The following is a 115,343-nucleotide window of genomic DNA, read 5'->3' as shown; positions in this document are numbered from 1 at the left end:
AGCTATTTTAAGCTCTTTACCTTCTATTAAAGGTTGTATTTGATCAAGCTCTTCTAATAACTTTTTACGTATTTGAGAATAATGTCTGTCATAGCTTGAATAAATTATTTCTTCTGTTTCATCTAAAACAACTACCTTTAATGTAGTAGAGCCTGCATCTATACCTATTTTATAAGACATGTTAACCTCTCCTAACTTACCGCTATGCTTATCTTTATTTATACTGTACTTATATTTATATATATATCTATATCTTTGTATTTTATTATAATTATATATTTTTTTCTATAATCTACTAAATCTAAAATTTAAATTTCTATAATATATACTCTAATTTTCATATATAAATAAATAGCTGTATAAAAAGAGGAAGAGGCAGTATTTTACCTTACTGCCTCTTCCTCTTTTTATATACGAATTAAAGTATTTGTATCTGCTAAGACTTCATCTAAATTTGCTATTTTAGCAACATCCCAATAAGCATCTCTATGGAAAGTCATATAAAGTGCTTTTAATACGATAAGAATTTTCTTTTCTTTATGAACTTCATAAACTAATTGATTGTCAGCTTTAATTTTAATTAAATTACCCTTTACTTCTTTTGAAAAGGTTTCTCCATTATACTGCACTACCTGTCTACTGTCTGTAAGAAACTTTGCAAAATCGAATCTTGTTTTTATTTGTTGCACTTCATTCATCATCAAATACCTACCTCTATTAATCACTTTTTCTCGTGTATACAATATACAGTATACTGTATTATGATTATTATTATATATTTTTTATCTGTGTTATGCAAGCCTATCTTTTAAAATTTTCACGATTATTTTGACTTCCTAATAGACTAAGATTAATAGAGTCTGCTTGAATGAGTTTTTCTTGTTCATTTTTTTGAGTTTCTGTGGTACTTGGAATAGTACCTTCTAACTGTCCTCTAATACTTTGTGCACGTAATCTACCAAATGCTTTTAAGACTGTTAAAGATGCCTTATACTCATCATAACTATAAAAAGCTGTAGCATCCTCTCTTACATAATCACCAATTAAAGCATCTAACTGATCAATACGTTTTTCATAAAGACCACTTTCAAAATATGAGGCTATTGCACTTTCTAAATCATTATGATAAGCATCCTTATACTCAGATACTTCAAGAAGCTTTCCTATGATAGGACGCTCTTCTAAAGAAACTCCTGAAACAGGTGTATCAATAGGGAAGTTAATTACAGCTGTACTACTTCCACCTTGAAAAGTACCAAAAGATAAGTTATAGTCCCATGGTAACATAGAAAGTTGTCCCTTTTCTTCATAGAGATAGTAATTATGTTGCATATTACTTAAGTAACTATCTAAGTTAACGAGTATTGTATTAGCTGCAAAATATTTAAGCACTTCTGGAACATTTATATAAGTCTCTAGCTCTTCACCTAAACTTAATTTTTTTAGAGCTGTTACAACGCGCCCTTTGTCTTCGTCTGATGTTTTAAACACCGCACTTTCAAATACTGTTTTATAACTTTCTAAATTATCATCTGTATATACTAAGTTACTTCCACCACTATCTCTATCCATAGGCATACCTTGCCCTTTATCTTTAAAGTCTTCATGTGGGAACTCTCTCGATGGCATTTCAGGTGGTTTATTCCCGACCATCTGCCTATCTTCTTCGCTTGGCATAGATATCTGGCTCTTTTCACCTCCTACACCACTTGGCGTAGGCATCTGACTTCCTTCATTACCTGGTGTTGGCATTTGGCTAGCTTCACCACCTTCTCCACCTGGTATTGGCATTTGTCCACTTTCACCTTCTGCTTCACTTGGCATTGGTATTTTTCCGCCCTCACCTTCTGCTCCATTTTGCATTGGTATTTGTCCACCTTTATCTCCTTGTGGCATTTCAGGTCTGTCGCCTTCATTAGGCATCTTTCCTCCACCACCCATATTCATTGTTTCAGGTTTATACAGCTTACCATAGTCTGCTCCATAGTTACGTATAGCAAAAGATTCTTCAAGCGCTTCTAATGCCAAATAAAGACCCCACGGCTCTCCATTAACTGTAATACTGGTAAAAGCATATAAAGGCGTCTTAATACCCATGTAGTCCATTAAATCATAAGATAAATATTCTTTCATATAAGTAGCATCTGCATACATATTGTTCACTACTAGCTTATCAAGACCATAATAAGTCTGTCCTTTTACATAGTGGTCAAATTCAAATTTGAAGCTTACTCTGTCAGTATTAGGGTCATTAGCGACCTGCGTTAGGCTCGTATTCCCTTTAGGCCGTATACCTACATTGTAAATCGTCTCACCATTAATCACTACATCACACTTTACATACTCCTCCTGAAGTGCATTATCTAACATATTCTGCCACTCCTTGGGATCCATTTGTATATCAATAGTACTTACTGTATTTTGATCAAAAAGTTTTTCAGCATACTCAGATACATGGGTCACTGGAACAATCCCTAATACCTCATGCTTAAATAAGAAGATACACATCAAACATGTTACAATCCCAACAGCGATTAAAGTCCACACATGAATATGTTTGCTGGTAATCATCCCATATAGTCTCCGTTATAACTTACAAGTACTGCACTAGTAACACCTTTTAAATCTGAAATTTGATTAACAAACTGTGTAGTTTTATCTTTTAATCGTATTTCAATACTTAGTTCAATATTGCTTGCTGTAATAGTCTTAGATTTAATCATATGTTTTTTTACATTCTTTTCTACTGTACCCATTACTAAATTTTCAGCTTCATCATTGCAACAATTAATCACCAGAATATAAGGATTATCTGAAGTTTTCTTATTGACAAAGATAACCATAATAATACCGATAAACAAAGAACCAAAAAAAGCAAGTGGAATAAGTCCTGCTCCAATGACAATTCCTACAGTAATAGCCCAAAATAAAAAGGCTATATCAAGTGGTTCTTTAATAGCTGTTCTAAATCGTACAATAGATAATGCCCCTACCATACCAAGAGATAACACGACGTTAGATGTTACAGCTAAAATAATCAGTGTAGTAATAAGTGTCATAGCCATTAAGGAAAGACCGAAACTAGCTGAATACATAACACCGTTAAAAGTCTTCTTATACACTAGAAAAATAAATAAGCCTAATACGAAGGCAAGTCCTAATGCAATACACATATCTAAAGGTGAGAAAGCTGTCACCTTTTCAATAAAACTAGATTTGAAAATATCATTAAATGTCATACCTTATCCTCTTTTCTTTTTATCTTGTCTAGCCATACATCCTGCAGACTGCATATTTTGAAAAAGCTGAACCTCTTCTATTTGGTGTCTGCACAAGATCAGCCATAATTGCTGGTAAAAAGGCATCATATTTCACTTCAAGAATCATAGTGCCTGGCTCATTTACCTGAATCATAGGTGCCTCTAAGTCAAATAAGTCTGTTAGATAAAGGCCTGTCCGAATATTTCGATCTATGGTAATGCGTACATTACCTGGTTCATAAACAAAAGGCTCTCTTATGTAATCTACTAAAGTCTTAGGTCTTAGTTGCTCATTATACATTTTTATATACAGTTCCATAAGGAGAGGGTCTTCTTCATACTTCATCCACTCTATATCACCTGCAAGTATAGCCTCACACTGCATCTTTGTAATAGGTGTGGATTTCTTATGACACAGCCCATTTAATTTACTCTTTTTTTCTAGACGTATAAAATCAAAATTATCATTGTAATAACGAATGCGGAATTTTTCTCTATTATTGACACCATCAATTTTCTCTCTTAAAGCTTTGTCATGAAGATTATCAAAATAAAGGCTCCTTATACGATACTGCCCTGATACATCCACATTTTTGTCTGACTTTGCAATAGATTTAAGCCTCATTTTAAGTGCAATGTAATCGCCTATATTAATTGTATGTTTCAGCTCATGTCTAAATTTAAGCTGTTCCTCCTTCATGTTCTCACCACCTTTTTCTTAAGCTAGTACTAGATTACTCTCCTAATGTGATAACTATCTGAACATCTTCTGAAAACTAACTAAAAAAGGAGAGATGTATCATCTCTCCTTACTTCTTCTATTCAATTCAAACCAGAAGTTACTTCCTTTTCCCTTTTCACTTAGTACACCATACAAAGCATGATGCTGCTCTAATATATTTTTTACAATAGAAAGTCCTAAACCTGTACCAATCTGTGCTCTTTTATGAGTTTTATCAATCTTATAGTATCTTTCCCATACATAAGGTAGCTGCTCCTTATCAATCCCTTCTCCCGTATCTATAATTTCGACTTTAACTTGATCTTGGGTGGCAAGCTGTCTTATAGTAACCTTCTTATCTAACCCTGTATAATTAATGGCATTATTTATCAGATTATAGAGCACTTGTGAAATTTTAAGTTCATCTGCCTCAATATAAACGTCCTCTTCATATAAAAAATTTAGTTCATATCCTTGTTGCTCTATAAGCTTTGTATATCTTTCTAAAATCTCTTTAATACTTTGAGTGAGATTAAAACGCTTAAAGCTTAAGACCATTTCTCCATCTTGAAGTTTTGAAAGCTCTAACAAGTCTGTTACAAGCATACTAAGCCTTGAAGCTTCATCAATAATGACTTGTACATTATCAGTTGTATCTTCTCCTGGTAAGTCACGAATCATTTCGCCATAGCCTATAATCATGGTCAAAGGGGTTCTTAAGTCATGAGATACATTAGCAACAAGTTCTCTTCTTAATGTTTCCACCTTGGAAAGCTCCCTTGCTGCATAATTTAAAGTATCATTAAGTTCTCTAATTTCTCTATAACCTGACCCTTCAAATACAATATTATAATTACCTTTACCTAATTCTCCTGCTGTATGGGTTATTTTCATAATAGGTTTTGATATTTTTTTAGAAATAAAGAAAGCAATCAAAATAGCTACCACAAGTAAAATAAGAGTAATATATATAAGTTGTACTCTTAAAGTATCCACAGTGGCCTGAACCGGTGTCAATCTCGTCGTTAGGAAAAGCATAACCTGCACTCCATTATTCACCGTTACCATCTGTGTATAAATAAGACTCTCCATTACCTTTTTCCCGTATGGTGGCATTTTGCCAATGAATGCTCTATCTTCATGCATGAAAGGCCTTATATCCTCCTCCTTAATAAAGGATAAAGCTTCTCCTCCTCCTTCTAATGTCTTATGATAGTAGGCATATAATTCACTTCTAGGAATTATTTGTATACGTTCTCCAGGTGCTCCAGCTGCCTCATAAAGTACCTGCCCTGTGGCATCTACAATTTTAACTTCCATATCATTTTGACTTGCAAGTCTTTCTAGTAGTTGGTCTAATTCTTCATGGTCGATGTTTTTTACAATAGTATAGGCAGCTTTTTTAATACTACTTGTTTTAATTCCTTTATAAAAACTTTCTAAGGATACAACTTGGAAAATCCATAAGATTACAAGCATAATCCCCACAAATCCTATGAGATAGGCATAGAGCTTCCATTTAATACTGAACCTATCAGCTTTCAAACCTATATCCCACCCCTCTTAGTGTAACTATAAATTTGCTATAGTGTCTAAGGCTCCGTCTTAATAGCTTAATATGGGTATCTAGTGTTCTATCATCTCCATAAAAATCATATCCCCATACTTGGTTTAAAAGCTGCTCTCTTCTTAGAGCAACACCTTTATTTTTAGCCATATAAAAGAGTAACTCATATTCTTTAGGTGACATATCTATTTTTTCCTCATCTATATAGACTAGACGACCTGTGAAATCAATTTTAAGTCCTTCACTCTGCATAATATCTTTCTGAGCTATTTCTTGACCTGACTTACTTCTTTTAAGAACAGCTTGTACACGCATCATAAGCTCTTTAGGTGAAAAAGGCTTAACCATATAGTCATCTACACCTATTTCAAAGCCGTGAATTTTATCATACTCCTCACCTCTAGCAGAAAGCATAATAACAGGTACCTCTGAAAACTCCCTAATTTTTTTGCAAGCTGAAAAACCATCTAGTTCCTGCATCATAATATCCATAACAACTAAGTCAAAGTTCTCCCTCTGGCACATTTCTATAGCCTGCATGCCATTTTCAGCTTCCTTTACTTCATAGCCTTCAAAGAGGGCATATTTTTTAATCAGTGCTCTGATTTTCTCTTCATCATCTACAATGCACAGTTTATACATAGTACACTCCTTCATTTTTACTTTCTTTTATTATACAGTATCCAAAATAATTTATGTGATAACTAGGTGAAAATTTAAAAGGGTACTGCATAATATTTTCATTATGCAGTACCCCTTTTTTAAAACAACACTTGTTTTAAGCAATCCCCTTAGTAATTGATTGCTCTGACTTCAAAATAAGCTTGTGGATGTACACAGACTGGACATACTTTTGGTGCTTCTGGTCCTTCATGAATATGTCCGCAATTTCTACAAATCCATTGCACCTTTTCTTCTTTATGAAATACTTGATTGGTATCTAGATTTTGATAAAGTTTTCTATAACGCTCCTCATGCTCTTTTTCAATTTTAGCAATTTCTTCAAATAAAAAGGCAATGTGGTTAAAGCCTTCTTCTCTTGCTTCTTGAGCAAAGTTCTTATACATGTCTGTCCATTCATAATTTTCTCCAGCTGCTGCATCTTGTAAGTTCTCTTTCGTCTCCCCAATACCTTCATGAAGCAGTTTGAACCAGATTTTTGCATGCTGCCTTTCATTGCTCGCTGTTTCTTCGAAAATAGCTGCAATTTGAGTATAACCTTCTTTTTTAGCTTTAGACGCATAATATGTATATTTATTTGTCGCTTGTGATTCTCCTATAAAAGCTGCAAGTAAATTACTTTCTGTTTTCGTTCCTTTTAAATCCATTTTATTTCACTCCTCTACTGTGATTTTACACTCTTTATACTATATGCTTCTGCGTCTTTTGCTCATGTCATAAAAATATAAGAAATGAAAAGCGCAGCCTACGACTATTCAGTCCGCACGCTGCACCTTCCCTAGTTTGTATAAAATTAAATGAAACGAATAAGCCTATGCTGCCTGACCAAGCTCTACTGGCTGTGTTTCGGCTTCTGGTTCTACAACATTAATTCTATTTTGAAGCTCAGTACCTTCTGTTCCCTTTGTTTGCAAATACTCAATAACAATTTCATCAAGAGCAGAGAATTCTCCTAAGCTCTTACATTCTGCAAACATGGTGTAGTTATCACCACCCGCTGCAATAAAGTCATTGGTTGCGAGCTTATAAGTTGCTTTAAGGTCAAGCGGCTTGCCACCTACTAAAACTTCTACCACTCTGCTACCTACTTCCTTTGAAGGATCAAAGGTATATCTCATGCCAGCTACATGGCTAAAGGCGCCGTTTGCTTCTGGGTATTTAGCTACGCCTACTTCAAGGGCATCTTTAATGTCCTGACCTGTTACTTCAATCATAACACCATAGTTACCAAATGGTAAAACAGTAATAACATCTTTCTTTGTAATATCGCCATTTTCTATAGAAGCACGAATCCCTCCGCCATTTGTAAGGGCTACATCTGCTCCTGTAGTTTCAAGAAGTGCATTGGTTATAAGGTTACCTAAATTACTTTCACCTTTACGCACAACTTCTCTTTCACCTACAAGTTTCATATCTGTTTGGCCTACTACTTCTGAAGTAATCACTTCAAAATCTTTCTTAATTTCTTCAATGACTGCTTTTACAGCATCATCTTCACTAAGACTCATTCCCTCTTGTTTTGTAAGAAGCACTGGTACTATATCAAAGGTACCATCTTCTTTGAAATAGAAATTAACCTGGCCAAGTTGCTCTATATACTCTCCAGCTTGAACAATAAGGGTATCCCCTATTTTCTTACCTTCTGGTAAAACAGTGTGACTATGTCCATCTACAATAAGGTCGATTCCCTTTACCTTTTCAGCTACATCAAAACTTGTTTCTACTGCTTCATCTTCATAGGAACCTAAATGTGTAAGGGCAATAATTATATCTGCCTTATCTTCAAGTTCTTTCACCATTTCTCCCGCTACTTCACTAGGTGATTTAAAGGTAAGTCCTGCTACATTTTTAGGATGTGTTTGATACGTTGTGCTTTCTGTAGAAAGTCCAAAAATAGCAACCTTTTTACCTGCTACTTCTTTAATGATATAAGGTGTAAGAAGTGGTGTGCCATCATCTTTCATAACGTTAGCAGATAAAACTTTTCCACCCATAATTTTATCAAGTTCCACAAGGCGTTCATAGCCATAGTTATAATCATGGTTACCTGATGCCATAGCATCATACCCAATAGTGTTTAAAATCTTTGTCATAGCTTCACCTTTTGTTGTGGTTACAATCGGAAGTCCATGAAGTGTATCCCCTGCATCAAGTACAAGTACATGATCTTCGCCATAACTTTCACGCATATTATTCACTTTAGTTGCAACACGTGCAAATCCCATTCCGTCTCCTGCTTCAATACGTGTATGCGTATCATTAGTGTGGATGACTGCCATATAGTCTTTATAAGTTGGATGAAGCCCTGCATGAATCAAATCTGCTTCTGTAATGGCTCTTACATTCTCTGTACGACCATCTGATGATTTTGGAATAGTCAGTACACCATCATTGACAGCTTTTACTGCTATGGTGTGAAGCTCTTCATCCCAATTGGTTCCGATAATCTTCCAGTTGTTGTTTGTAACTGGAGTCATTGTACCTTCTTTTTCAATGTACTCTTTAATATACGTTCTAAGTGCTTTTGGTGCAGATTCCATATAAGGTGTCCCTGATAGAATCTTTTCACCATCTGGGCCAATCCCACTATAACGGTAATCATTAATAGCAAGTTTAAGCACTGTATCGTCTGCAAGAGGCTCGCCTTTATACATAACATTTGTAATACGACTACCTACTGGCTTACTAATATCAATCTCATAGTCTACGCCTTCAAACATATCATAAGCATAGCCACGAATAGTTGGATTAAAGCTAATGGTCAAATCACCTGGTTTATAAGTATTGTAATAAGCAGCTGACCATTCCATATAAGCTTTTAATTCTTTACCTGTTACTTGTACCCCTACTAAAGTATTGGCATATTGATAAATATCAAATACATTAGCAAAGTTTAACTCACCTTTTGGTAAATTAGAAGTAGATCTAAAAAGTGCTGCTGCAGCTACATCCGCACCTGTTGCTTCTAACTGTACTTTATTAATAAGATCAATAAGTGCTGTATCTCTTACTTGTGCTTCTGGAATGCCTTTTACTTCTGGAGCTGGATGGAAATCTTCTGTAGCCTCGCCAATAGAGTCTTTTAAGAATTCCATTGTTTCATTATGATATTTTTCTGTGGCTTTTGTTGTAACTGGGTCTGGTTCATAATCTTTAAGTGGTAAAATAGTAGAAGATGTATGTTTTACTTCCCATTTACCATCTTTATTAATAAGCTGAATATCAAAGCGTACGACTTCTCTATCTTTCATAGGTGCAGCAATAGTTACACCATTAATCTCTTCTTGAACTGTTTCATGGTCATGCCCAATCAGGAATGCATCGATTTCTGGGCATCTTTCAGCTACAAGTTTTGCTGAATCGCTACCATCTGCTTCATGTCTGCTTTCAAGACCAGCATGAGCTGTAGCAACGATGACATCTACTTGTTCTTTTTCTTTAAGAATCTTCACATACTTTTCAGCTTCATCCGCCATATGCTTAAACTCTAAATCTTTTACACCTTCTTTATTTGCATCCCATCTAGGAATAGAAGGCACAGTTAGCCCTAAAATACCTACTTTAACATCCCCTACTTCTTTTACGATATAAGGTGTAACAAAATTTTGCCCTGTCTCTTTTACATAAGTATTGGCACTTAAAATCGGAAAATCGGCTTCTTTTTCAATCTTCTTAATCATTTCTGTTCCAAAATTAAATTCATGGTTGCCAAGGGTCATGCTGTCATAACCAATCACATTCATAATGTCCATAACTGGATTAGGTTTTGTTAAATCTGAATTATATAAGTCATCTGTTAAGATTGTTCCTTGAATGGTGTCTCCATTGTCAATTACGAGTGTATTAGGGTTTTGTGCCTTAGTCTCTTTCACCAATGTAGCGGTTCTAGCAAATCCACTATTAGCATAGTCCTTATTGGCTTCATAAGACCAACTTGTCAAATTTCCATGCATGTCACTTGTGCCAAGTATAGTGAGCGTCATTTCCTTTGCTGCTCTATCTCTTGCCCATGTTGGCATAGCAAAAGACATTATCATGAGTAATGATACAAAAACACTGATAGACTTCCTGGCAATACGGTTCACGTTATCCCCCCTAAATCATTTGGAAAACCTATATTTTATGTATATTATAGGAGTTGTTTAAAAATAACCTGATATAAAAAATAGACTATTGTACTTTTACAATAGTCTATTAGGTCTTTTAACTAATGAAAGAAATCTTTGATTTCTTCTTTTACATCTTCTTTTATTTCATGATAAGCTGTTTGCATATGTTCCATTTTACTTTGGATTTTTTGTTTATTAAATTCTTGCTTAACTTCTTGTTTAATATTTTCAGCAGTAAGTTTTGTAATATCTACTGCATCTTTCATTTCCTTTTGGGCAGTTTCCTTTAGGTTCTTCATAAGTGTCATAGCCATCATCCTTCAAGTAGATTTAAGATGACATTATTATGTACACTCTTTCTACTTTTTATGCACGCTCTTCTAGAAACAGTCGGATATAACCTTCTTCCTTCTGTATATTTAAAATATGCCCCTTTAAATCTATTTCAAAATTAGCAAAGCTTGAATATAGGTCTACATCCCTCATAATATGAATCGTTACATCTTGTCTATAAGGCGATGTACGTACTAAGACTGCTCTTGATTTAGGAAATTGAAGACGTGACATAAGAGGGTGAGTCAATTCTAAATTTACTGGGTAGGATAAGGTCTCAATAAAGTAATCCCTATCCTCTCCTCTTTGAATCGTTCTTGCTTCTAAATTCGTCGTAAATAATGTTGTTTTCATACTGTAAATCCTTCATCCTTTATACATAAACTTTTTAATACCTCTCTATCTTACACCTTTTATAAAACATATTTACATTAATTTAAATTTAAACTAAAATAAACTAAATCTTATTAAAAGAGGCGAATACATATGTCAAAACCTTCTTGGCTTACCATTGAATCTATAATTTATGTGCTGAAATGTTTACTAGGCTTAGTTTTATGCTATTTCTTCTATTGGCTATTTCCAGAATATCGCTTTTATTGGAGTATTGTTTCCGTGCTTCTTGTCATCTCACCGGATGACTTAGATTGTAAGAAACTTCCCATTGACCGTATGAAAGCAAATATTACTGGCTCTCTAGTAGGCCTTCTTCTTTTTATCATTCATCCTCCTAATCTCCTAATGATGAGTATAGGGGTAGTCACTACTATTTTAATCTGCTATAGGATTCAGTTAGGTACTGCAACGCGTTCTGCACTAGCTGCTCTCATTATTGTTCTTGTTCAACAGCTTAATGACCACTCACTCATTAGCGCTTTTGAGCGTATGGTGAGTGTGGTACTTGGGTGCCTTGTTGCACTCTTTATTACTTACTTATTTGAATATACTCATAAATGGCTTACAGGCCGTTAATTACTTAAAGAGGCAATCACTTGTGTTTGTCTCTTTTTTGCAAGTTCATAATTGGTACTTAAAGCATAACGGCTTGGTGACTGTGGTAATCCTGCAAGAAGTGTGGCTTCATTGAAATCTAAATCCCCAGGTGCTTTATTAAAATAGCCTTCACTAGCTTCTTTAATACCATAGTAACCATCTCCAAAGTAAATCATATTAACATATAACTCTAGTATATCCTGTTTTACATAATTTTGTTCTATGTGATACGCCATAAACATCTCTTCTACTTTACGCATTATTTTTTTCTCACCTGAAAAATACATATTTTTAGCCAACTGCTGCGTAATGGTACTTCCCCCTTCTACAATCTGACCAGATTCTAAATTGGTTACAACTGCCCTTACTAGCGAAATAAGGTCTAATGCCCCATGTTCAAAAAATCTTCTATCTTCTACTGCTACAATAGCCTTTAAGAAATCCTCATCAATTTGTTTAAGTGGCACATAGTCTTCATCAGCTTGGAGAGAAGCCACTTTTTCTTCTAAAGGTACTACTTCTAATTTCTCCTTAAAACCTGTATATCCTACAGCCATAATAAGAAAGCAGCATAAAATACCTATAGCTACTACTGCTTGAAGTGTACGTCCTATTATTTTCCTCATTTTATTTCCCCCTCGCTTTTTAATATAGTTCTATTATAACAATTCTTTCTTAAAAGTCTTATGGTTTTATCTAACAATATTCTTACATTCTCGTAAGATGATTTCCTTTTACTCTATGACAAAAATTAATGAATATTTTATACTTTTATATTATAATTCAATTATGTTCTTAAAGGAGGTTGATAAAATATGGATTTTAACAATCCAAATGATAATGTTGTTATAGACGTAAACTTTAAGCAGAAAATGCAAAACTTCAGCAAAAATTTTAAATATGCTACTACAATTGTTGTAGCTATTTTGCTCCTGATTATTTTAGCAGTTGGCTCTATTTACCGCTTAGAAACAGGTACCGTAGGAGTTATTACACGTTTTGGTGCTATCCAAGGTGTTAATGAACAAGCTGGTATCCACTTTAAACTGCCTTTCATTGACCGTGTGCAAAAGGTAGATGTACAGACTATTTATAAAATGGAGTATGGTTTCCGTACTGCAACAGCAGGTAATACACTAACAGATCCTACTTATTCAGATGAAGATGCTGAAGAACAAGTGATTATTGAAGCTAAAAGCAATAATGCTTCTATTATCCTGCTTAACCTTATTGTAAGATACCAAGTAGCAGATCCTATCGATTTACTCTATGAAGTAGATGACGTAGAAGATACCATGCGCCTTGCCCTTGAAGACGTTGTAAGAAATACACTTCCAAGCTTTACTATTGATGAAGCTTTGCAAAATAAAGAACTTATTGATGAGGCTATCTTACCAAAATTTCAAAAGAAACTAGATAAATACAACACAGGTATTAAAATTGTTCAAGTGACCACTCAAAACGTTTCTCTTCTTCCTGCTGTAGAAGAAACAAGACAAAAAGTAGAAGAAGCCAACCAATACAAACAGGGAAAAGAAGAAGAAGCTCAAAAATATGCTAACACAGTTATTCCTAAGGCTGAAGCTGAAGCGACTAAACTTTATGAAGATGCTAAAGGTTATAGTGCTGAAGTCATTGCTGCTGCTAAAGCAGACATTGCAGAATTTGAAGCGCTCTATAGTGAATACCTAAAAAATCCTAATGTAGTTAAAGAAAAATACTATCTTGAAGCTATGCAAGAAGTTTTCAATAACAATGAACTCATTATTGACCAAACCAACAATAGTAATTTCCTGAAGTTTTATAATGTCCCTAATACATCTTCCCAAAAGGCAACTTTAGAAGGAGGAAAAACAGATGAAAATTAAATTTAAAATTACTTGTACCTTTGTAGGCATTGTAGCGCTCTTTTTAGTTGCTAATAGTATTTATATTGTAGAACCTGATGAAGTTGCTACTATTCAGCGCTTTGGTGCTATTAAATCAGCTGTTATTCGTGAAGGTAAATATGATATTGTATCAGAAGGTTTAAAACAATACGAATCTCTTCAAAATGTAAGCCTTGTTAGTGAAAGAGGTCTTCTCTTTAAGGCACCTTTTATAGACCAGGTAGAAAAATATAGTGCAAAATATTTAACTTATACTTCAACACCTGAAACCATCAATACAAGCGACAAGCGAAAATTAGACATCCAAATGTACGCTCAATATCGTATTGAAAACCCTGCTATTTATAAAATGAAAGTTGGGTCTTTATCCAAACTCAATCAGCTTATGGATGATAACGTTTATCCTGTTGTTATCCAATCTGCCAACAAACTTACTTTTGACCAATTCTTTGATGATACCATTATGTCTGATATGATGGAAGAACGCCGTCAGGAACTTAATAAAACTTTAGTTGTTCAATATGGTATTGAAGTAGCTGACATTGGTATCTATCGTAAAAACTTCCCTCAATCCAATATTGCAAGTATTGAGGATAAAATGAGTAAAGAAATTCAAAAAGAAAGCGAACGTCTACGTGCTGAAGGAGATGCTTACTACACTAAATCGACTTCTGAAACTAATAGACGTGAAAAAGAAATTATTGCTAAAGCTACAGAAGAAAGCGCCATTATTCGTGCTGAAGCAGAACGTGAAGCTTTAGAAATTTATCAAAGTTCTCTAACAAAAGATCTTGAATTCTACCGTTTTATCCAACGTATGAATGCTTATAAAGACTTAGAAGGTAAAACAATCTTTATTGATGAGGATAATGCATTTCTTAAATACTTAGATGGGTATCAATAAAACCAAATAAGAAGCGTACTTAAGGATTAACTAAGCAACGCTTCTTATTTTTATCTTTATTTAGTTTTTTCTACTCATTAAGATATTTGGCAAGGAAATTCTTAATGGTTTGGGTATACAGCTCTGGCTCCATCTCTGCGGAAGCAGCATGAGCTGCTCCATGTACCACTAGCTTTTCTTTAGGACAGTTAGCGGCATCATAGACTTCATCCAGCATAAAGAAAGGTACGAAGGTATCTTCTTCTCCATGAATAAATAAAATAGGTGTTTTAGACCTAGCTACCTGCTTAATGGCAGATGCTTCGGATAGAAAATAGCCTGCTCTTGCTTTGGTAACTAAATTAGCTACAGGCATAAGGGGGTAAGTAGGCAGTTCAAAAAGTGTCTCCAAATTATAGGAGAACTCATCCCATGCCGTGGTATAACCACAATCTTCTATAATGGCTTTTACGTTAGAGGGCAAAGGCTCTCCAGCAGTCATCATAACAGTAGCACCGCCCATTGAAACGCCATAGAGTACAATTTGAACTTTTGGGTTCCTTCGGATAAGATAGTCAATCCACCCAAGCATATCGAGTCTGTCATGCCATCCCATACCTACATATTCTCCCTCACTTTTTCCATGCCCACGTAGGTCAGGAATCAGTAAATTGTAACCATCTTCATGGTACACCCTACTACATCTTGCCATATCTTTGCCTTCTCCCATATAGCCATGTACTTCTATAACCCATGTATCTGAAGGCTTTTCATTTTCTATTTCATAAGCATGCAATTTTAGCCCATCATAAGAAGTCATATAGACATCCTCATACCCAGCGTCCTCTTCAAGCCACCGACTTGCTACCTCTTTATCTAAATCTGTATGTTTACCGGACGCACTGCCAAAAATCGCTTCTTTAGAAATAGTAGGATTAAGTGCCAAGTTGTAAAAATAATTAGCACCATAAACTAAGACACCACTACCTGCTATAATACTCATCATTATGATCCATAAAATCCATTTCTTTACAGGGTGCCTACGTGCTTGTGTCATCCTGATGCCCCCTTTGTATACACATAGTTTCTATTATACCTTAGTATACAAAGCTTACTTCCTATTCATACTGGAATAATCTAACAAGGTCTTTTTTCTAAGAATCCTAAAAGCTTTAAAATCTTATGCGCAATATTTCTTTCTTTTCCTCTATAAGGATAACTGTGAATATGGATAGCTGGATTAAAGTTGAGCTCAATTACTGCATAACTGCTCTTACTATCTGCTACATTTTCAATCATCATATCTACGCCACATATTTTAGCACCTACTGCATGACTTGCTTCTACTGCAAGCTGTTTAAAATGGTCACAAATAAAATCTGTATAATCTATACTGTCTCCGCCTGTGCTAATATTAGAGTTTTCTCTTAAATAAATACATATACCTTCTTCAGGTATAGATTCAAAATCAAGTCCTTGTGCCTTTAAAAATAGACGTGCTGTTTCATCTAAATGAATTTTCTCCAGTGGCCTACGGTACCCTTTCCCTCTTAATGGATCTTGGTTCTTAAGACTCACTAATTCTTTAATGGTATGTACCCCATCTCCTACCACATTAGCAGGTACTCTGTGCAGGATGCCTACCACTTCTTCTCCTATGACAAGGAAACGATACTCCTTGCCTTTTATAAACTCTTCTACAAGTATAGTATTATCATGTTTAAAGGCTTCTTTAAAAGCACTCTCTAAATCTTCTTCCTTAGTGCCTTCTGGGAAGATACTTATGCCTTTACCGAAATTAGTAGATTTAGGTTTAATGACAATAGGTTTGTTTTTAAGATCTGAAAGATGGCAAAGGGCATCTTCTAACTGGTACCATTCACCCCCCATTGGTACATTTATCCCCTTATCTTTCAGAATCTTTTTAGTCACTACTTTATTTTCCATAAGCAATACACTTATATAGTTATCTTTTGTTGTTTTAGTTGCTTGTTTTACATACTCTGTTTCACCATATTTTTTAAGTGCTACAAAGTTATCAGCACGATCTAGAAGTTCTATTGTAATCCCTCTTTTAACAGCTTCTTTTAGAAGAATCTGTGTAGAAAGCTCCATATCCTCATAACCTTTAAATACAAAACGTGCCTTATAAGCCTCATCTTTATACTGCTTTGCAAGGTTTAAGCAAGCTGCTACATACCCCTCACGTTTAACAGCTTCTACAAGCTGATAAGCATAGGTAAGCTGATAATCTTTAAGACGTTTTTCCATTATCTCAATGACATCTTGTTTATCTAATCCTAAAGTATCATTAAGCTTTCTCATTTCTTGCAGCATCTCCATACCCCAGTCTTCTTTAAGTACAAGGTTTCCATCTTTTTTAAGCTGAAGTTCCTTTTGACCATGCGTAGCAATGGCTTTTTGATTTTCAAGAGCTTCTTCTTGCCAAAGTGTATAATCACTTTCTTCTTTAAATAATAAGTAAAGATTAAAGAGCTGCATAAAATATAAGTCATTTAAACTAATCCCTGCTCTGTCGAATGGATTAATATCAATACTTCTGTACTCTAGATAACATATACCATCCTTCTGAAGAGATTCTAATAAATTCCCATTATCTTTTGCCTTTAAACGAATTTGACTATAAAGCTCTTTATGGCTTTCAATAGTTCCCTCTTTAATAAAATGCTCTAAGCTCGCAATATGTTCACCTACACTATCATAGTTAGGAAAAATAGCTGTTTTATTCTGATAACCACAGTCTCCATTACGATAAGATAGGGCACCATCACTCGAGAAGCTGTCTGAAGAAATTTTCTTAAGCTGTTTACCACAGGCTTCTACATAGGTTTCATGCATCGTACTTGTACTGCCTAATAAATAAATAATCAGCCATCTATAACGTAAGTAGTTACGTGTTACCTTTAAGTAAAGGCTATTTTTAAAGCTTTTAGTATCTAACTGAGGCGCATAAGCTGTATGAAGCTTTTGAATTAAGCTCTCTTTAAAAGAAAAATTATAATGAATACCTGATACAAGCTGTTTTTTTCCGCCGTATTTAAGCATAAGTTTCTGTCTGTAGCTTTCAGCATCTACACCTGGTGGGCATTTACAAAAACGTGCAATAGGTATTTTTTTATCTTCTGGAATAATACATGGCATAGACTGAGGCCATATGTATTCATCTCCAATTTCCATAACCGCTATATCATACAGTCCACTTAGAAAGTCATAAGTCTCTTCTAACGTATCCATAGCAGGTGTAATCAGTTCTAATTGACTTTCGGAAAAGTCTGTGGTGATATAAGGATTACGTAGTTTTTCTCCAAAAACCTCTGGATGAGGTGTAAGTGCTAGCTTGCCTGAAATTTCACATCTTAACCCTTCTCGTTCTATCCCAAAGTGGCCACCTAATAAATCTTCTCTTGTTAATAAGCTTTTTATTTTTTCTAGCATTTCGTATAAGCTCCTTCTACATCCCTTCATTCTTATAAAGCAAATTAATATTTAAAATCATTTTTCTTAACTACCTTATAAGAATCTTTCTTGTCACTTAACACATAAGCTGTAAGTATCTTTGCACCTAACACTTTTTGCTATAAGACTTCCTAGCATTTAGGATTTGTGCATCACATCCTTTATTCCAGAAAGCTTTGCCATTAAAAGTAGTTAGCTTATCGTTTCCTCCTTATAGCTCGATGTCTAAGACTTTAAGTCCAGTAGCAAAATAAACATCTAAAGGAATTTTAATCACCATATGTCTTACTTCTATGTCTTGTGGTCGCCATCCTTTAAGCATATTAAAAGCATTCATGGTCTTCTCATAAAGTGCTTGTGGGTCCTCTCCCTTATTTTCAGGATTTCTTCCTACATGTAAAATAACTTGTACGCATTTTATAAACTCCATATCCTGCTCATTTAAGTAAGCAATTAAAGCTTCTTTGCTTGCTTTATCTTGCCCCTCTTCTTCCTGTACATAGTTATAAAGTAATGTCTGTAATTTTTTAAATTCATTTGTATAGTGAGTAAACATCGCTGCTCTCCTTTTTATCTTATTTTTCTAGGGTTATTATAACACAAAAAGGTAACCCTTATGAAAGGTTACCTTCTACTTGATATTCATACTGTCTAAAGACTACTTTATAAGCTCATTTTATATTGAAAGCTTCATTAAATCTACTCTTTCATGCAAAAATTTAGTCAAAAATATAATACAAATTACGGTATGGACAATAAGGTTTATCACTTCCAACTTCTATAATTTGCTCATTATAAATTAATGCTTTTTTAGACCAAAAGTCTAAACTACGCATCAGTTCTTCTTTTGAAGCTATATTTAAATCCTGTGGCTCTTTCTCTGACGGGAAGCCAGGATACATCGTAATCAATCTATAAGTATCTTGCTCTTCTTCTACTTTTCTAAATACCATCATCACTTGCTTTACTTCTTTTGGCTTACGGCCCTTAACAAAACGTGTATAAAGTTCTCTTTCTAAGCGTTTAGCATAAACCACTTCATCCTCAGCTGTTGTTTCAACCAAGCTACAGTAGCCTATAGGTTCATCACACACTACTTCTAGTCTTTCTACTGGCTCTTTAAAGTTATTAAATATCCCTTTTGCCTCAATCATTTCAAAGGTTGCTTTCCACCCTTTAAAAAAGTCATCATCATGGCAAAGCATGTGACTTTCTGTTCTCTCATCAATAATAATATTCATACGTTACTCCTTAAGTTGTCTTTAAATTCATGTCTAATATTTTTAGTATGATGTTTTTAATTTAACTTCATACTAATAAAAAAGCAATACTTAAATTTATTAAAAGACCAATTGACAAACATACAATAATTACATATAATATCTTTTGAAATAATAATTATTAGTTAAGATTTCTTTTAAATAAATTTCAAAAATGAGATATAAAAATCCATTACTTAGGAGGATTAAAGAAATGAAAGCAAGAGTAGATAAAGATATTTGTATCGGATGTGGACTTTGTGAAAGTACATGCCCTGAAGTTTTTTCAATAGAAGATGATGGTTTAGCAGCTGCTATTGAAGGTGAGCTTACAGCTGAAGTTTGTGACGATGCAGAAGCTGCTAAAGATGGCTGTCCAGTAAGTGCTATTGAAATTGAAGCTTAAGAAACATCTTACATAAAAAAGATAAACTTAGCATATGTGTTAAGTTTATCTTTTTTTATTTTTATCTACACCCTGATTCCAGAATTTCAAAATTTTTATAGATACAGTTAATTTTTGCCTTTGCTCCATAGGGCAAACAACACTTTGGCTCACAATGTCCAAAGCTTACATTATATAAAAGTGGTAAGTCTTCTCTATTATAGTCTCGAAGTACTTTTAATAAAATTTTTTTATAGTCTTCATAGTAACAGTTGTCATAGGGCTTACCTATTATCATGCCATGAAGAACTTGCAAGATACCCATTTTTCCGTATTTTCTCATATAATGCTCTACCTCACTAGGACTTGGTTTATCTTCCGAAGTCTCTAAAAAGAGGATAGCCCCCTGAAAATCATCAATAGTTGGGAATAACTCCGTCCTACTAATCCAATCCATAACTTCTATACAGCCCCCTATGAGCCTTCCTTCTATACTCCCTTTACCCTGCAAAATTTCATAAGGTGTATTCATTTTAAAACGTCTCATCTTTTGTCTATTGGTATAATCCCAAGGCAAATATTCTGAAGTCCACTCTGTTGCAGGTGCAATAATCCCTAAAGGGGTATTATCAAATAAAGCCTTCTTAATCCATTTTCTTGTATACTCAGGTAACACTACATTTTCTGCAAAATCACTTAAAAGAGCTGGGCCATAAAAACTTGAAAGTCCTGCTTTATAACACATATAATGCGTCACTGTAGAATCAGAATACCCTAGAAAAATTTTAGGATGTCTACGAATCACTTCTAAATCTATATAAGGTAGTAACCTTAGACTATCATCTCCGCCAATACAGCTAAAAATTCCTTTAATCGAATCATCTTCAAAGGCCTGCATCAAATCCCTAGCACGCGCCTGTGGATTTTTTCTTAAGTAATCCACACCCTTTAATGTGCTAGGCATCTCTACTACTCTTAGACCAAAGAGCTCCTCTAACCTTCTCTTGCCCTGTTCATATCGCCAGAACAAGTTAGACTCTCCTGCACCTCCCCAGGACAGACTTACCGTTGCAATTTTATCTCCACTTTTTAATTTTTCTGGCTTAATAAGATTAATCATCTTATCGCTTCCTTTCCTACTCCTTCCCCCAAATACTTCTGTCAAACTCCTACTGTCATCCTCCCTAACTTTTGCAATCCCATACCCTTTCTTCATACTGTAAAAGATACCTCATTAAAGGCTTTATAAGGTAAATCATTATCATAGAAAGAGTTTGTAGCAAGAACCAGCTACGTCTCTTTAAACTGTGTATGCACAAGATTTGTTAAAATACATATACTTCATTCTATTCCCCTTTAATTCTTAGCGCGCCTATAGTTATTCAAATTGTGCCACTATTAAAACTACTTATCTAACAATGCATCTCTTTCTTTTAATTTCCAACGGCTTTATCCGAACTATTTATTTTTAAAATAAAAAAATGTTCGTTTTTTTTGTTGACTCTTTAAAATTCTGCTTATATAATAAGTTCATAACTAGACGGAATTACAATTAGAGGAGATAAAGACATGAATAAATTAATTAAAAAATCTATGACACTTTTTGCAGTAGTATCTATGGGCGCAGTTATGATGGGTGCAGCACCAGCAAGTTCAGTTAATAAAGAAGTGATTCCAGCAGTTCAACTTGTAGAAGCAGTGCAAAGACCACTTCTTATCCAAGGTGCAATGGATGTTGAAACTGAAATCATGATGGCAGCACTTGAAAATACTGAAGATATTACTTTAGGTGTTTGGAAATATACAAAAGGTACATTAAATGGTTACCCAGTAGTCATCTCTAGAACACGTATCGGTATGGTCAATGCAGCAGCTTCTACTACTCTTGCAATTGAACATTTCAATCCAGTAGCCATCATCAACCAAGGTACAGCTGGTGGCCATGACCCAGAGCTTCACAAATATGATATTGTACTTGGTAAAGAAGTTGTAAACATGGGTGCATTTAAAACAGACTTTACAGAAAAAGGCGATGGTATCCACCCAACAACATGGAAACCTATGACACTTGAAATTATAGACAAAGAAACTGGTGAATGGACAGAAGTAGGAAGCTTCCCAGCTGATGAAACACTTCTTGCAGCAGCAAATAGTGTAAAGGATACTTATACAAAAGGTAAAATAGTAGAAGGAACTGTAGGTTCAGCAGACGAATGGAATAAAGAAATCGACCGTATCTTATGGCTTAATGAAACATTAGGAACATCTGCTGAAGAAATGGAAACAGCAGCCGCAGCTCAAATCGCAGCAACTTATAATATTCCATTCTTAAGCATCCGTATCTTATCAAACAATGAGGTACATAAAGAAGTTTATGATCGTACAACAGGTGAAGATTCTCAAGCTTTCACATTAGAAGTTGCCAAAGCTTATATCAATGACTACTTATTAGCAGAAACCAAAGAAGCTCCACTTACAACTGAAGCAACAACTAAAACTAACTAATATATACTCCATAAAATCCAAACTAAAAACACAGGACTATTTCGTCCTGTGTTTTTTACAATTTATCAATTTTTTTACTGTAGCTTCTTTATAAATCTAATCTGTTCCTTCTCTGAATCATATCCTCGTAAGCGGTAAAAAGCATGTGCATCTCTCCTTATCTTCCCAGAGTTAAGTCTCACACCATATGCACCCGTCTCCTTAGCCCACTGCTCTACTTCATTTAATAGCCTTGTTCCTATCCCTTTTCTTTGATAATCTCTTAGTACTGCAAAACCTAGTAAGTTTTTCATAGATGGATAATAAAGTACCTCATAATTCTCCGCATGTATATAGCCCACGACTTTCTCATCACAAAGGGCTACAAATACCTTCTCCCTCTCACTTGAAAGGGCAGCTTGCAATTTTATTTTGAGCAACTCTTCACCACACGTATAACCTAACTCATACTGCGTAATCTGGCCAATTGCATGGTAATCTGAAATAAAACCTTCCCTAATTTGTATATTCATATACGCTCATCCTCCCCTTAATTCTCTATCTTTAATTTATAAAGAACATCGCCCTACTATTTCCAGAATAACTTTTTAAACCTAGTCATCTTTATTATGTTCTTTAGGACAGTTTACAAGGAACTACACACACCATGAAACAGTCTCCTAACAGCAAACGGGTTCCGCCCAGCCTTCGCCTCTATCATACAGGCCGAATTAACCATTGTTCATATAGCGTTTCAAGTTTATTTAGCAAGTTCTCAATCGCCCTTGTATACAGGATAGCGGTATTTATCTTCCTCTGTGATTTTTCTCATCACTCTGCAAGGTACACCTACAGCAACTACATTGCTTGGTATGGATTTTGAAACCACACTTCCTGCTCCAATAACTGAATTGTCTCCAATGGTTACGCCCGCGAGAATAGTTGCCCCTGCCCCAATCCAAACATTATTGCCGATAGTAATCGGCTTTGCAATTTCCATCCCTGCCTTACGTTGTTCTGGGTCGATGGCGTGTTCGGCAGTTGTAAAACAACAGTTCGGAGCAATAAAAACATTGTTTCCGAATGATACTTGTGCTCCGTCTGTAATGATCAGATTATGGTTTGCATAAAAATAATCGCCAACCGAAATGTTATATCCGTAATCACACCAAAACGGTGGGGTAAATATTACGTTTTCTCCCATTCTGCCTAATATTTCAGCAAGCATTTTCTGCTGAGTTTCCCGGTCGTTTGGACTCAGCTGATTATACCTGTAACATTTTTCTTTGCATTTACTGATTTCTGCTTCTAACTCAGGATTATAGCACGCTTGAAATAAACAATTTATAGGGACTTTTGCTTTGGCTTTCATCATCTTCGCTCCTATCTTTAATGTATATGGTTGAAACTTGGCAATAGTAAAAACAGCCGTTATCTTCCAGTCAAACTCTCCATGATCCAACTTGACCCCCGTGAATGTGAAAATAGCAGAATTGAATGGGATCAAGCAGAAGCTTGTGAAGCAGATAGCAGAGTTGACCGCGGAAGCCATCAGACCGTTACCCTATGTAGCTTCTTGTAAACTGTACTTTACTATTGTTTAAATTTATTTATTAGATAATTTTATTATAGCATAAAACAAGGGATAACCCTAAGGCTTATCTCTTGTTTTATCTTATCTATTATGTCCTACTCTTGTGAATCTAGCTCAATGCCATATACTTCTAACTGTGATAAGGCTGGAAATGGTGAAGGGTCATCTGCCTTAATTAAATCACCAAGCTCTAGCCACTCTACACATTTCTTCTTAAATCTTATTTCGTGTGCCTGATCTGTTTTTTCTAATTCCCATACGAGGGTACTACCATCTGAGAATTTAAACGTTACCTGTTTCCACCAAGCGTCATGTGGAAAATCAGCTCTTGTATACATTCTAATGTAGTCTATACATACTTTTCTACCAAAATCTATTTTCATGCAGGCATTAGGATCTCGATTGATTCCCCATGATTCATAAGGCCAATAGCCATGGGAATGATTTTCACAATTGCCGTTAATGGCATTTTTAGCTGCAAATACAGATTCTCCTCTTGTTTCAACATTTGCACTAGCATGTGGGAAGCAGTTCACCTCGCCATGTTGATCATACTTATTCAATGCAAGATTCTTATAGACAGCCTTCTCTTCCTTAGTAGCTTCTCTTATTTTAAGAAGGTGTCTATTACCACTAAAAGCTTTAGGTGAATAGCAAACTTTCTTTTCTCCAAAAGGCACTTCATAGCGTAAGATGCCTCTTTGCAAATAGACAAAGGATTCTCCAATAGCATCATCTAATTGTAAAACACAAAAGAGATCTTCTTTATCACTTTCTACAATAAGTATATCCCCTTCTTGATAAGCATTTGCATAGACAAGGCCCACTTCTTTATTACCTTGATTTTGGGCAAGTATATGTCCCTTTCCATCTTCAATTCGAATTGTAAACATTTTAATCTCCTTTTATTTAGGTTGTTTACCAATGTAAGCTAAAATACCGCCATCTACATAAAGCACATGCCCATTCACAAAATTAGAAGCATCCGATGCAAGGAAGATAGCAGGACCCATTAAGTCTTCTGGTGTCCCCCAGCGTGCTGCTGGTGTCTTTGCAATAATGAATTGGTCAAATGGATGTCTTGTGTTATCAGGTTGTACCTCTCTAAGTGGTGCTGTCTGTGGTGTTGCAATATAGCCAGGTCCAATCCCATTACACTGAATGTTAAACTCACCATATTCAGAAGCTATATTCTTAGTAAGCATCTTAAGTCCACCCTTAGCTGCTGCATAAGCCGATACAGTTTCACGCCCTAGTTCACTCATCATAGAGCAGATATTAATGATTTTCCCACCACCTTTTTGAATCATAGATGGAATAACTGCTTTTGATACAATAAAAGGCGCATTTAAATCTACATCTATTACCTGTCTAAAGTCTTTAGCACTCATCTCATGCATCGGTATTCTTTTAATAATCCCTGCATTATTCACTAAGATGTCGATAACACCTACTTCTCTTTCAATAGCATCTACCATAACTTTTACAGCCTCTTCATCTGTTACATCACATACGTAACCCTGTGCATGAATCCCCTCTGCTGTATAAGCTTCTAATGCCTTATCCACTTTCTCCTGATCTAAGTCATTAAAACAAATAGTTGCTCCCGCCTTAGCATAAGCTTTAGCAATAGCAAAACCAATGCCGTAAGATGCACCTGTTACAAGAGCAATCTTACCTTCTAACGAAAAACTATTCATAATACTCATCTTGCATCCTCCTTACTTTCTACTCTTATATCATTAACGAAGTTCCTTATTCTCTACGGCATCCATATCTGTAAACTCTTGATTTTCTCCTACCATGCCCCAAATGAAAGTATAGGCTCTTGAACCGCTTCCTGCATGAATCGACCAGCTTGGTGAAATAATTGCTTCTTCATTTCTTACGACAAGATGTCTTGTTTCTTGTGGCTCGCCCATATAGTGCATCACAAAAGCATCCTCTGGCATTTCAAAGTAGAGATAAACTTCCATACGTCTATCATGTGTATGGCAAGGCATTGTGTTCCATACACTTCCTGGTTTTAGGGCTGTCATACCCATAACAAGTTGGCAACTTTCAACTTGCCCTGGAAGGATGTATTTATTTATGACGCGATGATTGGATTCTTCTAAGCATCCAAGTTCTACTTTATTTTCATCTTTAATAATCACTGTATCTTCTGAAGCTTCGCCTTCCATTTTAATAGCTACAGTAGGATAGGAAGTATGTGCTGGCGCACTGTTTAAATAAAATTTAGCAGGCTCTGCCCCATCTACACTTGCAAAAATAATATCCTCTGCACCTTTCCCTATGTACATACCATCTTTGTAATCTAATGTATAAACTTTACCATCTACTGTCACTGTTCCCTTGCCACCTACGTTGATAATCCCCATTTCTCTTCTTTCTAAGAAATAGTTAGCACGAAGCTCAGCTCCTGCTGTAAGTGTAAGAGGCTCTACTGGTACAGCTGCTCCTGTAATAATACGATCAATGTGGCTATAAACTAATTTAATTTCCCCTGGTATAAATAAATCTTGAATTAAAAATTCCTCTCTTAAACGGTCTGTTGTATAGTGCTTAACGTCCTTTGGAGATGCTGCTGTTCTAACTTCCATTTTATCGTTTCCTTTCTCATAAAGTTATTGTTCTTTCTTAAGTCTAACATACTATAATCTCAATTTCTTGGTATTTACGATTAGAAATGTGGCAAATTTTGAACTCTTTTACTTGATGTTATATTTTTATTCCTTTATAATAAATTAAACAATTCTACATTTTCAGCAATAAGGAGGATTTCTATGGAAGAACTATCTTCATGCAAACTTGCTATGGAAAATTGTATTCAGCAAAAGTACTTTTCAATTGCACATCTCTACAAAGAAGAAAAAGCCATGAATATGCATATTCATGACTGTTATGAAATCTATTATTCTATTTCTGGTGGCAAGCAATTTCTTATTGATAATCAATTCTATACCATTCAGCCCGGTGATGTATTTGTGATGAATCAATATGAAAGCCATTACTTAACCCAAATTGATTCCGAAATCCATGAAAGAATCGTAATAGCCATACACCCTGATTTTCTTAAACAGCTCTCATCCACCCATACAGATTTAAGCGAATGTTTTACAAAACGTACTTTAGGTTTTTCTCATAAGCTTTCACTAACTAAAGAACAGCAAAATCAATTCCTCTACTACACCAAAAAGATTACTTCTACTGAGGGATATGGCCAGGATTTAGCCGAACGTGCCACCTTTATTCAACTTATGCTGCTTCTTAATGCCGCTTATCAGGCTACAACTGAAAGTAGCCTAGCCTTAAAACCTAATAAACAAGTGGATGAAATCCTCCTATACATTAACCAAAACATCTATGAAATGCTTACCATTGAAGATTTAGCTAATCACTTCTTCCTCAGCAGTTCTTACATCTGCCGTATGTTTAAATCCGCTACAGGTATGACTATTAATAAATATATTACGGCAAGAAGAATCAGTATTGCCAAGTCACTTCTCGCTGAAGGATTAAATGTCAATGAAGTTTGTATCCGATGTGGCTACAATGATTATAGTAACTTTGTTAAAACCTTTAATAAAGCTGTAGGCATGTCTCCAAAAAAATATGCACAAGTTTGTGTATTGTAATCAAATCATTATATAGCCTCTTAATAGGTATATTTTATCTTTTTTTATAAATAATAACCCTATACGTTTTTAAATAAAGGAGGCTATTTACTATGGCATTAACTCAAAAAGAAGAATCGCTCATTAAAGATTTACAAGATCAAGAAAAACTTTGTATTGATAAATACAATTATTATGCCGAAGCTGCTAAGGACCAAGAACTTAAAAATCTATTTAATAGACTTAAAACCAATGAACAAGATCACTTTAATGCACTCTCTCAAATCCTTAACAATGAAACAAGTAGCATTAACTATGAACGTCTAAACGCATCTCAATATTCCCCTCAAGCAACCTATGATACTACCTGTAATGCAGCAGATAAAGAACATGACAAATTCCTCTGTACGGACTGTATTGCTACCGAAAAATATGTTTCATCTGCTTATAATAATGACTTATTTCAATTTGCATCCACTAATGTGCGTGAAGCTTTAAATCACATTCAAACAGATGAACAAAATCATGCTGAAATGATTTATAAATATAAAAGTACAAATGGCATGTCTTAAGTAAAATAAGAAAAAGACCTGATAGCATCTTCATGGTGTATCAGGTCTTTTTCTTATATGTAGTATCTTTTTTAATGCATCCTTTCAAAAATAGGTAATCTATCTAATGGTACGTCTACAGTTATTCTGCAAGGTCCTTCTACCACTACGCCATCATCACCTAACCATTTGCCTGTTGGGAAAGAAACTTCTCTAGCTGTAGCCCCTTTTTCTAACACTGGTGCTACTAAATATTGAGTTCCTAACATAAATTGGTCGATGATAAGTTCTAATCCTTCTTCTGGGAATTCATAAGACATGTATCTTACAATAGGCTCTACGCTTTTGCTTGCCTCTGTAGCTAACGCATAAATATAGTCTGCGTATTTAACATGTAACCAAGCTGCTGCCTTGCAAGCTTCAAACTTTTCTTGGCTAAGTACTCTCCATGGTGCTGCTGAGAATTGGAGCATTGGCATAAGTGCTGCACACTGTGCGTATCTTACAAAAAGTTCTTGGTCTAGATTCTTACTTCCATCTAAGAAGTCTGTGTAGCTACCTCCCCCTATCATATCAGGGCAAGTATAAGCATAACCTAATATCCCTTGTGTAAGCTGATTTGGAATAAGTGAAGATAAACCATTACTATTCCAGCTATGACTCTTATCTGCTAAACGTTGCACAAGATGTGTACCTGCCATTTTATAACACGCACGGTATTCATTATAGGGATACTCTAAGCCAAACTGTGCCCATAACTCACATTGCTTATTAGCATCTACATTGCCATAAGTTACATCTTCATCTGAATAATACATAGCATCTCCAGCATCAAATTTAAAACCATCTATGCCATAAGTATCCATTAAATATTGACATTGTTCCTTCATCCAAGCTACTGCTCCTGGATGACTTAAATCAAGAACGCCTGAATAGCCATTCCACCATTCTTTAAGCGATACCTCCCCTTTTGTATTTTTCACAAGATACCCCTTATCTCTTAACTGTCTAAATTCTAAGCTATCTGGTGAAATAAATGGACAACACCAAAGCATAACTTCAAATCCAAGTTCATGTAAACGGTCTACCATCGCTTTAGGATTAGGGAATCTAGCACCATTAAAACGCCATCTTCCATAGTACTCACTCCAGCTATCATCAATCATGATAATACCTACAGGCATATTTTGCTCAACAATGCTTGTAGCATATTTTAAAATATCTTCTTGGTTTTGATTGTAAATGAGCTCAATCCATGTATTATATTGAGGCTTTACAAAAAAGTCTTTTGGTGACACAATACCGTTACCTGCAAAACACTTTTGTGCTATTCCTTTAAAGGCCTCTTTTAAAGTTGTCCCAAACTCATAAAGCTGTACTTCTCCCTTATAACTTTGGATTTCAATTTTACCCTCTGCTACTTTTAATTTAAATCCTTCTTCACACCAAATAGCACGCCCTTTACTTGAAACAAGTAAAGGATTTACTTGATTTACACCCTTGTAATGATTTACATCTACCTCATAGGTTGATCCTCTATGTAAAGGATACATCACCCAGCTATTTACTTCTGGTCCATACCAATATTCATCTTGTTTCATCTCAAAAATGTATGTCTTATATGCCATCTTTAAAATTCTCCTCATTATAAGATATGATGAGTATTATAGCCATTTAAGTCATAAGAGTCTATGTCTTTATGTGGGAAGATTTTGTACTTATGTTGTTTTTTATAAAAATTTATACATTTTATTTAAGCTTTTTATTGAAAGATGTCTCTTCATCAACAGCTAAAATCTCTCCCGCCATGGTTCCTTCTCAGTGAGTATGCCCTGAATTTGCATAAAGGACTTGCAGACTGAATACCCATGCTAACACTATAATCCAAAATTCGGATAAATTTTTTATAGATTCTCCTGATATTCTTAGTCTCTTATTATCCTCTCTTGCAGATACTAACCAACCTAAAAATCTGCTCGGTTGTCTGCGTCATATTCTTTAAAGCATTTTCCCTGTTCATAGCTTCTTCTAAACTCATAGCACTATTGATAATAGAAAAATAGGCATCTATACCTTCTTCATTACATTTCTTAGCTTCTTGTGCAAGAGCACCTGCCAGACCTATTACAGGTAAGTTATATTTTTTAGCTAATTTTGCAACACCTATAGGTGCCTTTCCCATAGCCGTTTGATCATCAAGCCTACCTTCTCCTGTTATAACAAGATCTGCATCCTTTATAGCTTCTTCTAACTGGGTTTCCTTTAAGATGATTTGTATACCGGATTCCAACTTTCCGCCTAAAAAGGCCATAAAACCAAAGCCTAACCCACCTGCTGCGCCTGCCCCTTCTACTTGTGAGAAGTCCTCACCAAAAAAGTCACTTGTTACTTTGGCAAAATGCTTAAGTCCCGCATCTAAATGCGCTACAATTTCTGGCGTTGCCCCTTTTTGTGGGCCATAAATGAAAGCTGCTCCATTGGGGCCATATAAAGGATTATTCACATCACAAGCGACTTGGAATTCACACACTTTAAGCTCTGCTAAAACATTGGTTTCATCAATGTGATGTACCTTTTCAAGGACCTGACCACCCTCTCCAACATCTTGTCCCTTACTATCTAGAAATCGATACCCTAATGCCTTAAGCATGCCAATCCCCGCATCATTGGTCGCACTGCCGCCAATACCTACTATAAATTTTCTACATCCTTTTTCTATACAAGCTTTAATCATTTCTCCAACACCATAAGTGGTTGTATAAAGTGGATTACGTTTTTCTTTTGGCACACTAGGAAGACCTGCTGCCTGTGCCATTTCTATAACTGCCATATTTTGATCCGGTAGGATTCCATATGTAGCTTCTACCGCTAGGCCAATAGGCCCTGTAACCCGCTGTGTGCATAGTACGCCCCCCATTCCACTTACTAGTGCCTCGGTTGTTCCTTCCCCCCCATCTGCTAAAGGCTTCACCACTACCTTGGCTGATGCATCTACATTTAAAATCCCCTTTCGAATCGCTTCACCTGCTTCAATAGAAGTCAGACTTCCTTTGAGTGAATCCATTGCTACAACTATTTTCATCTCCTACACCCCTTCTTATATTTCTATTATATAATGCTTTTCATAAACTTCATCATGCTTATATTTATATCCATAGATATATACTTATGCTCTTGTACTATCTTTATTTATAGTATATACCCATCTTTCAAGCTTAATGAAGCCCTCTTTACAAAACACAAAAGTCCACAAGCTCCTTTCCCTCTCATAGTTTGCTTGATTCGCTCTAATAACCACTCATCGGCTGGAAGCAAACTTGGGTTATTCTTAGACTTTAAAATTATATCTTTTATCCTCCTTTAGATTCTAAAAATATGAAATAAAAAACGCCCTAAGCATCTATACATATGCTTAGGGCGAACTCTATACATCCGTGGTATCACCTAAAGTCAGATAAAATTCAATTACCACTTAACTTTTCTACATCTTCTTAATCTCTACCCCACTATAGTAGTGTCGTAATATCTCTTTACAGGTATAACCACGACTTGCCATGCCTTTGGCACCATTCTGACTCATACCTACGCCGTGGCCGTAGCCACCACCGTAGAAGGTCACCTTGCTAATCAAGCCTTTATCATCGTAACGAATATCTGGGCTGAAGAAGGCACTTGGTAGGAGGGCCATATTCTGAATTTCACTGCCATCTTGTCTTACAATGACAATAGGATCTTTTGTACTATCTTTCTGAATTGGTGCAAAGAGCATCCTAATAAGATATTCTGTACCTACTTTAATGGTACACTCTTCTCCTACTACAATAAGCTCCATAATGTTACCGCCTTCACCGCGTTTTGTAATCTGAATATCTTTCACCTTGCCCATATTGTTGATTTCTCCAATGACCCATTTATCGCCATCTTTAACTTTCACCATATTGGCATAATGTGTAGTTAAATTATAAAGATTAGAATTCACAACATGTTCAAGTTCTGCTGCATCTAAGGTAAGTTGCCATCTAAACCAAGGTGAATCTTTATCAAAAGCATCTATTTCCTTTGCAGATTTGGTCAGGAATTTATAGGCTTCTTTTTCGTCTGTCATATCATTCACAGCTCTTTCACCTATATACTGCTGCCTTGCTACTAAATAACTAGGTGTATTATTCGGAAAGATTTCCCCCACTGCCCATGTCTCTCCATGATTGGCTGTATAACCGCAAGAGGTAGAGAAGAAATTCCCACTAATAATCCGGTCATTAAATACCATAACCTCGCCTTCCGTAGACTTAGCTGCCTCATAGGAAATAGCATTAGCTGGTACATTATTATAAACTTGTGTAGAAACTGTATCATCTAGTTGTGCACCATATTTTATATACTTGTTAGATTTCTGATGTGACTTTGCAAAACTCCTTGCCGCAATAGCCTGAGCTTTTACAGCTTCTAAACCATAATCTGTAGGCATTTCACTCGGAATAACTGCTGCTAGATAATCTTCTAAATTTAAACTATTAACAACTGTATACCCTTCTTCTTCCTTATAAATCTCAAGTTGTCCCTTATAAAGAGGATGTTGGTCCTGTCTTGTAATGCCCTGCATTTCTAAGCTTTTCTCTTCACTGGCAATAAGCGTTACTTTATTTTTCCCTATTTCCCAGGCAAACTCATCTGCATTAAAAACTTGCCCTGCCAAAAAACCTTTCACTTGATCTCCATAAATAAGGGTATAATCCGCATCACTGCCTACTATAACTTGGTCATGGCTATAAGTACCTATACCATCTTCTGAAATGAGTACTCTAATACTATTAGCGAGATGATCATCTACGACTTTAATAGTCTGCACCATACCATCCTGCATAGTATAAGTAACCTTTATTCCTGAAAAAAGTTGGCTTGTATTTTTATAAAAATCTTGACCTGTTCCATCGTAAACTGCTAACTGAGCAAAAGGGAGGCATCCTCCCTTTTCAAACTCTACATAGCTCTCTGTCATACGTAAAAGTGTATCTGTATCATCTTCTTTAACGATTTCACATCTTACAATAGCATGGTCTTGTAAGACAACATTACAAATTTTGCCTACTTCATTTTCTGTTACCACTTGATTCTCATAAGTCAAAGTATAGTCTCCTACCTTTACAGTAGCCTGACCAGAGCCTACAGACTCTATGTAGCATTCTCCTATCTTGCCCTCTAAACTTAATGTATCTACAATACCTAGTATTTCATCACCTTTTACAACAGCTTGAAGGGTATAACCTATAAAAGGATCTAAAATCAACCCTTCAAAACCATAGACCCCTTTATCTGTAAGCACCTGCCAAGGCCCTACAGCCTCATGGGTACTTGTAGTCGCTAAAATACTCAGCTCTTCATATTTTAATAAGTCTTTTTTACCGGCATGTTCAAGTGCCTGTTCAAAACCTTTTAGAAATTCTTTTAAAGTGAGCGGCTCATTTCCTACTTCTCTATCTGATGCCACCTCTACACCTACACCATCACCTAGTAAATCAGAGAAAAACTGCTTTGCTTCATTATACGTCATAACCTCCATTGCTTCTGCTTCATCAAAAGAAGCAAATTTAGGGTCTTTCTTAAGATACTCATAGTATTTGCTGTACCACAACTTGTCCTCACCAGTTGTGTCTTCAATGGTTTCGCCTTCTAAGAAAGTATAAGCTACGATTTTAGCAATATTAGCCTTTGTACAAGGCGTCATATCACTTGGAAGTGGTGTTGCCGCTACCTCCTCGGTAGGTGTTATAAATTCACTTACAGCTACCTTTGCCTTACCAATCCACTCATTAAAAGTATCTTTACCTTCCTCACCACTCAGAAAATAGGCACCTGCTACAATCATTAAAAGTAGCATAATGAAAGTAAAACCGCCTCCACCTGACTGATTTGTATGTCGGCTGTTATAGCCTCTATTTCTTCCTCTCGTTCTTCCCCTGTTGTTACTTCTATAGTTTCTGCTACGCCCGTAATCTCTATCGTACCTTTCCATACTGCTCCTCCTCCTCAATTCTATAGCCCATGCTTGTACTATATATATTCAGAAGGAGCTAAAAAAATAACTATTTCACGGATTCAAAAATAAGACTATCGCCTTGTACACCTTTTGCAATAGGTTGCTTCCAGAAAAGTTCTGCTTTAACTTTAATAGGCCCTGCTTTTTGAGTAGAACGCACCATTATGGTTGCTATACCACCTTCTGGACAAATAGGATTTGCACCGATACTTGCATCTCCTATAATTTCTCCTTCGCCTTCTACCGTAAATAAGATAGGATAGGAGTCTGCAGTAAATGGTACCACATTCCCCTCTTCATCTAATACTTTACAGTATACCATGACAATATCAGAACCATCTGCTTTAAGTGGTATTCCCATAAAGTCAGCTTCTAACTTTAACTGTTTCTGAATACCTGGTGACTGTCTTACCTCTGTAGCCACTACTTCTCCATTTATTAAAGCTTCTACTTTAATCACAGAGCGTTCACGCTTTTTACAGCGGTTTCTTACATTTTTAAAAGTAAATGGTGGATACTGAACCTTCACGTCATCTGGTCCAATCTCTTCAATAAAAGTATCATTATGATAGAGACGTACACGCTCTGCATTAGAATACACAATGACATCATTTGCACTAATTTCTGACCAGTAATTGGCAATAAAGAGAATCACGCCACTTTCTGCTCTATCTTGCTGACTTTTAAAGAAGTAATATGCAAATTTAGGTACACGGTATAAATCCAGTACTCCCCCCCAACAAGGTGCCACATGATAACCTCTGTTATATTCAATAGCTGGCCATAAGCCGTATCCACAGATTGCATCATCATTAACCATATCCACATAGTTTTGTCTTTGACTCTGAGCATCTTGTCCAAGAGCACGCTCTACTGCTTTCAGCATAGGGCCTTCTCCCCAGCCTCTTGGTACGCGCCATGCACACCCTTGATTATTCCAATCATCGGGTCTATCATTATACTCTCTTACCCAAAGAGGTTTCTTTAAAACTGATTTTTCTTCTGGTTCTTTTTCATCAAAGAAATTCTTATACAAAATATCTGTTACATCATCATCTGAGCCAGTATAACAATCCCTATATGAATACTCTTCATGTACTATGTCATGCACAGCTTTTTTAAATGCCTCTGGCATATAACTTTCATTGAGTAGAGGCTCCCATATTAATATACTTGGATGATTTCTAAGCCATCTCACCATCTTTCTCACATTATCTTTTGCATAAGTTTCAAAAATACCTTCTTTAAACCATTGCCAGCCTGGTGCTCCTACAATCATAGTCATTCCATATTCATCACAAGCCTCTACAAAAGCTGGTGTAAGCGGGTAATGTGATCTGATATTTTTAAAGCCTGCTTGTCTAAGCTTTAATGCATCACGTCTTAATAAACTCGCTGGCATAGCATTCCCTATATAAACTGTTGTATGGTGATAGTTAGCACCTGGTACCTTTACTGACTTACCATTAAATAAAAGGCCTTTATCTACTGTAAACTGGAAAGTTCTAATCCCTATAGTTGTTGTAATCTGATCATAACATATCTCCCCCTCTACAATAGAAGTAACAAGCTTATATAAATAGGGTCTTTCCATACTCCAAAGCTGAGGCGCATTAACCTCCATATGTTGCTCAAAATGCTTTGCTTCATCCAAATTCAGACTATGCTCACTTATTAAAGTCTGCACGTTGTTTCCCTCTTGATCTAGGAGCTCATGGATCAGCTTAAAGGTTTGAGCTTCTTTTACTTCATTTTTTATATGCGTTTTAATCTTTATAGTAGCATATTCTTCCGATACATCTTCATAAGATACAAATAGACCTCCTCCAGCTTGTTCATCTGCTAGAAGAGCATGTGTTACATAAAGCTTATCTACTATATGCATTCTTGCCTCTCTATAAAGTCCGCCTTCATATGTAAAATCTAAACTAGACTGAGGTGTTCCCGGTGGTACATCTCCATTGTCAGAGTTATCTAGTTTAAGTGCTATAATATTTTCCTCATTAAACTTTACTTCCTCTGTAATATCTATGACTAAAGGCAAGTAGCTACAATAATGGGTTGTAAAATATTTACCGTTTAGATAAACGTCTGTAACACCCATAGCCCCGTCAAATTCTAAAATAATTTTTTTGTTTTTTTCTGCATCTGTAAATGTTAAAGCTTTATAGTAAACACATTCCCCCTGATAGTTAATGCCTCCACTTGATATAGCTGGTGTAAGTGTCACACTATGAGGTAAGTTAACCTTCTCATAACACTTCTTTTCTGATGGACTTTGTGTTAAATCCTCACTTCCTAATTTAAAAAACCAATTTTGATTTAGTGACTGTATAATGTGTCCCATTTGCCTTCTCCTAATTCTTAGTAAATTTTAAAATTAATCTTACTTTATTAGAAATTTAACACACCAATCAAACAAATTCAATAAATACAGAAATTAAAATGCACAAATAAAAAAAGCACTAGCAATAAGCTAGTGCCTAACATTCAACATTGTCCCAAAATGCCGTTCCTGAGATTTTGACGCCCTAGCTAAGCTAGGTGGGTGACTATCTATTTAAGTCCTGTTTTCCGCTGCCCAAAGGGAATTAGCTTGCGGCCTAACATTAGCTCAATAGAGTAATTTTCGTCTCCCGAACGTGAATTGTAGGTTCAAAATAACAGGGTATCGAACATTACAGGAGTTTGTTTCTTAAGTTATTTTTATTATATCACTTTCGCAGGTTTTTGCAAGTACCTATATAAAGTTCCTTTATTCCCTTATTTCTTTATTTTCTTAAGTCTAAAGAAATCTTCACGCTCTTTCTCTTCTAGAACTTCTTCAATATATTTGACCTGCTCTTTATACTTTGGAATTTGAATATGTCCAAGTGCATTGGTACGTTTTTGTGTCTTTTCTATTTCTTTTGCTAATTTAAAAATTGAATTTTCAATTTCAGCAAGCTCATACACTTTATAACGTACTTTTCTAAACTGCTCTGCAGCTAGGTCTAAGGCAGGATTCGTATTGTGAAAACCGTAAGTTGGAAAAACAGACTGCTCTTCGTACTTCACCATAGGAATATCGACACCCATAACACTTTTAAGAAGGATATCAAAGTTCTCATCCTTAGGAATTCCTCTTGCAATGTCTTCTACCTGTGTAATCCCCATTGTGATATTAACCGTTTGAAGTGCTCTATAGGCATCTTCAATAATATCATAGATTTCTGCCTGAATGCTTTTGGCCTTCTCTACAAGAACCATCATCTCACGAATCAGTACATTACGTTTTTTATCCAGAAGTTCATACCCTTTTTGTGATAAGTCAAGTGAAGACTTTGCCTTCATTAAATTGGACTTGGTAGGTGCTACTAATACAGACATAAAGTTTACTCCTTATGCGCTTTATAGTATTTCTTAATCATTTCTGGTGGCATACGGTCCAGTTCATTAGCTGGTAAAATAGAAAGGATTTTCCAACCTAAATCCAGTGTTTCTTCTATAGATCGGTTCTCTGTAGGTTTTTGTGAGATAAAACGTTCTTCAAATTCACGTCCAAATTGTAAATATAATTTATCTACATCACTTAAGTCATCCTCACCAATAATCTGTGATAAAGCACGGATATCCTGTACCTTAGAGTAAGCAGAAAAGATCTGGTTAGAAAGGTCTGCATGATCTTCTCTTGTATACTCCTCTCCTATACCATCTTTCATAAGACGTGAAAGAGATGGGAGAATGGCAATAGGTGGATAAATATTTTTTTGATTTAATTCACGGCTTAGTACAATCTGGCCTTCTGTAATGAAACCTGTAAGGTCAGGTATTGGATGTGTAATATCATCATTTGGCATAGTTAGAATTGGGATTAAGGTAATAGAACCTTCTCTATCTTCTAACATACCAGCACGTTCATAAATAGTGGATAAGTCACTATAGAGGTAACCTGGATAACCTTTACGTGATGGTACTTCCTCACGAGTTGAGGAAATTTCACGTAAAGCCTCAGCGTAACTTGTCATATCCGTTAAAATAACCAGTACGTGCATATTGTGCTCAAAAGCTAAATACTCTGCTGCTGTGAGGGCACATCTTGGTGTAGAAATTCTCTCTACGATAGGGTCATCTGCCATATTTAGGTACATAACAACATGGTCAAGTACACCAGCTGACTCAAAACTACGTATAAAGTAGCTAGCATCATCATGACGTACCCCCATTGCCCCAAAAACTACGGCAAAGTTGTCACTGTTAGCCCCTTCAATTTTAGCCTGCTTAACGATCTGTACAGCAAGCTCATTATGGGCAATACCATTACCAGAAAAAATCGGAAGCTTCTGCCCACGAATAAGTGTCATAAGGCAATCTATAGAAGAAATCCCTGTTTGAATAAAGTTCTTTGGATATTTACGTGCTACAGGGTTAATAGGTCTCCCATTTGTATTAGCTCTTAAGTTTGAAACAATTTGATAAGCTCCATCTATAGGCTCCCCTACCCCATTAAAGGATCTTCCAAGAATTTCTTTAGAAAGAGGAATTTCAAGTGGCTTACCTGTAAATTTAACAGATGCATTTTCTGTAGATATACCTGCTGTTCCTTCAAATACCTGGATAACAACCTCATCACCTTCAATTTTGATGACTTTGCCTTTGCGCATATCCTTACCACCATCTACTTTAATGGTTACGATTTCACCATAGGCAACATCTTGTATATCTGAAAGAACAATGAGTGGTCCATCTACACGTTCTAATTTTAAGTATTCTTTTCTCATTTTGACCATCCTCTACTTGTTATTCATATTTTTCCCTTAGGTTTTGATAGGTGTCTACGATTTTCTTGCTCAGTTCATCTAAAAGATAAATCTGATCATTTGGTACGTCATACTTCATCTTGATGACATCATCAAATACACGTTGTTTTCTAATAGTAGAAAGCGGGATACCTTTTTTCACACATTTCAGTGCACTTGTATAGAGGGTGTCAATGACACAAAGCATTTTGTATTGTTTTTCAAGTGATACATACGTATCATCTTTATGCAACGCATTTTGTTGAAGGAAGCCTTTTTTAATGGTTCTTGCAATCTCAAGTACAAGATGCTGGTCATTTGGAAGGACATCTTCTCCTACTAACTGTACAATTTCATTCAGCTTTTCTTCTTCTTGAAGAAGACGAATCATCTTAGCACGAAGCTTAAGCATATCTGGTGATACGTTATCACGGTACCAGTCATCTAGCATCGTCACATAGCCGCTATAGCTAGTTAAGTAGTTAATAGCTGGGTAGTGTCTTGCATAAGCTAACTTTTTATCAAGTGCTAGGAAGGCACTTACGAAACGTTTTGTATTCTCTGTAACAGGTTCTGAGAAGTCTCCACCTGCTGGTGATACTGCACCAATAATTGTAACAGAGGCTTCTTCATTATTAAGTGTAAGGGCACAACCTGCACGTTCATAGAATTGTGCTAGGCGTGATGGCAGATAAGCTGGATATCCTTCTTCTGCTGGCATCTCTTCAAGACGCCCTGAAATTTCACGAAGGGCTTCTGCCCATCTAGAAGTAGAGTCTGCCATAATCGCTACGTCATAACCCATATCTCTAAAGTACTCTGCCATTGTAATCCCTGTATAAATACTTGCTTCACGCGCTGCAACAGGCATGTTAGATGTATTAGCAATAAGGATTGTTCTTTCCATAAGAGGACGGTTAGTACGTGGGTCAATAAGGGCTGGGAATTCTTCAAGTACGTTGGTCATCTCATTACCACGTTCTCCACATCCAATATAAACAATAATATCTGCATCACACCATTTAGCAAGCTGATGTTGTGTAACAGTTTTACCTGTACCGAAGCCACCTGGAAGTCCTACTGTACCACCTTTTGCTACTGGGAAGAAGCTATCAATAACACGTTGCCCTGTTATAAGTGGTTTATAAATAGGAATTCTTTTTTGAATAGGCCTTGGTTTTCTAACTGGCCATTTTTGTGCTAAAGTAAGATTATGAACGGTACCATCTTCAAGTTCTATTTGTACGATAGTGTCATTTAAAGTATAGATCCCATTTGGTTTAACAGATACAACTTTCCCCTTCATATCCGGAGGTACCATAATTTTATGGTTAATACTAAGTGTCTCCTGCACTGTGGCATATACACTTCCTGGCATAAGGTAATCGCCTTCCTTAGCAACTATATTTACCTCCCAAGGTGCTGTTGGATCAATAGAAATAAGTCCTATCCCTTCTGGAATAAAGTTTTTAGAGATCTTTTCAATCTGCTTAAGCGGTCTTTGAATCCCATCAAACATATTCCCAAGCATTCCTGGCCCAAGAGTTAGGGAAAGAGGAGCCCCTGTTTGATAGACCTCTTCTCCTGCCATAAGTCCTTCTGTTTCTTCAAAAACCTGAATAGTCGCTTTATCTTTTTCAAGAGATACAACTTCTCCAATAAGTTTTTGTCTACCTACTGTAACCATCTCATTAACTTTAAAGCTTTGCATATTACTTCCTTTAACAACTGGTCCGTTAATGAGTTCTACAATTCCAGTCTGATTACTCATCTAGCCCACCAACCTCTCCAATTGCATTAAAGAGCTGCTCTACAATTTCATCTTTATGATCTTCTATGACTGTATAAATAGATAAATCAATTCTAAGATTTTTCTTAGGACTATCTAAAATTAATCCACCTATCATACTTTCATCTTTTGTTTCTAGATGCAATCTCTCTTTTGCAATACCACCAAGTGCAATTTGATCAAGTACGTACTCACCATATTTTTCTAAATCCTTTACTGTCATATAAACGATAAAATCTGTATCATACGCTGCAAGGTGTTCTAGTGTTCCAATCATACGCTCTAAATACTCTTTATAACTAGGGGTTTCTTTAAATGCCATAATACGCACTTTAAGATGTTCAATGAATACACCTATGTATTTTTCTTTTGCGATCATGCTTTCTTTTTTCGTTTTCATCTTGGCTTTACTAATAAGTTCAAGTCTTTTTATCTCAGCTTTTTTTCTTGCATGTTCAATAATGTCATCTGCATCTTTATCTACTTTACGTTTCTGCTCTGCCATGATTACTTCATATTCTTTTTCCATGGCCTCTATCTTTTCACCGATTTCGGTTTTAATATCCTGTTGTAAAAGCTTTGAGAATAAGGATAATTTTTGTTCTATCGTTACCATTGTTTTCACCTCATATACGAATGCCGACTGATTCTCTTATATAATTCGTAATGGCATTTTCACTGCGCATCGTTCCATGTCTATCTGGAATCTCGATAATAAGAGGCCTTGCTACTTTTAACTTAAATTCCATGATTTCATCTTTTGCTAAATCTACAATTTTCTCAGTCATAATAATAAGACCGATTTCTTCATCTTTTCTTGCTGCATTTAGCGCTTCTAAAAGCTCATCTTTTTCATGAATAATGATGCCGTTAATACCTGCTAGGCGCATGCCTACCCAGGTATCACGGTTATCACTGATTAAAAAGGACTTCATACTACCAGCTCTTTTCTGTCTTATACAAAAAGAATTAAGATAGAAATAATCATACCGTAGATTGCAATACCTTCAGCCATACCTACGAAAATAAGTGTTTTACCTAAAATAGAAGCATCTTCTGATACAGCACCAATAGCAGATGAACCTACAGCACCTACAGCTTTACCTGTACCCATTGTAGCAAGACCTGTACTAAGAGCTGCTGCAATATATTTAAATCCATCACCAATTGAAGTTACTGAAGCTGCTGCAGTACCTGTTGCTTCTGCTGCAAAAAGTGGGCTTGGTAATAACATAAAGGCAAACATCCCTACTACTGCAAGACCAAAAATAGATACAGAAGTAAAGACAGCTTTTTTAACATTTCCTTGTCTCTTCTCTTTCATCATACGTACTCCATAAAATACTGTACCTACTGCAATAATTGCTGCTAAAACTACCATCATCATTTCCATTTTGAATATCTCCTTTATTGTTCAATTTTGATTGGGGCATAGGCATGGCCATCCCCACTAAAGTATTTGCTAAACATTTCATAATACTGAAGTCTTAGCCCTTGAATAAATACAACTAAGCCTTCTAGCGTTAAAATTAAAATGTTACCGAGTAATAAAATAATTATTTTTAATAAAAGACTATCTGTCATCTCAGACATAACTAAAAAGGCCATAAAAAGTCCAGCATGGTTCAGTGCAAAGGCCCCTACACGAATGAAAGAAATCCCATTACTTAAAGCTCCTAAAATAGTTTCTACACCTTCAAAGGCACTTTCAATAAAGTAAGAAGATACTTCTCCATGAATATAAGGTCTGTTGCCTGTCACCATATTGGTTAAAGGCTCTCTTAAAATCATGACACCTAACATAAGGACCATAATACCAAGTGGTACCCAGATTGGTACCTGTATAATTTGAACTAAAGATACAAGTGTACCTACAAAGCCCATAAAGAATATATAGCCGGCAATACCGTTTTTACCAAATACGCCTGCCTCTATATCACCACGTCTTAGGGCATTAATAATCCCTATGATATAAGAAACAGATAAAACAGCTATCCCAAATACAACCCCTGCAATAAGCACAGGCATAATATTAACAGTTGATAGTGGGCTTCCTACAATATGTGGTAACCAAGGGAGCTGCTCATGTTCAAGCCCAAATAAACTTCCATAAACAAATCCAAAGACTATAGAGCTAAGACCAAGTCTTGTTAGTACACCACCGGCCACTTCACTTTTCTTATACAGCATTACCCCTGCTAAGAAGTACACCAGTCCCTGCCCAATATCGCCAAACATAATTCCAAACATAAGCATGAAAGTAATGCCTAAAAATGGGGTTGGATCAATCTCATAATAAGAAGGAAGTCCATAGAGTTTTACAATAGTTTCAAAAGGCTTAAAGATACAATTATTCTTAAGCTGCGTAGGTGGAATAATCTTCTTATCTAATTCACTAGCATCTTTTACAATAACAACAAATTTATCTGTAATATCTCCTATTTTTTCCTCTATGCGCCTTCTGTCTTTTTTAGCTACCCATGCATTCAGTACAAACAGATTATTGCCATGCACAATCTCCTCTTTAATGCTAAGTATTTTCTGTTCAAGCTTTACACGTGTATAAATCTTGTTCAGTATAAAGGTTTTCTTTTCTAAATTTGTAAGTACTATTTTTTCTAGTTCAGCTACCTCTTTATGTATTTTATCAATCTTATCATCTGTTGCTGCTACGAGGTTACCTGGCATGTCAATTAAGTCATCTGGAATGCCTAAATCTACCCAGTTCAGAGATTTCAACAATCTCTTTGTCTCATCTTTAAACTGTTTAGGGTAAACAATGAGGTAAATATCCTCTCTTGAGTCAGGTATATCTCCTACTTTAAGTACAATAGCACTAATATTTTCATAGTTTTTCTTAATTTGAATTTTGTTATCATAAGAAAGCATCCCTATTTGAAAATCAAAATAGTTTAATTCATATAAATCCTTAAAATTGCACCATTGTGATTTAATACAAGCAGCTTTCTTCCTAAAAACAGTAAGCTTATTAATCAATTCTTTATTTTCATTAATCCTTGTAATAGGCTCACCGATTTCACTTTTCAACTGAAGTAAATCTTCCTTAGCTTCCTTCAAAAGATATTTTCTTCCTACATTGACTTTATCAATTTTAGGTGTAATACCCATTCCTTTTCCTATAGCCTCTACAGCCTCTAACATCCCATGGTACTCAGCTTCCATTTGGGCATAGTTTTCAATAATAGGAAAAGCATCCTGTGGCATCATCGATTCATATTGATGTACCATATAATGGTTATCATAAACATCGTTGTGCTCTAAATTCAAATGGATATTTTCGCTTAATACTAATTCTTCTAATATTGCATGCTCATCATCTAGCGACCCCACTAGATTAAGCAAGACCATTTTTTCAATAGCCATCTGCTACTCCTCCCCTCATCAAAGTGTATAGACTAGATACTTCTTTATCTCATCTTGATCAAGTCCATATCTAATCCCTTCTGTTACTGCAATTAAGTCCTCTATCTCTATTTGAAGTACAAAGATGTATCGAAGTGGTAAAGCGATAGAATTCTCTTCATTCACTTTATGAATGGATTTATAAATAATAGTATCCATACATTTCTCTAAAAGAGTATCCCCTTGTCTGTTAAAAACATCAGCACCTAAGTACTTTTCTACTTTCCTCTCAAATTCGTTAAAAGACTTAGCATATACAAGCTTTTTAAGACTATTATAAGAAATATTTCCACCAGGTAAGCTATACACCATAATCTCTTCTCTTGAAATATCATAGTATTTCGTTGCACGATAAATCCATTGGATATTAAGACAATCTATTTTAAGTCCTATGATTTTCTTTACAACTTCATAATCAGATGGTGTAAGTTTTTTAGCCTTTTTCATCAACAGCTTGTAATAAAGAATGTGAAGCTTCATTTCCATATGAAACTCTCTTTTCATCACATCTTCTTGCGTCATAGTCTTTAAATCTTCATAAAAAACAGTTCCTTTAAGTCCTTCTACAAACTGTGCTACACTACCGCTTGCAATAAGTTTATCATAAGCTACTTTTGTATTATGGCTTGAATGAACGAAGTGTCTTTGAAGATCATTAATATTTTCTTCTCTTGCAATAGCTCTTAAAATAAGCTGCAGGTCATAAATATCATATTGCAACAGGAGAGTCTTAATAAAATCTTTGTAAGGCCCTGAAAAGTAATGAATCATCTTTTCAATTTCATAAACTACATAACGTTTTAAAATAACTTCTAATTCACCTCTATGTACATCTTCAATTTTGCTTTGTTCAAGATGTACGCTATAGCCATAACGTTTCTTAAGAAATTCTGTAAACTGAGCAACTGTTGTATAATTTAATACTTTATTCCAGTCTTCTCTTGTTAATAAAGTTTTTTTCCTGGTATGTAGTTTACTATTGATGGCATTATAAGAAGCATAAGCATTCATACTACGCCTCCATTGTAAATAATTGTTTAAATACAGTGTCTAATAAAGGGCCTTCTACCTGCAGATACTTATTTTCGATAAGAAGCACTTGTTTTTTGGCTCTTTCTTCCTCAAATTTATACTGCTCATTAGCTGCTGCAATAATATCTTGATAGGCCTTTTCTGCTTTTTCCTTTGCATCTTCTATTCGCTCTTTTTCATAGGCAGCAATTTGAGCTTCATAATATGCCTTGCGTTCATTGATCCTATTTTCTTGCTGCTTCTTATTTTCCATTGCGTTTGAATCAATCTTCACAATTTCTTTAATAATCTCCTCCATGCCTCTCATCTCCTAACTGTCTCTTCTCGTCATAGATTTTTATGAACTATGGTTCATTTAAGATTACTCCATCTATTTTACCACTATCTAAAAAAAAAGAAAGTGTATTTTTTATAAAAAAAATAGGCCACTTATATGACCTATTTCGTGAATTATTGTTCAACTTTATTAATAAATGCTTCTCTTTTTTGACCAAAAATACAAAATTCCATACCTTGATACCCATTTATTTCTTCTTTGAACAAAACCTTACAACTTAATCTATTTTTATGTTCTTTAATTTGGATATCTTTGATGGCATCTTCTTCAACTAAATAACCAGCTATATTAAAAGCTTTATTTTCGTCTACTGCTACAAAACTCATACAGCTTATAAGACACATACCAACAATGAGAACTGTCAGTACAATACTTTGTGTATTCATTCTCTGATGCCCATAAAGCGTAAGTCCATTAATAAGAATTGTGCAGACTACACAAATTTTTGCTACTGTAAAGAAAAAGTCTTTTTTGAAGATAACATATTTTTCTGCTGTTTCATGCTCTTTCAGAAAGTCGTTTACAATCTTGTTATTGAGCATTCTGATTGTAATAAGTACAAGCGTAATAATTGCAATAAGTACATAAGACCATATGATTTCCATTTGATTCACCCCTTTTACGAACTTTGTTTAAAAAAATAACTGCTCAATGAGCAGTTATTATTTGTTTATACAACATTGTTTGTATTTTTTGCCGCTTCCACATGGACATGCGTCGTTACGACCGATTTTTTTACCAATAACAACTGTTTTTGATTTTTTGTAGTCGTTTTTAATAGCTTGACGTTCTTCTTTTGAAAGAAGCTCATCCCATTGTGGTAAGTTGTAAAGCCAATCAGCTTGAGCATCTAACATGTTCCAGTATAATTTTTTAAGATCGAAGTCTAATTTTACTACTGATTCTGATGTTAATGTATCTAAATCATATGCACCAGCTTTAAGACTTTCGTTAATTCCATCTACAAATCCTACGAATTCTACTTCTGTCATAGCAAAACGTGTTGCAAGTTCAGCAACTGTTCCTTCTACTACTTCATTAACGTTTGAAAGAAGCTCACTGTATACGTTTCTTTCCATAGTAAGGTATCTTTCAACAACTTTTTTGTATTCTTCTGTTGAACGAGCTTTTGCATCTTCACCATAATTGTCCCATTGTTTAAATAATGTCATAATCAATAACTCTCCTTTTCTTCTTTTAGCGTATGTTTACTATTTATCTTCCACTGTACTGGATACACTTTTTTAACACATACATTATACATTACTTCTTACCTTTTTACTACTCCCTATTTTCTAAAGAGATATAATTATAACAATAGCATACTTTCCTATAAGTTTTCAAGTGTTATACCAAAAGGGTTATTTTAAAAAATTATGAACACATCTTTTTATCTCCTCTATGCCCTTTAAGCTCTATACAGATTATACCATAAGTTAAAATCACAAAACTTGCAGAAATATCCTAACATCAGTTTCATATTTTGGAATAAATTAAACAATTAATATGTCACATTATGTCTCTTTGTATCATAGACTACATTAGGGAATTTGTAGAAATAGAATAAAAAATTCCCTACTTTGCTTATAGGAGGAATGCTTATGTCATGTTGTTATTCTGATCATTTATGCAATTTAGTCGGCCATAAAGCTATTATTCATACAGGGTGCCACTGCTTTAACGTTCTGATCTGTGATATTACACCTTGCTATGTCAAAGTCATCGATGTTCGCTCTGGTAACATTAGAATCTTTAACCTAGATCATATTGATTTCATTGAGGAATGTAGTTGTTAAGGAGGCCTTTAGGATGGGTAACTGTAGACCAAAAATTATAGAATGCTTAAATGACGTTAATGATTTTCTAGAAGATCGCTGTTGCCATTGCTGTGAATGTGAACGCAGACGTCCTCGTCCACGCCATAATTGCTGCTGTGAAGAAGAAAATCTATTTACACCTTGTAGACCTATAAGAAGACCTTGCTCTGATTGCTGTTGTGATTGTGACTGCGATAGATGCTGTGATTGTGATGATTGCTGCCGTGATTGTGAAAATGTATTTATGCCATGTTCAGATAGGCGTGGGCATAGTAGGAGTCATTGCTGTAAATCTTGCTCCTCTCCATGCTGTGGCAATAGTTTTGAACAAATGTTACGCTGCATGATTGGCAAAAAAGTTCGTATCGCTATCGGCTCTAAATGTGGCACTGTATGTATTTTAGATGTGCAAGGAAGATGCGTACGTGCTATGGTAGTTGGTTCAGGTAAAATCGTGATTATTAATACTGATCAAATCACTCAAATTAGAGAAATTTGTTAATAGGATGAGTTTAAAGGGGCTGTCGCATAAGCAACAGCCCCTCTCCTTTTATTACTTTATTATTTTATTGTTCCATTGCTTTAATAGCTACTAAGTTTAATAAACTCCAAGGTTTATTAAAGTGTGGTTGGAAGAAGAAATCTGTCATTGCAAGTTCTTCTATTGTCATATTATTTTGAATAACTACTGATAAAGTATTCATAAATTGTGTCAAATCATGTTTAGATAAAATTTGTCCACCTAAAATACGGTGTGATTTTTTATCATATACAAGTTTAACCATAGCTTCTTCATAAGTTGGCATGAATTCTGGTCTATAGTTATCTGTGAACACAATAGATGCTACATCATAGTTTGTTGTTGATTTTGCAACTTCTTCTGTCATACCTGTTGAAGCAATGTTGTAATCATAAATTTTAATACCTGATGTACCTTGTGTACCCATATATTTAAGTTGTGGTTCTACTAAGTTTCTTGCAACAAGCATACCCATACGCACTGCATTTGTTGCAAGTGGAATATAACGTGTATCCCCTGCTGGATTATAAGTTACAACACAGCAGTCTCCAGCTGCAAATACATCAGGCTCACTTGTTCTCATATATTCATCAATAATGATTGCACCATTTGGTAACATATCTAATTGTCCTTGCACAAGACTTGTATTTGGTTTAAATCCGATACAAAGTACTACAAGGTCAGCTTCATAAGTATTTTTGTCTGTTATAACTTTACTTACTTTACCTTCTGTTCCTTCAAAGCGTACTACTTTTTCACCTGTTGCAATGTTTACACCATGTTCTTTAAAAGCTTCTTCTGCTTTTGCTGTGAATGGTGCATCTAAGTATTTGTTCATAATACGTTCTTCTGCATCAACAAGTGTTGTGTTTTTGCCGAGCATCTCAAATGCTTCTGCCAGTTCTACTCCAATGTAACCAGCACCAATTACAACAATATTTTTAGCTTGTTTAGCTTTTTCAATAATAGCTTGTGAATGGTTGTAGTTTTTAGAAAGTACAATGTTTTCAAGTTCAATACCTTCAAATGGTGGTACAATAGGCCATGAACCTAATGTAATAATTAATTTATCATAAGTATCTTTAAATACTTCTCCTGTATTTAAATCTTTAACTTCTACACATTTATTCTTTATATCCACTTGTGTAACTTCATGTTCCATTTTAGTTACAACACCAAGCTCTTTTAAACCTTCTGGAGAATTATAGAAAAGTCCTTTAGGATCTTTTACTACATCCGCTACATGTAAAGCAATTCCACATGATAAGAATGAAATATTATCATTCTTTTCATAAACCGTTACCTCTGCATCCTTATAGAGTGATTTCGTATTTACAATAGCTGCTGTACCAGCATGTGTACATCCAATTACAATAACTTTCATACCTAAATTCCTCCTTGTGCGTTTCACTTTGTTATAAATTTATTATACTCCTCTAAATAAACTTAGTCAATTAATAATTATTATTAAAAGAATTTTTATATGATACAAAAATAAAAGGAATGGATACAAAATTCATTCGTTCCATTCCCTTATCTTATCTCTTATTTATTTTTCATATACTTCTGGCTTAAGTACTCCAATGTAAGGTAAGTTACGATAGTACTCCGCATAATCAATACCATAGCCTACTAAGAATTCATCTGGCATTTCAAATCCTACATAATCTACATCCACATTTTCTTTACGTCTTGCTGGTTTGTCTAATAAAGTACAAAGTTTAATACTTGCTGGTTTTCTTGTTTCAAGCATCTCTGTTAAATATTTTAATGTTAAACCACTATCAATAATATCTTCTACAATTAATAAGTGTTTACCACTAATGCTTTGTTCAATATCTTTAATAATTTTAACAACACCTGTAGACTCTGTAGCATTACCATAGCTGGATACCATCATAAAATCAATTTTAAGTGGAATATTAATCTGTCTAATTAAATCACTCATAAAAACATTAGATCCTTTTAATATACCTACTACTAATAATTCCTTACCTCTATACTCTTCAGTGAGTTTATCACCTAATTCTTTTACTTTAGCTACTATTTCTGCTTCTGATAATAATACACGACCAATATCGTTTTGCATCCTCGTCCACCTCATATATGTCTATTCATAACTGAATTATATCAAATACACAAAATAAACTCAAACATATTTTACTACTTTTAATAAAACGTTCACCTTTTCTATGCAAGTCCTTTTATAATAACTTTAAAATAGGTTTGCGCTTTTCAAACGTTGCATAATATTTAAATCCAATATTTTTAAGCATACGTGCAGCTTCCTCCCATAGGAAGCCTACATGTTCATTACAATGACTATCTGATCCAATAGTAATGATTTCCCCACCAAGTTCTAAGTAGCGTCTTAAAACTGGAATTTGAGGATTAAAGTGACCAAGTCCATAACGTATACCTGAAGTATTAACTTCTAGCCCTTTTCCTTTGCTAATAAGGATTTGTAAGATTTCATCTATCTGTTCCCTATAATCCATAGGTGTTAAGACTTTGACAGTATATTTACCATAACGGTTCACATAGTCTAAGTGGCCATACACATCAAAGTTATCAAAGTTTCTAAGGGTATCTAGGACATGATCAAAGTATGTTGTATAAGCTTCTTTTTGCTCTTTATCTATGAAAAATCCTCCAAGAGCCAATTCCTGCATGTCACATTTATGTGTCGAGCAAATAATAAAATCAAAATTTTTATCTTTAAGAAGGGCTTCTATCTCCTGTTTATAACGTGTTTCAAAGCCCACCTCTACACCTCGTTTAATACAGATGCGTTCTTTATACTTTTCTTGATAAGTCCTAATAGTATCTATATAAGAGGGTAAGTCTAAAGTAAGTGCCCATTTATCCTGTATAAAATCATACTCAAAATGGTCTGTAATAGCAATCTCACTAAACCCTTTCTTAATAGCTGACTCTATCTGACTCTCTATACTCGCGTTACAATCTATAGATAAAGCTGTATGCATATGATAATCCGCTTTATACATGGTCAATCTCCCCCTTTTAGTACTTAGTTAAAGTTTTTATATACTTTAATAATGGCTTCTGCTACTTCAATACCATCTACACCAGCTGAAGTAATACCCCCTGCATAACCTGCACCCTCTCCTGCTGGATAAAGTCCTTTAATACTTCCTTCATAATTTTCATTTCTAGGCATACGAACTGGTGATGAACTTCTTGTTTCAAATCCTGTAAGAAGAGCATCTTCATGGTCAAAGTTTTTAATCTTTTTACCAAATATGCCTAATGCCTCTACAATGGCTTCACTCATAAAGTTTGGAAGCTCCTTACGCATATTGCTAAATACTACACCTGGTTCATAGGTTGGTTTAACAGCGCCAAGCTTCGTAGTTGTTTCTCCTCTTAAGAAATCACCAACTGTCTGGAGCGGTGCTTTATAAGTCCTTCCTCCTAATTCATAAGCTAACTTTTCAAGTTTTCTTTGAAGCTCTACACCTGCAAGAGGGTCATCACTGCCAAAGTCAGCTGGCCCAATATTCACAAGAAGGGCACTATTAGCATTTTCTGCATCACGCGCATATTCACTCATACCATTTGTTACAACCCCACCATCTTCCGAAGCAGAAGCTACAACATAGCCTCCAGGGCACATACAGAATGTATAAACAGCACGACCATTACTTGCATGGTGAACAAGCTTATACTCTGCTGCACCTAATTTATCATGATGTGCCACGCCATATTGAGATTCATTAATCCATTCTTGTAGATGCTCTATACGCATGCCCATAGCAAATGGCTTCTGAATCATAGTAAGCCCAGTCTCATGAAGAAGTTTAAACGTATCTCTTGCACTATGACCCAAAGCTAGAATACATACATCTGCATCGATCCATTCCTCATGATTAACTTCAATTTGCTTTAGTTCATTCTCTTCTACTTTAAAACCTGTAAGTTGACTTTCAAATCTATAAGTACCACCTAAGCGCTCGATTTCATGTCGAATATTTTTTACTACGCTTCTTAAAATATCTGTTCCAATATGAGGTTTATTTTTATAACAGATTTCTTCTGGTGCACCAAAGCGTGCAAATTCTTGAAGCACTTTATGGCAACGTACATTTTTAATCTGTGTCGTTAGCTTTCCATCGGAGAAGGTACCTGCTCCCCCTTCACCAAACTGTACATTTGAAGCTGACTTAAACACCCCATCCTTCCAGAAAGCTTCCATATCTTTAACACGCTCATCTACATCTTTACCGCGCTCTAACACAATTGGCTTATAACCCATTTGTGCTAAGATAAGTGCTGCAAACATACCGCATGGTCCACTTCCTACAACAACCGGGCGATGCTTCATCTCTTTTGTACCCATTTCAGGGTAGTAATACGTTAAATCTGGCGTTTTAAAATCTGGATGTTTACGCAGAATCTGGGCCTCTTTTGTTGTTTCTATATCTACTGTATAAACAATTTTAATAGCATTTTTCTTACGGGCATCAATAGCTTTCTTAAAAATGCGATAACTTTTAATATCTTTTGGCTGGATATGCAATTTCTTTGCAATCTTGCCTTGAAGTGCACTCTCCTCTTCTTCTAAGGTAAGTGCTATATCTTGAACACGAATCATGGTGTTTCTCCTTTACTTGTTGTATTTAAACTGTCGCCGCTGCTTCGCCTGCAATAAGCCCTGTTGACCAGGCCCACTGCAAGTTATAGCCACCACAATCTCCATCTACATCTAAAACTTCTCCTGTTACATATAGGTTTGGTGCTTTTTTAGATGCCATTGTCTCAAGGTCTATTTCATCGATACAAATACCCCCTGCTGTAGACTGTGCAAACTTAAAGCCTCTTGTACCTTCAACTTTAAACACAATACACTTCATACACTCAGCAAGTCTTTCTATCATTTCATAGTCTAAGTTCTCACAAGGTGCTACAGGACTTCCAATATTAGCTTCCTTAATCACCGCCATAATAGCACGTTTATTAAGCCAGCCTACAAAAAGATCTTCTATACTTTTACTACTACCATTGGCAAGACGCTCATAAATTTTAGCTACTAAGTCTTCTTTTGTCCAATCTGGCATTAAGTCAAAATGAATCTTGCATGCCTTACGGTCTTTGAAACTCTCGCTTGCTACTCGGCTCAGAAGGAAAATCGGTGGTCCTGAAAGGCCATCTTCTGTAAAGAGAACCTCGCCTCTTTCAATGCGTTTTAACTCATTTTCCACAAAAATACTCACTTCTGCTTTAAAGCGCATCCCTTTCATCATCTTGCAGTATTTAGTAGGTGATACAATATGCACAATAGTTGGGAAAGTCTCTATCTCACTATGCCCTAGTTTTTTTAATAAATTATAACCACTGTGGTCACAACCAAGAGCCGGTGCTGCCATCCCACCTGTTGATACAATAACACGGTCAAACACTTCTGTTTCCCCTGTCTCCGTTTCAACTTGCCATTTGTTCTCTTTGTATTTAAGACCTATAACTTTAGTATCTACTTTTACTGTTATACCTAGTCGTTCAATTTCCATACGCATAACATCTAATATACTGCTTGCCTGCTCAGAAGCAGGGTAAACTTTTGTTTTTTCTACAAGTCTTTCAATACCTAGTTCATTAAAGAACGCTAATACAGTTTCCACGTCCTTCTTTGCTAGAGGTGCAAAGCATCCTTTCTGACTAGATGTATGGAAATACTCTGGTTTTATATTTAAATTGGTCATATTACAACGTCCATTACCTGTTACAAGGATTTTCTTTCCTATACGGTTTTGTCTTTCAAAAATGGTTACATTGCTTCCTAATCTAGCAGCTGTAATGGCAGCTACAAGACCAGAAGCTCCACCACCAATAATGGCTATATCCCTCATATACTTCATCCTTTCTTTCACTTTATTGTATGAAGAATTCTTTTCATTGGCAAGTACAAAAACAGGTCCCAAACTGAATCTGGGACCTTACTCATTATAATTTTGAAGAATTTCTTCTATATAATAGGCATCTTTTTCTAGCCTATTCTTCTGCTCAATGGTTAAGCTAATAGCTTTTTCTTTGAGTATCTCTACTGTATGGCTACTAAAATCCTTGGTATACAGATTTAAGGAAATAAAAGATGGGTTACTGCCACCTACTACAATACCAATTTCATCACCTTCCACACCTAATTTATAAGAAGGTGCTTCACTGACTACATACATGGTCTTAGTCAAAATAACTTCCTTATCTGTAAAGTGCTCAAGCTCGTAACCTTTGAATAAATTTAAAAGCTCTTCTGAGTTTTTGCCAAGTAGGCTCATACTACTAATTTCCTGTTGCTCTACAATAAGGTCATTTTGATCCAGTACTTTCAGTGTAATACGCGTATCTGGCGTAATCACACTATCCTCTTCCACTTCTCCTAATACTTCATCTATATCGGATATCCCTTCAAAGGTTTCAATGAGTGCATTGGGATTAACAATGGATTCTTCTAATCCTTTTCTATAAGATACTGTATAAAATGCTGTGAAGAATATAAGAAAAATAACAACCGCTATACCTAGTAACGTTATAAATTGCTTTTTAGTAAACACCTAGACGCCTCCTTTAATACTTTCATAGGATTTGTCTAGATTATTTCCATTTTTTAAATTATTATACACTTTCACAAATCAATCTCTTGATAAAAGCCCTATAATCTTACGTCCACCTGGAATATGCTCTAAATCTTTGATTGTAATTGTATGTGTAAGAAGTCCCAATAACCCATATACACCTGCTGCAATTGGAATAACAATAAGGAGACATACACTTGCATGACCAATGAACTTATAAAGCAGTGCATAAAGAAGATAACTTACAACACCCATTACTCCTGCTACCAAAACAGGCTTAATAATAATTTGTTTAACATTTAAATGTATATGCATGGTACGCATTAAATAAATCACATTGAGTGCCGCATAAATGAAATAGCAGATAGTTGTACTATGCACCACACCATAGATGTGCATACTTGGCATAGATAATAAGATAATATTAAAAATAACTTTCACACCGCATGCAACAGCGGCGTGAGCAGTAGGTACAGCTTGTTTGCCCATACCTTGTAGTACCCCTGTTGTAAGCTGTGCTATGGTAATAAAGATAACACTGATTGCACCATAAGTAAGCAACTCTCCTCCATCTGGCGCTGAAGCATAAAGCATCCCTACAATTTGTTTACCAAAAATCATAAGCCCAATAGTGGCTGGGGCAGCAAACAGCATACCGATTTTAAGGACCATCTTCGTCTTACGTCTTACATCCTTAAAGTCCTGCCTTGCCATAGAAGCTGAAATAGCTGGGATAACAGCCATACCTAATGTAAGAATTAAACTTACTGGCAGATTTAAAAGACTTGTGTACTTTGTTGAGAATTGCCCTCCTAAACTATTTACAATACTAGCCTGGTCTAATAAGACACTAGGATCTGATATAGGTAAGGTATCTAACAGCCCCATCTGACTAATCTTCTCTATGGTGTTAGGAAGAATTTGATAAATCATAGTATAGTCTATCATCCCCATGATAGAGAAAATAGAGGAGCTAATCATAATTGGAATACTCATCACAAGAATTTTCTTTAAGATTTCTCCGCTAGACTCATCTGTTGTAGTCTTACTCTTACGTAAACGCTTCTTAATACTTGGCCTCATCATATAATAGACCAATACAAGTACACCTAATGCAAATAGCGCACCTACTGATGTACCAAAGGAAGCCCCTACAACTGCTGCTTCAAGACTTGTGCTAATCAGTAAATAGGCTAAACCTACGCTGACTATAGCATGAACAAATTGCTCCACCACCTGTGAAATAGCCGTGGGTGTCATAGAATTCATCCCTTGGAAGTAACCACGCATAACTGCCATAATAGCTACGATAAAAATAGCTGGTACTAGGGCACGCATTGGCCAAGCTGCTTCTTTCATATTAAAGAAAGTAGTTGCAATAACATCTGCTCCTACCCATAATACAATAGATAAAATCGCCCCTACAATAATCGAATAACGCATAGCAATCTTATAAACACGCTGTGCGTCTTCATAAGCACCTATAGCTACACGCTCCGATACCATTTTTGAAATAGCCGTAGGTAACGCAACAGATGACAAGGTTAGCATAACCATATAAACCTGATAAGCAGGTGCAAAAATACCGTTTCCAGCATCCCCGATTGCATCTGTTAAAGGAATACGGTATAAAATCCCTATAATTTTACTGATAAATACTGCAATAGATAAAATCATGGCACCCTTTAAAATATGTGTGCCCGTATGTTTGTTCTGTTCCATGTTTGTTTACCTTTTACCTTTAATACATAAATTATTACCAAATTTTAAAATTTAAATTCTCTTACCTAGATGTTACATTATAGCATATTTTTTTATATAAGGTATTATTTAATCAAAAAATAGTGCACGCCTGTGCACTATTTTAACCTTTAATTATGTAGAGGTTTTGAAAACATCTGTTTACTTTTAGGAAACATGTTATCAGCGAGCTGCAGTCCTTTACAAACCACAGCTCTATGTGCATACTAGGATCTATTTTTCTTCTGATAACGGCTCTAAAATTTTAGTACGCATCTTACGTTTGCTATAAACTTTATATCTTGCTATAATTTCTGGATATTGCTTGACAAAGCATACAAAATGATCGATCGCCTCTAATGATTCCTGAGAAAGGTATTGCTTCATGGCCTCTTTTTCTTCTTCCCTATGCTCTGTAATTTGAAGAATATCTAAAAATTCCTCAATAAGTGCATTACGAGATAATAAATATCTAGCCATTTCCTTACCCTTGTCTGTTATAGTAATAGGCTGGTAAGCAAGATAAACAATATATTTTTGAAAGTGCATACGTTGAAGTGCTTGAATTGTTTTTTTCAATGGCATATTTACAGCAACGGTTAATTCACTACTTTTAATCTCAATATTTTGCTCACTTAGTTCATAGATGTGAATTAAATACTGTTCTAAACTAGGAGATAACACCTCTTTTCCCCCTTTTCTACGTAACTATAATTAATATATGCATGTATTGCTTATCCTAATGATTAAAGTACCTTGCAAAGTCTTTATTCTTCTTCTATAATGTAAGCTAAGACTATTTATGAGGAGGTGAACTAAAGTGAACGAAATTATGTTACTGACAGATACAGCAAGCGATCTAAATGAATCCGTTATTAAGGAATTTAATATCACACGTATTCCTTTTTATGTATCTTTTAATCAGGTCGATTACTTTAAAGAAATTACTGAAATATCTATTCAAGACTTCTACAAGAAAATGCGTGAAGATAAAGTTTTCCCAAAGACTTCTCTTCCATCCATTAATGATTACCTTGAAGTTTTCACACCACTTATTGAGGCAGGAAAATCCATTATTTGTGTTTGTTTATCCGGGCACTTCAGCGGTTCTTATAGCTCAGCTGTTAATGCCAAAGAACTTATTTTAGAAAATTATCCTAATGCTCAAATTGCTATTATTAATTCATTAAATGCCACAGGTGGACAAGGTCTTCTCGTAACAGAAATCGGACGCATGATTGCAGACGGTCTAGAATTTGATCAAATTCTATCTCTTACAGATAAACTCATTGAAAAAGCAAGAATCTTTTTCTTTGTAGATACATTAGATTACTTAGAACATGGTGGACGTATCGGTAAAGCTTCTGCACTTCTTGGTACAATGCTTAATGTAAAGCCAATCCTTTATCTTGAAAAAGGTCAACTTTTCCCTCTTGCTAAAGTACGTGGCAAGAAAAAAGCTATTGCTAAGATTATTGACGCAGCACGCGAGTACGTCGGGGCATCTCCTGAAAACTATAATTATATTGTAGGACATGCTGATAATATAGAAGATGCTAGCAACATTCTTCAAGCTGCTAAAGATGCTATTCCTGCTTATATTCCAGATGAATACTTCTTTATCGGTGTAACAATCGGTGTTAATACTGGTCCAGATGCTTGTGGTATCTGCGTCATTCCAAAATACGAAACTTTAATGTAAGAAAGAGGCTACCTAGGTAGCCTCTTTTTGTATGTACAATTTATTTATACTTCATAGCCTTAATTGGCTTAAGTGAGAATGCATACAAAATACTAAAAAAGCCACAGATTTCCGTTACTGTAAAAGGTGGAATCAAATTAAGTAGAGAAATGAAATACCCTAATCCATCTATGGTAAGCAAAATGCAAGCTCCAATAATAAGCATATAAGCACTTCTTAAATACTCATTCTTATATTTAAAGAAACCAATAGCACAAAGAATGATCATAATAGCAACAAAGCTCCCTTGTGCAATACTCAAATACATTAGGAATTGGCCTGTTAATTCTAACGTATATCCCATATTCTGTCCCGGCTGAATCTGAGCTGGCACGGTTATAATTAAAACTAAATAAAATATGATCCAAGGTATAAAACACAGCAGGTATTTAAGATAAGTCAATTTTTCTCTTAAATAGGGGCTAATAAACCATACAGAAGATGCCATAGGAATAGTAAGGCCTATACTTGTTGCGAAATAAAAAGGTTTCAGTACTTCTAGCTGGCTAAGGGTAGGATGATTGCCATAAACAATAAGCGTTAAATATCTAAGTATTGAAAAAGCAAAAAGTATTATACAAACCCATTTCATTAAAGGAACATCCTTTTTACTCACAACCCCTATATTGATCATTAGTACAATAATAGCCATGATACATAATGCAATCAAAAATAAATACATGAACGCGCCCTCCTCCTCATAATTTATTTTTATGGACAAAGGTGTACGTTTAGAACTTTATAAGGCATTATTTTTTCATCAAAAAAGCACAAGATCTCTCTTGTGCTTTAAAATCCTCTATTAGGCTTCTTTTTCTTTTGCATGAAGGTAACTTACCGCTTGAAGTGCTGCTGTTGTCCCTTGGCCTACTGCCTTAGCTGCTTGATAAGGTCTACCTGTACAGTCCCCTGCTGCATAAACACCTGGCATATTTGTTTCCATAAAATTATTAACTTTAATGGCTTTATCTTCAAACTCTAATCCCTTAAGAAGCTGCGTTGTTGGAATACTCTCTTTAATAATGAATACACCACTTACTTCAAGCTCACTGTCTTTTAAAACAAGCTTCTCTACGAAGTTCTCACCAGCAATAGATTTTGGTCTATCTGCAAGAATGGCTACATTTTCTCCAAAAGTACCAAAGTCTTTATAAAGTGGAATGTAGTATACTTTCTCACAGATTTCACTTAAATAATTTACATCTTCTTCTGCGTGTTTACTATCTCCAATAAGTGCTACTGTTTTTTCTCTGTAAAGAGGTCCATCACAAGTTGCACAATAGCTTACACCTCTACCTAGCAATACTTCTTCTCCTGGAAGTGTATTCGCTTTTGTAATACCATTTGCAAGAATTACAGTCTTAGCTTCAATAAATTCATTTTCTACATTAAGCATGTAAAAATCTCCCATCGGGAAGATCTCTAATACTTTTTTGTTTTCAATTTCTACGTTCATCTCTTTGGCATGGCTGTAGAAACTTTCCATCATCTCTCTTCCTGTTACGCCAAACATACCAAGATAGTTATCGACTCTCTCAGCTTTATATAAATAACTTGTTGAAATATCATTCCCAAAAATTTTAACCTTTTTATTACGGATTACCCCATTGATAGCTGCTGAAAGACCGGCTGGGCCACTTCCAATAATAGCAATATCTAACATGTTGTCGTCCTCGCTTTCTTCTCTGTCTTATATCTACACTATACTATAGTATATTCAATTATTCAAATATATTGATTGCAATTTTTAAAATTTATTGTTAAAAAATTCCTTGACATCTTTGACAAGCTGACTTTGTTGCAGCCAAGCCTCCAAGTGCTGTCTCTCTAAGTTCAAATGGCATACTGCGCCCTACTTTATACATGGCCTCTACCGTTTCATCAAATGGTACAAGATGCTTAATGCCTGCTAAAGTAATTTCTGCACTAATAAGCGCATTAGAAGCTCCCATAGCATTTCTATTTTGACATGGTGCTTCTACAAGCCCTCCTACTGGGTCACACACTAATCCTAAGATATTAGCAAGTGCTGTAGAAGCAGCGTCTAGGCACTGTCTTGGAGTACCACCAAGTAGTTCACATACAGCTGATGCTGCCATTGCAGATGCCGCGCCTACCTCAGCCTGGCAACCACCTTCTGCTCCTGATACCGTGGCATTACGTGTAATAATGTAGCCTATTGCCCCAGCATTTAAAAGTGCCCCTATCATTTGTTCATCACTAAAATCATTTTCTTCTTGAATAGCTCTAAATACGCCTGGAATAACACCTGATGAACCTGCTGTTGGAGCTGCCACAATAAGCCCCATGGAAGTATTTACTTCAAGTACTCCCATAGCATAGCTTATGGCTTTGGATACTAAAGGGCCACATGCAGACTTATCTTTTCTTGCATAAACTTTTTTAGCTTCTCCACCAATAAGTCCTCCCATAGATACAAGATCTTCATTAAGTGCACGACTTACAGCATTTTTCATAATATCATAGGCATGATGCATAGCCTTTAAAATTTCTTCTTCATTCATATGTGAAATAGTCTTCTCACGTTCAAGCATTGCCTTTGAAATAGGTATGTGCTGCGCTTCACAAAGACTGAGTAATTCTTCTGCAGTTTGAAAGTTCATGTTTCGTCTCCTTTAATCTAGGCTTAGATAATTCTTACACTTAAGATGGATGCATGTTCACGAATTTTATCTTGAACACGTTCATCAATATGCTCATCTGTTTCAATAATAGTAAAAGCAAATGCTCCTTTGTCTTCTCTATAAAGACGCATAAAAGCAATATTAATATTGTACTCACTTAAAGAACTTGTAATATAAGCTACAACACCAGGTGTATCCTGTTGTTTAATAATCATCGTACAGTACTCACCTGTAAACTCTACATCTACACCATTAATCTGATCAATACGCACATTACCCCCACCAATAGAAGCACCTACAACACTTGTTGTTTCACCTTTATCATCTACTACAATAACTTCAACTGTATTAGGATGATCTGTATGCTTTATCGTATTAGGCTCAAAAGTATAACAAAGACCTGCCTCTTTGGCATAAGTAAACGCATCTTTAATGCGCTCGTCTTCTGTATCCATTCCTAGAATGCCTGCAACTAAAGCTTTATCTGTACCATGCCCCTTGTAAGTTTGGGCGAAAGAACCATATAAAATAAACTTTACCTCACGAATCTCACCTTGAATAAGCTTACGTACAAGTAAAGCAATACGTACAGCACCTGCTGTATGAGAACTTGAAGGCCCAATCATATTCGGCCCGATTACGTCAAAAATACTAATCTCTTTCATTTTTGTTTACCTCGTCTCATTTTGACATTTTCATATTCTATTATACATAATATACACTTTTTAAGCCAAACCTATTTTCAAAAATTTTCACCTATGATTAAGTCCTTCTAGTGGTTCTTTAAAGAGCAAACCTAATTTATTAATATGCCTAAGCGCTTCCACCACTTCATTCCCTCTATTAAGCTCCTCGCCAAGCAAAGTAGTCCCTCCATCTTCATTGACAATAGCTACTTTAATATGTGCCATTGCACCATAAGGACCCCAATTTTCTTTAATGCTAAACAAGACATAAAGGAAAGGTAGTTTAATTCAAAAAAGGAATTTATACAAAAGAAGGAGCTGACTTATAGCAGCTCCTTCTTTTGTTTTTTATTGGATTGTAATGTAATTACCTTGTGACACTACTGTATAACCAAGTGTTTGTAATTCTTCTAAGCTCATATAAGATGTACTCTCTTTTGTGATAACATTTAATGCTTTAAATGTATCATTTGCTTTGATGCCTACTTTTTTAGTTTGTGCATCATATACAACTTCTTGACCAAGTGCACCTAATACTGCTTTTGCAGGTACAAAAGTTTTACCATTCTCTACAACTACTTTACAAGGAGTAAACTCACCTGTAGCAGTTGTCATCATATTGCTTGTACGGTCAATCATAACCACCTTTCCTGCAATTAATTCTGCTAATTCAGCATCTGTTAATTGAAGTACTTTTTCTGGCATTGTAATCGTAGTAGGTGCTACTTTTTTAGAAGTCATTGCTACATCCATATTCATCTTTAAGCCTGTGAATGTAGGTTCGTCTACTACTAAAGTTACTTTTTCAGTTACTACATTCTCTTCAATCGTATAATCCATTTTAAATGAACCTGTAAGCATAGTACTAATCATTTGAACAAGTTGATCCATCTCAGCTTGGACACTATTCATTTCAGCTTGAGCTTGTTTAATCTCTTCTGCTGTTAAACCAAGTTTGAAAGTTTTATTTAAGCTTTCTAGATTATTTGTTCCTGTTACAATAATATTTTTAACAAGATTACAAATTTCTGTTTGATCTAAATCTACACTGTAAGTATTGCCTTTTTTAGTAAGCTCTACATTAATACCCATATCCTCTGCAACATCTGCAAAAGTTTTGTAAAACTCTTTGATTGCTGCTGGATCCTGTGTAAGTGCTGCAAGTAATTCTTGTTGAAGTGGGTTAACTTCTAATAAAATATATTCTACATCTTCACGAGCAAGCTCTTCAGGTACTTCCTTACCACTTACTTTAAGCATGTCTGTAATGTAGTTTTTGCTTATTGCCATTTGCCCATCTACCATATACATCTTAATATCTTTCATTTCAATGCTTTGTGTAGGGTCAGATGGCATGTCCATTTTCATAGACATATTGATAGAGCTACTCATATCTTTTGTATTACTCATACCATCTAAGTCCATAGCTACATTAACGGTTTCACCTTGGATGCTCATTGTCATGTTAACAGTACCTTTCACTTCTGCTGCTTCCCATTGCTGAACTTCCTGCATTTTGTTCCAAAACTCAAGTTGAGTGCTTGTACATCCTGTAAAGACCATGGCAAGTACTAATAATAAAATAGGTAATACTCTTTTTTTCATAATATCCCCCTTTAATTTTTTTTACTTTTTTATTATACTCTTTTCTCTACTTTTTTCCAATATTTAATAAATTACATTCTGTTTACAATTTATCATTAATATATAAATATGGTATAATAAAAAAATACTTAAGTGGAGGGATTAAAATGAGTATTCAAAATGATTTTTACAAACTACAAGCATCAACCTTAATCAAAAATTTAGAAAAACGTCATATGAAAGGCTATTACTGCAATACCAAAGCAGAAGCTTTAGACCTTGCACTTTCTCTCATGCCTGAAAATTCTAGCATTGCTTGGGGCGGTTCTGAAAGTATTAAGGAAATAGGCCTTATCGATGCACTTTATGCCTCTAATGCCTATACCCTGTATGACCGTGCCAAAGTAGCACCTGAACAAATTGATGAGACTCTCCGTAAGGCCTTCTTTGCAGACTTCTTCCTTATGAGCAGTAATGCTATTACTTTAGATGGACAGCTAATCAACATAGATGGAACAGGTAATCGCATCTCTGCTCTTACTTTTGGTCCAAAAGAAGTCATTATGATTGTAGGGATGAACAAAGTCACTAAAACTGTAGAAGCTGGCATTGACCGCATCAAGAATGTTGCCTCTCCTCAAAATGCTATTCGTCTTAACCGTAAAACACCTTGTGGTGTTACAGGTGTATGTGGTAACTGTTTAAGCCCTGACTGCATGTGCATGCATACAGTGATTACACGTAACAGCCGCGTGGATGGACGTATTAAAATTATTTTAGTAGGGGAAAGCTTAGGTTATTAAAAACTTAGCTCTTACATATGTTGCTAGGCTTCTTAAATCATCTAAAATAAACCTAAGAAAAAGCGTACTGCATTTTTGCAGTACGCCTTTTCTATTCTTTAATCTATTCATTCACTTAGACTTACTTGTCTAATAGTCTTATACCTTAATCTCATTACTTTACTCTACATTTAATTCCTTCTAGATTTCATACCATTTAATTTCATTAGCATCCATGCTTAATTCAAATGAAGTGCCATCTCCACGGTATACTGTCGTTGTTTGTGGTTCATAAGTATTATTAACTACGCAGTATTTACCATTTTTAACGTAAGCATGTACTTCTACATTAAAGTTCGTGCTATACCACTTATGAAGATTTTCTTCATCATGTACACTCCATAAAATACTGCGATATAAAATACGGCTATTTTCAAAGCTATATGGTAAGCCTGAAATATAAACTGCACGACCTTTTCCATATTCGTTAACAGCCATTTGTACTTCTTTTTCTTTATGATTTAAAATCGTTGTCCCTTCAAGGGCAAAAATATTTTTCTTACCTTCACCAAAGTCTACTGGCTTCGTACAATCTTCTAAAATAAAGTGATTTGGATGCTCTTCCCAATTATATTTATCATATCCAAGTGTAAAGCCTCTTTCTTCTTCTACCCCGAATACATTTGCAAGTTGGAAGAATCGTCCTTGGTATTGATGCCCTGAAGGCTCTCCTATACCAATAATACCATGACCATTATGAACAAATTCGCGAATAGTCGTTACAATAGCTGGGTCTTCCCAAACATCTCCGCCAGTATGTGCTGTATCTGCATCTCCAACTGTAATAATGACATCTATATCTTTTAAGCAATCTGGATTTTCTTTAATATCGTCGAAGCTAATGAATTTTACATCAAAAGGTGCACCTGATAAAGCTTCTATAATCCCTGCATAGCTATAGTTTTGTTTTTGATAAAGGGCATGATGTACCATATGACATCCCCATGCACGCATTTTACCCCAACTATTTAAAACAGCAACTTTTTTAATGCAGTAAGGTGTAGTCCCTTTAATATTTTCATATAGAAGTCTAAATTCATTACATACACTTTCTACATATTCGATAAAATCTGGGAATTGGCAAGCAAGTTTTAAGTAACCACCGTAGCCAATACGATCAATAGGCTTACGTAAAATAGCACGTCTTGCAGTTACCCAGTTTACTTTTGCTTCTTTTACTGGATCTCCACCTTCATGGAAAGTATCTGGGAAGAAATAAGGTAAAAAACGACCTTCTGTATAAGATACACCTTCTATATCACTAATAAGACGTAAAGTAGACCCGTTTCCAACACTTCCTACTACGGCATCAAGTCCAATCGTTTTAAACTCATCCATAAAAGGCTCTGTTCCAATCCAGTGGTCTCCAAGGAACATCATGGCTTCTTTGCCACATTCATGTGTAATGTCGACCATCTCTTTTGCAAGTTTAGCAACTTCTCTTCTTTGGAATGCTTGGAAATCTTTGAACTCTTTAGTTGGCACACGATATTGGTTATTGTAATAACCTTGGTCAATGATATATTCTGGACGGAATTTATAACCTACTTCTTGTTCAAATTGTTCTAAGATATATGGGCTTACTGAAGCAGAGTAGCCATACCAATCTACATAGCGTTCTCTTGCTAGTTCATCAAATACAAGTGTAAATTGATGGAAGAAAGTTGTATAACGGATAACATTTACATATGGATGCTCTTCAATAAATTTACGAAGGCGTTTCATAGTAAATTCACGTGTTTTGGGTTGCCTTACATCAAATGTAATTTGATGCTCTACATCTTTCCAGTCATTCACAACTGCATTATACATATGTACAGGGTCCCATATAATAAAAGCTAAAAAGCTTACAGTATATTCATGAAAAGCCTTAGCACAGTCAAAAATAACTTTGCCTGATGCTTCATCAAATTCCCATACAGTTGGGTCAAGTATACTACCTTCTGTTCGGTCTACAACTTCCCACCAACGTTTACAATCTTTTGGATTTGGTTTAAGCATATCAGGATAAAGCCCTTTCATAAGCTCAATCTCCATATGAGCGCCTTCTGCTGTATAGAAAGGTGTCATTAAATACATTTGTTGTACTTCATCTGGATTTGCTTTGGCCCATTCATTATCTTTACGTGTTGTATAATATGTAGAATAAATTTTAGCACCTGTATCTTTTAATTCCTGAGGAAAATCTGTTCCATCACAATCTCTAATGGCATCTGCTCCCCATTTTTCTAACATTTCTTTTGTTTGTGGTATAACATCCACATCTGTTGGAATGGTTACTCTTCCATAGTTATATACTTCTTTCATTTTGCCCTCCTCAAGTTATCCTTAGACTTTTAACTTATTCATAGCTTACCTTACAAATATTATAAATAATTTAAATTATTATATATATATAATTTTTTTACCAAAATTTAAGAATTTTTCACTTTAATTACTTCACTAAAAATCTAAGTAAATCTTTATTGACATGAGTCCACCAATATGTTATTCTATAAACGAATTAAATATGCCTTGCTGCTATAGCACAGTCGGTAGTGCACTACATTGGTAGTGTAGAGGTCACGGGTTCGATTCCCGTTAGCAGCTGTATAAAAAAAAAGTGAGTAACTTCAAAGTTTTTTGAAAGTACTCACTTTTTTTATTTAACTTGTTTTGTGTTGCCATTTGCCATCTTTGTTGCCTCTTGTGTTGCCCCCTTCCAACATCATATAATTTACTCAATACTTCATAAACCCTCCAAGAAGGCAGCATACAATCCCATCTTATTAGCACGCATTTATTTAATTTTTACAGCACATTACATTTTTTCTATTTTATATTGCACTTTTATTTCACACACTAAAAAAGACACTAGTACTAGAATACTAATGTCTTAATAACATTTTAAGTTTACCTTCCTTTTTATTTTACTTATTTGAGTGTTATCAGCTAGACTACACGTTAAACAGAAACCGTATTTATATACTAATATTTCATATTAAAACTATTCGCATTTTAATCCAAGTATTATCAAACTAATTTACTACCCCTCTCTTAGCATACATAGATTTTAGACTCCTTAGCTTTATACTTTTTACAAATTTTATATGACTCTATTTATCTTGAACTTCATATACTTTATTAAAATTATATACTAAAGTTTACATTTAAACATCATCTACTTTCTTCTTTGTAAAATTCCAAAGATATTTTAAGACTAAAAATAATGGTTACCTACTAGTAATTGATGATTATTTCTCTCTCCTAGTAAGTAGCCATTTGGTTTTTTTATGTATCATTTATTGCTTGTATATACACTGTTCTTACTGCAATTGTCCTTTCAATACTTTCTAGCTCTTCGTACTCCAGTAGTGTTTGCTTTGTAGATGGATTTGCCTTTGAAAATAGTTTCTTCTTTGCTTTTCTTAGCCTTTTTACTTGTTGATTATTCATCTCCATTTCTGTTAAGATTTGTTCTAGCCTTTTGTCAAGTAGTACTGCTGATTTTACTTTCAAAACCTTTATCACCTCAGTTCTGCAAAGTAAAAGAGTAATAGGTTTTAAATCTTTAGCGAAAGACTTATCCTATTACTCTTTTTATTTCTGTATGATGTAATCATCATACAAGAACTACATATTTATAATATAAGTTTGTAAAGTGATTCAAAACATTTTATATAATTCTCACAAATTAAACTAGAGTTTATCTACGAACTCCCTCTTCTGTAAATGTTTTTTTTAACACACTCTCTGTTGGAAGCATAGAGCATATCAAAATGATGTTTGAACATTAATCCAATATATTTAATAATCATAAATAAACTTTATTACATGCTTTTACAATGATATACTTATTATATTCTAATTTGAAAGGAGGTGAGTTAATGTCTCAAAATATAATTGAGTATTTAAGGCAAGAGTCCATCAATAACTTATTTAGTACCAGTAGCTTTTCTAGTAGTTGGGTAACTTGGAAACCTATAATCAATTCTTATAAACCTAATACATCTTCAAGAAATATTATTGATTTAGGAGATAAACTCTCTCAAATCTTCACAACCACTGCCCCTTCTGGCAGAGATAATAAAGCTGTTTCAACTGGTGGGAATGCATGGGAAGCTCTTGTCTGTTGGTATCTAAATCTCTGCTCAATTGGCAGACGTACTGTGATTATTAAACATTCTAAAAAGTTAATACCTCCACCAATTAGCGATGCTATCACAGTTACCTATAACACTTTTGCATCCAATACTGAATCTGACTTAGTAGCAATAACTTTTCCAGATAAGCTAGAATATTCTATACCAAAAGAATCTATTGTTATAAAAGATACTAATGGTAATATAGTTCCTACTAGCACTACACGTACATCAAGGGGAACTACTATTAGCAAGTTCAACTATCTGAATGTTATTAATGCTCTTGTTGAAAGAGATTTTAATGAGATTGAAATTCATATCATACAATGTAAAACAAATTGGAATGATAATGCTCAGATTCCAATGCTCTGGGATATGGTATACTCTGCTACTACTTTTAAACGTAGTATTTACATTGGTCAAAATGGCTATTCAATCAATAATGCAAAAGATTTTACTTATTCTTTTGTTACTGTTCCAACTATTTCTGCTGATGCAAAGGCAAGTCTAAATCCTAACTCAACATGTGTTAGACGTGTTAATAGTCTTTCTGGAGGCAATTACTGGGGATTGCCAACTAAATCTGGTGTTGCAAGTTCCTTAAAAGAAATGTTAACCCGAAACCTTGCTAATGGTCATGCAAATAGTCATTTAACTTCTCTTAGCACTGAAATTGCTAACCTTTCTACCACATACTCCTATTTTAATTTTTAGTATCACAAAAGCACTGAATGCATATTATGCATCCAGTGCTTTCCGTATCTCTAGTGCTATTGCTCTTGCTAATAATGGCGGGACTGCATTTCCTACTTGTGTATACTGTGGTACTTCTAATTTTCTTCTCTCTCCACCCGTAGTCCTTTTACCTAAGAACATAAAATTATCATCAAATGACTGTAATCTTGCCATTTCTCTAACTGAAAATGTTCTATCTTCAAATGGTGATATATAATCATCTGGTAATGTTACTACTGTTAATGATGTTTTATTTCTATCCAATCTAGTACGGATAGTCTTTCTTGTAAGTAATGCATCCAACATTTCATCTGTTACTTGCCCTTTTTTGAATAACTTAATCAACTCTTTTTCATTCATCCCTAGTTTTTTACAACATTCTGTTACTAGATACCCTTTTCTTTGTAAATTAATACCTTGACTTAATATACGTTTTCTTACTGCTTGCCCATCTTCTCCCTCCTGAAATAAAGAAAATCTCTCAACTATAAATGGTAAATGAGTAGATAATTCCGTATTGTATAATACACCATCATTACTAGGCAATAGCCCATCAACTCTAAAAGTTCTACCTGTAATTGAATCTCTTTGATATTCTGTTAACTCGGGATTTACTACTCTACGCACTCTAGCATTTTTAATTAAATCTCCTATAGCATCTAACACAGTAACTTTTTCTTCCTCTGTGTACATTGGCTGTGGATACATTGGAGCTTGTTCACTCTCACGATACGCAAGAAATATAGCTCTCCTGCGTCTTTGTGGTACTCCATAATCAGATGCATCTAGCACTTTTGGTTCTAAAGTGTTATATCCTAATAAATGAAATTCACTTCTTAGAATCTGTGGAGCAGTAGTTCCATCTGGATACTTTTGCCCTGTAACGCCTACAAATCCTTTAAATTTAGTATCATTAAATCCCTCTACATTCTCCATCACTACATACTTTGGATTAATTTCACTTACTACTCTTAGATACTCTTTAAACAATAAATTTCTAGGGTCGTTAATATCTCTTTTACCCGCTCTACTGAATCCTTGACAGGGTGGTCCCCCAAAAATACAGTCTACTTCTTGAATTACTATTCCTTGATTTCTGAAATATTCAAGACTACGGATAGCATTCCAAATTACTTCTCCTGTGAGTTCTCTAATATCTTCTCGGCAAAAATATGTATTATAGCCTTGAAGCAATCCTAACTGTTCATGCCTATTTACATATGTCTTTTCTACATCTGCATTTATATCACTTGAAAATAGGATATGAAATCCAGCCTGTATTATGCCTTCACTCATGCCCCCTGCTCCACAAAATAAGTCTATAGCATATGGCATAGTTTCACCTCCTGTACTTTATATAATTTACCATAAGTAAACCTAAAAGTCCAGGGGTAATTTAAAAAATGTGTATTTATCAACAGTCCTCCCATAACTTAACCTCTCAGATTTTATATTTAGAAGTTATTCAACTATACGATATGAATCACCTATCATTCTATAAACCTAAGGTATTCTATTTTCTTTTAAGTATATTTTATAACAAAAATCCCCTCTATCAGATTAAATTTTCTGAAAGATGGAATTTCACCAATGGAGGTGAGGGACATCGAACCCTATCCCATTTGATATCGTAGTGTCAACAACTACCCCTTACTTAATTTATTAGTTATAGTATCTTGCTAATACTCTAAGCAGTACGCTATTCTTAAAGTTCTACTTGATGTGAAATCACAAAAAGAATTTTTGTATATTCTCAGTTCAATATTCATTACATAATAGTCGTGACACATATTATTTAATGTTTCATCTATCACCTATAAAACTACCTACCTGTACAATAAGCACTGAAAAATGCACCCCTTGCTTAACAAGAGATGCATTATATGTATATATATACTTTCAATCCTGACTATTTATATTTTTTCTGAAGTGCTTCTAATTGTTTATTTGATAAAATCCCACCATCTTTATGATACTCTACAAGATTCCATCCTAACTTACCATTTTGAGAAACTTGTTTAACGACTGCATAGCCTGTTCCTCGTAATTCTCCATACTGTTTTTCTTCTTTACTCCAAGAACTATATGGTCTCATCCAATCCTCATTATTGTCTTCTAGCCAAGTAGAATCAAATTCATATAAATCAAAGGTTACGCAATATGTTGTGTTATTTAATGCATACATATTTTTAATATCTGTTCCATATTTTAACACTCCTGACCCTTTCTCCATACTCGGAAAATAATATTTATCTTTAGCTTTGTAGTAATTGAAAAAATCTTTTGAAGTTGTTCTATTAATATCTGGTTTTACCCCAAACAAGTCATGGATATACTTATCTACAATATCAATCTTATAAGCATCATAGTGCCAATTATTAATTGTTGTACCATCGAACCTATCACCTCCTAAATCTATTAAACCATCAAATTGATTAATATGTGCTACCTTTATTAACTCATGATCGTTATAACTATTAATATCAAACTTAAAAGAATTCAATGCATAAGGAAAGTTTGATAAAAATCTTCCTATTTGTTCTTTTTCTTCTTTAGATTTAATAGGATAAACATCTTTAATAGAAGCATTCACCTTATTTACCTTATTATCGAGTTCCTTATAGAACTTCATAAATTGCTCATTGCCATTTGAAGTATCAATACTAAATGCAGGTGAGCCTGCTTCACCATAACAAATGAGTATTCCTGCTGTGTACTTCTTCATTAGATTATTATAAGTATTTTCAGTGATTGTTTTAGTTTTACCACCTTGTATCTGAGTGAATGATTTGCGTTCCTTTAAAGAATCATCAACTGTTGATTCCCATAAACCTTTTACTTCTTCAATCTTTACTAATTTTCCACTTTTTACTGTATAAATTGCTATATCGTCTATACTTACATTATCATAAGGAGACTTTCCATGCCCATGAGATAATTGTGTTCTATGTACCAAGTAATCTTTGCCTTCTATTTTAGTCATATAGATGTCTCGACTATCTCTACGATGTCTTATATTATTATATTCTGATGAGATAGGATAAGCCTTGCCTGACTTATACCCCCATATAGATTCTACATATCCACCTATACTGTTTTCATCATTTTGTGAACGTATCATATAGAGTTCTGGAATGCCATCCCCTTCAAAATCTTGAAGATTTGCATAGACTAAACCATTCCCTCTTACCTCTCCTCTATCTTTATAGATACCATGTGTCTTAATAACATCTGTTAAAACATTATAATACCCTTTAGCTAGAGCTGTATCTACTGTATTTGCATATAATAGATTACTCATTCCACTTACTCCTATAAGCAATGCTCCTACACCTATAGATTTAACCACATTTAATAATTTGTTATTCACTGGAACCACCTCTTGATATAATGTTTAACCTTTTTCTTTCACTTCATTATCAGCCATTACCTGCTGTCATCACATGACTTCCAAATGCCACCAAAAAGGTTAGTGCCAATCCTAAAAAACAAAGTGCACTATGTACGCCAAATAGACGTAATATTTCCCATACAAGATAACCATATAGCCCTGATACTGTTACCATCATAATTGTTCCTATAAGTGGTAAGCTCCATGCTATTAATATTCCAAGAAATGCTATGACCCCTGCCCATAAGGAATCATTAATCCCTCCTATAATACAACTTGCTACCACTGTCTCCCAAAACATTACTGCACCAAATCGCTTACTCACTTCATATGCGTGTAATCCATCTCTAATTTGACTCCACATCATGAATCCTCCTTTAATTCTTTACCTCTATCACAATTAACTATTATGAGCTGAATAGCCTACTTATCTACTTAATCTTTTTAACTTTCAACTTAATAAGTCCATCCTCATACTTATTAAAATCTATTAAAGTACTTTTCGTTTCTTTTCCATCTATAACCATCACAAAATGCTCACTTTCTAAGGTAACCTCTAATTGAGAGTTACTCTCCTTCAGGTAAGGAATATAAGTATCTATGCTTGAATACCCCGTTTCCTGCCCTGTTACTAAATCTTTTACATAAAAATAAATGCCATCTTTGTATTGTCCATCTAATTCAAAAGCAATACCTATGTTATTAGGGTTTGTTGCAAATATATTTATTTCAGGTATGTACTCTGTTTCACTTGCTCCGTAAAGTATGGGTTTATTTGTGTCTTCACTTATTCCTTGTGTCACTTTAATTTCAACATAATGATTTTTCTTTAATTCCAACTCCTCAATCGAGTTAAAATAGACCCCTTCTACATTTGCATCATAATTTCGTAAATAGAGTCTGAATACATCGCCTTCCTTATATTTAGGTACATTAAACTTTAAGATATTGGAATACCATTCTGTTGCATTCTCCTTACTAGTAGTCAGCGTCCCAAATGAATTCCCCTTACTATCAGTAAGTTCAAATGTTGCACTTACCATATCGCTATTTTTCATTATCGCTCCATTAACTTGCACATGGAAAGTTGAATCATATTGCTTAGCATTCGCTATATTTTCTATCTTTACTCTTTCAGATGGTTTAATCAACCTGTTTACAATTGCACTTGTTTCTGCTCTTGTAATTTTATTATTAGGTTTAATAGTGTTATCTTGGTAGCCACTGATTACCCCTGCATTAAGCATTTTATACATTTCACTACTATACTTACTACTCATGCTCATATCTTTAATATTACTTATTGAATGGATAGGTTCTAGCATAGTATCTGGGATTGCACCATCTAAGATGTAAATAAGTTCTGCTCTTGTAGCAGGTCTATTCATACTCTCACTCGTAAAATCACCTTGTTTAATAAGGCCATTTTCAATTGCATATTGTTCTACCCCTGAATACCACTTATCACCACTATACTTATTTAATACATCTTGTGAACCTGTATGATAAATTGCATGTACTCGTGATGCTATTGCTATACTTTGTGCTACTGTAATGGAACTATTAGGGTTAAACTTATCTTCTGATTCTCCTGCCATTAATCCTAACTCATAAACAGATTGAACACTACTAGAGAACCAGTCTTTTAAAGCTACATCGCTAAATGTATTATTTTTATATTCACTTACTGCAGTGAAGTGATGAGATAGCATCTTATTTGTATATGCATATGTAGGAGATGCCCCAACTAGAACTACTGAAACTGCTAATGCCCCTGACATAAGTACTTGTCTTAACTTGTTTTTACACATAATTTTAATTCTCCTCTCATTTAAGTTTATCTTTATTTGATTTATAATAGCACCAAGAGTACCTACTTTTATTTTCTTATACAACTTAAACCCTTAAATACTTTCCTTTAGAATTTCTACAGCTGTTACACCTAATACTCGTGAAAAGAGTAAAACTTCTTCTGCTTTTAAAGCTCTCTCACCTTTTTCAATTTTGCAAATTTGTGCTTGGGTCATACCTACTTGCTTTGCTAATTCTACTTGTGTTAATTGATTTAACACTCTTAATTCTTTAATATTATGCATAGTTTTGCGAACACCTCCATAACACTATATTATTCTATATATGAATTGATTTCAAGTTTTTTATTCTGTTTTAGAAATTTATTTGTTTTATGCATGCTCACTTTTTACAATAAACTCAATAGATTTATTCCAAAATAGAATATAGGTGATAAAAATGGATACTGCCAAACGATTAAAACAACTCAGAACTGCAAAGGGATTGACTACAACTGAACTTGCTAAAGCTTGTAACCTTTCTCAAGCTGTTATCAGTAAATTAGAAAATAATAATAGAATTGCTGATGTTCCAACGCTTTCTATTATTTGTGACGCTTTAGGTATTACTTTAAGTGAATTTTTTAATACTCCTAAAGATTTACCTCCACATCTTCAAGAACTCTTAGATATTTCTCAAAAGCTTTCTCCTGAACAAATCAAACTTCTTGGTGAGTTAATCAAATCCTTTACAAAGTAAAAAGCTCCTCTCATATCTCTATTCGAGTATAAGAAAGGAGCTTTGTTTATATTATTCTAGTTAGTTCTTAAAGCTAACTTTTATATTTTGTTTATTTCCTTTAACTATAAAAATTTAGTGTTTAATTCTATTGAAGTTGTGTTATAATATGGGTATAAAGAAAGCACCAGTGCTGGTAACACTGATGCTCCCTGAATGTTTTGTATTTGGGGCTATGAAAACTTACAATTTATTTATCTAAGTTAGAACTGTCTTTCGTAACGGGTGGACAGTTCTTTTGTTTTGCACTAATTTCTAATTCAAAGGATTTAAAACTACCTTTAAGTTTAACTTTATCAATAAAAGTATCTTTCTTTGGATATATAATAATCGCTAATGCAATCACTATAACCAAGATTGTCATGAGTACAAATTCCATCCATAGCACCCCCTTTCGAGTTATGATGTAATTTACACTACTTCACAGCCCTCAGGAGGGTAACATACAACCCCCATGCCACCCTGCATGGTTTTATTTAACCTCTTTAGTATAGCATAAATTTACCATTTTACATAATAATTTTGATAAAAATACTAAAGAGACACCAACATTTTATACAGGTGTCTCTTTAAATGAACTACTCTATTATAAGTCTCTATTCTCAAAATATCCTTTCAACTTTTTAGTTGCAGATAAAAGGTCTCTCTCTTCAACCGATGTGTATATCTTTAAGATAACATCTGTAGTATTATCACCCATAAGTCTCTGAACTGTTGGAATATCAACCCCTTGTTTAATCAAGTTAGTACAGAATGTATGCCTAAATGTATACAATTCATACCCTCTCCCATGAAGTCCTGCCTGTTGCATCGCCTTGCGAAACTTAACACTTAAGCCAGTGCTTCCTATCAGCCCACCTCTTGTAGATGGAAAAACATACTCACATTTTCTAGCCTTTTCATAACTCTTGTCAGACTTAATAAAGTCCTGCCACTCTCTAAGTACCTCAAGCACTTCAGAATTAACTGGAATTTTACGGATACTATAAGGTGTCTTAGTTGTTCCAATAACTGCTCTAATTGTTCCCCTATTTTCTAGCGTCATGCCTTCACGTTCCTGTGTGGCTGCTTGCCTAACATGTATTACCCCTACTTCAAAGTCTACATCACACCACTCAAGTGCTCGTAGTTCACCTGGTCTAAGTCCTGTATACTGCAACACTTTAGCCATTGTGTAGGTACATTGACTATACTCTTTACAAGCTTTAAGAACCTGTTTTAATTCATCATCTTTGAAAGCTTTATATACTTGTTTATTAACCTCCCCTTCTTTAGTTGTCTTAGGTAATTTCATATTGGACATTGGATTTTTTTCTATAAGCTCGCATTCCTTTGCAAATTCTAAAACTCTTTTAAAGATGCCGAATGTTTTATTAATAGTTGCTTGTGCATATTGTTTTTTGAAGTTATTAAAAAACTCTGTAAGGACACTCGCTGTTAGATTTTGAAGTGGTACTTCACCTAAGTCTCTTGCTATTTGTCTCGCTGTTTCAAAATACCCCTCTATAGTATGAGGTTTCACTGTACGTAATGAAAGAAAGTATTCAAAAAAGTCTTTAAGTTTAGTTTGACTTGTTATAAGATTCCCTTTCCAGTAGATACCTCTCTCTTGTACTTCTTGTGAAATTTCATTTAAATGAGCAAGTTCTATATTCAATGCTTCTTTTGCCTCATTTTCACTTTTAAAACTCTTTGATTTTCTTATACGTCTACCATCTGGTGTTTTACCCAAATCTATTTGGTATAGCCACCTGTTAGTTGACTGTACATATGTAATACAACCTTTAGACATATCAACATCACACTCCACTACTTCTATTCTTTCATCTGAAATTTCTTGTTCAGATGTTACCGTAGATGTTGCCACTTGGTCAAGTAAATTTTGATATTCGTTATCATTTAACTCTTCATCGCTAAGCATACACTCAATACCTTTTAAAGGTAATTGTATATTTCTTCCAATTTTTACTACTTTTATTTTTTTACTTTTAGCTTCCATTATAAGCTCGCTTACACTAACACCTAACTCACCACTTAACTCTTCTACTGAGATAAACTCACGACCATACTTTTCTCTTAAAACTTTTACTAAACTAGACATATACAATGCCCTCCTTATTTTTTATTTCATAAGGAATAAGCAATGTCTGTTTTAATATCAGTATTTTGCACGCATGTCCGTTCGTTAGAAAAAATTTATCAGTTACCCCAATATTAAGATGCTTAAAAGCACTAAAAAAGCACCTTACAGTCTGTACAAGCTATCTACTATGCTTGCTTTTAACCTTAGGGGCGAATTTTAATAACTTTTCTATTTATGTATTTCTTCAACTGACCTCGCATTAATTGCACGATATAGGGTGGAAGAACTTATCTGACAGACCTCACATATTTCTCTGACACAATGAAGTTTACTATCATACATGCGAAGTGCTCTCTTTAAATTTTCCTGATTCACTTTAGGTCTTCCACCAGTCATACCTCGAGCACGAGCGGCTGCTCGACCTTCGTCAGCACGTTCTCGCATAATATTTCTTTCAAACTCAACCATACTAGATAGCATACCCAACATGAGCTTACCTGTGGGAGTGGAAAAGTCTATATTCTCTTTTAAGGATATAAATTTGATACCTTTAGCATCCCACTCCTCAACTAAAGCTAATAAATCTTTAGCAGAACGTGAGAGCCTAGACAAGGACTCAACAACTACAGTATCGCCCTCTCTTAGTTGTTGTTTTAGAGCTTCAAATGCAGGTCTATCTTTTTTAACCCCTGAAATTTTTTCCTGAAAGATATCACACTCAATAACACCGAACTGTTGAAGAGCATCGAGCTGTCTAGCAAGATTTTGGTCAGTAGAACTAACACGAGCATAACCAAACGTTTTAATTGCCATATAAATCACTTCTTTCTTTATATATGATGTTGCATAGTAAAAATCTTTTTAGGAAGTGGTTCCATATAACTAACAAGGTTTTGAAAGAGGTTTTAGGTAATACCTTTTGAGAGAGCTTTTGAAAGAACCCCTACTACAAATAGAGCATTTTCTATATCGCTAACAAGGAGTCTCCCAAAAGCACACTTTTGGTAAGCAGGAAGCCTTATAAAACCCACAGGCTGAAATTAAATACAGCCAGTGGGAGAACATAGGATTTTAGACAGCGTATACGCTTTTGTAAGGATTTAAACACCTACTTTATAAGGTTATACCCCTACAGTTTAGGATTTAGCGTAGCGCATTTTTGGAGCTACCTCTATTAAGGAAGAATTTGCACATTTTTAATGTGTAGCAAATTAATCGTTATAAACTCATTCCTAACATCGAGATTAGGAAGTGTAAGGTTAGCCTCACAATATGACCCCTCAACCTGTCGCCATATAGGTTGACACCTATTTACCTCAGATACTCCTAACCATTTACACAATGCATCGCCATTGAGTGTTGTCACAAACTTAATATCTCCACCTAAACTATCTAAACAACTAATACGAATTACTCTGCGTTTCAAAACCCCAAGTAACGCTTTTTTATAACCCCTAAGGACATATGCAGGATATATCGCATTATTTCTGCTATTACTATAAAAAATGCCTTTACCTAGATGATACCCATCAGCATCAGGTCGAAGTACTATCACTTTATGTTTGGACTCTGTTAATTCAGACAATTCAGTTCCATAGCGGTCATTGAAATAGCCTTTATTTAATTTAGCGATGTCCTTAGAATTAATAAAGGGTTTTAACCCCTCAATAATCGCTACCTGTTTAGTAACATAGTAGCTATCAAGTCCATTTTGTCCCTCAGTCTGTACATAGCACAGTGAGCTATAAAGTAAGTAATTTACTAGTAGATTATTAAGATGCAGATTATAAAAGTCATCCCCCAAGTTTAGACCAAAACCTTTTAATAGCTCCTGTTGAACCTGAGCTATCTGAATATCCATAGGTGTGTTTGCTAAACCTGATATTTGACTTAATGGCCTAGAACAATGACAACCTGATGGTTTGAAAAAATCAATCAAAACCCCTTGCTTATGAGCAATTTTATATAAGTTGAAATGAGCAGGAACGTCTAGACATTGTTCAATTGTTAAACCCCTGTTTAACCAACTGTATGCTCGTTTGACTTTTTCACTTATTGGAAACATCAAAAAACCTCCTTTTAAACTTAAATAAGATTTTTTACTACAAATAATATAATTGAATGTCCGTTTTACAATGCGTTATTTATATTTAATATGCTACCCCTATATAAATAAGAAAAGACAGCCCTAATGACTGTCTTAAAATAAGCTACTCCTCTATTAATTCAACCTTTAGAATATCTAGCACATTGATATGCTTATAATTTGGATAAGGTTGATTAAGGTCTGGAAGAATGACCTCACCAATATCACCATATGTATCCGATAATTGACTAATTTCCAACCACTTACTTTTAGCAACTCCCTGACCCCAAACATCTACATCAAACCAGTTTAAACTGGTTTGTAAGCTTTGAATGCCTGAAGGTGTTTTATAGGTGATAAGAACCTCTCCCCTTTTTAACCTCGCATGTAAGGTAGCAAGTTTTTCAGTCACTACATGAACCGGAACAAGCTGAACAGCTCTATCAGAAATATCTATAGTAGCTACAGCTAATTCTAAAAACCCCTTAGCATTAGATTTAATACAAAGTGCCATTTCACCACAAGCATCGCCTTCTGCTACACAGATATCATAATCTTTAAATAACTCTTCTAAATAGGAAGCATCGACTGCCCCTAAGCCTTTTACAAACTCAGCAAAAAGTTCCTTATTCTGAGTAGCGATATAAACAGTATCCTCCCAAGGTAACACTACCCTCACATAACAGATGTAATAAGCTAACATTTTCTCTCTGCTACTATAATTATTTAACTGTGCAAGAATTAAAGATTTATAGATTCTCGTCATTATTGAGACCTCCTCATTAAAGTTTTATAATTAATATAATGACCAGTCACATTGACAAGGAATAAATGCCTTTTAAAATGCTACTCCACCTAACTTTTTATGCTACACACAGGAAAGTTTATCACCCTAATTTCTACAACCACTAAAAGCCTTAACTCATTAAATTTTAACTAAGGTGAAAACTGCCTTTTTCAACATATCACCCTAAAAATGTTAGAAATGCTTTATAAAAGAAGTATTTTTTAATCTTTAATAAAAAGAATAGACCTTTTTATCAAAGGTTGGAAACTTAAGTGTTAAAATTCTTCAAACTCTCCAGCCCCTAATAGGATATTAGTAGCATACCTTATCACTCTATCAGCTCCAAAAATACACTGCTCAATATCTTCATACCTACTATGATGTTTTAACCATGCTTTACACATTTCTCTATCAACAAGAATAATTGTGTCATCAGTTATTGAGCCATACTCTTTAATAAGCCATCTCTTAGCAGGAGAATTAGAACGTCTCCCCCAAGTGATATGCAGATATAACATATTACTCCTGTTTTTGTATAAACACTCTGAAAAGAACTCCTCAGCGTCATCATCAAACTCATTGGAAACTTTTAAAATTAGCTTATCAAACTCAGTATCACAAAAAGTTCCCCATTTATAAGCTACCATAGTTTAATCACCCCACTTTCTTTTTTATTTACACCTTTATAGAGCATGTGCGTGAAATTATGCTATTTTTACAGTCCATATCTACTAAATAGATAGCCTGTCAGACGTAAAAAGGGTAACATCCCTAAGAATGCTACCCCTTACTTATTTAAGCTTCTTCGATATAAGAACTGAAACGCTCCTCTATCACTTGCCACTTATTATGTTTCTCAAGCCACTTATATGCTTCCTCTTCTGTTAAAACTGTGATTGTTGAAGTTCCCCAACTAGTGTTTCCAGCTCTCTCCATATATTTAGTCATAACTCCACCAGCACCATAAAGGAAGTACGCTCCTTTTTTTGTTACATAAACTGCCTCTTCTAAAAATCTTGCATCGCTGTGTGAAAGACCGTTAGAGTATTCACCTAGTAGAATAGCTGTTTCTGTGTTGTAGATTTTACCTTCGATTATTTTTTTCATTTTTTATTTCCTCCTTAAGGACTGTTAATTTTTTTTATAGCATTTTACTTACCTGCTACACCTTTATACTTAATGTCTGTTTTCAAGTGTTAATTTTTTTGTATGTCAGTTTAGTAGAAAAAATTTTTTTAAATTGCTACCCCTATTCTAAAGAGAATAAGAAATTCTCTCTACTCATGTTACCTAATATGTATGCATGAAGTAGCCTTTTCTCATTCGAATACCTACTGTCGCTAGTTTCTAGGATATACCTGATTAAAATAAGTTTTTCTAAAGATAGGTTAGTGAACTCTTTCCTTATATAAGGAAGACTTACAGACTTTAAAAATTCCAATTCACCTATACAGCAACCTAAATCCATCTCTTTAGGAACACGCAAAGGAATTCTATTAGCAATGTCGCCAATTATTAAGTCATTAAGATTATAAATATTGCTACAAGCCTGAAAGTTAGATCGAGCAGACTCAAGGTCACCTGCTAAAAGCAGGTCAAGTGTGTCGACCCCTACTTTACTTTCGATACTTTTGGATAGATAGCTTATAGATGCCTTAATACTATTTACCGTAGTGTTAAACATGCTCGCTACACGAGCATAGTCAAAATGAGTTGTCATGATAGCATCTAATTTAGCCTTTGCAGGAGCTTGCTTCACACCCTCTGTTTTGATAAATTGAATAATCATTTTTAAGAGCTTCATCTTATCCTGTTCTAATTGCCACTCAGGTGACCCCTCGGTATAAAGTGACAGACATTCTTTAATTGTGAAGTGTGCCTCATATAATTTTCTAAGAAACATAAAATTTTAACCCCTCTCTTAAAAATTAGAATAAGCATACTAAAGTTATCCTAATTTTGATATTTATAAAGTAGAAAACTTTAAAATGTCTAGGCTTCACCCCTTAAAATTAAAAAATAAATACCCCCTCAAAAATAATAATCTGATGAAAACTTTTATTCTAACCTTCTACTTTTACTAATATAGATTGCTGTCAGTTATCTGAAAGAACTTATCTGTTTGATAATTTCTCCAGTCAGTTCAAACATAGAAAAAACTAAATGCCTTTAGAAAAAACTACTTTTACTCACTTATAAAAATTTAAATGCAAAAAAAGTACACTTCTCTCGAAGTGTACTTTTAATTTTACTATGTATTTTATTTAGCAAAAATAACGGTTTGAGTTGCGTCATCCCAACTCATTGTAGCGTCAAGCATTCTGCCTAACGCTCCTACTGGTACGTAAGTTCTACCGTTACGTTGTACAGTCTTAGCACCCATATCTGCTTTAGAGCCGTCACTGTAGATTGCATATTGACTATTTAATGGAAGTCTTACTGTTACCCCATCTTTTTTAACAATGACTTCTTTTACTGCAGGATTCCACTCTACACTAGCATCAAGTGCTTCACTTGCATAACGAACTGGTATCATTGTTCTACCGTTAGACATGAAAGGTGCTTCTCCGTTTTGCATTGATTTTGTGATTTGTTTGCCTTCTTTAGTTGTAATAGTATAGGTTGATTTGCCTATTGTAAATCTTACGTCTTCTTTGTACACTTTGTTAGGTTGTGTTGGTTCGTTACCCCTCTCGCTGATAGGTTTAGCATCGGTAAAGTCTAGACCACCTTGAGCATAGAATTTTGTATGCTCATTTACAGCTACGTTAAGGTACGCTTGACCTACAAGTTCGCCTCTATTATGTTCTTTACAAAGATTGATTGGTACTTCTATAATTCCACCTTGTTTAGGGTTTGTTAGTTTTCCTCTGAATATTGTACCTAAATTGTCTACGTCTCTCAGTGTAGCACCTACTACACCCTCTAAGATGTACTCATTAGTTCCATCTGTTTGAGTATGTCCTTTATCGTAAGATGTACATAAAGAACCTTTACCTACTGTAATTTGTACATCTGCATATGGTGTCCAACCTTCCTCAAGTTTAATTTCTAAGAGGTAGTCACCACTGTTATCTGATTGTACATTTTCAGTTTTATAAAGCGTTACTTTACCGATTTTTCCGTCACCGTCTTTATCGCTAGGATGTTGAGCGAATACTGGAGTTGCCACACTGAGTACACTTGAAGTAACGAGTAAGCCACATAACATTTTTCTTACAGATTTAGATTTCATTTGTATCGACCTCACTTAACTTTTATTTTTATTTAGTATATTCTTAATCTTTTGTTATGCTTTGATATTACCATGAATATAACACAATTGTTAATACTCGAAGAAATATTTATATATATTACCCCCTAGTAAAACATAAACAACCAATTACTTAAATACCTAATACCAGAACTACTTTTATTCTTATTTGAATACATTCTTAAAGTCTCCCTTATTTAATCTTTTTTTTAAAACTTACATCAATTATAACGTAGATAAATCAGACATCGCAAGTTATTGTCTGATTTTTTTCATATTATCTGTATATTCCAATTACATCAACCACTTTGTCTATATTGGTCAGATTGAGGAATTGCTTTCATCTATGCGAACCTCAGTAGCAATTAGTTCAACTTTGTTTGAAGTTGCGTGAAATATTCCGTCACCTACTGTCTATATCTACTATAACTTTTGTCAGTTCATGAGCTGTAAATTCTTAATTATTTTTTTAAATGTTATATACCTAACAAGTTTAATAAGACGCAAATGAAATCATAAACGAGTTCATTCACCTAGTTTTAGCTTATTAGTGGGATTGAAAAGAATTTATGCAAATAATGGATTTGAAAAGTCTGTTATTGTGAAGTTCTATTGTGATACTTTCATTAGATTTTTAATTGCATAAAAAATAGAAGAAATGAACTACTAGGAAAGTCAGAATGAAATGAAGGTTGATGAAATATAAAAAGCACTCCTCCAATGAGAAGTGCTCTGTCTTATTGAACAACTCGAACAGATAGGAACTGTTGAACAATGCCTTGTGTTGTAACCTATCCATTGTGCTGTGTTGAATATCACGTTTGAATGTCACTCACCACAAATGACTAAGTCACTTTTACAACCTCAGCAAACCTAACAACCCTTTTCCCCAACCCCCTTACCCCCATAAACGCCATCCTTATCACGGGTGAAAAATGCATTTTTTAAATTGTTGGTCTGTTTTCTCTAAATTACATTGCTATTTTTATAAAGAATAAAACATAACGAATAACTGATATGTCAGGTTATATTTTTTATATATTTGTGCGTTTTGCACATATACTCTTATTTTAAATGCTGTTATTTTTAGCATTTCGTAGTATTTATGTTAAACCAATAAATCACAGTCCTATCCTAAATACCTAATAACCTTAAGATTTAAGCTATTTCTTAAGCCTATACGCTATTCTCTTATGCTTTAACCCATTGTCTTACTCAATCTATCTGTTAACAGCTTATTTTATATGAATGACCTATTTCTGAAATAACTTATACGCTTTCTAAAAAAGTTATGGGTGCTATGGGTCTACGGGTCTTAATCATTTATACTTATTTTCTGCAGTATATATGGACTTACTTCAAAGTTAATCCATATATATTCACTCTCTTTTCGGTCACTCACCGAGCTTGCTATATGAACATCTTTTAATTTTATTTTGAGCCATCCTGCATCTTCTAATGCTCCATAAATTGGATTATCATAACCACTTAAAATAACTTTTGCCTTTGTTTCTAATAACCTATCCACTAATATTTTATGCTGTTCCACAGTCCATGAATGCTCTGCATAGGTCTTAGGATTCTTCATTGCTAATGGATTATAGGGTGGGTCAAGATAGATAAGAATATCTTTGTTGTTTTTATACTTTTCTAATAATATCATGCAATTTTGATTTTGTATCTCAATACCTTCTAATAAATAATGATATTCTTTTAGTTTTGATAGCTTATCGTAGTACCCCATATCATATTCACCACTTGGACTATAAGTCACCATATTGGATGCTCGACTTTGAGTAACTGCTATATAGGTGTAGGTCGCTCGCTCAATCAGATTTAAATGTTTCTGTACTTTATCTATTTTTAGTTCATTACGAGCCATTTCAAACACTTCACGACTATATCTATATTTTTCGAGCACACTCATCATTTCTGCCGTATAGAGCTTATTTTGAAGAACTTGAAAAATATTACAAATTCCAATATCAATCTCATTGTAGATGCGATGTTCAAAGAGATTGTTTGGAAGATTTAGAAGAACCCTTGCACCCCCACCACAAAGCTCTGCGTATGTTGTTATGCTATAGTCTACAGCACATTGTGTAATGAGGGGAACAATATTATCGATGAGCTGATATTTGCCACCCATTCGGGAGATTATGGAGATTTTAGAGGATTTCATCTGAACTCTTCCATTTTAAAACATAACCATCTTTACGTGACTTACCAGTCATGCCATCCTTTAAAACAAGGTCTTTGCATTGATAACGATTCTCTTTAACAGTCTTGTTCCTAAATAGGATATCTTGTCTTATCCATTCTTCAAAGATTGCGTTATGTTTCGACTTGCTCATCAAATCAAACTCTTCTTTTAATAGAGCTACTAGTGGAGCTTTGTGGATAACTATAGTTTGCGCCCCATATTTTTTTATATTAGCTTCATCATCAAAGATGACCCCTTGACTTTCACCATTTTCATACTTGTTACTAGAACGTGTCGGAAAAAACTCAGCGTTATCTTGCACATATTCCTTAACAACTTCGTATGCTCTATTTGCTTCAGCCTCAATATCTTCATTGAGCAGATACTTGCTAAGTGACCCCTCAAGTTCAACAACTTCAGTATCACAAACTCTTAGGTATTCGATATAATCGATAATTTTAGCATACATACCTTTATCGATAAATCCAAATTCTCTAAGCTTATGGATAATTTCAGCTTCTTTCGAATAAAGTTCATTTAATTTATAATATTTATATTTTTTTCCTCTTAGGTTACTTGTCAATTTTACAATATATATATCTTCACTAGTCACATAGCCAACTTCGATATCCCAAAGCCCTTCTGTTGGATTTGTTGTCCAAAAAAATTTTTGACCTCGTATTATAACAGCATTCATCTAATTACCCCTTATGCAATACTTTATGTTATAATTATTATATCATAATATAAACTTATTGCATAGTGTTGCCATGTTGCACACCTAAGCAAGTCACTCTCCTATTTAAAATCCCCTTATTTTTCAAGCATTGTAACCTTCTTATCCCTAATTTTCACTCCTACATTGGTAGTGTAGAGGTCGCGGGTTCGATTCCCGCTAGCAGCTGTAACAAAAACCAGTAAACTTATTAAAGATTACTGGTTTTTTCTTATCTATTTATTGTTTTAATTGTACAGGAATTTGTATCTCTGTTACAAATTCTTCTTCTTTGCCTGTCTCATGGATATCTAATTTATAAATTTCTATTGGATTCCCTATAATCTGATAACCTTGCTCTTTAATATAAGTAAACATCTTCTCTAGATAAATCTTATTTTTTTTATACTGTCCTGTATAATGATAAGATACATAGTGTCCTTCAGGTAAGACAAAGTTAAATTGACACGCTTCATCAGGTAAGAGACAGAATACTGATTGAAACACATTATAACGCCCTCTCTTCACTTCTTCAAAATCAAAAATAGCTCCTATATTATGATTACCTAAAATATAAAAAGAAGCCTCATATTCTTTATGGAGTTTCTGAATAAGAAAATCTACCTGTTCATCTCTTGTAATATTAGCATTTAAAAGAAGTGCCTTACGTTCTTTAATCCATTTAACCTCAATCGTATCAAACTGAGTCTCTTTTACAACTTCTTCTATTTCTTTTAATCTACTATTAATATTTTGTTTGTGTGCTAAAAGTTCTGCTATTTTTTGATCTATTAAAGTCGCTTCCTCATTTAGAATAGCTTGAGTAGAGACTAAGTCCCTATCATCTAAATAATCTTTTATTTTCTTCATAGAGAAATCTAAACTTCGTAATTCTTTAATAAGGTTGAGCCTCCAAATATCACTTATGCTATAAAATCTATACCCATTTTCTCCCCTTACTGGATTTAGAATACCTAAATCTTCATAGTACATAAGCGAATCTTTCCCAATACCATAGATTTTAGAAATCTCCCCAATTTTATAGTATGCTTTCATGTTACACTTCTTTTCTTATTATTTTTTTACAATGTGCATTGACTCTAGTATTATGCCATAGTTTATACTTTTTTTAAAGGAGGTGACGTTTATGTATACTTATCTAAAAAAATTGCCCATCAAGCAAATCAGTCTTGTTTTGTTGGGGGCTACCATACTTTCTTTTGGTACCTTTAACTTCAACTATCAGAACAGTGTTACAGAAGGCGGTATTTTAGGTCTTCTACTCCTTTTTAAAAACCTGTTTGATATATCTCCTTCTATTACAAGTGTCGTATTAGACTTTTCTTTATTCTTCTTAGGTAGCAGATTTTTTGGTAAAAGCTTTATGATTTATTCTGTTCTCTCTACTATAACCTTCTCTATTACTTATAGTATTTGGGAAGCTATAGGACCTCTTGTTCCTAGTCTAGGGGAACATATGCTCCTTGCAAGTTTATTTGCTGGTTTATTTGTAGGTGTTGGTGTAGGTCTTGTTGTAAGGGGTGGCGGTGCTTCAGGTGGTGATGATGTGATTGCGCTTCTTGTTTCTAAATTTACACCACTTAAAGTCAACTGGGTTTATATGATTACAGACTTTACTGTTCTCGGACTTTCCCTTACATACTTACGCTTTGAACAGATTTTCTGGTCACTTATTGCTGTAACTGTAAGTGGAAAAGTCATTAGCCTTATCTACTATAAAAAAGAGGATGATGATTCAGATACAGAACTTACTAAAGAGGAGACATCTTCACAAGAAGAATCTTCAGAAGACATACTTCCTGAAACTGAAAAGATCTAAACAAAAAACAGGAAATATAATTCTATAAAAAATTAAATAAGGCTACCTACTCTTTCTCGAATAGGTAGCCTTATTTTTCTATACATTATGCCAATCATCACCTTGAGCCATAATGCCCATATACATACTCCAAACTTTCTGGGCATCTTTTGCTTTCACTTGCTTATCGCACCCTACATGACCAAGCATCTTGTAAGCTCTCAATCGCGTTTCCATATACTCTGCTATAAATTCCTTTAACGTACATCTCATATCTATCCCTCACTTTACTTATTGTCTTACTTCATAAGTATTCAGGTTATATGAAAATGTATGTTTACTTTAAGAATTTCTATTTCAATTTTATTTTAGCTACACGTACTACAGTGTTTGTACCATAAGGGAAACCTGTTGCATAAAAGCTCATAAGTTTAGTGTCAGTATCTTGAATCACTCTTAGAGGTTCTTTATTATCCACCCATTCAATAGATTCAATTGCCCTATCTAGGCCAATGAAATTCTTCATGCCACTTCCGCTACCGCCTACTACTACGTTGCTATCACCTGTTACTTTAAGGTGATGGATGAAGGCATAAAGGGTATGGTCATCCATGCGAAGCATAAAGTCAGAACCTTCTCCTGATAGATCATCGCAAGGTCTCCCTGTGTAGATAGCCTCTCCCTCTAGCTTAATCCACTTCCCAACTTCTTTGAGCATAGCAGCTTGTATACCTGGTACAGTTCCATCTGCTTCTAACCCTACATTGAGTAGATAGTTAGCTCCCATTCTTCTGCTATAGCAGAGTGTCTCAATAATTTCTGGTAAAGATTTATAATTAAAGTCGTTATTCCCTATACCCCAGTGGTCATTCAGTGTCTGACACATTTCACTTGCTACATATTTTGTAGCACCATCTTGATTCATTCTTGAGGGTCTACCTTGCTCAAAGGTTACACTATCAATTTCAATATTACCTTTTTCCCCTCTATGAGATAGTCCTGTATTATTAACAATAATCGCATCTGGCTGATGCTTTCTAATTACTGCATATAAAGCATCTTCTTCCCAGTCTTCGTGTGGCTTGCTCCAGTTACCATCAAACCATAAGCCTCCGATTTTACCGTATTCACTACATAGAATTTCAACTGAATCTCTAAGGTATTTCAGATAAGTTTTAAAATCTTCATTAAAACTTGCCTCATGCCAATCAAGTGTTGTGTGGTAGAAAAATGGAATGATCTCATACTTGTTGCATGCCTCTACGTATTCTCTTATAAGATCTCTTCCTATTGCATGTGGTGCATCATATGTACTTAGTCCTTTTGTATCAAATAAAGAAAAACCATCATGATGTCTTGTCGTAAGAACAATATATTTCATTCCTGCTTCTTTTGCCACTTTGACCATATTTTCCGCATAATGAGGTGCAACTTGAAAAGTCTTTACAAGTTCCTCATACTGCGCTTTTGGTACGCTATGCAAAGCTTGATACCATTCACCTTTTCCTACTTGAGAGTAAAGCCCCCAGTGTACAAACATTCCAAAACCTAAATTCTCAAAATCTGCAATTCTTTTAATGGGCATTGGCACAGCCATATGTCTTCCTCCTAGAATTAATAATAGAATATAGTGTTAGATTATAAAATTTTTCAACTTATTTCAACACTTTTTTATTCATATGCCTTGGTATCTACCGGAAGCTCTTTTTGCCTTAATTTTTTCTCTGAGTAAGCTTTGATTAGTTTAAAGATAACAGATAAACTTGGTACCCCTAAGAGGACACCTATAAAACCAAATAGTCCGCCTCCTACCATAACAGCAAAGAGTACCCAAAATCCTGATATACCAATAGAATCTCCAATAATCTTTGGTACAAGAATATTGCCATCAATCTGTTGGAGAACAAAAATCATAAGGACAAAACCACAAGCCGGCCCAAACCCACCTGTCATCAAAATAATAAAAGTCCCTGGTACAGCCCCAATAAATGGTCCTACATAAGGAATCACATTGGTACACATGACAATAACACTAATTAAAAGGGCGAATGGGAATTTAAAAGTCAACATCATCATAAAGCAAATACTTCCCACAATCACAGCATCTGTTAATTGCCCTACAAAATATCTGCCAAAAGTATCATCAAAGATGGTTACTATCCTAGTGATTTGTCCAATCAATCGTTGAGGCAGTAAGGCATGCATACATTTTCTATTTTTAGCAAAGAAAGTTTCCTTGTCTACTAAGCAATAAATCGAAACCACAATAGCTAAAAATGTATTAAGTATCGTAGAGGTTACGCCTACAGATAAGTCAATAAGCATCGGAAGGACTTTAGCCGTTATTTGCATCATCATCTGAGATAAATCACCAATAAGATCTGATACAAATTGATAAATGTCTCCATCCATACCACTACTTCGAAGAAGTGTATCAAGAGACTGCTTAATACTTTCAAAATAACCTGGTAAGTTATTTGTTAAAATAGTAAGATTTTCAATAATTTGAGGCAGCACAAATGAGAAAAGGGATACAATAACTACTGCTGCAATAAGATACAGTACAATAACCCCCACTATACGCCTATTTCCCTTAGATACCTTTCCTCTAAAAATAAATTTCTCTAGTAGACTTTCAATAAACTTTAAAGGTCTCCATAATAAATAAGCTATTGCAATCCCTACTAAAAAAGGCTTTAAAATCCCTAAAACCTTTCCTATGTAGTCTACTATCATATCAAAATTCTGCATTGCAAAATAAAAACTTATGGAAGTTAAAGTAATGGCCAAATAGGTAAATATTTTGTTTCTATTCATATTTACACGCACACATTCATCCCCTTCTTATTTAATTTAGAGTCAGTATACCACATCTATATCCTCTTCTAAATAACTAAAATACAAGAAGGTGGCTAGCGCCACATTTTTGATTCTACCAACCCCTATGTTCCCTTACGCGTTGAGAAGTACGCTTACCTTATCCTCTTCCTTAAAGAAGTAAGGAGTACTTATCCTATAAAAAAGGGGAGCTGCATCTAGCAACCCCCTTACTTATCTATCATTCAATATTAATTATTTGCTTTTGCACTCTTCCTGGTTCTTGTTTAGGAAGTGTAATGTGTAAAATACCATTTTCAAATTTTGCTGTAATAGCTTGAGTATTTACATTTTCTAAGTTAAAACTACGAGACATGGTGCAACTTCTACGCTCACGTCTAATGTAATTATCCTTTTCTTCATTCTGCTCTTCACTGTGTGCTACATGAATGGTCAATCTGTTATTTTCAATACCAAGTTGTACGTCTTCTTTTGGAATACCAGGAAGTTCTGCTTCAATCTTGTAATCTACATCTGTTTCCTTAATATCTACTTTCACCTGACCGCCGGATGTGCCATAAAATACTGGCATAAAACCATCATTAAAGAAGTCATTAAAGAACGTATCCAAATCATTAAAATCATGATTGCTTGGTAACATAGTGTGATCCTTTCTGAAAGGTGTTAAACCAAACATATCATCGCCTCCTAAAATATTTAGATTTTATTTGTTCTTACATCTTTGTTTTACTCCTTTTTGCAAAGAAATACAAGGGATTTAATAAAAATATTTGTAAATAATTTTATATAATCATTTTAACAAATTATGAAATATATTCTATATATTTTCTTATTCTCTAAGTAAAATGCATTCATAATAATTTAATATTAATTACTAGTATATTTTTATATTTTCTACACATAAAATGATATAATAAAGCTATGCTATTAAGGTAGCTTTAAATTCAAAAACGGAGGGATATTTATGGAATCAGATGATTCAGATAGTGATACTGATAGTACCGACAAGTTTATTATCTTAAGTGAAAGGATTGACGCCAAAAGTCTTGAAAAACAAGAACTTTACATCAGCATCACTTATAAGTCGCGTACTGTCGGTTATCTGAACGCTGTTGTTATGGATGTGGGCTCTCTTAAGGCCGGTGGCTTTAGAGACGACAAGCTTAAATGTCAAGACAAAGAAATTGAAGATGAGCTTTTGCTCTTCTACAAAAGCCTAAGTAATGTTCTTGATACACATGTAGTCTTTTATATTACAGACTTCTTCTTAGAAAAAGAATATAGAGGCTTAGGGTTAGGAGGTGATATACTTCAGCAGCTTCCTAACTGGCTTAAAATCCATCATCCGGAGGTCAATGATTTATATCTATTTCCGTATCCTCTTGAAAAAAGTAATGGAAAAGTAGAATGCGTCAAATCAGAAAATCCTAAAAAGATATTGGAGATGAGATCGAGATTAATACGATTCTATTTAGCCAATGGGCTAAGAAAAACCCAAACCGAGTTTTTATATATGCCGATTCATCCGGCAGCTTAACAAAAAAGCAGATTGCCTATTAATATTTTAGGTAATCTGCTTTTAATTTTACACAATTTTATGTTATTATAAATTATATTTTATTATATTCTAGGAGGATTTAAAATGTCATCAACGCTTCAAACTGTATTACTTTCTTCACTTGCAAAAGTATTACCAAACGAAAAACCTACAAGTGCTTTCTATGAAAACCCTATGTGCTGTTTAAATGAAAGCTTTAACTTTCAGGTTGCCTACAGCAGTGAAAATCCAAACTGGCTTCACCAGTACATACATATTGAAATCGACTCTAAACTTAAAGACTACATCAGCATTTCTTCTGTAGAACTTGTACCTTCTAACTTCCCTTGCTATGCTGGAGCTGATGCAGACTACTTAATGCGTACACCTGGACTTCTTCCAGATTTACTTATGCCACTTAAAGTACCTGCTGTTAAAGTAATGCCAACTCAGTGGCGTAGCCTTTGGTTCTGCCTTACACCACCAGCTGACTTAACTGCTGGTGACTACCCTGTTACCATCTCTCTTAAAGATGGAAATGGTAATATAGCAGCTGAACATACCTTTACTTTAAGCGTTTTAAATACATATCTTCCAAAACAAAAGACGATTCACACTGAATGGTTCCATACAGATGGTATTGCACAGTTTTATAACGTTCCAGTATTCTCAGAACGCTACTGGGATTTAGTAGCAAACTTTATGCAAACTGCTGCTAAACACAGCGTTAATATGATCCTAACACCGCTTTTCACACCACCACTTGATACAGAAGTAGGCGGTGAACGTCTTACTGTACAGCTTGTAGATATAGAACTAGATGATTTAGGGCATTATCACTTTAACTTTGATAAACTTGCAAAATGGATTAAGCTTGCTACTGAAGCTGGCATGGAATACTTTGAGATTTCTCACCTCTTTACACAATGGGGTGCAAATGCTACACCAAAGATTATGGTACGCGTAAATGGTGAACTTCAAAAACGCTTTGGCTGGCATGTAGCTGCCAAAGATGAAAGCTATAAAGCTTTCTTAGATGCTTTTCTTCCAGCACTTAAAAACTTTTTAGATAGTCAAGGCCTTCAAGGTAAATGCTACTTCCATATTTCTGATGAGCCAAGCCTTGACCAAATTGATAATTATAAAGAAGCACATGATCTTGTACAAGGACATTTAGAAGGCTATCCACTTATGGATGCACTTTCAAATCTAGAATTCTATGAAAAAGGTATTATTGACTATCCAGTATGTGCTAACGACCATATTACACCTTTTATCGAAGCTAAAGTACCTAATTTATGGGCTTACTACTGCTGTGCTCAAAGTGTTCAGGTTAGCAACCGCTTTATGGCACTCCCTAGCTTCCGTAACCGTATTTTAGGTGTACAACTTTATAAATACCATATTCCCGGCTTCCTTCACTGGGGGTATAACTTCTACAACAGCCATCTTTCAAAAAGAGCTATTAATCCATTCCTTGTAACAGATGCAGATATGACTTTCCCTTCTGGCGATGCATTTTTAGTTTATCCAGGTGAGGAAGGTGCTCTTGAGTCTATCCGTCTTAAAGTGCTTGCTGAAGCCTTCCATGACATACGTGCCTTTGAACTTCTTGAAAGCCTTACTTCAAGAGAAGAAGTTCTTGCACTTATTGAAGAAAATACAGATGAACCTATTACCTTTAGCGTATACCCTCGCACTGAAACTTACCTCTTAAAGCTTCGTGAAAAGGTTAATGCTAAAATTGCTGAATTAGTCTAAACTAAAAATGCCTGCAAAGTCTTATTTGCAGGCATTTCTTGTGCTATAATACACCTATCGTATTGGAGGTGTTTTGATGAAAGTCTATTGTACATTCAGCTCTAAAGCGACTTGCTCCTTGCAAAGACTACAACAAAGTCAGCTATGCTTTGTCTGGAGCCTAAATCGCTAAATTAGCTGGAACATATAGAGATTTTGGTTCTGTAACACATAGCCTTTTTGTATGCTTTGCTTTAACCCTAAGACTTAAAGTAAAGGAGCAAAAAATGAAATATATCAATGCACAAGATGTGTTACCCGAAGAACTACTAAAAAAACTACAAGAATATGCAGATGGAAAATATCTTTATATCCCTAGGAAAGAGGCTAACCATAAAGCCTGGGGTGAAAAAAGTGGTATTAAAAGATACCTTAAAATAAGAAATAATGAAATTTATGAAAAATATATAAATGGCACTACTGTTTACGAGCTTACTCAGACTTATTATCTCTCTGAAAAAAGTATTAGAAGAATTATAGGTGAGCAAAAACGTCTCATCTCATAATTCCAACAGCACCGTTTATGAGATTGAATTATAATTTGAAATTGTGCTATGCTTTTATTATATCGATTAATGAAAGTATCCTATAGCAAAAAAGATGATTAGTGTTACTTTCAACTTGAAGGAGCACTAATCATCTTTTTTATTCATAAACTTTATAGGATTGTCGAATACTTGAAATATGCTTTAAAGAAAAGAGGTCCTGCTATGAACAAAACGTTTATTCCTAAACATAAATATAATCATATCAAAAAGTGTCTACGGGATTTAAATAATACTTTTAGGAACTGCACCGATAATCAAATTATTGCTACACATAAAGCTTCCTTACAAGATACTATACTGAACCTTTTTGACAATTTATCAGAAGAACAAACAGCCTTACTTGATATATTAAAAATTACTGGTTCACTCTCTATTGATCAATACTTAGCAGACTTAGAAGAATATGTCTATGGCATAGTAGTTCCTACATCTAGTCAAATCAAAAAAGTTTTTAGAAAAGAAAAGAAGCTCAAACTTCCTCTCATAAATGAAGAAAATCCAAAACTTGTCTATTTAGGTTGGTTGGACGAATCCATTCGTAAGCTTTTTATCACCTATCCTCTAGAAGACAAACTTATAGGCATGGCTTGTAGAATCCCCAATCAAGACTCTAACAATACTCATATTTGTACCTTTTGCAATCATGTAGGTAAAGAGGATGAAGTAGCTTTTGTCTCCCCTATTTGCAAAACAGCTCACGATGAATACCGATCTATAGGTTTTCACATGTGCCTAGATAGTGCTAAATGTAATGAACGCATTACCTCTACTGAAAAACTGGAGAAGATTTTAAAGGATGTTAATCATTTGAATTAACAAAAATTAAAAGGGTCATTCTCTCACTATAACGCGAGGGAATGACCTTTTTCTTATTGTACTTCAATTTCTACTGCAACACCATTTTCTAATTCAATATCTACTCTTTGGCCTACTTTTAAGCTATTTACATTTGGTTTCTTATGATCGGCATCATCAAATTCTACTTTCGTTTTATGAGTAAACTTTACAGTGTAAGTTCCTTTATCATTTTTAACGACCATATATTTTTTACCATGATTCATTTCTATAATCTTTGCATCTTCGATTTCTGTTTCGAACACTGCATCGTGATCAAAGTCATCGTCTTTATCATCAGTTGTTAAATCACCATTTTCTTTTAAAACAATAACTTCTATAGCTGATGTTTGTGGTGGTAAAGATTTAGTGACAGCTGGTGAATGTACTACTTTTACAGTCATACCTTCTTCTAAACTTTCTAAAGTCACTACTTTTTTAATTGTTTCATGAGCTAATTTAGTATCTTGGCCAATATTTAAAACAATGTAATTTTCAGGTTTATTCTCTTTCCCTGCTGGTAGAATAGTGATCGTCTTATCATCTTCTTCTACATCTTTAATCGTTGCTTTTTTAATCGTTATATTTTGAGCTACTGGTTCTTGTTCTACTCCATCTTGTAAAATAGTAATTTCATAAGCTGTTGTCTGTGCAGGTATAGATGCTGTCTCAAATGATGCTTGAATGACTTTAACTTTCATACCTTCTTCTAAATCACTTATTTTTACAACTGGTTTATTTTTTTCATAGCTTAATTTTGTTTCTGGCCCTACATTTAAAATCTTATAGTTTTCTAATTTATCAGCTTTATCTACTGGTAAAATAGTTACTTGATTCTGTTTAACATCTACTTCTTTAATAATCGCTTCATTAATTACAACACTTTCCTTATACTGTGGTGTTGTAATGGTTACTTTGCCATTTTCAAAAGTGACATCCTTGCCTAAAGCCCTGACAATGTCATTAACAGATACATAGTTTTTACCATTATAATAAATAGTTTGTGTATCCTCCAATATTTCTACACCATCTAAACGATATTCAATATTAGGATAAATATAAGCCGTAATCTTTTGCATAATAGGACTAGCCATAAGTGGAGCAGATACAACAGTTGCAATAAGCAATGCACTTAATACATTTCTTTTCAATTTCTTATTCATATGTCTTCCTCCTCTAAATTGGTTTACTAATAAGACGTTTAAAATCGTCTTATCGTTCCATATTTTTCTGATTCCATTATATGAATTTTTTTCTCTCCTTTGAAGTAGGGTAATCTATTTGTAATAGAATAAACACAAAACTGTTATCTCTCCAGAAACACCCTATACTGCAAACTGACTATTATAAAGTTCTGCATAAAATCCTTTTCGAGCTAAAAGCTCTTCATGATTCCCCTGCTCTATGACCTTGCCCTCTTTCATAACTAAAATTATATCTGCATTTTGAATGGTCGAAAGACGATGGGCTACAATAAAGGTCGTTCTCCCCTCCATGAGTTTATTAAAGGCACTTTGAATTTGCATTTCTGTTCGTGTATCAATAGAAGAGGTGGCTTCATCAAGAATCAGCATAGGCGGCTTACAGAGCATCACTCTTGTAATACATAAAAGTTGCTTCTGCCCTTGTGAAAGCATACCTCCATCTTCACCAATAACAGTATCATATCCTTTTGGTAAACGCTTAATAAACGAATGTGCATGAGATGCTTTAGCTGCTGCAATGATCTCATCCTCTGTAGCATCTGGCTTGCCCATTACAATATTTTCTCTAATCGTTCCTTTTTTAAGCCATGTTTCTTGAAGAACCATACCATAGTTAGAGCGTAAACTTTTACGTGTTACCTCTCTTATATCTATGTTTTCTACACAAATACTGCCTTCATTTACGTCATAAAACCGCATAAGTAAATTAATCAGAGTGGTTTTACCACATCCTGTAGGTCCTACAATAGCTACTCTTTGCCCTGGTTTAATCGCAATATTAAAGTTTTCAATAAGCTTTTTATCGGGTACATAAGAAAAAGCAACTTGTCTGCAAACAACCTGTCCTTCTACATCTTGTAAATGCACAGCATCTACAGGCTCTGGCACCTGCGGCTCTTCTTCAATCAGTTCAAAAACTCTTCCTGCACAGGCAATAGCATTTTGCAATTCTGTCACGACGCCTGATATTTCATTAAAGGGTTTCGTGTACTGATTGGCATAACTTAGAAAGCATGACAAAGCCCCTACCGTTATTCTGCCCGTTAATACAGCTAGTGCACCTGTAATGGCTACACCTGCATAGACAATACTATTTACAAAGCGTGTACATGGATTCGTAAGGGAAGAGAAGAATGTAGCACGTAGTGAATAGTACGCAAGCCTTGTATTGATTTCATCAAACTGCTCAAGAGCTTCTTCTTCATGTCCATAAGCTTTCACTACTTTTTGACTCCCTATCATTTCATCAATAAAAGCTGTCTGCTCACCCCTTGCTTCTGATTGTAATTTAAACATGGTGTAAGTTTTCTTAGCAATAAAGCTTGCGACAAACAAAGAAAGCGGTGTGACTAATACGACTACAAAAGTAATACCTACATGAATAGTCAGCATAAAAAAGAGTGTTCCTATGATCGTCATAATCCCTGTAAAGAACTGAGTAAATCCCATGAGCAAACCATCTGCAAACTGATCCACATCTGTAATCACACGGCTTACAATTTCTCCTTGTGAACGTCTATCTAAATATTTAAGAGGTAAAATCTCTATCTTCTTAAAAGCTGCTTCTCTCATATCACGTACAACGTTATAAGTAACTTTGTTATTAATCTTATTCATCATCCATTGAGCCAATGCAGTAATACCTACCATAACACTGATGATGACTAAATAACGTAAAATAAATGTAAAGTTTACCTGCCCATATACAATGCCATCAATCGCTTCTCCTATTAAGATAGGTACATATAAAGTTAAGATGACAATTAAAGAGGCTAAGACTATAGAAAGGAGTATAAGCCCTGTATATCTTTTAATATAGCGCATCACTTTACTTAAAATTTCTTTTTGACCTTTTTTATTTTGGCTCATTAGTTCTCCTCCTTTCTAAACTGTGAATGGTAAATTTCACTGTAAACCTGACAATTTTCAAGAAGCTCTTCATGAGTACCTTTACCTACCATCTTACCATCATCTAAAACAATAATGAGGTCGGCATATTGAATAGAAGATGCTCTTTGAGAAACTATAAAGACTGTTGGCTTATAATCCAATGTTTTAATAGCACCTCGGAGCTTAGCATCTGTAGCAAAATCTAGAGCTGATGTACTATCATCTAAAATAAGAATTGCTGGCTTTTTCACTAGAGCTCTAGCAATACTCATACGTTGTCTTTGCCCTCCTGATAAGTTCTTGCCACCTTGGTGAATACTTCCTTTCAATCCACCTTTTTGATTGACTACATCCTCACCTTGTGCAATACGAACCGCTTCTAATATTTCCTCTTCTGTTGCATCTTTTTTGCCCCATCTCAGATTAGAGCCAATATCCCCTTTAAATAAGACGGCCTTTTGCATAACAATGCCTATCTTATCTCTAAGTGCTTTTATCTGATACGCTTTCACATTGATGCCATCTATCAAGACTTCACCTGCTGTGGCATCATAAAATCTAGGGATCATATGAACAAGCGAAGTTTTCCCTGAACCTGTTCCACCTATAATCCCTACAGTTTGACCTTGCCAAACTGTAAAATCAATTCCTGTTAAAGACTCTTCCCCTGCTCCTTTATACGTTAAGGATACATTTTTGAAAGCTACAACTGGAACCTCTGACTTCCTAGAAGCCCCTTCAGCACTCTGCTCTACACCTTCTTCCATACTCGGCTTAATCTCAAATACACTTACAATACGATTACTGCAAGCTACGGATTTGTTAATCGTAATCATTAAGCTCGCTAATTTAATAAGCTCAACTAAAATTTGAGACATGTAATTATAAAGTGCCACCACTTGCCCTTGTGTTAAGATGCCGTTATCCACCTGAATAGCACCTACCCATATAAGAGTGACAATTGCAATATTAATAATGACATATGTAAGAGGATTCATTAACGCAGAAACCTTACCTGCTTTTTTCTGAGCTGTTGTTAAGGCCTCGTTTTTCACTTTAAATGCTTCAATCTCCTCTTCTTCCTTACAAAAAGCACGTATGACACGTACACCTGCTAAATTTTCTCGTGTAATGCCCAATACACCATCTAACTTTTGCTGTACAGATTTCAGCATAGGAATATTCATAAGCATAATGCCAAACACAACAATAGATAATAGAATAATCGCTATAACAAAAATGAATGCTGCTTTAACATCAATGGTAAAAGCCATAACCATGGAGCCAAACACAACAAAAGGCGATCTTAAAAATAGGCGTAACACCATATTCACACCATTTTGTGCTTGATTTACATCACTTGTCATACGCGTCATCATAGTCGATGTCCCTACCATGTCTATCTCTGTAAAAGAAAGTCCCATTAAATGTTTAAATAAAGCACGACGAAGCCCTGTTCCAAAGCCAATAGCTGCCTTTGCTGAGAAATACTGTGCCGTTACGGAACAAATAAGTCCAATAAGGGCAAGCAAAATCAAAATCATACACATTTTTAAAATATAACCTGTATCTCCATTTGCAATACCAGTATCAATAATAGCTGCCACAACAAGGGGCACAAATAATTCAAAGGATGCTTCTAACATTTTAAATAAAGGTGCTAAAACACATTCTTTTTTATAATCCTGTAAGTATATCCATAACCTCTTCACTTTTTCATTCCTTTCTCTCGTAAATTAATAACGCTTCATTCTATAATAACACGGTCTCTTCTATACAAAAATTACAAATATGATATACTTTCTATATGATTTTCATATAGGAGGATACTATGGATTTTAAACAACTCACTTACTTTGTCACCACCGTTCAAGAAGGGAACATTTCTAAAGCTGCTCTCAAGCTTCATATTTCTCAACCTCCTTTAAGTACCAAAATTAAAGAATTAGAAACAGAACTCGGTGTTATTCTTTTTGAGCGAGGCTCGCGGAAAATAGAACTCACTCAAGCGGGTCATATTTTTTATGCACGTGCCATCTCTATTTTAGAACTTATAGATGGCGTTCAAAAAGAATTAGAAGATTATACACAAGGTAAAATGGGAACTTTACGTGTAGGCATTATTTCTTCTATAAGCAGTACTTTAATCAGTGAATGGCTTAGTGCCTTTCATAAGCTTTATCCTGAAATCAGTTTTAATCTCTTTGAAGGCAATACCTATGAACAGCTAGAGCGCCTTAGAAATAATCTTATAGAGCTTGCTATTGTCCGTACACCTTTTTCTGCTGAAGATCTAGAGTGTACCATTCTAGGAAAAGAAAAAGTATTTGCAGTAGGAGCCCATGACTATTTTAAGGATATCCATACTGCTACTGTTACTTTAGAAGATATTTGCAACAAACCTCTTATTCTCTATCGTCGCTGGGAACAGATCGTTAAAAACATTTGCCATGAAAAGGCTCTAACCCCTAATGTTTTTTGTATGAATGATGATGCTAGAACTACGGCCAGTATGGTGAATGCCGGCCTTGGTATAGGCATTATTCCTGAATCCGCCCTTTCTCTTCTTTCAGATACTTCCATCACCCAAAAAGTCATTAAGGAAAGTACTTTAGAATCAAGCATCTGCATCTTAAGAAATCCAAATAGCTATTTATCTACTGTAGTAGAACTTTTTTATTCATTTTTAAAAAGCTATAACGCTTAAATTATACTTTCTATAAAAAAGACTTATAAGTTCCTGTTATCCAGAAACTCATAAGTCTTTTACTTTCCTCTACTGCTATTCCTCGGCGAATCCAATATTCCCTATTGTTCTAAGTTCTTATCTTCTCCTAAATCCCTGTTCTCTTCTAACTCCAAATACTCTATAGGTGGTGTACCATCTTTTCCATGCTAAGACACTTTTCATCTTCAAACTGTACTGTCTACACGGCTACTGTTGAACTATAAGAACATTTACTTCTATTTCATCCTATTCTATACTTTTTACAGCCTCTAATACATTATCTGCTATATAATCCGCTTCATAATCTTTCCATGTCTCTCTAAATTCATTTAGACTTCCTACACCTGCCCCTGTTAATACTAAAATACTTTTAGCTCCTGCATGATGTGCCATTACCACTTCATTTTTACCCATATCCCCTATAACATAACTCTTGGAGATATCTATAGCATACTTATTCACACATAAATCCATTAAACCCGTCTTTGGCTTTTTACAACTACAATGGTCCTGTTTGGTATGTGGACAGCACAAAATCTCTTTTACTTCTACTTTATTTTGAGTTAATTCTCTTTTTAGCGCATCAACTTTTTCTTCATAATCCTTTAATGTAAGTTTTCCAGCACCAATCCTACTTTGATTGGTTAGAATTATATTTAGATATCCCTTTTTTGAAGCAAGTTTTAGCGCTTCATATGTAAAGGGATAGAATTGAAAATCCTTGATATCTCCAGTTGCATCCCCTCCTAAAGTTCCTTGTAAATCCCAGAATATAGCTTTATGACTTTTTATACGCATTTGCTTCTCTCCCTTAAAGTATTTTTTCTTGGCTTAATTATAATTTTTTTATAGGAACATAAATCTCCATAACTGTATCTACCCTACCGTGACAACGCTCATCATAAAACTCAAAGTCTAATTTACTTTCGTCATAACTGTATCCACTCTCCTTAAACCACTCCTCAAAAATATATTTCCACGTTGCTTTAATCATCTCAGCAAACTCTTTCTGCTCTTCATCTTGACTTGTATCTACAGGAGGAGTTGTAAAAACAGCATACTGCGCCTCTGGAACTTCTACTGTAAGCATATCTTCTGTTATCTTAGAAAAGTCCTCTACAATAACGCCTAAAAGATAGGTTACATTCCCCTTCTCTGAAGAAGGCACACATAGGCCCACCTCCCCATGTTTAGGTGGATTAAGGATTTCATACATTTTACTTTCTAAGTTTTCTCCTTCATAGTAACTCCAAAAGGATGCAATATCTCTTGTATAATTGGTCCCTTCAATATTGGTTTGAATACCATAGCCTGCAACTTTAAAAGCATCTTTTTTAATAATCATAGGTTTCATCATATATCCTCCAATTTCAAATGTATTTTTTGCTTCTTTATAGCCAGCCATCCTTGCCATATATTGTGTTGGGCTATAATGAAAGGCCTTACGAAAGGCTTTTGTAAAACCATTATGCGTCTCAAATCCATAGTCTAAAGCAATATCTATAATCTTCCTCCCCTTAAGCATCTCTACAGCACCTAATGATAACCTTCTATGACGAATGTATTCTGTTACAGACATACCTTTGCATGAACTAAAAACTCTGCAAAAATGGTACCTAGAATACCCTAACTCCTGAGCAACATCCAAAGCTGTGATCTTTTCCTTAATATGGGCTTCTATAAACGCAATACATCTTTCCATATCCTTACTATAATTCAATCTATCACCTATCCTTATCCATATGGTAATTTTATTATAACTTTTATTTTTAATACGGACTGTTCCTATTTTGCTAAAAATATAAAATGAAAATAGACATGATGATCCCATCATGTCTATTTTTTAATTAACTCTCTTTTTTCTAAGTATAATAAAACAAAAACAATAACGAGCACACTATTAATAAGGCCCACTGCTTTTTCTGCATATTTGCCAGTTGTTAATGCTCCCAACCAGCCACCTATAACAAACATAAGAATGACCCCTAAATAAACCTTGCCATTTTCTAAGGCTTCACGTTCTTTTGTAAGGGAGTAATGTGCAAAACATTCTGCTACATTCTTCAAATTCCCTGTAAACATAACCGTAGAGTAAGCATTTCCATTTACTTTACGAAAGCCCTGAACTTGCAATCCGCAAATGAAAGATACCATAATATTAGCGACTACATTAAGCTTCCCTTCTGGAATAAACATGACCATAAACAACATGCCTATTTCAATGCCTAAGAGTACATGTAACCAATCAAAATGTTTTCCTTCTCCAACCTTATACTCTATAATTTTAGCTAACCAAACGCCAAATGCAAAAAAGGAAATAGGAAGAAGGTAGTAAATCATTTTCTCTAGATTGCCCTGTGCCATATTATAGCCTAATAAAACTAAATTGCCTGTCTGTGTATTAGCAAATACCTTTCCTCTTGCTAAGTACGAATAAATGTCTAAATAACCTCCTACAAGAGCAAGTAACATAGCAATACTTAATGACTCCGCCATCTTGCCTTTTTTTAACATCCCTTCCATAAGCCCTTCATCCTCTACTTCTTATTGTCTTTAAGAAATAGCCTCTTCTATTCCAACTGCTTTTATTCCTTATTAAAACAGAAAATCACCATACAGCAAACTCATCAAGCCTGACTGTATGGTGAATCGTTAATGTTCCATTATGTCTTTAAGTTTATTCATGGTTTTCCATATGCTTTGGTAGAACTAAGTTTAAAATCACAGCCACAAGAAATACAACAGCCACGCTGTTATCTGCTAATACATTCCTCATAACATCTGGGAAGATAACAAAAATATCTGGCACTTGAGTAAAACCAATACCAATACTTAAAGAAAGTGCTACAATAAGCATATTTCTTTGGTTATATCCACAGTTTCCGATCATTTGTAATCCACTTACAACGATAGAACCAAACATAATAAGTGTACAGCCACCTAATACAGGCTCTGGTAATGTAGCTAATAATGCCCCAAACAAAGGACATAATCCAGCTAATACCATAACAATGGCACCCATTAAAAGCGTATAACGGTTGATTACTTTTGTCATAGCTACTAAGCCTACATTTTGGCTAAAGGAAGTGATAGGCATGCATCCGAATAGAGCTGAAATAAAACTTACAAAGCCATCGCAAGCAATAGAGCCTGATATTTCTTCTTCTTTTGCCTCTCTTCCTAGCCCTGATACAGCTAAAGCCGATGTATCACCAATTGTTTCTGTTGCTGATACTAAGAAAATAAGTACCACTGAAACAATAGCGTTAAGATTAAACTCTGGCTTGAAAGGTAAAAATTGAGGTACTGCAAACATGCTATACCCAGCTAAGTTACCAAAATCTACTTTTCCGAAGCAGATGGCTACAATATAGCCAACAATTAAGCCTACTAAAACAGATAAGTTTTTATAATGCTTTTTAGCTAAAATATTAAATACCAGACAAGTTACTAAGGTAATTGTTCCAATTATTAAATTAGTACTAGATCCAAAATCTGCACTGCCGTTTCCTCCTCCAAAGGAGTGAGCACCTACATTTAATAAAGAAAACCCGATAGCCGTTACGACGCTGGCTGCTACAATAGGTGTAATGATTTTTCTCCAATACTTAGCAAATAAACCAAGTATACCTTCTACCATCCCGCCTACTAAAACAGCTCCAATGACAGCATTGTAACCATATTGACTTCCAATCACACACAAGATAGACACAAAGGTGAAACTAATCCCCATGACAATAGGCATTTTAGCACCAATTCGCCAAACGGGATAAAGTTGAATCATTGTACCTATTCCTGCAATGAGCATAGCACATTGGATAAGAGTAGCTGTTTGCTCACCAGAAAGTCCTGATGCTCCTGCCACAATAATAATAGGTGTAATATTTGCAACAAACATTGCTAAAACATGTTGTAATCCGAAAGGAATTGCTTTTCCAATAGGCACTCTACCATCTAACTGATAGATATTGTCTATTGAAGTGTTTTTAATACTAGTCATTATCCACTCTCCACGTTGTTTTCATGACCGTATAATAAGCCTCTAGATATGTAAAATAAAAATTCATATCGTAGTCAAATCATTTAAGGTGATTTGGTAGAAACTGTTGAACCTTATTTTCAACTTTATACGATGCATTTATTTAAAAATTATATGAGTGTATAATAATACATATTTCGACATTTGTCCATCCCTTTCAAAGATTCCCACATAACGATCTTAAGCTGCTGCTGATTTATTCTACCGACTTTAGTGACTCTACCATTTCAATCTTTTGCAATTTAAAATGCATCATAACATTGACTAACATAGCAAAAATAAAGGTTAAAAGAACTGCTGTTAGATAGCTTGGCCAATAGATTTCTCTACCAAACATCATTTCATCCATCTCTGCCGTTACAATAATAAATAAGAACAGCGCCTTCCCTAATAAAAGTCCAAATAAGGAACCTATTAAGGTAAGCATAATATTTTCTCTATAAATATACCCAGAGACTTTAAAGTCATTAAAACCTAATACCTTAATCGTTGCAATTTCTCTGTAGCGTTCACTAATATTAATGGTTGTTAAATTATAAAGGACAACAAAAGCTAATAGAGCTGCAGATACGATAAGAATAATAACTACAGTATCTAAGCTGGCTGTCATACTTTCAAAACTCCCTGCATGTTTCGTTGTAAAAGCAAAAGAAGTAATGTCCTCATTTTGTGTGAGCTCATTTGAAATGACCTCCTCTTGGTCCATACCTGCATCCGTAAGCTGAATCAAGAGCTGATTTACCCCCGGAGTTTGGCGTATAGCTGCTTGAGCATAAGCCCCTGACATATACACATAGTGGCCTATATAATTTTCCGCAATGCCTGCAACTTTCACGTCATAAATTTCTAGATGACTATTTTCAAGTTGAACAGTATCACCTACCTGTACATTTAAAGCTTTAGCTAATTTCTCAGAAAGAATAACTCCATCTTGATCTAAATTAAGTGGATTTTGAGATACTCTTTCTTGAAGCTTAATAAACTCAGGGAACTTCTCTATGTCATGAATAACACGTAAAGTCGCAGTTCTATCTTCTTCACCATATAAAAGTTTAATATTTTCATGACTTACTTCCATGAAATTTTCTATATAAGCGCTACGCTGTAGCTTTTCTATGCCCTCTTCTTTCACTGTGACTTCTAAGTTATACTTAAACAGGTCACCGTATTGTCTATCTACAATACTTATAATGGACTCTTTTAATCCTAAGCCTGCAACCAGTAAAGCTGTACACCCTGCAATACCAATGGTAGTCATGAAGAATTTCTTCTTGTATCTAAAAATATTACGTGCTACAACCTTCTGGAAGAAGTTCATATGCTTCCAGATAAAAGGTATACGTTCTAAAAAAATACGCTTACCTGCTGGTGGCGCTTTGGGTCTCATAAGCTCTGACGGCTGCTCCTTAAGTTCTTTAATTGTGGTGAAAACTACCGCAAAAACAGTTAGGCATACCATAGCCAAAATAGCCGATAAAGCTTCGCTTGGATAAAATTTATTAAGGATAGGTGGCACCGTAAACATCATGCCATAGGCGTTATAAATGGTATTAGGGAAGACTTTAAAACCAATCGCAATCCCTAATAAACTCCCTAATACACTTGCCATTCCTGCATATAAAATATATTTACTCATAATCGAAAAGGTACTATACCCTAAAGCTTTATAAGTCCCCATAGTGATACGCTGTTCATCTACCATACGTGTCATAGTGGTTAAACATACAAGTGCTGCTACAACAAAGAAAAAGATAGGGAAGACCTCTCCAATACGCTCAATGGTCTCTGTGGCACTTTTATAATTGGCAAAACCATAATTGGCTTCTCTACCTAATACATAAACTTTTGGCTCTTTTAAATTCTCTAATTGCTCTTTTCCTTTTGCAATTTCTGCTTCAGCTTCTTTAAACTGCTTCTTGGCTTCTTCTTTAGACGTTAGATATTTTTCTTTACCTTGCTCAAGGCTAAGCGTTCCTTCTTCTAATTGTTGCTTACCCTCTGCTAAAGTCTTGTAAGTTACTTCTTTTTCCTGCTTAAGTTTTATTTTTTGCTCAGCTAGCTTACGCTTACCTTCCTCTAAAAGAATGCCTGACTCTAGAAGTGTTTCTTCTTGCGCTTTAAACTCCGCTAAACCTTTCTTATAAGCTTCTTCATTAACTTGTAAGACCTGTGTAAGACTTGCAATCTGTTCCTCTAAAACTTGCTTTTGCGCAAGTAAACTTTCCTGACCCATACCTTCTGTAAAAGCAAGCTGTTCTTCTATACTTTGAAGCTTATCCTTTAAAGTTTGTAACTGAGCTTTACCTTCAGTAAGCTGTATTTTCGCTTCATCTAATTGTTTTTTTATATTTTCCTTTTCAGCATTGAAAAGGGTAAGTCCTTGTTCATACTCTTTTTGATTGGCCTCAAGCTCTTCTTCTGCATCTTTAAGTGCTGCTTCTGCCTGTTTAAACCCTTGGTTAGCTTTTGCTTCACCATCTACTAGTTCTTGCTGCCTTTTTGCAATTTCCTTTTCCGCTTTTTCAAGTTCTAAGGCTACATCCGCTAACTCCCTATTGGCTTTTTCTTTTTCTTCTAAAAGCTTTGCCTCACCTTCTTCAAGTTCTAGCTTAGCTTCTGCTAGTAGCTTTTCATAACGCACTAAAGCCCTCTCTTCCATAATCGGTTCTAACTGCGCTTTAAAATTATCGACTAAATGGGTATACTCTTGGCTATAAGCATCCAGCTCTTGAGCCCCTTTTAGCGTAATAAAAAGTTCTGTGTATAGATCACTTTTAAAGTTTTCTTCCGGAATATAGATATAGCTTGCTACACTGCCGTTACCAATTTCAGCAGTACCTCTTTCAAAATGCATATAGTAAGGGGAGTTCATAACACCCACTACTGTGTATGTCTCATTGTTTAATACATCACTTACTTCTTCATCTGTTCCAGTCGTTAAGGTAATGGTATCACCTATCTGAATAGGTAATCTCGTCAGCTTCGTTCCATCAATTAAGCATTCATTAGGCCTACTCGGCCATCTCCCCTCCACTAATTTCGGCTTATTAATGAGCTTTTCATCTTCTTGTGAAAGACTTCCTAAACTGTGTACCTTAATAACTTTTTGACTTCCCTCTATACGCGCTAACATATTCAAGCTATAGCTGCCCATAATTCGCTCTACCTGCTTCAGCTTACTAATGGCCTCCCTATCAGCTTTTTCTATACCTAATGTAGAAAGTACGCTAATATCCATCATTTGGTACTCATCCATATACTGGTCTGTTGTATCTTTCATCATAGGGCTACTTACCTTAATGCCAGCTAAAAAGGCTACACCTAAAGCTACAATAAGCATAATAGAGAAAAAGCGCCCTAAAGATTTTTGAATCTCCCTATAGGCATCTTTCATTAAAGACTTCTTTCGCATTACCATTCAATCCTTTCTACTGGTGTAGGTTCTGGATTGATGAGCATTTTCTCTACTTGACCATTTTTCATATAAATCACTTTATCACCCATTGGTGTAAGGGCTAAGTTATGTGTAATGACCACAACTGTCATATGCATTTCTCTACACATTTTCTGAAGCAAACTTAAAACAGCTTTACCTGTATTGTAGTCTAATGCCCCTGTTGGCTCATCACAAAGAAGCAGCTTAGGATTTTTAGCAATAGCTCTTGCTATAGCTACCCTTTGTTGCTCTCCACCTGAAAGCTGAGAAGGGAAATTATTTTTACGATCTTTTAATCCCACTGCATCTAAAATCTCCTCTATATCAAGTGGATTTTTAATAAGCTGTGTAGCTAACTCTACATTTTCTCTTACAGTTAAATTCTGCACTAAATTATAGAACTGAAAAACAAAACCAATATCATCCTTTCTATAATTAGTTAATTGCTTCTTATTAAAGTTACTAATGTTGACCTGATCCACAATTAAATCTCCAGACGAAGGGGTGTCCATTCCTCCTAGAAGATTCAGCACTGTACTTTTTCCTGCACCGCTTGTCCCTGCTATAATGACAAATTCTCCCTTATGAATATCAAAGCTTACACCATCTACAGCTTTGATGGTGACTTCTCCCATCTCATAAGTTTTCTTAATATCTTTAAAACTAATGTATGCACTCATGATGACTGTCCTTCCTTGTTGATTTAGCTTTTATTATAATCTTTTAGTCCTAAAAAGAAAACAGCTATTGTTTGGAAACCGTTTAGGACATCCTACCTATTTTCTTGCATCATCTTGACTAATGTGTTGGACACCAATATATATAAGCTTCATAAGATTAGTGGGTGTTTGCCATTTGGATTCATTTGAATAGAGATCATAATAGTTTTTTGCTTTTCTCCTCCTAAAAAATCAATGCCATTGTCGCTTATTTGCTTTGCACTCCTTATGCATCATGGCAAAGAGGAACGAATGAGAATACAAATGGTCTCATTCGTGAATTTTATCCTAAGAAATATAACTTTAGTGGGATAACTCAAGATGATTTAAATGAGATAGTGGCTAAAATTAATAATAGACCTCGAAAATGTCTGGGATATAAGACACCTAACGAGGTCTTCTTAAGAGAACTTAATAAGTGTTGCACTTAACTTGACAAACTATCGCTTTAATAAATTAATCTTCATAGGGATTTCCCCCTGTTGTTTACATACAATCCTATTATGCTCCCTTATTCCACTAATTTCTCTTAACATACAACTTTTACTATCTTTTTAAAGTGTGCTACTGAAACTATATAACTTACTATAAATATACCTACACATATAGCTGCACTAACAATAAATGTTCCTAATAAATTCTCAGATAAAAAGTCTCCTAAAACTTGAATTGCAAAAAAACTATCGATTAGACCTATTGTTAATGGTAAAGCATAAAATATTGCAATCTCCTTACCAACAGCTCTTCTTAAATCTTCTTTTGATGCACCTATATGCGCTAAAATCTTATATTTATCTTTGTCCTCCATGGCATCGCTATATATTTTGGTGTAGATGATACTTGCCTCTGCAAGTATAAAAACTAAGAATAAAAATGCACCTATTGCATAAACTACTCTAAGCCATGATACTCCTTCTACTTTATAAAGTCCTACTTGACTCTTCATATCTTCATTAAAATAAGGTCTAAGCTCCTCTGTAATCACTTCCATCGTACCTTGATCGAGCAACTGTTCTTCATTTTCAATTTTGATCCCATAAAAATAAATGTTTTCACCTTGCATTTTTAACTTTTCATATATCTCATTATTCACAACTAGTGTCACCTCATTTAACAAGGAACCTAGTGTCTTAAATCGGATACCCCCTTCACTTACTTCATAAATCTCATCAAAAATGGTAATCTCTTTTGTTTTAATAAGACTTGCTAAGGTTCCTGGTCTCTGAATATAAATCACCTTATTACCTTCCACCATTTCTTCATCCACCTTAGTAATTGCAGCTTCATTACCATTCATTTTTAAAATCTCTAAGAACTGTTCATAAGAAAGAATATTATAGTCACTTACTTGCCACTTTTCTACATTTTTCAAGGTAGACTTAGCCTTTATAATTGTTGTATCTACTGCATATTCTTTTTTACCTATTCCAAGCAAAATTTCTTCTATTTCTTTCGTATGAATCGCTTCCTTTGAAGCAAAAGATACAGAATAAAGGGTATCATTTTCTAGAGACATAGTATAAAGATTTTTCATAGAAACAGCTGTTCCTAGTACTGAAATGGTACATGCAGTTAATAAGCTAATGGTTGCATAGGTTGTATAGTTTTTCTTAATACGATATGCAACGCTGTTGATGGCTATAATATTTTCACCTTTATATAGAATGGATTTTCTACTAATCAAAAACTTAAGTACTACTGGAATGAGTGCATAAAATATCCCGTATGTTCCTATACATACAAGTAATAAAGTTTTAAAAACATTTATATTAGAAAGTTTCACCAAATAGTATCCATATAGCATAGCTCCGAAAGATACACATGCTATCATATAAGTAAAAACATTTATTTTAGGCATTTGTTCTACTTTTTGACCAGCATTTAACAAATTGATTATCTTGCTTCGCATAATGCTTACAAGCCCTTTTATACTCATCATTATAAATATCGTCATAAAAACAATAAATGTATAAACAAGAGCATCCCCTGTAATATTCAATGTAACATTGACTTTAAATCCTGCAAGTCTAAAAATAATCATTTGAAAGAATTTAGAAAGCAATGCTCCAAGACTAATACCAATGACACATGATGTTAACCCAATAAGCATCATCTCTATAAAATAAATACTACCGATTGTCTTTAAGTCAACTCCCATAAAGATATAAAGTCCAATCTCTTTTTTCCTATTTTTCAAGAAAATATTTGATGTATACCAAATAAAAAAGAAAATAAAAATACTTAGAACACAACTTATCATCTGTACAATCATTTTAGTATAATTTGCATTAGCTTCACCTAAAACTTTTAGAGCATCCCCACACATTAAGATAAAGAAATTACTTAATATAAGTACTGAAAATATCATAGAAATAAAAAACATGGTATAGTTTTTCATATTGTTTTTGAAGTTATTGTATGCCATAGAACATACTTGCATTATCTTGTACCCCCTAAGGTTGCTAATAAATCAATGATGCGTCCATAAAACTCCTTACGATCATTACCTTTACCCACTTGGCATTTAATCTCTCCATCACTAAGTACATAGACTTTTTGTGTATAACTTGCACTCAGTGCATCATGCGTAACCATAATAATTGTTGCTTTCTTTTCTTCATTAACTCTCCTTAAACATTCTAATAAATCTGAAGAAGATTTTGAGTCTAATGCCCCTGTTGGTTCATCTGCAAATATGACACTAGGATTGGTAATAAGCGCTCTTGCTGCTGCCCCTCTTTGCTTTTGTCCACCGGATAGCTCATAAGGATACTTTTTCAAATGCTCCTTTAATCCAAATGTATCTGCTATTGCTATTACTTTTTCTTCTATTTCCTTACTTTTTTTACACCCCAATGCAAGAGGCAGTGCAATATTATCCATCAGATTCATATTATCTAGCAAGCTATAATCTTGAAAAATAAATCCTATGCTATCTTTTCTAAGCTGTGAAAGTTCTCTACTTTTAAGTTTTGTTATATCCTTACTCTCTAGTAAGATTTCACCCTTAGTTGGCTTATCAATAGTCGATAAAAGATTTAAAAGTGTGGTTTTCCCTGCACCTGAGGGTCCCATGATTGCTATGAATTCGCCTTCCTCTACAGTAAAAGAAATACCTTTTAGAACCTGTGTTTTAAACCCCTTTATACCATACTCTTTGTATACATTTCTTATTTTTAAAATTTCTTTCATTTCAACACCTCCAAAATTAAATTTTAGCAATTCAATTTTAACAGGTTCGTTATTCTTATTCCTTCACTTAACATGACATTTGTATTTGTAACCTTACATTTTTGCAACCTTCATATAGTCTGATATCTTATAAAACTTTATTCTAAATAAGGTATACTCTCCTTCTATAGATTCTACTTCCACCCCATGACCAAGCTTATCTAAAATCTTCTTACAGAAATAAAGACCCATCCCTGTTGATTTATACGTTGTATTTCTTCCATTTTTACCCGTGAAGCTTTTATTAAAAATACGTTTTCTATCTTCCTCTGCAATACCTATACCATTATCTTTGATATTTAGGATGACATACTTATCCTCTTCTTCACCATAAAAACTAATTTGTCCATTTAACTTAGCATATTTAATAGCATTATTAACCATTTGCTCTATCACATAAATCATCCACTTTTTATCTGTATAAACTTCAAAATTCAAATTGTCCATTTTCACTTCAATGTTATGTCTGATTAAGAAAAAAGCACTCTGTCTTACAGCAGTTCTTACCATATCTTCTATACGTTCTTCTCTAATAAATAAATCCTCAGCAGATGCTGTTGCTCTACTTCCATAGAGTACACTCTCTACTAAAAAATTAATTTTTTCTACTTCATATTTAATATTAGAGCCAATGGTATCTTCTTCTATTCTTTCAGCCATCATATTCAGTGCACTAATGGGTAACTTGATTTCATGTACCCATTTAGAGATATATTCTTCCATTTCCTTGATTCTCTCTTCATTATGTCCCTGTTCTTTCTGAAACATGCTGTCTTTTGTATCTAATATATAGCGCATAATTTCTTCAGCGACATACTGATATTCAATTTCTTCTCTTCTAATCTCCCCATCTTCTTCTACGGTACGATATAACGTTTCATATCTATCTTTCCATTTTCTGTAACTTATATAAAACCCACCTATATAAAAAAACATTAGTAGTACATCTAAATAAATTAAATCGCCTTTTTGCTGATTTCCTATATCTAATATTAGAAAATACACATTAACAACTATTAATACAATAAGTTGTAACATAATACTTACTTTTTGTTCAGCAAGAAAACACCTTATATTCATTGAATCATATACCCTATTCCTCTTTTAGTTTTGACAGCTTCTCCTAGTCCTATTTCTTTCATTTTACTACGTAGTCTTGTAATATTTACAGTAAGCGTATTATCACTAATAAATTCATCCATATTCCATAAACTCATCATAATTTTCTCTCTTGAAACTACTTTTCCCTTGTTATGAATAAGCAATGTTAATACTTTAATTTCATTTTTTGTAAGTTCTAAAGTCCTTCCTTTATACCTTAACTCGCATTTTTCAGTATCTAATACAGCATCATTATAATACAATAATGCCCCTGAATCTGCATATTGATAGGCTCTTCTTAGCAATGCATTGATTTTAGCCACTAGTACTTGAATATCAAAAGGTTTTGTAATATAGTCATCTCCCCCATTATGAATACCCATAATAAGATCCATATTAGAATCTCTTGAAGATAAAAATAGAATAGGAATCTTTAATACTTCCCTTATTCTTTGGCACCAGTAAAATCCATCATAATATGGTAAATTTACATCCATAATCACAAGTTTAGGTTGCTTCTTAATAACCTCTTCTAAAATATTGCTAAAATCATCTATCCCCTCTACTTGCATGCCCCATTTTTCTAAGTTTATTGCTATCTCTTTTGCCAAATCTAAATTGTCTTCTACTAATAAAATCTCCTTCATATATAATATCTAACACTCCTTTCCAATAACATTTCCTCTCGCTTCTCTCTTATAGTATCGTTTTCACTATGTATCTTCTTTATATAAAAACCTCTCATTTAATACGTAAACGATGAGAGTATTAATTTATATTTTTCCTATGACATTTATTCTAGTCAAAGTATAGTCATTTAGCAATTTCATTATAGCACAATCTTTAAATAGCCTCACCACATGTACTGGTTCATTGTTTTTTTAAGTATAAGTATGGGAATTAAATCCGTCCAATCACTTTATTATCTAGGCATTTATTCATGAAATATGAGACATTGCTTCCCAAGACCTTAATTTGAATTCTAGCCTTTAATCTATCGAAAGAATTTGCCAGTACTGCACCAATAACCTTGGTAAGATTACGGCACGTTCGATTACATATACGGTAATATTTCTTTAAAATTCTTACGAGTATAGTTAAACCAAGCTTTCTTATAAGCTCTCTATGTATTTCTCCAACAATATTAAGTGTGATAATCTCACTATCTGACAACTTTGAATAATAATCATTTCGTCTAAGAGCTTATTCTATTTGTAAATCTAACTGGCACAATCCGTTAGTCTCATAAAAATAGAGAGCAAATTACTCTCTATTTTTCTTTATAAGATTTCAAAATATAAATCTATATAAGCTATCATTTGGTCACCTAATGTAAGATAGTAATAGACTGGGATAGCATACTCTGAGTAAATAATGTTCTTTGAATTTATAGCATTTTCATCCATTTCTCTCATTAACACTTGCTGATTTCTAATGCTCAGTAAATAACTGTTTAAGATAAGTTTAATCATATCAGCAGTATACATATCATCAAAAGAATCTTTGTAATTTGCCTTATGCGTGTTTAAGTTTTTATTTACATTATCAAGCTCTTGGATGTAGAAGTCTAAAGTTTTATTAATTTGAAGTAACTCTTCTCCTGTAGAGTTAGAAGTAATGCTTATAGTCCCTAGATTTTTCCTTATCCTTTTTAAGTCATTATAAGATTTCATTAATTCATCTTTACCTTGTAAATTTTTAATTTTAGGACCTATTATACTAAAACCCGTTATATCTTGTTGAGCATAAGCTACATGTGGGCTAAGCAATGCTCCTACCAATATTATCATCATAAATATATTCAATGTTTTTTTCATTTTATTGAGCTCCCTTCCTACTCATCAGTATATCCATAACGTTTTTTCTTATGCTGTAAGGACTCATTTACCTTCTCAAAAGGCCCGCATTATACTCTTTGAATAACTCGATTTAAAAAACAAAAGGCCTTACAACTCTTGAATGCTCAAGTTCTTGTAAGGCTTAATCTTTCATTTATCTAACTTTTTCAAAAACCTCCCTTATTCGTGGCAGGATTCACCATTATTGATTCTATACCCTATACTTTTATTTTTCATTTTGTAATATAAACTAAGACTCAAAAGTTATGTACTTCTATAACCTTTGAGTCTTTTTTCTCTGGCGAATTGTCAAGTTAAGTGCAACACCTTTTCGTAATATACTTCATAGGGTGTTTTCCAGTTTAAGCATTTACGAGGTCGTTTATTTAACTCTAATACTTTTTCTTGAATGACATTATCGGGAGTATCCGTTATATCCATATTTTTAGGAAA

Annotated in this window: 107 protein-coding genes, 1 tRNA gene, 1 pseudogene and 1 riboswitch (1 of these 110 running past the window's edge); of the genes and pseudogenes, 21 read left to right on the top strand and 88 right to left on the bottom strand. The window is 34.6% G+C overall.

Translation table 11 applies throughout. From position 1 onward, the window contains the following. The 11 genes from H8718_RS01645 to H8718_RS01595 all read right to left on the bottom strand — a co-directional run. A protein-coding gene (locus H8718_RS01645) for an acyl-CoA dehydratase activase-related protein (RefSeq protein ID WP_249331290.1) crosses the window boundary here: on the bottom strand, window positions 1-180 show its start. The gene continues 2,772 nt to the left of window position 1, outside the view; 180 of the gene's 2,952 nt are visible here — the first part of the coding sequence; the start codon lies at window positions 178-180; its stop codon lies beyond the left edge, outside the window. Window positions 181-407: 227 nt separating this feature from the next. Further along, window positions 408-701, bottom strand: coding sequence for a hypothetical protein (locus tag H8718_RS01640; RefSeq protein ID WP_177669299.1), 294 nt, complete (start codon window positions 699-701; stop codon window positions 408-410). A gap of 100 nt (window positions 702-801) precedes the next feature. Then, window positions 802-2,571, bottom strand: coding sequence for a CotH kinase family protein (locus H8718_RS01635; RefSeq protein WP_249331289.1), 1,770 nt, complete (start codon window positions 2,569-2,571; stop codon window positions 802-804). Next, window positions 2,568-3,239 (bottom strand): DUF4956 domain-containing protein, encoded by a 672-nt coding sequence (locus tag H8718_RS01630; protein ID WP_249331288.1) that lies wholly within the window; start codon window positions 3,237-3,239, stop codon window positions 2,568-2,570. The genes H8718_RS01635 and H8718_RS01630 overlap by 4 nt, the downstream gene beginning before the upstream one ends. A 28-nt stretch (window positions 3,240-3,267) precedes the next feature. After that, entirely contained in the window at window positions 3,268-3,960 is a 693-nt protein-coding gene (locus H8718_RS01625) for a polyphosphate polymerase domain-containing protein (protein WP_249331287.1), read from the bottom strand. Between the two features lie 99 nt (window positions 3,961-4,059). Beyond that, window positions 4,060-5,526 (bottom strand): sensor histidine kinase, encoded by a 1,467-nt coding sequence (locus H8718_RS01620; RefSeq protein WP_249331286.1) that lies wholly within the window; start codon window positions 5,524-5,526, stop codon window positions 4,060-4,062. Further along, window positions 5,516-6,190, bottom strand: a complete 675-nt coding sequence (locus H8718_RS01615; RefSeq protein WP_249331285.1) for a response regulator transcription factor — start codon at window positions 6,188-6,190, stop codon at window positions 5,516-5,518. The genes H8718_RS01620 and H8718_RS01615 overlap by 11 nt, the downstream gene beginning before the upstream one ends. 149 nt (window positions 6,191-6,339) lie before the next feature. After that, window positions 6,340-6,876 carry a rubrerythrin gene (gene rbr / locus H8718_RS01610; protein WP_249331284.1) on the bottom strand — a complete coding sequence of 179 codons (537 nt, stop codon included), beginning with the start codon at window positions 6,874-6,876 and terminating at the stop codon, window positions 6,340-6,342. 165 nt (window positions 6,877-7,041) lie between these two features. Further along, window positions 7,042-10,314: a 5'-nucleotidase C-terminal domain-containing protein gene (locus tag H8718_RS01605; RefSeq protein WP_249331283.1), complete on the bottom strand. Its 3,273-nt coding sequence runs from the start codon at window positions 10,312-10,314 to the stop codon at window positions 7,042-7,044. 122 nt (window positions 10,315-10,436) lie between these two features. Then, entirely contained in the window at window positions 10,437-10,646 is a 210-nt protein-coding gene (locus H8718_RS01600; RefSeq protein WP_177669283.1) for a hypothetical protein, read from the bottom strand. 58 nt (window positions 10,647-10,704) lie between these two features. Continuing rightward, complete coding sequence (locus H8718_RS01595) at window positions 10,705-11,025, bottom strand: hypothetical protein (protein WP_177669281.1); 321 nt, start codon at window positions 11,023-11,025, stop codon at window positions 10,705-10,707. 132 nt (window positions 11,026-11,157) lie between these two features. On the opposite strand from H8718_RS01595, the gene H8718_RS01590 reads away from it, so the two are divergent. Continuing rightward, window positions 11,158-11,643: an FUSC family protein gene (locus H8718_RS01590; RefSeq protein ID WP_249331282.1), complete on the top strand. Its 486-nt coding sequence runs from the start codon at window positions 11,158-11,160 to the stop codon at window positions 11,641-11,643. Here H8718_RS01590 and H8718_RS01585 read toward each other — a convergent pair. Next, on the bottom strand, window positions 11,640-12,290 hold the full coding sequence (locus H8718_RS01585) for a biosynthetic peptidoglycan transglycosylase (RefSeq protein ID WP_177669278.1): 651 nt from the start codon (window positions 12,288-12,290) through the stop codon (window positions 11,640-11,642). The two genes, H8718_RS01590 and H8718_RS01585, sit on opposite strands and share 4 nt — an antisense overlap. A gap of 189 nt (window positions 12,291-12,479) precedes the next feature. Here H8718_RS01585 and hflK point away from each other — a divergent pair, with 189 nt between their 5' ends. Beyond that, a complete protein-coding gene (hflK, locus tag H8718_RS01580) occupies window positions 12,480-13,532 on the top strand; it encodes an FtsH protease activity modulator HflK (protein WP_249331281.1) in 1,053 nt (350 codons plus the stop codon). Further along, window positions 13,522-14,457 (top strand): SPFH domain-containing protein, encoded by a 936-nt coding sequence (locus H8718_RS01575; protein ID WP_249331280.1) that lies wholly within the window; start codon window positions 13,522-13,524, stop codon window positions 14,455-14,457. The genes hflK and H8718_RS01575 overlap by 11 nt, the downstream gene beginning before the upstream one ends. A 70-nt stretch (window positions 14,458-14,527) precedes the next feature. Here H8718_RS01575 and H8718_RS01570 read toward each other — a convergent pair whose 3' ends face one another. From H8718_RS01570 to H8718_RS01555, 4 genes are all read right to left on the bottom strand, one after another. Further along, window positions 14,528-15,493 (bottom strand): alpha/beta hydrolase, encoded by a 966-nt coding sequence (locus H8718_RS01570; protein ID WP_249331279.1) that lies wholly within the window; start codon window positions 15,491-15,493, stop codon window positions 14,528-14,530. A gap of 80 nt (window positions 15,494-15,573) precedes the next feature. Beyond that, complete coding sequence (gene gshAB, locus H8718_RS01565) at window positions 15,574-17,892, bottom strand: bifunctional glutamate--cysteine ligase GshA/glutathione synthetase GshB (protein ID WP_249331278.1); 2,319 nt, start codon at window positions 17,890-17,892, stop codon at window positions 15,574-15,576. 232 nt (window positions 17,893-18,124) lie between these two features. Further along, window positions 18,125-18,469 (bottom strand): hypothetical protein, encoded by a 345-nt coding sequence (locus H8718_RS01560; protein ID WP_249331277.1) that lies wholly within the window; start codon window positions 18,467-18,469, stop codon window positions 18,125-18,127. A 163-nt stretch (window positions 18,470-18,632) separates the two neighbouring features. Beyond that, window positions 18,633-19,154 carry a hypothetical protein gene (locus H8718_RS01555; protein ID WP_249331276.1) on the bottom strand — a complete coding sequence of 174 codons (522 nt, stop codon included), beginning with the start codon at window positions 19,152-19,154 and terminating at the stop codon, window positions 18,633-18,635. A gap of 193 nt (window positions 19,155-19,347) precedes the next feature. On the opposite strand from H8718_RS01555, the gene H8718_RS01550 reads away from it, so the two are divergent. After that, window positions 19,348-19,578, top strand: coding sequence for a ferredoxin (locus H8718_RS01550; RefSeq protein ID WP_283246127.1), 231 nt, complete (start codon window positions 19,348-19,350; stop codon window positions 19,576-19,578). A 61-nt stretch (window positions 19,579-19,639) separates the two neighbouring features. Here the strand turns inward: H8718_RS01550 and H8718_RS01545 are convergent, their stop codons facing one another. Continuing rightward, a complete protein-coding gene (locus tag H8718_RS01545) occupies window positions 19,640-20,773 on the bottom strand; it encodes a S66 family peptidase (RefSeq protein ID WP_330597566.1) in 1,134 nt (377 codons plus the stop codon). Window positions 20,774-21,126: 353 nt separating this feature from the next. Between H8718_RS01545 and H8718_RS01540 the strand changes: the two genes are divergently transcribed. After that, window positions 21,127-22,062, top strand: a complete 936-nt coding sequence (locus H8718_RS01540; protein ID WP_249331274.1) for a 5'-methylthioadenosine/S-adenosylhomocysteine nucleosidase — start codon at window positions 21,127-21,129, stop codon at window positions 22,060-22,062. 74 nt (window positions 22,063-22,136) lie between these two features. Here the strand turns inward: H8718_RS01540 and H8718_RS01535 are convergent, their stop codons facing one another. From H8718_RS01535 to kduI, 5 genes are all read right to left on the bottom strand, one after another. Continuing rightward, window positions 22,137-22,574 (bottom strand): GNAT family N-acetyltransferase, encoded by a 438-nt coding sequence (locus H8718_RS01535; protein WP_249331273.1) that lies wholly within the window; start codon window positions 22,572-22,574, stop codon window positions 22,137-22,139. A 242-nt stretch (window positions 22,575-22,816) separates the two neighbouring features. After that, window positions 22,817-23,503, bottom strand: coding sequence for a sugar O-acetyltransferase (locus H8718_RS01530; RefSeq protein WP_249331272.1), 687 nt, complete (start codon window positions 23,501-23,503; stop codon window positions 22,817-22,819). A gap of 227 nt (window positions 23,504-23,730) precedes the next feature. Beyond that, on the bottom strand, window positions 23,731-24,528 hold the full coding sequence (locus H8718_RS01525) for a carbohydrate-binding protein (protein WP_249331271.1): 798 nt from the start codon (window positions 24,526-24,528) through the stop codon (window positions 23,731-23,733). Between the two features lie 12 nt (window positions 24,529-24,540). Further along, on the bottom strand, window positions 24,541-25,344 hold the full coding sequence (locus H8718_RS01520; RefSeq protein ID WP_249331270.1) for a gluconate 5-dehydrogenase: 804 nt from the start codon (window positions 25,342-25,344) through the stop codon (window positions 24,541-24,543). Between the two features lie 33 nt (window positions 25,345-25,377). Then, window positions 25,378-26,238 (bottom strand): 5-dehydro-4-deoxy-D-glucuronate isomerase, encoded by an 861-nt coding sequence (kduI, locus tag H8718_RS01515; protein WP_249331269.1) that lies wholly within the window; start codon window positions 26,236-26,238, stop codon window positions 25,378-25,380. A gap of 183 nt (window positions 26,239-26,421) precedes the next feature. Between kduI and H8718_RS01510 the strand changes: the two genes are divergently transcribed. Continuing rightward, on the top strand, window positions 26,422-27,273 hold the full coding sequence (locus H8718_RS01510) for a helix-turn-helix transcriptional regulator (protein WP_249331268.1): 852 nt from the start codon (window positions 26,422-26,424) through the stop codon (window positions 27,271-27,273). A gap of 92 nt (window positions 27,274-27,365) precedes the next feature. Further along, the gene (locus H8718_RS01505; RefSeq protein ID WP_249331267.1) at window positions 27,366-27,824 is read left to right on the top strand and encodes a ferritin-like domain-containing protein; all 459 of its coding nucleotides are present in this window, start codon (window positions 27,366-27,368) and stop codon (window positions 27,822-27,824) included. Window positions 27,825-27,895: 71 nt separating this feature from the next. On the opposite strand, the gene H8718_RS01500 is transcribed toward H8718_RS01505, so the two are convergent. The 15 genes from H8718_RS01500 to H8718_RS01430 all read right to left on the bottom strand — a co-directional run bounded on the left by H8718_RS01500 (window position 27,896) and on the right by H8718_RS01430 (window position 46,371). Then, on the bottom strand, window positions 27,896-29,431 hold the full coding sequence (locus H8718_RS01500; RefSeq protein ID WP_249331266.1) for a glycoside hydrolase family 31 protein: 1,536 nt from the start codon (window positions 29,429-29,431) through the stop codon (window positions 27,896-27,898). A gap of 308 nt (window positions 29,432-29,739) precedes the next feature. Further along, on the bottom strand, window positions 29,740-30,885 hold the full coding sequence (locus H8718_RS01495) for a glycerate kinase family protein (protein ID WP_249331265.1): 1,146 nt from the start codon (window positions 30,883-30,885) through the stop codon (window positions 29,740-29,742). Between the two features lie 399 nt (window positions 30,886-31,284). Then, a complete protein-coding gene (locus tag H8718_RS01490; RefSeq protein WP_249331264.1) occupies window positions 31,285-33,816 on the bottom strand; it encodes a SpoIID/LytB domain-containing protein in 2,532 nt (843 codons plus the stop codon). Between the two features lie 70 nt (window positions 33,817-33,886). After that, window positions 33,887-36,187, bottom strand: a complete 2,301-nt coding sequence (locus H8718_RS01485) for a glycoside hydrolase family 2 protein (protein WP_249331263.1) — start codon at window positions 36,185-36,187, stop codon at window positions 33,887-33,889. 416 nt (window positions 36,188-36,603) lie between these two features. Beyond that, entirely contained in the window at window positions 36,604-37,209 is a 606-nt protein-coding gene (locus tag H8718_RS01480; protein WP_249331262.1) for a V-type ATP synthase subunit D, read from the bottom strand. Between the two features lie 5 nt (window positions 37,210-37,214). Continuing rightward, window positions 37,215-38,600, bottom strand: coding sequence for a V-type ATP synthase subunit B (locus tag H8718_RS01475; RefSeq protein WP_249331261.1), 1,386 nt, complete (start codon window positions 38,598-38,600; stop codon window positions 37,215-37,217). A 19-nt stretch (window positions 38,601-38,619) separates the two neighbouring features. Next, on the bottom strand, window positions 38,620-40,389 hold the full coding sequence (locus tag H8718_RS01470; RefSeq protein ID WP_177669238.1) for a V-type ATP synthase subunit A: 1,770 nt from the start codon (window positions 40,387-40,389) through the stop codon (window positions 38,620-38,622). Continuing rightward, window positions 40,382-41,023 (bottom strand): V-type ATP synthase subunit E, encoded by a 642-nt coding sequence (locus tag H8718_RS01465; RefSeq protein ID WP_249331260.1) that lies wholly within the window; start codon window positions 41,021-41,023, stop codon window positions 40,382-40,384. Before H8718_RS01465 ends, H8718_RS01470 begins: the two co-directional genes overlap by 8 nt. Before the next feature lie 10 nt (window positions 41,024-41,033). Continuing rightward, a complete protein-coding gene (locus tag H8718_RS01460) occupies window positions 41,034-41,342 on the bottom strand; it encodes a V-type ATP synthase subunit F (protein WP_249331259.1) in 309 nt (102 codons plus the stop codon). A gap of 20 nt (window positions 41,343-41,362) precedes the next feature. Beyond that, window positions 41,363-41,800: an ATP synthase subunit C gene (locus tag H8718_RS01455; protein ID WP_177669231.1), complete on the bottom strand. Its 438-nt coding sequence runs from the start codon at window positions 41,798-41,800 to the stop codon at window positions 41,363-41,365. Between the two features lie 14 nt (window positions 41,801-41,814). Then, window positions 41,815-43,791, bottom strand: coding sequence for a V-type ATP synthase subunit I (locus H8718_RS01450; protein WP_249331258.1), 1,977 nt, complete (start codon window positions 43,789-43,791; stop codon window positions 41,815-41,817). Between the two features lie 18 nt (window positions 43,792-43,809). After that, window positions 43,810-44,841, bottom strand: coding sequence for a V-type ATPase subunit (locus H8718_RS01445; protein WP_177669228.1), 1,032 nt, complete (start codon window positions 44,839-44,841; stop codon window positions 43,810-43,812). A gap of 1 nt (window position 44,842) precedes the next feature. Continuing rightward, window positions 44,843-45,160, bottom strand: coding sequence for a hypothetical protein (locus H8718_RS01440; protein WP_177669226.1), 318 nt, complete (start codon window positions 45,158-45,160; stop codon window positions 44,843-44,845). A 152-nt stretch (window positions 45,161-45,312) separates the two neighbouring features. Further along, window positions 45,313-45,804 (bottom strand): hypothetical protein, encoded by a 492-nt coding sequence (locus H8718_RS01435; protein WP_249331257.1) that lies wholly within the window; start codon window positions 45,802-45,804, stop codon window positions 45,313-45,315. A gap of 57 nt (window positions 45,805-45,861) precedes the next feature. Beyond that, entirely contained in the window at window positions 45,862-46,371 is a 510-nt protein-coding gene (locus tag H8718_RS01430) for an SEC-C metal-binding domain-containing protein (protein WP_177669222.1), read from the bottom strand. A gap of 429 nt (window positions 46,372-46,800) precedes the next feature. Here H8718_RS01430 and H8718_RS01425 point away from each other — a divergent pair, with 429 nt between their 5' ends. Together H8718_RS01425 and H8718_RS01420 are read left to right on the top strand one after the other, a co-directional pair. Beyond that, window positions 46,801-46,995, top strand: coding sequence for a hypothetical protein (locus H8718_RS01425; protein WP_249331256.1), 195 nt, complete (start codon window positions 46,801-46,803; stop codon window positions 46,993-46,995). 13 nt (window positions 46,996-47,008) lie between these two features. Next, window positions 47,009-47,518, top strand: a complete 510-nt coding sequence (locus H8718_RS01420) for a hypothetical protein (RefSeq protein WP_249331255.1) — start codon at window positions 47,009-47,011, stop codon at window positions 47,516-47,518. A gap of 64 nt (window positions 47,519-47,582) precedes the next feature. Here the strand turns inward: H8718_RS01420 and H8718_RS01415 are convergent, their stop codons facing one another. The 8 genes from H8718_RS01415 to H8718_RS01380 all read right to left on the bottom strand — a co-directional run bounded on the left by H8718_RS01415 (window position 47,583) and on the right by H8718_RS01380 (window position 56,550). Further along, the gene (locus H8718_RS01415) at window positions 47,583-48,920 is read right to left on the bottom strand and encodes an FAD-dependent oxidoreductase (protein WP_249331254.1); all 1,338 of its coding nucleotides are present in this window, start codon (window positions 48,918-48,920) and stop codon (window positions 47,583-47,585) included. 165 nt (window positions 48,921-49,085) lie between these two features. Beyond that, window positions 49,086-49,625, bottom strand: a complete 540-nt coding sequence (hpt, locus tag H8718_RS01410) for a hypoxanthine phosphoribosyltransferase (RefSeq protein ID WP_177669215.1) — start codon at window positions 49,623-49,625, stop codon at window positions 49,086-49,088. Window positions 49,626-49,740: 115 nt separating this feature from the next. Next, the gene (locus H8718_RS01405) at window positions 49,741-50,544 is read right to left on the bottom strand and encodes a histidinol-phosphatase HisJ family protein (RefSeq protein ID WP_249331253.1); all 804 of its coding nucleotides are present in this window, start codon (window positions 50,542-50,544) and stop codon (window positions 49,741-49,743) included. A gap of 23 nt (window positions 50,545-50,567) precedes the next feature. Then, window positions 50,568-52,151 carry an NAD(P)/FAD-dependent oxidoreductase gene (locus tag H8718_RS01400; RefSeq protein ID WP_177669211.1) on the bottom strand — a complete coding sequence of 528 codons (1,584 nt, stop codon included), beginning with the start codon at window positions 52,149-52,151 and terminating at the stop codon, window positions 50,568-50,570. A gap of 25 nt (window positions 52,152-52,176) precedes the next feature. Next, window positions 52,177-53,403: a BaiN/RdsA family NAD(P)/FAD-dependent oxidoreductase gene (locus H8718_RS01395; protein WP_177669209.1), complete on the bottom strand. Its 1,227-nt coding sequence runs from the start codon at window positions 53,401-53,403 to the stop codon at window positions 52,177-52,179. A gap of 87 nt (window positions 53,404-53,490) precedes the next feature. Further along, on the bottom strand, window positions 53,491-54,105 hold the full coding sequence (locus H8718_RS01390; RefSeq protein WP_249331252.1) for a hypothetical protein: 615 nt from the start codon (window positions 54,103-54,105) through the stop codon (window positions 53,491-53,493). Between the two features lie 78 nt (window positions 54,106-54,183). Continuing rightward, complete coding sequence (locus H8718_RS01385; RefSeq protein ID WP_249331251.1) at window positions 54,184-55,848, bottom strand: putative polysaccharide biosynthesis protein; 1,665 nt, start codon at window positions 55,846-55,848, stop codon at window positions 54,184-54,186. Window positions 55,849-56,100: 252 nt separating this feature from the next. Continuing rightward, a complete protein-coding gene (locus H8718_RS01380) occupies window positions 56,101-56,550 on the bottom strand; it encodes a metal-dependent transcriptional regulator (protein ID WP_177669203.1) in 450 nt (149 codons plus the stop codon). Window positions 56,551-56,686: 136 nt separating this feature from the next. Between H8718_RS01380 and H8718_RS01375 the strand changes: the two genes are divergently transcribed. Continuing rightward, complete coding sequence (locus H8718_RS01375) at window positions 56,687-57,568, top strand: DegV family protein (protein WP_177669201.1); 882 nt, start codon at window positions 56,687-56,689, stop codon at window positions 57,566-57,568. 40 nt (window positions 57,569-57,608) lie between these two features. Here the strand turns inward: H8718_RS01375 and H8718_RS01370 are convergent, their stop codons facing one another. The 6 genes from H8718_RS01370 to H8718_RS01345 form a co-directional block, all read right to left on the bottom strand. Then, entirely contained in the window at window positions 57,609-58,289 is a 681-nt protein-coding gene (locus H8718_RS01370) for a hypothetical protein (protein ID WP_249331250.1), read from the bottom strand. 120 nt (window positions 58,290-58,409) lie between these two features. Beyond that, a complete protein-coding gene (locus H8718_RS01365; protein ID WP_249331249.1) occupies window positions 58,410-59,270 on the bottom strand; it encodes an NAD(P)/FAD-dependent oxidoreductase in 861 nt (286 codons plus the stop codon). 97 nt (window positions 59,271-59,367) lie between these two features. After that, a complete protein-coding gene (gene sdaAA / locus H8718_RS01360; RefSeq protein WP_249331248.1) occupies window positions 59,368-60,231 on the bottom strand; it encodes an L-serine ammonia-lyase, iron-sulfur-dependent, subunit alpha in 864 nt (287 codons plus the stop codon). Between the two features lie 23 nt (window positions 60,232-60,254). After that, a complete protein-coding gene (gene sdaAB, locus H8718_RS01355) occupies window positions 60,255-60,917 on the bottom strand; it encodes an L-serine ammonia-lyase, iron-sulfur-dependent subunit beta (protein WP_177669193.1) in 663 nt (220 codons plus the stop codon). A gap of 87 nt (window positions 60,918-61,004) precedes the next feature. Next, entirely contained in the window at window positions 61,005-61,163 is a 159-nt protein-coding gene (locus H8718_RS01350; protein WP_177669191.1) for a YhgE/Pip domain-containing protein, read from the bottom strand. Between the two features lie 123 nt (window positions 61,164-61,286). Beyond that, the gene (locus H8718_RS01345; protein ID WP_249331247.1) at window positions 61,287-62,543 is read right to left on the bottom strand and encodes a copper amine oxidase N-terminal domain-containing protein; all 1,257 of its coding nucleotides are present in this window, start codon (window positions 62,541-62,543) and stop codon (window positions 61,287-61,289) included. A 146-nt stretch (window positions 62,544-62,689) separates the two neighbouring features. Between H8718_RS01345 and H8718_RS01340 the strand changes: the two genes are divergently transcribed. After that, a complete protein-coding gene (locus tag H8718_RS01340) occupies window positions 62,690-63,325 on the top strand; it encodes a lactate utilization protein (RefSeq protein ID WP_249331246.1) in 636 nt (211 codons plus the stop codon). A gap of 180 nt (window positions 63,326-63,505) precedes the next feature. Here H8718_RS01340 and gnpA read toward each other — a convergent pair whose 3' ends face one another. Further along, window positions 63,506-65,671, bottom strand: coding sequence for a 1,3-beta-galactosyl-N-acetylhexosamine phosphorylase (gnpA, locus tag H8718_RS01335; protein ID WP_249331245.1), 2,166 nt, complete (start codon window positions 65,669-65,671; stop codon window positions 63,506-63,508). A gap of 209 nt (window positions 65,672-65,880) precedes the next feature. Here gnpA and H8718_RS01330 point away from each other — a divergent pair. Continuing rightward, window positions 65,881-65,953 (top strand) — tRNA-Thr (locus H8718_RS01330). A 681-nt stretch (window positions 65,954-66,634) separates the two neighbouring features. Here the strand turns inward: H8718_RS01330 and H8718_RS01325 are convergent. Next, window positions 66,635-66,862: a hypothetical protein gene (locus tag H8718_RS01325; protein WP_249331244.1), complete on the bottom strand. Its 228-nt coding sequence runs from the start codon at window positions 66,860-66,862 to the stop codon at window positions 66,635-66,637. Between the two features lie 368 nt (window positions 66,863-67,230). On the opposite strand from H8718_RS01325, the gene H8718_RS01320 reads away from it, so the two are divergent. Continuing rightward, window positions 67,231-68,199 (top strand): hypothetical protein, encoded by a 969-nt coding sequence (locus tag H8718_RS01320; RefSeq protein WP_249331243.1) that lies wholly within the window; start codon window positions 67,231-67,233, stop codon window positions 68,197-68,199. 24 nt (window positions 68,200-68,223) lie between these two features. Here H8718_RS01320 and H8718_RS01315 read toward each other — a convergent pair whose 3' ends face one another. The 5 genes from H8718_RS01315 to H8718_RS01295 form a co-directional block, all read right to left on the bottom strand. Then, the gene (locus tag H8718_RS01315; RefSeq protein ID WP_249331242.1) at window positions 68,224-69,555 is read right to left on the bottom strand and encodes a DNA cytosine methyltransferase; all 1,332 of its coding nucleotides are present in this window, start codon (window positions 69,553-69,555) and stop codon (window positions 68,224-68,226) included. Window positions 69,556-70,129: 574 nt separating this feature from the next. Beyond that, complete coding sequence (locus H8718_RS01310; protein WP_249331241.1) at window positions 70,130-71,590, bottom strand: hypothetical protein; 1,461 nt, start codon at window positions 71,588-71,590, stop codon at window positions 70,130-70,132. 49 nt (window positions 71,591-71,639) lie between these two features. Beyond that, on the bottom strand, window positions 71,640-71,975 hold the full coding sequence (locus H8718_RS01305) for a hypothetical protein (RefSeq protein WP_249331240.1): 336 nt from the start codon (window positions 71,973-71,975) through the stop codon (window positions 71,640-71,642). 67 nt (window positions 71,976-72,042) lie between these two features. Beyond that, window positions 72,043-73,422 carry an S-layer homology domain-containing protein gene (locus H8718_RS01300; RefSeq protein ID WP_249331239.1) on the bottom strand — a complete coding sequence of 460 codons (1,380 nt, stop codon included), beginning with the start codon at window positions 73,420-73,422 and terminating at the stop codon, window positions 72,043-72,045. Between the two features lie 93 nt (window positions 73,423-73,515). Then, window positions 73,516-73,707, bottom strand: a complete 192-nt coding sequence (locus tag H8718_RS01295; protein ID WP_249331238.1) for a helix-turn-helix domain-containing protein — start codon at window positions 73,705-73,707, stop codon at window positions 73,516-73,518. 154 nt (window positions 73,708-73,861) lie between these two features. Between H8718_RS01295 and H8718_RS01290 the strand changes: the two genes are divergently transcribed. Continuing rightward, window positions 73,862-74,161 carry a helix-turn-helix domain-containing protein gene (locus tag H8718_RS01290; protein WP_249331237.1) on the top strand — a complete coding sequence of 100 codons (300 nt, stop codon included), beginning with the start codon at window positions 73,862-73,864 and terminating at the stop codon, window positions 74,159-74,161. A 229-nt stretch (window positions 74,162-74,390) separates the two neighbouring features. Here H8718_RS01290 and H8718_RS01285 read toward each other — a convergent pair whose 3' ends face one another. The 12 genes from H8718_RS01285 to H8718_RS01230 form a co-directional block, all read right to left on the bottom strand. Next, complete coding sequence (locus H8718_RS01285) at window positions 74,391-74,579, bottom strand: hypothetical protein (RefSeq protein WP_249331236.1); 189 nt, start codon at window positions 74,577-74,579, stop codon at window positions 74,391-74,393. A gap of 207 nt (window positions 74,580-74,786) precedes the next feature. Next, entirely contained in the window at window positions 74,787-76,301 is a 1,515-nt protein-coding gene (locus tag H8718_RS01280) for a tyrosine-type recombinase/integrase (protein ID WP_249331235.1), read from the bottom strand. A 210-nt stretch (window positions 76,302-76,511) separates the two neighbouring features. Further along, on the bottom strand, window positions 76,512-77,096 hold the full coding sequence (locus H8718_RS01275; protein WP_249331234.1) for a recombinase family protein: 585 nt from the start codon (window positions 77,094-77,096) through the stop codon (window positions 76,512-76,514). A gap of 361 nt (window positions 77,097-77,457) precedes the next feature. Next, window positions 77,458-78,348 carry a hypothetical protein gene (locus tag H8718_RS01270; RefSeq protein ID WP_249331233.1) on the bottom strand — a complete coding sequence of 297 codons (891 nt, stop codon included), beginning with the start codon at window positions 78,346-78,348 and terminating at the stop codon, window positions 77,458-77,460. Between the two features lie 145 nt (window positions 78,349-78,493). Continuing rightward, window positions 78,494-79,135: a hypothetical protein gene (locus H8718_RS01265; protein WP_249331232.1), complete on the bottom strand. Its 642-nt coding sequence runs from the start codon at window positions 79,133-79,135 to the stop codon at window positions 78,494-78,496. A gap of 296 nt (window positions 79,136-79,431) precedes the next feature. Then, the gene (locus H8718_RS01260; protein ID WP_249331231.1) at window positions 79,432-79,803 is read right to left on the bottom strand and encodes a hypothetical protein; all 372 of its coding nucleotides are present in this window, start codon (window positions 79,801-79,803) and stop codon (window positions 79,432-79,434) included. 148 nt (window positions 79,804-79,951) lie between these two features. Next, entirely contained in the window at window positions 79,952-80,263 is a 312-nt protein-coding gene (locus H8718_RS01255; protein ID WP_249331230.1) for a hypothetical protein, read from the bottom strand. Window positions 80,264-80,405: 142 nt separating this feature from the next. Beyond that, entirely contained in the window at window positions 80,406-81,059 is a 654-nt protein-coding gene (locus H8718_RS01250) for a hypothetical protein (protein ID WP_249331229.1), read from the bottom strand. A gap of 357 nt (window positions 81,060-81,416) precedes the next feature. Then, window positions 81,417-82,391, bottom strand: coding sequence for a stalk domain-containing protein (locus tag H8718_RS01245; RefSeq protein WP_249331228.1), 975 nt, complete (start codon window positions 82,389-82,391; stop codon window positions 81,417-81,419). Window positions 82,392-83,724: 1,333 nt separating this feature from the next. Then, window positions 83,725-84,591 (bottom strand): DNA adenine methylase, encoded by an 867-nt coding sequence (locus H8718_RS01240; RefSeq protein ID WP_249331227.1) that lies wholly within the window; start codon window positions 84,589-84,591, stop codon window positions 83,725-83,727. Further along, complete coding sequence (locus H8718_RS01235) at window positions 84,578-85,309, bottom strand: hypothetical protein (RefSeq protein ID WP_249331226.1); 732 nt, start codon at window positions 85,307-85,309, stop codon at window positions 84,578-84,580. The genes H8718_RS01240 and H8718_RS01235 overlap by 14 nt, the downstream gene beginning before the upstream one ends. Before the next feature lie 258 nt (window positions 85,310-85,567). Then, window positions 85,568-86,383 carry a MerR family transcriptional regulator gene (locus H8718_RS01230; protein ID WP_177669183.1) on the bottom strand — a complete coding sequence of 272 codons (816 nt, stop codon included), beginning with the start codon at window positions 86,381-86,383 and terminating at the stop codon, window positions 85,568-85,570. Window positions 86,384-86,474: 91 nt separating this feature from the next. On the opposite strand from H8718_RS01230, the gene H8718_RS01225 reads away from it, so the two are divergent. Then, complete coding sequence (locus H8718_RS01225) at window positions 86,475-87,167, top strand: YitT family protein (protein ID WP_249331225.1); 693 nt, start codon at window positions 86,475-86,477, stop codon at window positions 87,165-87,167. A gap of 78 nt (window positions 87,168-87,245) precedes the next feature. Here H8718_RS01225 and H8718_RS01220 read toward each other — a convergent pair whose 3' ends face one another. From H8718_RS01220 to H8718_RS01205, 4 genes are all read right to left on the bottom strand, one after another. Then, window positions 87,246-87,419, bottom strand: a complete 174-nt coding sequence (locus H8718_RS01220) for a hypothetical protein (protein WP_249331224.1) — start codon at window positions 87,417-87,419, stop codon at window positions 87,246-87,248. Between the two features lie 79 nt (window positions 87,420-87,498). Beyond that, window positions 87,499-88,743 (bottom strand): alpha-L-fucosidase, encoded by a 1,245-nt coding sequence (locus H8718_RS01215; protein ID WP_249331223.1) that lies wholly within the window; start codon window positions 88,741-88,743, stop codon window positions 87,499-87,501. A gap of 74 nt (window positions 88,744-88,817) precedes the next feature. Beyond that, complete coding sequence (locus H8718_RS01210) at window positions 88,818-89,975, bottom strand: AI-2E family transporter (RefSeq protein WP_249331222.1); 1,158 nt, start codon at window positions 89,973-89,975, stop codon at window positions 88,818-88,820. A gap of 229 nt (window positions 89,976-90,204) precedes the next feature. Next, the gene (locus H8718_RS01205; protein ID WP_249331221.1) at window positions 90,205-90,660 is read right to left on the bottom strand and encodes an Hsp20/alpha crystallin family protein; all 456 of its coding nucleotides are present in this window, start codon (window positions 90,658-90,660) and stop codon (window positions 90,205-90,207) included. Between the two features lie 288 nt (window positions 90,661-90,948). Between H8718_RS01205 and H8718_RS01200 the strand changes: the two genes are divergently transcribed. From H8718_RS01200 to H8718_RS01185, 4 genes are all read left to right on the top strand, one after another. Beyond that, window positions 90,949-91,521, top strand: a complete 573-nt coding sequence (locus H8718_RS01200) for a hypothetical protein (RefSeq protein ID WP_249331220.1) — start codon at window positions 90,949-90,951, stop codon at window positions 91,519-91,521. A 105-nt stretch (window positions 91,522-91,626) separates the two neighbouring features. After that, window positions 91,627-93,282: a DUF4091 domain-containing protein gene (locus H8718_RS01195; RefSeq protein ID WP_249331219.1), complete on the top strand. Its 1,656-nt coding sequence runs from the start codon at window positions 91,627-91,629 to the stop codon at window positions 93,280-93,282. A gap of 164 nt (window positions 93,283-93,446) precedes the next feature. Further along, window positions 93,447-93,827 (top strand): CD3324 family protein, encoded by a 381-nt coding sequence (locus H8718_RS01190; protein WP_330597570.1) that lies wholly within the window; start codon window positions 93,447-93,449, stop codon window positions 93,825-93,827. A 204-nt stretch (window positions 93,828-94,031) separates the two neighbouring features. After that, entirely contained in the window at window positions 94,032-94,685 is a 654-nt protein-coding gene (locus H8718_RS01185; RefSeq protein ID WP_249331217.1) for a FusB/FusC family EF-G-binding protein, read from the top strand. Window positions 94,686-94,738: 53 nt separating this feature from the next. On the opposite strand, the gene H8718_RS01180 is transcribed toward H8718_RS01185, so the two are convergent. The 3 genes from H8718_RS01180 to H8718_RS01170 form a co-directional block, all read right to left on the bottom strand. Then, a complete protein-coding gene (locus H8718_RS01180; protein WP_249331216.1) occupies window positions 94,739-95,866 on the bottom strand; it encodes a hypothetical protein in 1,128 nt (375 codons plus the stop codon). Between the two features lie 162 nt (window positions 95,867-96,028). Further along, window positions 96,029-97,777 carry an ABC transporter ATP-binding protein gene (locus H8718_RS01175; protein ID WP_177669161.1) on the bottom strand — a complete coding sequence of 583 codons (1,749 nt, stop codon included), beginning with the start codon at window positions 97,775-97,777 and terminating at the stop codon, window positions 96,029-96,031. Beyond that, window positions 97,777-99,510 carry an ABC transporter ATP-binding protein gene (locus H8718_RS01170; protein WP_249331215.1) on the bottom strand — a complete coding sequence of 578 codons (1,734 nt, stop codon included), beginning with the start codon at window positions 99,508-99,510 and terminating at the stop codon, window positions 97,777-97,779. The genes H8718_RS01175 and H8718_RS01170 overlap by 1 nt, the downstream gene beginning before the upstream one ends. Window positions 99,511-99,629: 119 nt before the next feature. Here H8718_RS01170 and H8718_RS01165 point away from each other — a divergent pair, with 119 nt between their 5' ends. Further along, window positions 99,630-100,505 (top strand): LysR family transcriptional regulator, encoded by an 876-nt coding sequence (locus H8718_RS01165; RefSeq protein WP_249331214.1) that lies wholly within the window; start codon window positions 99,630-99,632, stop codon window positions 100,503-100,505. Between the two features lie 267 nt (window positions 100,506-100,772). Here the strand turns inward: H8718_RS01165 and H8718_RS01160 are convergent, their stop codons facing one another. From H8718_RS01160 to H8718_RS01135, 6 genes are all read right to left on the bottom strand, one after another. Then, window positions 100,773-101,324, bottom strand: coding sequence for a D-glycero-alpha-D-manno-heptose-1,7-bisphosphate 7-phosphatase (locus H8718_RS01160; RefSeq protein ID WP_249331213.1), 552 nt, complete (start codon window positions 101,322-101,324; stop codon window positions 100,773-100,775). Between the two features lie 37 nt (window positions 101,325-101,361). Next, on the bottom strand, window positions 101,362-102,246 hold the full coding sequence (locus tag H8718_RS01155) for an AraC family transcriptional regulator (RefSeq protein ID WP_249331212.1): 885 nt from the start codon (window positions 102,244-102,246) through the stop codon (window positions 101,362-101,364). A gap of 116 nt (window positions 102,247-102,362) precedes the next feature. Next, window positions 102,363-103,049 carry a YoaK family protein gene (locus H8718_RS01150; protein ID WP_249331211.1) on the bottom strand — a complete coding sequence of 229 codons (687 nt, stop codon included), beginning with the start codon at window positions 103,047-103,049 and terminating at the stop codon, window positions 102,363-102,365. A 154-nt stretch (window positions 103,050-103,203) separates the two neighbouring features. Then, a complete protein-coding gene (locus H8718_RS01145; protein WP_249331210.1) occupies window positions 103,204-104,526 on the bottom strand; it encodes a uracil-xanthine permease family protein in 1,323 nt (440 codons plus the stop codon). Window positions 104,527-104,577: 51 nt separating this feature from the next. Continuing rightward, a riboswitch (purine riboswitch) is annotated at window positions 104,578-104,679 on the bottom strand. An 82-nt stretch (window positions 104,680-104,761) separates the two neighbouring features. Next, complete coding sequence (locus tag H8718_RS01140) at window positions 104,762-107,977, bottom strand: ABC transporter permease (RefSeq protein WP_249331209.1); 3,216 nt, start codon at window positions 107,975-107,977, stop codon at window positions 104,762-104,764. Further along, entirely contained in the window at window positions 107,977-108,681 is a 705-nt protein-coding gene (locus H8718_RS01135) for an ABC transporter ATP-binding protein (protein WP_249331208.1), read from the bottom strand. The genes H8718_RS01140 and H8718_RS01135 overlap by 1 nt, the downstream gene beginning before the upstream one ends. Before the next feature lie 263 nt (window positions 108,682-108,944). Between H8718_RS01135 and H8718_RS01130 the strand changes: the two are divergent. After that, a pseudogene (locus tag H8718_RS01130) lies at window positions 108,945-109,151 on the top strand (transposase); the annotation flags it as partial. 98 nt (window positions 109,152-109,249) lie between these two features. Here H8718_RS01130 and H8718_RS01125 read toward each other — a convergent pair. The 5 genes from H8718_RS01125 to H8718_RS01105 form a co-directional block, all read right to left on the bottom strand. Beyond that, complete coding sequence (locus H8718_RS01125; RefSeq protein WP_249331207.1) at window positions 109,250-111,160, bottom strand: FtsX-like permease family protein; 1,911 nt, start codon at window positions 111,158-111,160, stop codon at window positions 109,250-109,252. Further along, a complete protein-coding gene (locus H8718_RS01120) occupies window positions 111,160-111,912 on the bottom strand; it encodes an ABC transporter ATP-binding protein (RefSeq protein WP_249331206.1) in 753 nt (250 codons plus the stop codon). The genes H8718_RS01125 and H8718_RS01120 overlap by 1 nt, the downstream gene beginning before the upstream one ends. A gap of 93 nt (window positions 111,913-112,005) precedes the next feature. Continuing rightward, window positions 112,006-113,031, bottom strand: coding sequence for a sensor histidine kinase (locus tag H8718_RS01115; RefSeq protein WP_249331205.1), 1,026 nt, complete (start codon window positions 113,029-113,031; stop codon window positions 112,006-112,008). Next, window positions 113,028-113,699: a response regulator transcription factor gene (locus H8718_RS01110; RefSeq protein ID WP_249331204.1), complete on the bottom strand. Its 672-nt coding sequence runs from the start codon at window positions 113,697-113,699 to the stop codon at window positions 113,028-113,030. Before H8718_RS01110 ends, H8718_RS01115 begins: the two co-directional genes overlap by 4 nt. Window positions 113,700-114,332: 633 nt before the next feature. Beyond that, a complete protein-coding gene (locus tag H8718_RS01105) occupies window positions 114,333-114,869 on the bottom strand; it encodes a hypothetical protein (protein ID WP_249331203.1) in 537 nt (178 codons plus the stop codon). Window positions 114,870-115,343: the final 474 nt, after the last annotated feature.

The organism is Zhenhengia yiwuensis (assembly GCF_014384995.1).
Classification (GTDB): Bacteria; Bacillota; Clostridia; order Lachnospirales; family Cellulosilyticaceae; genus Zhenhengia; species Zhenhengia yiwuensis.
This window is presented reverse-complemented; position numbering and strand designations above follow the sequence as displayed.

What these genes read in the sequence shown, in the direction of transcription:
- H8718_RS01640 (WP_177669299.1), bottom strand. Translation starts at nt 701, where the DNA reads ATGATGAATGAAGTGCAACAAATAAAAACAAGATTCGATTTTGCAAAG.
- H8718_RS01635 (WP_249331289.1), bottom strand. Translation starts at nt 2,571, where the DNA reads ATGATTACCAGCAAACATATTCATGTGTGGACTTTAATCGCTGTTGGG.
- H8718_RS01630 (WP_249331288.1), bottom strand. Translation starts at nt 3,239, where the DNA reads ATGACATTTAATGATATTTTCAAATCTAGTTTTATTGAAAAGGTGACA.
- H8718_RS01625 (WP_249331287.1), bottom strand. Translation starts at nt 3,960, where the DNA reads ATGAAGGAGGAACAGCTTAAATTTAGACATGAGCTGAAACATACAATT.
- H8718_RS01615 (WP_249331285.1), bottom strand. Translation starts at nt 6,190, where the DNA reads ATGTATAAACTGTGCATTGTAGATGATGAAGAGAAAATCAGAGCACTG.
- rbr (WP_249331284.1), bottom strand. Translation starts at nt 6,876, where the DNA reads ATGGATTTAAAAGGAACGAAAACAGAAAGTAATTTACTTGCAGCTTTT.
- H8718_RS01600 (WP_177669283.1), bottom strand. Translation starts at nt 10,646, where the DNA reads ATGACACTTATGAAGAACCTAAAGGAAACTGCCCAAAAGGAAATGAAA.
- H8718_RS01595 (WP_177669281.1), bottom strand. Translation starts at nt 11,025, where the DNA reads ATGAAAACAACATTATTTACGACGAATTTAGAAGCAAGAACGATTCAA.
- H8718_RS01590 (WP_249331282.1), top strand. Translation starts at nt 11,158, where the DNA reads ATGTCAAAACCTTCTTGGCTTACCATTGAATCTATAATTTATGTGCTG.
- H8718_RS01585 (WP_177669278.1), bottom strand. Translation starts at nt 12,290, where the DNA reads ATGAGGAAAATAATAGGACGTACACTTCAAGCAGTAGTAGCTATAGGT.
- hflK (WP_249331281.1), top strand. Translation starts at nt 12,480, where the DNA reads ATGGATTTTAACAATCCAAATGATAATGTTGTTATAGACGTAAACTTT.
- H8718_RS01575 (WP_249331280.1), top strand. Translation starts at nt 13,522, where the DNA reads ATGAAAATTAAATTTAAAATTACTTGTACCTTTGTAGGCATTGTAGCG.
- H8718_RS01570 (WP_249331279.1), bottom strand. Translation starts at nt 15,493, where the DNA reads ATGACACAAGCACGTAGGCACCCTGTAAAGAAATGGATTTTATGGATC.
- gshAB (WP_249331278.1), bottom strand. Translation starts at nt 17,892, where the DNA reads ATGCTAGAAAAAATAAAAAGCTTATTAACAAGAGAAGATTTATTAGGT.
- H8718_RS01560 (WP_249331277.1), bottom strand. Translation starts at nt 18,469, where the DNA reads ATGTTTACTCACTATACAAATGAATTTAAAAAATTACAGACATTACTT.
- H8718_RS01555 (WP_249331276.1), bottom strand. Translation starts at nt 19,154, where the DNA reads ATGAATATTATTATTGATGAGAGAACAGAAAGTCACATGCTTTGCCAT.
- H8718_RS01550 (WP_283246127.1), top strand. Translation starts at nt 19,348, where the DNA reads ATGAGATATAAAAATCCATTACTTAGGAGGATTAAAGAAATGAAAGCA.
- H8718_RS01545 (WP_330597566.1), bottom strand. Translation starts at nt 20,773, where the DNA reads ATGAAGAAAGGGTATGGGATTGCAAAAGTTAGGGAGGATGACAGTAGG.
- H8718_RS01540 (WP_249331274.1), top strand. Translation starts at nt 21,127, where the DNA reads ATGAATAAATTAATTAAAAAATCTATGACACTTTTTGCAGTAGTATCT.
- H8718_RS01535 (WP_249331273.1), bottom strand. Translation starts at nt 22,574, where the DNA reads ATGAATATACAAATTAGGGAAGGTTTTATTTCAGATTACCATGCAATT.
- H8718_RS01525 (WP_249331271.1), bottom strand. Translation starts at nt 24,528, where the DNA reads ATGTTTACAATTCGAATTGAAGATGGAAAGGGACATATACTTGCCCAA.
- H8718_RS01520 (WP_249331270.1), bottom strand. Translation starts at nt 25,344, where the DNA reads ATGAGTATTATGAATAGTTTTTCGTTAGAAGGTAAGATTGCTCTTGTA.
- kduI (WP_249331269.1), bottom strand. Translation starts at nt 26,238, where the DNA reads ATGGAAGTTAGAACAGCAGCATCTCCAAAGGACGTTAAGCACTATACA.
- H8718_RS01510 (WP_249331268.1), top strand. Translation starts at nt 26,422, where the DNA reads ATGGAAGAACTATCTTCATGCAAACTTGCTATGGAAAATTGTATTCAG.
- H8718_RS01505 (WP_249331267.1), top strand. Translation starts at nt 27,366, where the DNA reads ATGGCATTAACTCAAAAAGAAGAATCGCTCATTAAAGATTTACAAGAT.
- H8718_RS01500 (WP_249331266.1), bottom strand. Translation starts at nt 29,431, where the DNA reads ATGGCATATAAGACATACATTTTTGAGATGAAACAAGATGAATATTGG.
- H8718_RS01495 (WP_249331265.1), bottom strand. Translation starts at nt 30,885, where the DNA reads ATGAAAATAGTTGTAGCAATGGATTCACTCAAAGGAAGTCTGACTTCT.
- H8718_RS01490 (WP_249331264.1), bottom strand. Translation starts at nt 33,816, where the DNA reads ATGGAAAGGTACGATAGAGATTACGGGCGTAGCAGAAACTATAGAAGT.
- H8718_RS01485 (WP_249331263.1), bottom strand. Translation starts at nt 36,187, where the DNA reads ATGGGACACATTATACAGTCACTAAATCAAAATTGGTTTTTTAAATTA.
- H8718_RS01480 (WP_249331262.1), bottom strand. Translation starts at nt 37,209, where the DNA reads ATGTCTGTATTAGTAGCACCTACCAAGTCCAATTTAATGAAGGCAAAG.
- H8718_RS01475 (WP_249331261.1), bottom strand. Translation starts at nt 38,600, where the DNA reads ATGAGAAAAGAATACTTAAAATTAGAACGTGTAGATGGACCACTCATT.
- H8718_RS01470 (WP_177669238.1), bottom strand. Translation starts at nt 40,389, where the DNA reads ATGAGTAATCAGACTGGAATTGTAGAACTCATTAACGGACCAGTTGTT.
- H8718_RS01465 (WP_249331260.1), bottom strand. Translation starts at nt 41,023, where the DNA reads ATGGTAACGATAGAACAAAAATTATCCTTATTCTCAAAGCTTTTACAA.
- H8718_RS01460 (WP_249331259.1), bottom strand. Translation starts at nt 41,342, where the DNA reads ATGAAGTCCTTTTTAATCAGTGATAACCGTGATACCTGGGTAGGCATG.
- H8718_RS01455 (WP_177669231.1), bottom strand. Translation starts at nt 41,800, where the DNA reads ATGGAAATGATGATGGTAGTTTTAGCAGCAATTATTGCAGTAGGTACA.
- H8718_RS01450 (WP_249331258.1), bottom strand. Translation starts at nt 43,791, where the DNA reads ATGGCTATTGAAAAAATGGTCTTGCTTAATCTAGTGGGGTCGCTAGAT.
- H8718_RS01445 (WP_177669228.1), bottom strand. Translation starts at nt 44,841, where the DNA reads ATGAATGCTTATGCTTCTTATAATGCCATCAATAGTAAACTACATACC.
- H8718_RS01440 (WP_177669226.1), bottom strand. Translation starts at nt 45,160, where the DNA reads ATGGAGGAGATTATTAAAGAAATTGTGAAGATTGATTCAAACGCAATG.
- H8718_RS01435 (WP_249331257.1), bottom strand. Translation starts at nt 45,804, where the DNA reads ATGGAAATCATATGGTCTTATGTACTTATTGCAATTATTACGCTTGTA.
- H8718_RS01430 (WP_177669222.1), bottom strand. Translation starts at nt 46,371, where the DNA reads ATGACATTATTTAAACAATGGGACAATTATGGTGAAGATGCAAAAGCT.
- H8718_RS01425 (WP_249331256.1), top strand. Translation starts at nt 46,801, where the DNA reads ATGTCATGTTGTTATTCTGATCATTTATGCAATTTAGTCGGCCATAAA.
- H8718_RS01420 (WP_249331255.1), top strand. Translation starts at nt 47,009, where the DNA reads ATGGGTAACTGTAGACCAAAAATTATAGAATGCTTAAATGACGTTAAT.
- H8718_RS01415 (WP_249331254.1), bottom strand. Translation starts at nt 48,920, where the DNA reads ATGAAAGTTATTGTAATTGGATGTACACATGCTGGTACAGCAGCTATT.
- hpt (WP_177669215.1), bottom strand. Translation starts at nt 49,625, where the DNA reads ATGCAAAACGATATTGGTCGTGTATTATTATCAGAAGCAGAAATAGTA.
- H8718_RS01405 (WP_249331253.1), bottom strand. Translation starts at nt 50,544, where the DNA reads ATGTATAAAGCGGATTATCATATGCATACAGCTTTATCTATAGATTGT.
- H8718_RS01400 (WP_177669211.1), bottom strand. Translation starts at nt 52,151, where the DNA reads ATGATTCGTGTTCAAGATATAGCACTTACCTTAGAAGAAGAGGAGAGT.
- H8718_RS01395 (WP_177669209.1), bottom strand. Translation starts at nt 53,403, where the DNA reads ATGAGGGATATAGCCATTATTGGTGGTGGAGCTTCTGGTCTTGTAGCT.
- H8718_RS01385 (WP_249331251.1), bottom strand. Translation starts at nt 55,848, where the DNA reads ATGGAACAGAACAAACATACGGGCACACATATTTTAAAGGGTGCCATG.
- H8718_RS01370 (WP_249331250.1), bottom strand. Translation starts at nt 58,289, where the DNA reads ATGTATTTATTTTTGATTGCATTATGTATCATGGCTATTATTGTACTA.
- H8718_RS01365 (WP_249331249.1), bottom strand. Translation starts at nt 59,270, where the DNA reads ATGTTAGATATTGCTATTATTGGAAGTGGCCCAGCCGGTCTTTCAGCA.
- sdaAA (WP_249331248.1), bottom strand. Translation starts at nt 60,231, where the DNA reads ATGAACTTTCAAACTGCAGAAGAATTACTCAGTCTTTGTGAAGCGCAG.
- sdaAB (WP_177669193.1), bottom strand. Translation starts at nt 60,917, where the DNA reads ATGAAAGAGATTAGTATTTTTGACGTAATCGGGCCGAATATGATTGGG.
- H8718_RS01350 (WP_177669191.1), bottom strand. Translation starts at nt 61,163, where the DNA reads ATGGCACATATTAAAGTAGCTATTGTCAATGAAGATGGAGGGACTACT.
- H8718_RS01345 (WP_249331247.1), bottom strand. Translation starts at nt 62,543, where the DNA reads ATGAAAAAAAGAGTATTACCTATTTTATTATTAGTACTTGCCATGGTC.
- H8718_RS01340 (WP_249331246.1), top strand. Translation starts at nt 62,690, where the DNA reads ATGAGTATTCAAAATGATTTTTACAAACTACAAGCATCAACCTTAATC.
- gnpA (WP_249331245.1), bottom strand. Translation starts at nt 65,671, where the DNA reads ATGAAAGAAGTATATAACTATGGAAGAGTAACCATTCCAACAGATGTG.
- H8718_RS01320 (WP_249331243.1), top strand. Translation starts at nt 67,231, where the DNA reads ATGTCTCAAAATATAATTGAGTATTTAAGGCAAGAGTCCATCAATAAC.
- H8718_RS01315 (WP_249331242.1), bottom strand. Translation starts at nt 69,555, where the DNA reads ATGCCATATGCTATAGACTTATTTTGTGGAGCAGGGGGCATGAGTGAA.
- H8718_RS01305 (WP_249331240.1), bottom strand. Translation starts at nt 71,975, where the DNA reads ATGTGGAGTCAAATTAGAGATGGATTACACGCATATGAAGTGAGTAAG.
- H8718_RS01300 (WP_249331239.1), bottom strand. Translation starts at nt 73,422, where the DNA reads ATGTGTAAAAACAAGTTAAGACAAGTACTTATGTCAGGGGCATTAGCA.
- H8718_RS01295 (WP_249331238.1), bottom strand. Translation starts at nt 73,707, where the DNA reads ATGCATAATATTAAAGAATTAAGAGTGTTAAATCAATTAACACAAGTA.
- H8718_RS01290 (WP_249331237.1), top strand. Translation starts at nt 73,862, where the DNA reads ATGGATACTGCCAAACGATTAAAACAACTCAGAACTGCAAAGGGATTG.
- H8718_RS01285 (WP_249331236.1), bottom strand. Translation starts at nt 74,579, where the DNA reads ATGGAATTTGTACTCATGACAATCTTGGTTATAGTGATTGCATTAGCG.
- H8718_RS01280 (WP_249331235.1), bottom strand. Translation starts at nt 76,301, where the DNA reads ATGTCTAGTTTAGTAAAAGTTTTAAGAGAAAAGTATGGTCGTGAGTTT.
- H8718_RS01275 (WP_249331234.1), bottom strand. Translation starts at nt 77,096, where the DNA reads ATGGCAATTAAAACGTTTGGTTATGCTCGTGTTAGTTCTACTGACCAA.
- H8718_RS01270 (WP_249331233.1), bottom strand. Translation starts at nt 78,348, where the DNA reads ATGTTTCCAATAAGTGAAAAAGTCAAACGAGCATACAGTTGGTTAAAC.
- H8718_RS01265 (WP_249331232.1), bottom strand. Translation starts at nt 79,135, where the DNA reads ATGACGAGAATCTATAAATCTTTAATTCTTGCACAGTTAAATAATTAT.
- H8718_RS01260 (WP_249331231.1), bottom strand. Translation starts at nt 79,803, where the DNA reads ATGGTAGCTTATAAATGGGGAACTTTTTGTGATACTGAGTTTGATAAG.
- H8718_RS01255 (WP_249331230.1), bottom strand. Translation starts at nt 80,263, where the DNA reads ATGAAAAAAATAATCGAAGGTAAAATCTACAACACAGAAACAGCTATT.
- H8718_RS01250 (WP_249331229.1), bottom strand. Translation starts at nt 81,059, where the DNA reads ATGTTTCTTAGAAAATTATATGAGGCACACTTCACAATTAAAGAATGT.
- H8718_RS01245 (WP_249331228.1), bottom strand. Translation starts at nt 82,391, where the DNA reads ATGAAATCTAAATCTGTAAGAAAAATGTTATGTGGCTTACTCGTTACT.
- H8718_RS01240 (WP_249331227.1), bottom strand. Translation starts at nt 84,591, where the DNA reads ATGAAATCCTCTAAAATCTCCATAATCTCCCGAATGGGTGGCAAATAT.
- H8718_RS01235 (WP_249331226.1), bottom strand. Translation starts at nt 85,309, where the DNA reads ATGAATGCTGTTATAATACGAGGTCAAAAATTTTTTTGGACAACAAAT.
- H8718_RS01230 (WP_177669183.1), bottom strand. Translation starts at nt 86,383, where the DNA reads ATGAAAGCATACTATAAAATTGGGGAGATTTCTAAAATCTATGGTATT.
- H8718_RS01225 (WP_249331225.1), top strand. Translation starts at nt 86,475, where the DNA reads ATGTATACTTATCTAAAAAAATTGCCCATCAAGCAAATCAGTCTTGTT.
- H8718_RS01220 (WP_249331224.1), bottom strand. Translation starts at nt 87,419, where the DNA reads ATGAGATGTACGTTAAAGGAATTTATAGCAGAGTATATGGAAACGCGA.
- H8718_RS01215 (WP_249331223.1), bottom strand. Translation starts at nt 88,743, where the DNA reads ATGGCTGTGCCAATGCCCATTAAAAGAATTGCAGATTTTGAGAATTTA.
- H8718_RS01205 (WP_249331221.1), bottom strand. Translation starts at nt 90,660, where the DNA reads ATGTTTGGTTTAACACCTTTCAGAAAGGATCACACTATGTTACCAAGC.
- H8718_RS01200 (WP_249331220.1), top strand. Translation starts at nt 90,949, where the DNA reads ATGGAATCAGATGATTCAGATAGTGATACTGATAGTACCGACAAGTTT.
- H8718_RS01195 (WP_249331219.1), top strand. Translation starts at nt 91,627, where the DNA reads ATGTCATCAACGCTTCAAACTGTATTACTTTCTTCACTTGCAAAAGTA.
- H8718_RS01185 (WP_249331217.1), top strand. Translation starts at nt 94,032, where the DNA reads ATGAACAAAACGTTTATTCCTAAACATAAATATAATCATATCAAAAAG.
- H8718_RS01180 (WP_249331216.1), bottom strand. Translation starts at nt 95,866, where the DNA reads ATGAATAAGAAATTGAAAAGAAATGTATTAAGTGCATTGCTTATTGCA.
- H8718_RS01175 (WP_177669161.1), bottom strand. Translation starts at nt 97,777, where the DNA reads ATGAGCCAAAATAAAAAAGGTCAAAAAGAAATTTTAAGTAAAGTGATG.
- H8718_RS01165 (WP_249331214.1), top strand. Translation starts at nt 99,630, where the DNA reads ATGGATTTTAAACAACTCACTTACTTTGTCACCACCGTTCAAGAAGGG.
- H8718_RS01160 (WP_249331213.1), bottom strand. Translation starts at nt 101,324, where the DNA reads ATGCGTATAAAAAGTCATAAAGCTATATTCTGGGATTTACAAGGAACT.
- H8718_RS01150 (WP_249331211.1), bottom strand. Translation starts at nt 103,049, where the DNA reads ATGGAAGGGATGTTAAAAAAAGGCAAGATGGCGGAGTCATTAAGTATT.
- H8718_RS01145 (WP_249331210.1), bottom strand. Translation starts at nt 104,526, where the DNA reads ATGACTAGTATTAAAAACACTTCAATAGACAATATCTATCAGTTAGAT.
- H8718_RS01140 (WP_249331209.1), bottom strand. Translation starts at nt 107,977, where the DNA reads ATGCGAAAGAAGTCTTTAATGAAAGATGCCTATAGGGAGATTCAAAAA.
- H8718_RS01135 (WP_249331208.1), bottom strand. Translation starts at nt 108,681, where the DNA reads ATGAGTGCATACATTAGTTTTAAAGATATTAAGAAAACTTATGAGATG.
- H8718_RS01125 (WP_249331207.1), bottom strand. Translation starts at nt 111,160, where the DNA reads ATGCAAGTATGTTCTATGGCATACAATAACTTCAAAAACAATATGAAA.
- H8718_RS01120 (WP_249331206.1), bottom strand. Translation starts at nt 111,912, where the DNA reads ATGAAAGAAATTTTAAAAATAAGAAATGTATACAAAGAGTATGGTATA.
- H8718_RS01115 (WP_249331205.1), bottom strand. Translation starts at nt 113,031, where the DNA reads ATGAATATAAGGTGTTTTCTTGCTGAACAAAAAGTAAGTATTATGTTA.
- H8718_RS01110 (WP_249331204.1), bottom strand. Translation starts at nt 113,699, where the DNA reads ATGAAGGAGATTTTATTAGTAGAAGACAATTTAGATTTGGCAAAAGAG.
- H8718_RS01105 (WP_249331203.1), bottom strand. Translation starts at nt 114,869, where the DNA reads ATGAAAAAAACATTGAATATATTTATGATGATAATATTGGTAGGAGCA.